Source organism: Litoreibacter meonggei, assembly GCF_003663885.1.
Classification (GTDB): Bacteria; Pseudomonadota; Alphaproteobacteria; order Rhodobacterales; family Rhodobacteraceae; genus Litoreibacter; species Litoreibacter meonggei.
The window spans coordinates 222,557-337,899 of record NZ_RCCE01000006.1; the positions used below are offsets into that span (position 1 = coordinate 222,557).

Genomic DNA, 115,343 nt, shown 5'->3' on the forward strand with positions numbered 1-115,343 from the left:
AAGGTTTTTTGCGTAGTCGATAGCGGACCAGTGCTTGATCCCACAAACTTTGAAGCACAGGTTTTCGGCGGCGTTATCTTCGGCCTCGGCCACGCTATGAATGCTGAGCTGACTTACGAGAACCACGCGCCACAGCAGGACAACTTTCACGCCTACGAGGGCATGCGCTTGTATCAAACACCAGTTATCGAAGTGAAAGCACTGTCCAACGCGTCTAAAATCAGGGGCATAGGCGAACCCGGCGTGCCACCTGCCGCCCCTGCCCTGGCCAATGCCATATTCGCTGCAACTGGCCAGCGTATCCGTGAGTTACCGCTGAACAAGCATATCAACTTCGTTTGAGGTTCAGACGGCCATTACTTTGGCTGCGGAGGCCACCAGGCATCTTAGGTTGGAAGCGTTAGGGACGTGGTGAGTACAGCTGTCGTGGCAAGGATCAGCAACACAATGATCCATTCGAATGTGATCGCCTTGGCAAGTTTGCGCGCCGCGCTTTCATCCCCAGCCTGCAAGCCCGGGACAAAGCGCAGTTTGTTCAAAGCAGCCAAAGCCAGAAGTATCCCCACAAGCGTCAGCTTGATTATTATCGCCTGACCGTAAGCCGCTCCAAATAATGCCGAGACGGAACCAACCAGAACATAGCCCATATACACGCCAGCGACGATCAGGATCGGAACCGCTACTGAGGCGATCTGCCCGAACCGATGCCCAACAGACGCTGCGACATCAGCCGTTTCACGGGACCTCGCCAGCCTTCTAAGCGGCATCAGGATACCTATCCAAAACGCAGCGACTAACAAGTGCAACATCAGCGCTAGGTCAAGCAGCAACGCGTTCTGGCCCGCGACGTGCCCAATGTGGTTGAACGACCATATTGCCAAAACACCACCATTAGCTGATCCCACCAGCCCGATCCGCCCAGCGAAAAGCCCCGCAATCAGTAGGCCCAGCCCCGCCATTCGATACATCAACGCCGTGCCGGATGGGGTTTGCCAAAGCAGACCCAGCATTTCTGGGTCACTCAAACCCGACGCATCCCCGGTCAACATTGCCCCTTGAAGAAAGAATGACATCAAGGCTGAGACCAGCCCGATACAAGCAAAACCGCACGCAACGCCGCGATACCTAACTAGCCGGAAGATCACGGCGGTGAAAACCGTTCCCGCCGCCGTGAATATCCCAAGATAGAGCCCGAACTTTGCAACGATTGCAGCGATCCCCCAAAGGTCGGGCATCCGCTATTTAACCGTAAAGACGAAGCTGCCGTTCAAGGCATGGCCATCCTCGCCAAGTCCCCGCCATTCAATAATGTAATCGCCACGCTCCACCCCATTAAACGGCAGCAGGAAATCGGTCGCAAATTTGGTTTGGGAGCTAATTTCCACTTTCATGGGATCCCCATTCTCATGCGCAGAAGTAACCCGCGTCAGCCGAATGTTATTTTTGAAGATCAGCGCGATCTCGGTAGGTATTTCCGCAAGGGTGGCTTCGTTGGCGGGCGTCGTTGCCATTAGCGGCGAATGTGCAGAGGCGACCACAGCCCAGATGCTTACAAGCCCGGCAAGTAGAATGGCTTTCATATGTCGTATCCTATTCTCGCTGCAAGTTGATACCATTGGCACGTTGAAACTCTTGGACATAGCCCATGATGATAACAGAATCCGCATGGTTATAAACATCCAAGTCGTGATCTTACTTGCTACACCTTCCACTTGGTGGAGGGTCAACGACGACATTCTCACAGCTGCGTGAATAACTGGGTAAGCATGCGCGTCGAGCGACCGAGTCAGGTTCCTCAATCCGTGCGACCGGTCGTGATCAGCATCGACAACGTCCGCGGTTCTGCAAGTCCAGCGCAGTTAAGAAATGCACTCACTTATTCTAACGGCGCCAACGGACGCGGCCGGGCTACGCTCTTAAACTCTCGGCCCAGAACTCTGATCAAAGTGATGAGCCGGTTCACTGTGGTGCCGGGTTGGCCTCTTCGAGCTTTAACGTCAGCGTTTGCATTTCGATCATGGGACCGTTGTTCACGGTTGCAATTGTCAATTCACCTGCCGTAACGGCAGAGCCACCTGCAACGCAAAGCGCCAAACATCGGCGCAATCGCTCGCGACCGGTTAACTTCCATTCCAACTCAGCGGTGCAGGTTCTGACATCATGCAACCGGTTGCAAAAATTCCCAACCACTCTAAAGTGATCCTCGAATCATGGAGGAATATCTCAAAGCAATGCCACCGATGTGTCTCAATCATATGACAATGCCCGCGTCATCCACCGTTGAGGTTTTGGACGCCGCTAAGTCGTTGGGATGCGTAGGCGTAGAGCTGCGCAACGACCTTGCATCCGAGATTTTTGATGGACGAAGCCCTGCAGAAATACGCGACGAAGCCTGCGTTCGGGGCCTCAGTATTTTTGTATTAGCCGAAGTTTACGCCTTTAATGATAACACCACTCAAACACGGAATGCGGCGCTAAGCCTTGCGCGCGCCGCCCAGGAATGTGGAGCAGAGGCGATTGCTTTGATCCCTCGCGTGGCAGAGATGCCAATTGATCGTGCAATGCAACGCGCCTTGCTCCGTGACGCTTTGAATGCGCTTAGGCCGATGTTGGAAGATAACGGTATCACCGCACTGATAGAGCCGCTGGGCTTTTCCAATAGCAGCCTGCGCCAAAAGGGTGATGCGATGGCCGTGCTGGAGGATATGGGGCGTCCAGATTGCTTTGCCCTGATCCACGATACATTTCATCACGCCCTGTCCGGAGAGGCTGCGTATTTCGCGGACGCGACCAGAATGGTTCATATTTCTGGCGTCGCTGATCCGACCGTCGCAACCCGCAACATGATCGATGCACATCGCGGGCTAATCGATAGCAATGATCGTCTGGGCAGCATTGATCAGATTTCACATTTGCGAAGACAGGGCTACTCGGGCCCGCTTTCGTTCGAGGCATTTGCACCAGATGTGCATGAATTGATCGATCCGACATCTGCATTGTCGGCATCAACAGCTTTCATAACTTCGAATGTGGCCGAACTGGCGGCGTAGAAGGATGAAGTAAACGCCCTTTCTTGGGGCCCCGGCATTAATGAACCGTGCGCCGGGCACGATTTTGGGAGGAAACCAATGAAAAAGTTCGTTTTGGCCGCTGGCCTGACAGCACTGATGAGCACAGGTGCGTTCGCACAGCAAATCGGTGTTTCGGTTGCTCGTTTCGACGACAACGGGTTGACCGTAATGCGCAACGGTATGGCAGCACACGAGGCCAAGCTTGACGGTGTGAGCCTGCAAGTTGAAGACGCGACAGACGACGTGGCGAAGCAACTTGACCAGATCAACAACTTCATCGCATCTGGCGTCGATGCGATCATCGTGAACGCCGTTGATACCAACGCGACCGAGGCCATGTCAGCCGCTGCCGCATCTGCTGGCGTTCCACTAGTTTACGTCAACCGTCAACCAATCAACATGGCCACGCTGCCCGATGGACAAGCGTTTGTAGCATCCAACGAGATTGAGTCTGGCACGTTGGCCGCATTCCGCATGTGCCAAGATCTGCGCGCACAAGGTAAGTCTGGTGGTGCAAGGGCGTACATGCTGATGGGACAGCTGTCCAACCAAGCTGCCGTTCAACGGTCGAAAGACTTCGAAGACGTTATCGGAATGGACATGTGTAACTTCATCACGTTGATCGACAAGCAAACCGCTGAATGGTCGCGCGATAAAGCCCAAGACCTCATGACCAACTGGATTTCATCGGGCGAGCCGTTTGACGCTGTTTTCGGCAACAACGATGAAATGGCGATTGGTGCAATCCAAGCGATGAAGGCCGCTGGCATCTCCATGGACGACGTGGTCGTCGGAGGGGTTGACGCAACATCCGATGCACTGGTGTCCATGCAGGCAGGCGAGATGGATGTAACCGTGTTCCAAGACCTCGCAGGTCAGGGTGCAGGTTCCATCGATACTGCTATCGCTCTGATCAATGGCGAAGACGTCGATAAGGCTGTCTTCATTCCGTTCAAGCTGGTCACACCAGAGAACATCGGTGAATTCCTACCGTAAGCCGGCAAATTTATACACGCCGGGGCGCGCGCATTTTGCTGCGCCCCGGTACATTACTTCTTAATTGACGCATCGGGGGAGCTGAAACGATGTCAGATACAAGTCAAGGCACAGGCGGCCTGACCTTCGACAAATCCAAGCGGCAATGGCCGAACGAGCTAAACGTTCTGGCAGCCCTCATTCTCATCGTCATAATCTTTGAAATTCTAGGCGCAGTCTTTGTCGGACAAAGCCTATTGTTCGACACCAACGATCGCTTCGACAGCATTTTCAACGAAGCACGTTTGCGCATCATCATTATTCAGGTGGCCATCGTTGGCATCATCGCTCTGGGTGTAACGCAGGTGATTATCACCGCGGGCATCGACCTGTCGTCCGGCTCCGTGCTTGGAGCCACGGCTATGATTGCCATGAGCTTCGCGCAGGTTGCTGAAGTGAACGGTGCCCCAAACCCAAAGGCGATCTTTGGTCCGGCATTCCTTGACCTACCCGTCATTGTTCCGGTGATGGTCGGCCTTGGTTGCGGGATTATCGCGGGCATAATTAACGGCATCCTAGTCGCCTATTCACGCATTCCGCCTTTCATTGCCACATTGGGCATGATGCTTTTCGCGCGTGGCGTGGCGCAGTGGTGGTCCTCGGGCAACCCAGTGTCGTTTCCAACAGAAGCATATGCCGTGATCGGCGCGGGTATGAATCCTGTGATTATCTTCCTTGCCCTTGCGCTGCTTTTTCACCTCGTGATGAATTACACCCTCTACGGCAAGCACACGTTTGCCATCGGCTCTAACGAGGCTGCAGCCCGTATGTCGGGCATAAACGTGCCGCGCCATCTGGTTTTGGTTTATGCGATTGCCGGTATGCTTGCGGGCCTCTCAGCCGTGATTTTAACGTCCAAGAACCTGACCGCGCAATCGGGCATGGGCCTGTCCTACGAGCTTGATGCAATCGCAATGGCGGTTATTGGCGGCGTATCGCTCTTTGGTGGGCGTGGCTCCATCGTCGGGACGGTGATCGGCGCGCTGATTATCGGCGTAATCACATCAGGCTTTACGTTCCTACGCCTTGGCGCATTCTATCAAGAAATGGTGCTTGGCTGTATCATCGTGGGCGCGGTTGCGCTTGATCAGTGGCAACAAAAACGCGCTGCGGCTCGGGCTTAGGGGAGATCAAGACATGTCAGACATCATTCTGGAAACCAAAGGCCTAACCAAGCACTATGGCGGCGTCCATGCGCTTGAGGACGCAGACTTTGTTCTCAAAAACGGCGAACACGTTGCCATCATGGGTGACAACGGCGCGGGGAAATCGACCTTCGTACGGCAAATCACCGGAGTTGAGCAACGCACACGCGGCACCGTGACCTTTGACGGAAACGATGTGAATTTTGCCGGGCCTTTGGATGCGCGTGAAGCCGGGATCGAAACCGTATTCCAAACTCTAGCTTTGGCTGATGACCTTAACGTGCCGGACAACCTGTTCCTCGGACGTGAGAAGACAAAGTTCAACTTCCTCGGCCCATTTCGGGTTTTGGACTATAAGGCGATGCGTGAGGATACAATGGCTGGCCTCGAGAAGACTGGCGTGAAAATCCCCAACATCCGCAACACCATCGCCAATATGTCCGGGGGCCAACGGCAATGTGTTGCGATTGCGCGCACGGCCACATTCGCGTCCAAGCTCACCATCATGGACGAGCCAACCGCTGCTTTGGGCGTTCAAGAAACTGAGCAGGTGGAAAACATCATCCGCACCCTGAAAAAACAAGGCGAGAGTCTTATTCTGGTATCTCACAACATGCGTCAGGTGTTTGATCTGGTTGACCGGATCATCGTCTTTCGCCGAGGTCGGATCGTTGCAAACCTGAACAAGGATGAAACAGACGGCCAAGATGTCGTAGCCTACATCACAGGGGCAAAAACAGGCGCAGAGTATGAAGGGGCAGCGTGAGAAAACTATTTGATCTGACAGACCCCTTTTTCGCACCACCTTGGATACGCGTCCTTGTCGTAGTGATAACCGCGGTTTGGGGACTGTTTGAGATGTCTGCGGGCGCACCCATGTGGGGCATCATCTTCTTGGGGATTAGCGTGGTTTGTGGATGGCGATTTGCCACCATAGATTATACTGCTGCTCCCAAAGACTAAGGGGAGCGCGGGCATGGCCGTTACATTGAAAGATGTCGCCGAACTGGCTGGTGTGTCGCGCTCCGCTGTGTCGCGGACCTATACCGAAGGGGCGTCGGTATCAGTTAAAACACGAAAAAAGGTTATGAGCGCGGCGACCGCTTTGGGCTACAGCCCCAACGCGCTTGCCTCTTCTCTCACGACCGGGCGCACCAAAATGATCGGGTTGGTGTCGAACAACTTTCACAATCCGGTTTTTCTAGAGGTGTTCGACCTATTTACGCGCGGACTGCAGCAGCGCGACCTGCGTCCGCTGTTGGTCAATTTGACGGATGAAACTGACCCGGACGCCTCAATCAGAATGTTACGCCAGTATTCGGTTGACGGGGTTATTGTGGCGTCGTCGACGCTACCACCGGCATTCGCCAAAGCGTTCCGCGATGCAGGCGTTCCAGCGGTCCATTCATTTGGCAGACATTCTGCCCTACCTGATGTTGATGTTCTTGGCATCGACAACATCGCCGCAGGCAGGCTAGCGGCCCGCACATTGATAGAACGCGGATATACTGAAGTCGGGTTCTTGGGTGGTCCCGCTGATGCGACTTCGACCCTTGATCGGGAAAAGGGGTTCTTATCAGAAGTAGCGTTGCATAAAGGCATGTCAGCAACGACAAGTTTCGCAAACGCTTACTCCTTTGAAGCGGGCCATAGCGAGATGACGCGGCTTTTGAAATCCGATCCTGCACAAGCCTATTTCTGCGCCGATGACGTGTTATCCATTGGCGCGCTGTCTGCGTTGCAATCGGCGAGATTGCGGGTGCCAGCGGATGTGGGACTGATCGGCCTCAATGACATGAAAATGGCCAGCTGGGCCAACATCAATTTGACGACAATTCACAATCCATTTCCGGAAATTATTGCTGCATCAATCGAACGCGTGGCGGCCTTGGTGCAAGATCAAGATATCCCGCCCCAAGCCCGTCTTTTTGATTGTTCGGTGGTTGAGCGTGGAACGCTCAGACCACGCCGAAATTAACCCAATTCACCCAAATTAGCGAAACATTGGCGGTCTGGCATCAAGCCATGCGCCGTTTTCCTTGCCGCTTTCGGCAACAGCCACAACGGCCGCCATCGAACGCAGACCGTCTTCAGCACGCGGATATAGGTTGGCAGCGGGGTCCATTTCACGGCCGTCCTTGCGCGCACCAATCGCCTCGGCCAAATCTTTGTAGATGTTGGCGAATGCCAGCGGCATCCCTTCGGCATGACCGATCGTGACGCGGGTTGTACGATCCGCTTCCGGAGAAAGATTGGCCTCCCCGCGCTCGATAATCTGTAGGCGTTCGCCCAGCGGCATATAATATAGCTGGTTGGGCTGTTCTTGGCTCCAGCGCAGCCCACCAGTTTCGCCAAAAACCTGAATTCCAAGCCCGTGCTGGCGCCCAATGGCAATGGAGGAGGTCCATAAACGCCCCACGGCCCCGCCATCCATACGGAAGTTGACCATTGCATCGTCTTCGAGAGTACGTACCTCAATGCAAGACACTGTATCAGCGGAAAGCTGTGTCACTTCTTGGCCGGTTACAAAACTGGCCATATGCATCGCATGGATGCCGCAGTCAGCGAACTGTGCTGAAACACCAGCCTGCGCGGGATCATACCGCCAGCGCACGCGCGGGTTGTCTGCATCGGCAGCATCCGCATGATGGCCATGCGCAAACTCAGCATTTACCAACCGCACTTTCCCGATATCGCCGCGCGCAATCATTGCCTTCATATGACGCACCAGAGAATAACCGGAATAGCCGTAATTCACCGCGCAGATATTGCCTGATTTCTGGGCAATTTTCACAATCTCTTGACCCTCTTCAACGGTCATGGTCATCGGCTTTTCACACAGAACATGAAAACCGGCTTCGAGGAATGCTCTGGTAATCTCAAAGTGGGTGGAATTAGGCGTCGCGACAGTGACCAAATCAACGCGGTCCTCACGGTTTTTTTCGCCTTCAAGCATATCTTGCCACGACCCGTAAGCACGATCACCGAGGCCAAGGCGTTGACCATAGTCGATACCTTGTTCAGCACGGTGGTCCAACGCACCTGCGCTGAATTCGAACAATCCATCGAGCCCTGAGCCCAAACGGTGAGCTGGCCCAATTTGGCTGCCTTCGCCGCCGCCGATCATACCCCATTTCAGTTTTGTCATGGCTTAGGCTCCTTTAAAGCCGATGGATTCTAGATAGCCCCGGTTCAATTTGGCATCATCAATCGGCGAGGTGTCGCCCTCCGGATCACAGTCTTGCTCAACTGTGCACCACCCATCAAAGCCGCTGTCGAGTAGCACTTGACGGACAGCAGGGAAATCGACGTCACCGTCGCCCAAATTGCAGAAGATTCCTTGACCGCACGCATCGTAAAAGTCGGCGCGTTTGGCAACAACGTCTGCCTTCACTTTGGGATCAATATCTTTGAAGTGCATATAGCTGATCCGGTCGATATGCCGCTTCATAAATGCGACAGGGTCAAATCCGGCGTAGGAGTGGTGGCCTGTGTCAAAGCAAATCTTGAGGATAGAGTCGTCCACTTCGTCAAGCAGGCGCTCCAGCTCCGGCTCAAAGTCGATGAAACCACCAGCATGTGCATGCATCCCGACGGTTAGCCCATATTCCTCAGATCCCATCTTTGCGATCGTCGCGATCCTATCGCGAAATGCGGACCACTCGGCTTTGTCCATCTGCTCGGCCTCATGGGCACGACCAGCAGTCGGTGCACGGCGAGGCGAAATACTGTCGATCAATACAAGATGCTCAGCGCCGTGCGCCTTGAGTGCTTTGCACGTGCGCACAGCCCCATCCATTACGTCATCCCATTGTTCAGGATCATGGAAGGGGCGGAATACGACACCACCCACCAGTTCTTGCCCGAATTCCTCCAACGCCTCGGACAGCAAGGAAGGGTTTTCGGGCATGAAGCCAACCGGCCCCAATTCAATCCCAGTGAACCCGGCGTCCGCATTTTCCTGAAGGACCTTACGCCACGCTGGGTTGCGCGGGTCATCCGCAAATTCCACGCCCCAAGAGCAGGGTGCATTCCCGATTTTGATCATGTTGTAACCCTCATATTAATAGTCCGCGATGTCGACCCAAGCTCTTTTCCGACTTGAAGACAGCGCTGCATCTACGACTCTATTGACCTCCATACCTTCGGCGAAGGTAGGCCAAATATTTCGTTTTTCATGTAAGGCACGTAGAAAGTCGTGCGCCTCTATTATGATTTGATCCTGATACCCTGTGCCATGCCCAGGCCCCTGGCAAAATGGCAGGTAGTCTGGGTGAGCGGGGCCGGTCAAGATTTTGCGGAACCCCCGCTCTGCCTCCGGCCCATCCATCGTGTAAAGATGCAGCGCGTTTTGATCTTCTTGGTCAAAGCGGATCGCGCCTTTGGTCCCGTGTATCTCATAGGCATAGCCCATTTTTCGCCCGGTCGCGACGCGGCTGAAGAACAGATGCCCCTGCGCCCCGTTTTCAAACCGGCACATCATTTGTGCCTGATCGTCATTGGTAACTGTCCCGCCGGGCCGCTTGCTATGGACCGTCTCAACACTGGCAATCAACGAGGTGATAGGGCCGATCAGTGCACGTGCGGCGTTGATCATATGAGGCGCGAGGTCGCCCATTGTTCCGTTTGCATCGCCGTCTGTGCGCCATGTTACGGGTAATTCAGCGTCGGCGAGAAAGTCTTCGGTATGTTCGCCGCGAAACCACGTGACCTCACCAATCCGACCACTGTCAATCAACTGGCGCGCATATTGGGACGCTGGGGTGCGGATATAGTTAAACCCGACCATGTTGACACAGCCTGACCGGTCCGCCGCGGCAAGCATTGCGCGACTATCCCCTAGAGATGCGCCAAGGGGCTTTTCACAAAAGACCGGTTTGCCAAGCGAAAAGGCCGCCTCCGCAATCGCGCGATGCGTACTTTGCGGAGATGCGATAACAATTGCGTCGACTAGTTCATCGTCGACCAGCGTTCGCCAATCTGCAGTGGCCCTTTTGAAACCAAAGGATTTGCGGTAGCGTTCAGCTGATTCCGGCGATGATGCGCAAACCATTTCTAGAATGGGGCGCAAAGGCGTATCGAAAATACCGCCAACAGCTGCATAGGCGACAGCATGGGCTTTTCCCATATAGCCACCGCCAACAATTCCGATCCTGATTTCATCCACTTTACTAGACTCCGCGAAGAATTACGTTGCAACCGGTTGCAAAACGGCTATCCTTGTTTTGGGGCGCAGGTCAATACACATTATTTGCGCGCATATACAAAACATAGACCATGATGTGGAGAAAGCGTTGTGACACAGGCAGGCGGCACAATCACTTTGACAGTAGCGCAAGCAATTTTGCGCTATTTGGCTGCTCAATATATTGAGATCGAAGGCAAGAAAACGCGACTCTGCGGCGGTGGATTTGGCATATTTGGCCACGGAAATGTAACCTGCCTTGGTGAAGCTCTTCACGATCATCAAGACAAGCTGCCACTCTATCGCGGTCAAAACGAACAGGGCATGGGGTTCGCCGCTGCCGCGTACGCCAAAGCACATTTGCGCCGTCGCTTCATGTTCTGTACGGCGTCCGCCGGTCCGGGTACGGCCAACCTCTTGACAAGCGCGGCTTTGGCCCACGCCAACCGTTTGCCTGTTTTGATGCTGTGCGGGGATACCTTTATCACACGTTTGCCCGATCCGGTGCTGCAACAACTTGAGCATTTCGGCGATCCGACGCTTGGCGTGAATGATGCGTTCAAGGCGGTAAGTCGCTTTTGGGATAGGATCACTCATCCGGCCCAAATTATGCAGTCCCTACCGGCTGCATTGAACACGATGCTTGATCCGGCAGATTGTGGCCCTGCATTTCTTGGCCTCCCCCAAGACGTGCAAGGCTGGACCTACGACTATCCATTGGCGTTTTTTGAAGATCATGTTCACCGAATCCGCAGGCAATCCCCTGATGCCGACGAAGTGACAGAGGCGGCCAGCTTATTGAAAAGCGCGAAGCGTCCGATGATTATCGCAGGCGGCGGTGTCCAGTATTCCGGCGCAGTAGCGGAGCTGACCCATTTTGCTGAAGTACATTCCATTCCAGTTGTCGAAACGATTGCGGGACGGGCCAATATGGTCGCGATCCATGATTTGAATATCGGTCCTCTTGGTGTCACCGGATCAGACTCCGCAAATGCGATTGCTCAGGAAGCCGATGTAATTCTCGCCGTTGGAACGCGGTTGCAAGATTTTACCACCGGCTCTTGGACGGCATTCGACAAACACGCGAAGATCATCGGCCTAAACGCAGCGCGCCATGATGCGGCGAAGCATATGTCTGCGACCGTCGTAGGGGATGCCAAGCTTGGTCTTCTTGCGCTAAGCACAGCGTTGGGTGACTACTCAACGCCCGAGGACTGGACGGCCAAAGCTCGGACGGAGCGAGGTAAATGGGACGACTACGTGTCCGAGAATACCCGCATTGGCAACGGCCCGGCGTCTTACGCACAAGCGATTGGGGCGATAAACGACGCATGTGACCCACGTGATCGTGTCGTCGCAGCGGCGGGCGGTTTACCAGCTGAGGTGACGGCGAATTGGCGTACCTTGGATATTGGCACCGTGGATGTTGAGTTCGGTTTTTCGTGCATGGGCTATGAGATCGCCGGGGGCTGGGGCGCACGAATCGCGCAATCTGAAACAGAGCCTGACAAAGACACCATCGTCTTTACCGGAGACGGATCATACTTACTGATGAACTCGGACATCTATTCGTCTGTTCTGACTCAAAAGAAGATGATTGTTCTGGTCTTGGACAACGGCGGATTTGCCGTCATCAATAAACTGCAGAACAACACCGGCAATGAGAGCTTTAATAACTTGATCGCCGACACTCCAACAGCGACCAACCAAATACGTGTCGATTTCGAGGCTCATGCTCAAGCTCTAGGTGCTGTAGCGGAGACGGTGGAAAGCCCCTCAGGATTGCCGGAAGCTTTCGCGCGCGCCAAGGCATCAGATCAGACCTATGTCATCGTCATGAAAGTCGACCCCTACGAGGGTTGGACCACCGGAGGGCACGCGTGGTGGGAAGTCGGCACGCCTCATATTTCTGACAGCGAAAAAGTGACACAATCCCACAAAGATTGGGAAGCAACACGTCCCCGTCAGCGAAAGGGGGTCTGAATGTCCGCGTTGATAGAAGGCATCAAGGCCAACAACTTTATCATCGTAGGTCGCGCAGGAATGGACTTCTTCGCTGATCCGCCAGGCACAGCGACAGAGGACGCCACCGTGTTTCATGCAGGCTTGGGTGGTTCGTCCGCGAATATTGCGGCAGGGATTTGCAAACTAGGCGGACAGGCCGCACTGGTCACGCGCGTCTCAGATGACAGTATTGGGCGGTATTGCACCAACCAACTTGCGCATTATGGCGTGGATGGAACCTACGTAAATCCTGTTGGTGGCGAATATCGCAATTCGCTCGCGGTCTATGAAAGTCGCATCGAAGGGCATCAATCTGTCATCTACCGCAACGGCGCTGCTGATTTTCAAATGGATTTAGCAGACGTCGAGGCTGTTGATTACTCCCGCTTTGGCGCGCTAATCACCGCCGGAACAGTCTTTGCAGCAGAGCCATCACGATCAGCAACCTTTCACGCATTTTCCTTGGCAAAAAAGGCAGGCCTGCCGATCATTTTCGATGTGGATTATCGGCCCTATTCGTGGCCGTCGGCCGAAGTTGCCTCAGACGTGTTGAGTAGAGCTGCGGCCCACTGCGACATGATCGTCGGCAACGATGAAGAGTTCGGGTTTATGGCAGGCGACATCGCGAAGGGCTTAGACAAAGCGCGCGATCTATCGAAGACTTCGGCAACGATGGTTGTCTACAAAATGGGCCCTGAGGGGGCAATCACCTTCGCTAACGGCGAAGAAATCCGCACTGGCATTTACCCGGTGGAAGCCCTTAAACCAACCGGCGCCGGAGACAGCTTTATGGCCGGACTCGTCACCTCTCTAGCGGGCGGGCACGACTTGAAAACAGCCATACTGCGCGGCTCTGCTTGCGCGTCGGTCACTGTATCACGCCCGGGTTGCGCACCAGCAATGCCAGATACACAAACACTTGAAACATTTTTGGCCGAGCATTCCGGCCCAACCGAAAGTTAGAGGCACGACCATGCATATCGCTCCATTTGATAACCAAAACAAACCCATCGTTGATGTGGAGGATGCAACCGTACCGCTCAATTATTTCAACATCGTCAAATTGAAGAAGGGCCAGGCGTTCGAATACGCAGTACCGGGCTACGAGACCTGCATTGTCCCTGCCACGGGTACGATTGACGTAAATGTCGAAGGGTTCAAAGCCGCAGATTTGGGTGGCCGCGTAGAAGACGTTTGGGGTGGCGAGCCAGAAGGCGTCTACGCTCCCACAGCGGCGAAGGTCGAAATGGTGTGCACATCTGATGAAGCTGAAATTTTCGTGGCAGGTGCGCGCTATGACAACGTCTTGGAGGCATTTGCTGTCCGCTCTGACGAATTGGATTTAGTTCAATATGGCTCGGATGACACCAAAACCCACCGCAAAATCAAGCATATCCTTGGTCAGAAGCAGCATGACAAAGTAGGCCGGTTGTTGGTGTCTGAACTCTATACAGTAGGCGAAGGTGGCTGGTCTGGGTTTCCATCACACAAGCACGATACTGATCGCCTGCCGATCGAGACCCGCCATGACGAAACCTACAATTTTCGCTTTAAACCAAAACATGGCTCCGGTGTGCAGATGTTGCAGCGCGAGGATGGCAAGCCAGGCGATGCTTACCATTTGGTAGACAGCTCAACAATTTGCCTTGATAGCGGCTATCATCCGTGCTGCGTATTGCCCGGCTATCAGATGTATTACTTCACGATCCTTGGCGGCCTATCGCAGCGGTCGTTGGTGCAGTTCTTCCAGCCGTCCCATGCCTATCAGATCGAAACGATCCCCGGCATCAAGGACATGATCGCGAAGTTCAAATAGAACACTCACAGCTAACCCTCTGCCCCGAAACGCAAATGCCAAAAGCCGATTTTGGCTCTCACTTGGAAGACCTGCCATGCCCTTGGTTACCCTTGCCGATGTCTTGCAACCTGCGTTGAAGAATGGCTACGCCGTTGGCGGGCTGGTGACCCTTGGTTGGGAGGATATGCGCGCATTTGTTGCCGCTGCCGAGGCCGAAAACTGCCCAGTTATCTTGCAAGCTGGCCCCGGGTGCCGCGAGCACACGCCATTGCCCATCTTGGGCAAAATGTTCCTGCACTTGGCAAAGGTATCAAGCGTGCCAGTGGTCGCCCATCTTGACCACGGCTATACCTATGACGAGTGCGCGGAGGCGCTTGACTCGGGCTTTACCTCGTTGATGTTTGACGGCTCACGCAAGCCATTGGCGCAGAACATCAAAGAAACTAAGCGTATCGCCGATATGGCCCACAACGCAGGCATTTCCTGCGAGGGGGAGATCGGTTTCGTGGGATATGCAAAGGGCGAAAGTTCGGCCGGCACTGACCCTGAGGAAGCCGCGATATTCGCTTCTGAAACGGGCGTTGATGCGCTGGCGATTTCGGTCGGGAACGTGCATTTGCAGGAAGACAAAGTAGGTGGCTTGGACGAAGCACGTATTGCAGCGATTCAGGCTGTGACAACCGTGCCTTTGGTTATTCATGGTGGGTCCGGCGTGCCAGTGGCGCAACGCACCCGCCTCGCAAAAACGACAAACATTTGTAAATTCAACATTGGAACCGAATTGCGTATGGCGTTTGGAGCAGCAATGCGGAACGCAGTGAACGCCGAACCTGAGCGTTTTGACCGGGTTTCCATCCTGAAAGACACCCATGACCCGACGGTCGCAGCAACGCGCCGTGTCCTAAAAGCACTGAAAGGATAATCCCATGCTGAACATTGGAATTCTTGGATGTGGCCGCATTGGCCAAGTTCACGGTGCATCACTGCAAAACATGGCTGCAGGACGTGCTGTAGCCGTGTCCGATTTCGTGCCAGAAGCGGCAGAAGCGTTGGGCCGCAAGCTTGGCGCAAAAGTTATGACCAGTGAGGAGATACTGCGTGATCCAGGCATCGACGCAGTGGTGATCTGCACACCAACGACCACGCACTACGACCTGATTCACCAAGCCGCTGCAAACGGCAAAGCAATCTTTTGCGAAAAGCCGGTGGATTTATCAGTGGACCGCATCCGCGACTGTCTTGCGGTAGTCAAGACGGCCGGTGTTCCATTCATGACCGCCTTTAATCGGCGTTTTGATCCCAGCTTTGCCCACCTTCAACAACAAATTGCAGACCAGGTGATTGGGAACGTAGAAATCGTAACGATCCTGTCGCGCGACCCGTCACCGCCACCAATTGGATATATCAAAACCTCTGGCGGTATTTTCCGCGACATGATGATCCACGATCTGGACATGGCCCGTTTTCTCTTGAACGAAGAACCCGTTGAGTTAACCGCCGCCGGCTCTTGCTTGGTAGACCCGGAAATCGGGGCTGAAGGCGATTTCGATACCGCTGTGGTCACATTGAAAACTGCCAGCGGAAAGCTGTGTCAGATCAGCAATTCGCGTCGCGCGACTTATGGATACGATCAACGAATTGAAGTCCATGGATCCGAAGGAATGCTCCGCGCCGAAAATATGTTGGAAAACTCGGTTGAATTGGCCACCGCCACAGGATTTCGAAGCGCCGCCACGCAGCCGTTTTTCTTGGAGCGCTATGCAGCTGCATATAAAGCAGAAATGGCACATTTCATCGATTGCGTCTCAAGTGATGCCGAGATGACACCTACCGGCGAAGACGGGCTAAAAGCGCAAATCTTGGCCGACGCCGCTGATGCCGCCGCCCGTGATGGTCAATCTCGCAAGCTAACTTAGAAACGGCACATACAAAGTAACGTGCTGACGGCCCTTATCCTGCAAAACCACTTAGCACTCCAAGTTTGTTGGTTCCATGTCTCTATGCAATCACTTGAAAGCCATCCCCCTAAGTTGCCCATATTAACCGCAAACGGGGCGCTACTCAGGATGAGCGAGGCGCAAGGCCGTAGAAGTTAGAAGCCGTACCATCGCCAGTTCAATTCTTGAGAGATGCCAAACCCGCTTGCGCAGAATTTGCGACCTGCATACGATCATCTTGATATCCTCACGGCAGAGGAGCCGGGTGCGATAGACATGATCCGTTTTGCGATGACCTCTTCGGACAAGATGCTTGATCGGCAGTACAAGCGGGGGAACGTCATGTCGAAGAAATTGGAGCCAAATAAGCCACTCGTCACAGAGTTGGCAGAGCTGGTGAATCCTTTTTACTAATGGCGATTTTCGAAACCAAATGTCGACTGCGTGACGAAGCCGGGACCTGGGGCGCAATCCTGGTGGCTGAGGCAACGTCGGCAGCGGCTGTTGATGACATCGCCCGCGTGGCCTTGGCAAATCATGCGCTTCACTATCTGGACTGCGAGCTACCCCAACCTTTAAACGAGGCCCTAGCGTCAGAATTGCTCCGTGGTCTGGCACAAGCTATCACCGTTGATGCACCAGTGCAGCTTTCACGCCCCTACGCGATCCAAGACACGGCATCACCTCTTGCGCTACATTCTGAATTGGTCGGACTGACGGCGCTCGACCCTGAAAACTCGGCGCCCTTTTGGGATCGCCCTTGGTGTCCGCCTGAACTCTTCGACCTTCTATTTAGCGGTTCGCGCAGAACCTATCTTATCTTGGATGCAAGCAAGTATGCTCGGATTGAAGGTGAGTTTGATTTCGACATGCTAGCGGACACGCACAAAATCGAAAGCCTCTACACCGGAGACGCCGCGCGTGATCTGCATGACGTTGCACCTTATTTGATCGACGTAACGCTCAGCACTTCCGACCCCAGCGCCCTTCATCGCGATTTTTTCAAAAAGCACTGGGGCAAAGGCTCGGGCCTGTTCGTACGCAGTGATCTTAGTTTTGAAGCCCTGCGCAAACATCTACGCGGATTTACCCGCATCCGGAGCAGCGGCACAGCCAAAGGGTGGACTACGTTCCGCTTTTGGGATCCTCTCGTCGCCCGCATCTACTTTCTCGGCCTAGACCACAACCCCGACCGGGTTGCGCGGTTCTTTCAGACTCCGTCCACGGCGCTGAACTTTGTTATCGAGCACGGCCCAGACGCGGCCTTGCACCTTTGGCCAACCGACCTGTCGCAAAATTTCCAAGCTGGAGGCCGTCCACCTCTGGTCTTTGATGCCACCGATTTCGCTCTAATGGATCAAGTCGTTCTGGCTGGTCTAGGGCAGGAGCTTGTCGATTGGCTAGCTGCCGAGCATCCAGACCGGTTCGCAGATTTCACGCCAAACCAATTCGGCCATCTGGCCCATCACATCCTGATCCAAGGCCAGCATTGCGGCTGCGAGACTAAAGACGACTTCGCTTTTCTCGCCCAAATGATGCTGACGCTTGGTGGCTGGTTCCACCGCTCGGCCACACCTGCCCCGTTGGTTCAAATCATCCGCGAAACTGGTGCGCACCAAACAGTCCTTAGCAAAAACTTTTTATCGGCCTTTGCGGATACCGCTCAATCAGAGCTCGTATCGCAATTCTCGGATGTCCACGCATATCTGACTGCGCTGCCGGAGCGTGAATCGGTCTCCCCATCACAGTTCCGAGCCTTCTGCGCGCGCTTTCTTGGTGATAGGCCCGTCGCGACCGAGGATGCTTTGAAGGCCACGAAATACCGGCTTGCCGACCTGAAGCTGAATGAAACGCAAACGGGCCGTCTTTTGGTACTGACGCTAATCCTAGGCCACCGCTTCTACGAAGACCCTTTCCGCCCTTGGGCGCACCCAGACAAACCCGATGCAGTCGGTGAAGCGTTAGCCGCAGCATGGAAGCATCTAGGGCTTCCATGAACTGACACAACCCGCTAATAAGTAGTCATTTAGATGAGTTGTAATTTCAATGACCGTGCCACCAATTCCCGTAGTTAAACCGGTGCCGCCACCCGCGCCCACTGCACCCGTTCCTATCACACCCGTCACCCCGGCGCCGGTCCCATCGCCGACGGTGAAGCCAGTAAGCCCAACGCCTATTGCACCCGTCGCGACGCCATCGCCCACCCTGTCTCCTGTCGCGCCAACGGGCACGTTGACTCCGGTGGCATCCTGTTGCCCGAAGGCGGCACACTTTACCGCCTCGTCGACTGTTTCAGATTATTTTGGTTTTGACGACAAAACCAATTTGGTTTCCACCGTCGGGGTCGACGAATACTGGCTGCCTCCTACCAAGGCGAAATCCCTACCGTCCAACCGCGAAACCCGCGATGGCGCTGCATGGATGTCTGTCGAGGAAGGTAAGACTGCCAAGGCGAAGATCAATTTTGCAGGTCATTCCGGCGTCGGCTGTATTTCGAACGTAACCTTTAAACCAGACACACCTGCCCATGTCAGTGTGGTGTCAAGCACCGTGGCCGGAGCCGTTGCAGTCTTCGAAATCAAAGGCGGAACCGAGGGCGAGTGCTCTGTTGAGGTGGTATGCAGCGGCAAAACCGTCGGTTACATCCACGTGGCCTGCTACAAGCCGCAAGCCTTTCGGGTGGCCATTTGCAACATCAATCAACCCGCACCGCCGCCACCGCCCCCTCCAACTCCGCCCGCTGGTGCCGCAGCCCCAACTACACCGGCAACCCCGCCCCCGCCGGCGCTTAATTTGCCAGTGCCAGCCATGTCACTGTCCGGCTATCAAAGCTTTTTCGACGAGGTTTATAAACAGGCCGTTGCCCCGATCACCCTTTCCTCGCTAGCCGGTTACAACCTACCAGCTACGCCCAGCGTTCTGGGCGGGAATTTTTTCGACGCCGGTAATTCGATGGGGTACAATCACTTTGTGGCCAACTATGGCTCCATTCGCGCTCAGACTGACGCTATCCATGCAGCTGTGTCCGCGCGTGATCCTGGATACGACTACTACCTGTACCTGATGCCGATGCCGAACCTGACACCGCCGCCACCCGAAACATCGCGGCTAAATGGATACGTGAATACAATCAGCGGGACATACGGTATCTTCTTCAACGCAGGCCCCGGCCTGACCAGCACCGCGGCGCATGAGTTTGGCCACCTGCTAGGCCTGAGGCATCCCAACGATACAGCCGGCGCCAGCCAATACCCGACGCATCTTCAGGCTACGACCGCTGCTGAGATACGCGCCAACACGTCGGTCAATGACACGCTAAACCTCATGGGCTATGGTCACCCTCGCCCCGCGCGCAAGGCCCTGCGATTGAAGCAGTGGAAATCCATCCCAAATAGGTGAAACATGGCTGACTATTTCGTAGAGACGCAAAACCAGTGCCCGATAGAGTTGGTGCAAGAAGTCCGGCAGGTACAGCGCGCGACCTCCGCGGACAAGCTTCAGACGCTTTTTGGGGAGCGCCAGGGTTTTCTGCCGTCACCGCTTTGCAGTCGTGCGATGGTTGCCACACTCGCGCAAAAGGTCTCACCCTCGGACCGGCAAGACTATTCCGCGGGACTTTTGATGCAGATGTTGGGCACCTATGGAGCCTTGTCGACCAACCCGGGCGGTGATGCTTACCTCGATGAAGACTTTATGGGCACTGTACGGTCCGCGATTGAACGGATGCGATACCATTCCGGAGACGGACGTTTCGCCCACCTCTACTTTCCTGCCGCGCGCAGCTATGGGGCCGACGTTGATCCTATGGTGGTTCGCGATTGGACCTTTCGGCCTGCCGATGCGCGGTTTTCCGAAACCTGGGCCCACGCAATCCACCACCTCTACAAGCAAGACGAGGATACACGCGATCAGGTCGCAGACAAACTTGCCACCGTCGCAGACCCCAACCATCTGCTGGTGATGCTGCAAAACGTCGCCGCTATCGGTCCGTTTGCCCGACCGCTTCTCGCAACCTTCCGCGACGACCCCCGCAGGCCTGACAACGGCATCGCGGGCTGGGAGTTGGACACGATTGGGCAGGAAGTAACGCGGATGCTTGCGCGCTGATCTTGACAGATCGCAGCTAGAGTTTCGTCGCCATCTTTGTGGACGCACACGTCGCATTCAGTTTCTGCGATTGCCGTCACGACTTTCAGCCACCCAGACACTCTCTAACGGCGTATCCAGAAAAGCACACGCCCCAACGCTTAAATTGCTGGCGTCGCGGGATTTAGGCGATACATCGCCTTTTCATCGACTAGAGCCAATTATTCCAATTCTGAACGCTCAGAAAACCTTTCGGATGAAGCTCGTCCAGGAAATAATCCACGCGACATCTATGCTCGTCCGCTTCCACTGACCTTATCTGAAGCTGCTCTGCATACTGCTGCCAGTCGTCGGGATTGTCCGCGAAGCGCAAATCCAGTAGGTCCCCCGCGCTGCCGGTTGCCGGGATAATCTTGGTCTCAACCGACAGGCTTCGCAAATCATCTTTGTCTATTGCATAGTCATCAATACATTCTTGCGAAAGAACGGAACGCCACCGCAACCCAGGGAAAAAAAGCTTCCCGTCTGCATAGCTTCTAACGATCCCTAACATTTGCTCATATTGCGCAAGGGTGCAGTCGCGCTTGTCTTTACTCAAGGCGGCAAGCGCACGAGCCTGCGACAGGGCCTGTTCTTCGGGATAGCTCGACGCATAAGCACAATAGGTATCCAGATGCCGCGCGAAGTGATCAAAGACGTCCATTGCCGGTCGGATGTCGACCGACTTTGACTTACCCTTACGCTTTGGCCTTACATAAAAAGAGAAGCTCACGGAATCCTGGTGGGGAAGTCCAGCATCGGGCAGAAAATAATCGGCACGGAGCGCGTAGTCTTTATGATCAAATGATCCAAATGTCCCAAACTCCAACGTCTCGGAGATCAATCGCTCACGGTCCTTGCTAAGGTAAAGTCTTTTGCTTTTTGGGTTCGGCTCAAGCTCATACCAAAACTCAGGTAATAATTCCTCGGGTAGTGAAAAAAGTGCATCCAGGAAGTCGCGTGCCCGCGGTTTTTTGCACAACACATAGGCAGTGACGGAAAGCTCAGAGTGAATCTTTTTCATGGGTTAATTCTCACAGGGTTTCCATTGAAGTCTTGGACCGAACCTCCAACGCCGCGTATCTCTGCTTTTAGGTTTGCACTCAAATGGGCGCCAGGTCTTACATGAAGAACAAACCGAGCCTGAAGGTTTCGTGACAATTGAAGCTCCGCTTGAATTTGTCTTGTCAGATACACTCGTGGCATGTCCTTGGCTTCATGGACCTCGGCTGCGCCAGTGGTACGGCCAAGTGCGCTTCTAACTGCTCATGTCAATCCGTCAGGGATTACCCTAACGGAGGAGCGGCCAATTCGGACATCAAAACCTTCACCATTAACTTCACCGCCCCGCCGGGTAATCGAGTCGCTTCCTTGTTGTAGAGATGCACGGCGTGATATCTGCGCCTCTGGACTTCGCATATAGGCGGAGCGTAGGACCGTGGTTGCCAAATTCCGCGCGGCTCTCGGATCCCGATGCGCAAGTGCACTAAAATCGCCAATGTTGTTCACACCGTTGGGCGGGCCATGTGTCCGCAATGCGCTATCAAGTTCCACCCTGGTAAAGCGCCCTGCCGCCATTTGAGTTTGTCCGCGCCGCAACGAACCAAAGACAACGCCGCGATGTATCCTGTTCGTGCCAACCGCACCGTTCTGGACGCGCCCGCTTAAAAGCTGCCTCACACCGTTCAGGCTGCTATCCGCGACCTGAAAGGGCTCAAAGAGTACGGCAGCGGGCGGGGAGCCATAAAATATGTCGATATTACGCACGGGTGACAGCGACGACTGATCGAACCAGTGCGACGGAACTGGCCCGAAATTGTTGATGTCGGCTCCGACTGAACCGAACATTTTCCAGAACAAGTCCCGTAGAGTCCCAGCGCCATAGTCGTCAAATGTTATTGAAGGAGCTGCGTATCCACCATTGGCCCAGCCTGCGACAACAGGGTCAATCGGTAGCATCTCGTTGCTCCACAAAGTGCGCCCATATGCCATTCGATAGTAAATTGTCCCGTCCGGCCCCGGAAAGCTCGCCGCAGCCCAAACATGAGCTTGCCCATCGGATATATTCGAGTTGATCCACTGAGACGGCTCGTCAGCAAACATCTGCTGAACGGAGTCCGACGCCTGAGGACACATAAGGTAATCGGTCGAGCCGACACCAAATGTCAGGCAAAAAGCTTCATACTCTTCTGGCGTACGAGACGGGATCGAAAAGCCGTCTTCAGGCACGCCAATGTCATGCAGGAGAGCATAATAGAGGGCGACCAGCTCTGCCGCGTAGGCCGGGTCAATGTCTTGCAGAAAGGAGCCATTTCGGAAGCCCGCCAGGGCGGTGACTTCGTCGAACCTTTGGTTCAGACGGAAACCGTATTCGATGTCGGTTTCGGACATGCGCCGCTCAAAGGGGTATTGAAAGACCTGAACTTCTACGCAGGCGGCCTCTGAGCAAGCTGCGTCCCCCCCCTGCCCTCCAACGTCCACGGGAATTGCGATATCCCCGCCTGTCGATAGAAAGTCTGGAATATCCCCTTCGATCGCCATGGCTATGCAACTCGAACTACTGAGTTCCAGAGGTAGAGGGCCTGCTCTGATTTACTCGTGAATGGGGCAAGCTGCAGCCGTGCCCGAATTGCAGACGCAGAAAACAACTGCTCTACCGCGAGGGCGGTACCCGCACGGGTCATATCATCCCAATATCGGTAGCCACATTCGTCACGAAGAATAAGAAGCACCCGAACACAATCACGCTCGCTGGGCACGGAGATATCTTGATCTTCGCACGCACGCATCATCTCGAGCGCTGCTTTCCGAAACCGCAAGTCTAAGGCGCGCTCCAGGATCGGCTCGACCTCGCTCTCGCTCAATCTAAGCCCGTTCGGCCCGCGGGCAATCGGGGTCCCCCCGGCAAATTCCAAAATTTGCAGGGCGTCGTTTTCTACGTCAGGAATGCTCATTCGACTAATGCGATCTGAAAAAAGTTTACAAAAATATGTGTTTAACGAGGATAATTCCTCTAACGACAGAGTACGATAGTTGTTGGCTTCATAAAACCGAAAATACTTACTAGATCCATTTTTAGCCCAAACACGCGTGAATTTTCGAAGATGGGACCAAAGGTCATCGAACGGAGCAGAAGCTTCGAAAGCAACCCAAGCCTCCGCCGACCAATATCCGAGTGGCACTCGCTCTGTGCTAAGAATGGACTTGGCCAAGCTAGACGTCTTGTCCAAGTCGACCAGCCAAGGGCTCACCGCGCCAATGTCTTCGGCTGTCTTCCCTGAGAAAAGGCATCGGCACTCACTCGACTGCGAGGCTAAGATCTCTTCTAAATTTGGTATTTTCGCTGCATCAAGGATGGCAAACCATCTGGTGCAGCGTTCAGCGGCATCTTTTTGCTTTGGAAACGGAGAGGTGAGCTCTTGTGCATCAGAGCGATCAAAATACGACAGGGACCAGTCAGCATGGTCCACGATAGGCGTTACGCTCATATTTGCCCTGTTGTATTCGCCAGATTGTAGCAATCGGCCTTAAACACGCCCGACAATTGTGAGTGTAACGAAGCGATAGGTTTGGTCAATGACCACGGCATTGCACGCTTGCACCGCCCATATCCTTTCCGCTGGCTCGACAAAACAACAAGCCGCCCGCGTCGAAGTCGTTGTCACCTGATCTACTTACTGCGCCTTTCTGGCGACCCTATATGCCACCTATCTATTGCGCCAAGCCTGAGTGCGGCTAAGGATTCCGCGCGAGGCAATTAGGTGAAATATCCGCGCGCCGGCATTCGTATAGAAGATCATCATCCCCATGGCAGCAGCCGGAGCAATATCACCGGCGTCGTCCATGTTCAGCACAGCAATTGATGCGAGAGACGTTGTCGGTGAGTAAAGAAACACGACAGCAGAAACCGTCGTCATCGCATTTACAAACAAGTAGATGGAAATATCAAGAATTGACGGCAGGCAGACAGGAACAGTTACCCGACCAAATAGCTTAAGCGTCGGCTGCTTGAGCGAAGCTGAAACCGATTCAAACTCCCGATCCATCTGCTGGAGCGCCGTCGTCGCCGTAAGATGCGACACAGTATAAAAGTGGGTCACCGTGCACACGACAAGGATCGCCATTGTCCCGTAGATCGCGTGCAGCGGATTGGCGGGGTTGTTGAAGAAGAAAATGTAGGCAAGCCCCAGAACCATCCCGGGAATGGCCATAGGCAGCATTGCAAACATCTGAAATATCGCGCGTCCAGTCTTAAACCCATTGGATTTCTCGACGAGGTACGCCCCGAAAAATATAATCGCTGTACCGACAATCGCGGTAAGTAGTCCCAGCTTGATCGAGTTGTAATATGCCCCCCAACCACCACCGTCCATGCGGTCGAATTGGTAGTTATTAAGGCTAAAGCTGAGGTCATACGGCCAGAACTTTACCAAGGCGGCGAACTGGCAAACTGCAAGCATCCCAATGATGAAAATGCCAATGAGGCTCGCATAGCTGAACAGAATCCAATCGGCCTTTTTGTTTGGTTTTGGCTGATAAGGAACCGACCGGGCCGAAAGCAGCGCGACCTGCTTGCTTTGGACAAAGCGGTCAATTGCAAAAGCAAGGATCGCGGGCAGAACTAGGACCACCGACACCACGGCGCCCATCTCAAAATTCTGCTGACCGATGACCTGTTTGTAGATATCCACCGCCAACACATTAAACTGTCCACCGATGACTTTGGGTAAGCCGAAGTCGGTAATGACAAGGTTGAAAACCACGAATGCCGCCGAGACCAAACCATACCGCGCGCCGGGAATGGTGACAGTCCAAAAGGTCCTCCACGGCGTCGCACGCAGCGAGGTCGCAGCTTCGTAAAGCCGTCCGTCCGAGATCGCCAAGGCTGTCGATATAATCAGAAACGCATGTGGGAAGGTGAAGAACACTGACCCGATGACGATGCCAATCGGGCCATAGATGCTAGCTCCGAACAGCAGCTCCTTCAGCATGCCTTGGTTGCCAAACAGATACACCAGCGCGATGCCCGGCAACAACGACGGCACCAGGATCGGGGCCATCGCTATCAGTCGAAATAACCCCTTGAAGCGCATGCAGGATCTGCTCAACGCGAATGCAAACCAGAAGGCCAGCGTCACCGTGACAATCGTGCTGATGGTGGCGATCAGAACCGAGTTCTTGATCGAATTTGAAAGCGCAGGTGTGGCGAAATAGGATCGAAAATTCCCGAACCCGGTCGATTTAACGGGCCGAAGCTGGACGCGTCGAAAGGTATTGCTGTCCAATTCGACCCACTCGGTACTGTCAGTCAGCGTGGATCCGACCAGAAACCGACCTTCGTCGGTGGTATTGCGGATGCGGTATTTGACGGGGCTTCGGAAGCTGAAGTCTGGAAAGAACTGGGTCACCCCAAGTCGACCGTCAGACCCTGCGATCATGTCGCTGTCTTCCAAAACCTTCAGTTGCTCATTGAGGTCGTTCAAGCGGATCGGGTTTGAAAACGTGGCCCCGGCTTCGTCACTGACCTGAACTTCGTAAGCAGACAGATCGAATTGAAACGTCGAAAAGGATTTCGACAACATTGCGTAAAGGGGGAACACCATCGTTATCAGCAGATATAATCCGATGACGACCATGCTGCCGCGCATGATGATGTCATCGCGCGAGAGTTTCCCCTTTATGGACGGACCAGCGGGAAGGGTGTGCTGGGTCGCGTCAGTCATTCCACCGCCTCCGGCCGCTCAAAAGCCATCAACCGGTTCTTTGGAAGCTCCACTGTCATCGTCCCGCCCTCGGCAAGGCTAAGCCTGCGCACGGCGTTGATCGAGAAATCCGCGATCAACTCACTCTCGCCGAAACGCTTGTGTTGTAACCGGCAGCGCCAGAACGATCCGAGGAATTCCATCTCGTCCACAACGACTTCAAGGGCGTTCTCCTCGGTTTCGACCACGTCGTCAGACCCGAGTACATGCGCCTCATCACCATGGGGGATAACGTCTTCAGGGCGAATAGCCGCGATAATCGGATGACCATCGGTGAAGTCATGTGGCAAGGACTTCATCGTGCCATTGCCAAAGCTTACGGCACCACTTGGACCCGCTGTCGCTGGGATTTGGTTCATTTCGCCGATGAAATCGGCCACGAACAGTGTTTTGGGGGTGCTATAGATTTCAGTCGGGGTCCCAACCTGTTCGATCACACCATCTTTCATGACCACGATACGGTCGGCCATCGCGAGGGCCTCTTCCTGATCATGCGTCACCATAACTGTCGTCACACCGAGTTTGCGTTGCAGTTCCTTGATCTCGTGGCGCAGATAGACGCGTACCTTTGCATCGAGCGCGGAAAGCGGTTCGTCAAGAAGCAGCAATCCGGGGTTGGTCGCGATTGCGCGCGCCAACGCGATCCGCTGTTGTTGCCCGCCGGACAATTGCGCCGGATATTTCTTGCTCTGATCGGCAAGCCCTACCATCGCGAGAAGCTCGGACACCCGATCAGTTATCTCGACCTTTGATCGCCCGGTATTCTCCAGTCCGAACGCCACATTCTTTTCAATCGTCAGGTTCGGGAACAACGCATAGGATTGAAAAACAATCCCGAAATCACGTTCAGAGGGCGGGAGGCTTGAGACATCCTTGCCGCCTTGATGCACACTGCCTTTGGTCTGCAGGTCCAGTCCCGCGATAGCGCGCAACAATGTTGTCTTGCCGCACCCCGATGGTCCCAAGAAGCAAATCAACTCACCTTCATGGATATCCAGCGAGACGTCCTTGAGTGCGAGGAATTTTCCGAAAGCTTTCCAGAGGTTTTCAATTTTGAGATAGGGTTCTGATCCGTCAAGAGGCACGGGCAAAGATCCTTTTTGCTGGGCTAAACAAATTCCGGGAAAGGAACCTGTCGTCTGGAAAGGGGGGAGGTGAGCCTATGGGTGCGAAGGGCGCCCGATCAGGCGCCCTTCGATAGTTAAGATCTCTTATTTAGGATCAGACTTGCCATCATAGCGGCCTGCCCATTCCTTCAAGATTGCAGCCCGATTGTTTGCTGCGAACTCAAAATCGTTGTCGATCATGGCGTCCAACAAGTTTGCTGGGAAATGCTCAACCGGTTTGGCGATGCCTGGATACGCCACAACCGCGTAGCCGACATTGTACATTTCGTTTGCTTCTTTCGTAATCGTGAAGTCGACCAGCTTCTGCGCGGCTTCCAAGTCGTCCGTACCCGCCACGATGGCAGTCGCTTCCATATCCCAGCCAACACCCTCAGATGGGACTATGATCTCCAGCGGTGCGCCAGCAGCTTTGGATTTTGCGCCGCGGAAAGCGAAGGAAACGCCGATGGGAATTTCACCCGAAGCGGCCAGTTTACACGGTGCGGAACCGGAATGCGTATACCGCGCAATGTTCTCGTGAAGTCCGTCCATGAAGGCCCAGCCATCATCTTCGCCGAAAATCTGCAACCAGCTGGACACATCCAAAAAGCCTGTGCCAGACGAGGCAGGGTTCGGCATGATCACGTGGCCCTTGTATTGGGCGTTCGTAAGATCTTTCCAAGACGTTGGCGGTGTCAGGCCAAGCTTCTCCGCTTCCACGGTGTTATAGCAGACAGATGCGACCCACGCATCCATGCCGACCCACGCAGGAGTTTCATCCTTGTCGACGAATTTCGGATCAAGCTTTTCGACGCCAGCAGGCGCATATGCCTCAAGCATCCCCTCGGATTTGAGCAGCAACAGCGATGTCGCGGCCAGTCCCCAGACAACATCGGCCTGTGGGTTATCCCGTTCCGCCAGCAGTTTTGCGGTGATAACGCCGGTTGAATCGCGGACCCAATTGATCTTGATGTCCGGGTGGCTGGCGTTGAAGGTCTCCGCGTAACGGGCCAGATCTTCGGCCTCAATCGCCGTGTAAACCGTCAATTCTGCCTCAGCGAAAGCGGCAGTGGCGCTGATCGCAAGAGCCGCGGCGCTTGTCATGGCCTTTTGGAATATAGTCATGTGTAGTGTCCTCCCATGGAATTTACCGAAACCATTCTTGTGTGGTTTCGGAGACATCACTTTACACTCGCAGAAATCATCAACAAGCCAAATTGATATTTCCTTTGAACATATAGGAAATGCCTATGAACTTCAGAGCCATAAACCACGCCCTTATTAACGAAGGATTTGCCTTCGCTCCGAGTGCTACAACCGTTTTGTTACAATGATGTGTCAGCCGGTGGCAGATAGCCACCGACCGGCAAAGCTTCTGCTAGTCCTCCGAACGGACCCGTTCTGACTTGGGATCGTAAGGCGTCCGAAGATGAGCGGTGGCCGCACAGCGTCTTCCAGCCACATCGACTTCAAACGAGTGACTCTTGATAAAATCAGCCTTGATCGGTTCTGCCGCATCGACCTCACACAGCGCGACAGCTGCCCCCAGTGTGTGCCCATATCCGGCAGAACGCACTTCACCTATTTCCACACCATCACACAGAACTGCCTCACCGCCCCAAAGCTGGACGGCTTCATCCTCAACCACCAACTGAATGATCCGCTTATTGAGGTGATTGGGATCAGCCTTCGCGGCAACCAGTGCCTCCTTTCCGATGAAACCACCGGGCTTTTCAAAATCGACAGCAAAGCTGAGTCCGGCCTGCAAAGGCGTTATGTCCGGCGTCAGCTCACGGCTCCAAGCGCGGAAGCCCTTCTCAAGGCGCAAGCCATCAAGCGCGTAATACCCTGCGTCGACAATGCCATGATCCTGCCCTGCCCGCTTCAAGTCTTCGTAGACCCCGACAGTGAACTCAACCGGAACAATCAACTCCCATCCAAGCTCGCCAACATACGTCATGCGGTTGGCCCAGACGGTGGCATAACCCAGATCAATTTTCTGAACAGTGCCAAAAGGGAAAGCAGCATTAGATAGGTTGGCCTTGGTCAGTTTTTGAAGGACCAGACGCGACTTTGGCCCCATGACGGCCAAGACGGACCAAGCGGCCGTCACGTCAGTCAGGAAAACATGGGCATCTGCCGAAAAGTTCTTTCCGATCCAGTCAGCGTCTCGGACAGCCTGCGCCGATCCGGTAATCAATAGGAACTCCTGCTCTTTTAGGCGCAAAACAGTCAGGTCGCTCTCATACCCGCCCCGTGCATTCAAAAGACCCGTGTAGACTGTGCCGCCGATTGCAACGTCAATATTGGCCGCGCAAATTCTGTTTAGTTCCGCGCAAGCATCCCGCCCCTGAACAAGCAGTTTTGCAAAAGAGCTTTGGTCAAACACGGCAACATCTTCGCGCGTCGCCTTGTGTTCCGCGGCCACTGCATCATGCCAATTTTGGCGACCAAAGCTGTAATTGGTTTCAGCCGCGGTGCCGTCCGGTGCGAACCAGTTCGCCCGCTCCCAACCCATCTTGGAGCCAAACACCGCATTCTTCGCCGCGAGCCGATCATATAGTGCAGAACGGCGGAAGGGGCGTGCGGTGTCCAACTCGCGATTGGGCCATGGCATCGCGTAGTGCAATCCCAGCGTTTCTTTGACGCGGTCATGAAGCCAGGTCGGGTTATTGTTGAAATCCGCAAAGCGGCGAATGTCGACGGCGAAGAGGTCTGATGTTGGCTCCCCTTGCACGATCCACTCGGCGAGGGCGCGGCCTGCCCCGCCAGCGCTCGCAATTCCCATCGAGTTGAAGCCAGCACCGACGAAGAAGTTCTTCAGTTCAGGCGCTTCACCGAGCAGATAGTTATTATCTGGGGTAAAGCTTTCAGGGCCGTTGTAGAATTTCCGCACGCCAGTGGTTTCCATTTCCGGAACACGGATCAGGGCATTTTCGAGCAGGATTTCGAATTGGTCCCAGTCATCTGGCAACAACGAGAATTCAAATTTGTCAGGAATACCATCCATGCCCCATGGCTTGGCCTCTGGCTCAAACCCGCCCATGACCAGCCCGCCGGTCTCTTCTTTGAAGTAAATAAAGCCATCGGGATCGCGCAAAACCGGAAGGTCCGGATTTACGCCTTTCATGGTTTCAGTCACGATATACATGTGTTCTGCCGAATGAAGCGGCACGTTTACAGCGCACATCAGGCCAAGGTTGCGCGCCCATTGTCCCGCACAATTCACCACGACCTCTGCTTCAATCCGACCCTGATCCGTCTCAACGCCAGTTACCCGGCCGTCCTTCGTCAGAACATCAGTGACCTTGATCCCCTCGATCACCTTTGCGCCGCGCATTCTGGCACCTTTGGCAAGGGATTGGGTCAAATCGGTAGGGTTGGCCTTGCCATCACCGGGCATCCATATGCCACCTTTTAGATCATCCACCTGCATGACCGGCCACTTTTCTTGCGCTTGCTGCGGGGTCAGAACGTCAACGTCGACACCCTGCGCGCGGGCCGCTGCAGCCGTGCGCATCAGCATCGTCATGCGATCTTCGGTACGAGCGACAGTGACTGACCCGCATTGCATCCAACCTGTTGCAAGCCCCGTCTCTGCCTCAAGGTCGGCGTAGAGTTGTGTCGAATAGCGGATCAGGTTCGTCATGGCGGGTTGGCTGCGCAATTGGCCGACCAATCCGGCGGCGTGCCATGTTGTTCCGCAACTCAACTGACCCTGTTCAAGCAACACCACGTCGCTGTGACCCATTTTGGCCAGATGATAAGCAACAGAGCACCCGACGATGCCGCCGCCCACGATTACATATTGCGCTCTTTCGGGAAGTTCCGTTTTGGCCATGCCAGCTCTCCAATGCAAATTCGCTTTGCATTAGATTGCGTTACTTTGCAAAAGTTGGCAAACAAAATCTACGCCTCGGAAGCGATATCAAGCCGATATCCTCGTTGCGATATCGCGCGCCGGATTTCATCGTCAGGTGCAATATCCGTCACGATACGCGTCGGTTTTGGGGGCGCTTTAAAAACCACATGCCCGACAACGCCAAACTTTTCGCTATCCGCCAACATGATCGGATGCTGTGCTTGGGACAGCATCAGATGGCGCATGCTGGACGCCTCCCGGCTGAAGTCTGTCAAAAACGCTGACGGGCTTAGGCCACCCGCACTCACGACGGCAAAATCCGCACGGTATCGCGCGACGCTTTCCAGCGCCTCAACACCCTGTACGGCCATTTCGGTCACATCAACTTTGCCACCAATGATCACCAACTCGACTGTCGCTTGGGCGATCACTTCTGCGACTTTCAGATCATTGGTATAGACGATTAGGCCGCTATGATGAGTCAGGGCTTTGGCCAAGGCGAGTACGGACGACCCGTTGTCCAAGAATAGCGAAGCACCGTTTGGTATTTGTGAAGCTAGATACTGGGCGATCAGGGACTTGCCCTGAATATTCAGTTTCGACCTGCTGGTTATTGGCAGTTCGCTTGTGCGGATCTTGGTCGCGCCGCCGCGGATCTTTTCAAGTTTGTTATGCTGGGCCAGCAACTCTATATCTTTGCGAACCGTTTCACGCGATACGCCAAGCTGTTCTGTCAGTGCGCGGATAGACACTGTCGGCTTTTGGTCAAGCCGCTCAAGAATTATCGCGTGTCTCTCTGCCGCCAACATCTGTGGCTTTCCCTATCTTTCCATCGATCAGGCGGAAGCCAACGGCCTAACGCTGACGCACGTCGAGGTCATCATAGTCCTGCTCAATCAGGCGTGTTTCAAGCAACTGGCCGCCCCTGTGAAGGATCGGGTAAGCCGCCGAAGCTATGTGGCTGTTAAAGTCACGCAACGCGCCGACGGTTTCAAGATGAATATCGCTGGAGTCGAAACTGATCTGAACCCCTTCGCTCAAGCGTTTCAGATGGCGTTTGCGACTTTTGCGCTCCAGTCGCGCCATCTCCTGTTTTTCCTCCAAGAGCAAACGCGCGCTTTCCAGATCATCAGACACCAACAAATTCGATGCCAGCAGCAGATTAGTTTTCGTATGTTCATGCATGTTGGTAATCTCCGCCATGCCATCCGCAGAAAATCTGATGCCTTTCTCAAACATTTCCTTGGCGAGGGGGACCATACGTTTGGCTACAATATCACCCGCCGTTTCGACTGCGATCGCATACTCGGTGATTTCGCGAACTCGTTTGGTATCTTGCTTTGAAAGAGCAGTATTTTGCAGCGCAGCGGCATAACGTCGAACATCATCCAACGCCGTGTTCACGAAACTGTCCTGAGACTGAACGGTGCGAGCACGTTCCGGAGTGTATTTAGTATAGATTTCCATGACCGGCGATATCATCGTCTCAACCAGCTGAACCATGCGCAACACTTCGCGCCTGAGATTTGCAATTGCAAGGTGTGGCTTGTCTAGAACGGACTCGTCCAGCGTCGTTCTGTACAGCGGGGACTGGTGCTCGACACTCGGAGGATCGTTGGGCAGCAGTTTTACAAACGGGGCTTCTAGCCTGTGCGCTAGGATCAAAGTCATCAACAGCAGGGCGTTAAATAAAATATGGACATTGATCAAGGTTTGCGCCGACGTCGCCGAACCGATGTACTGTAAGAGGCCAAACTTGCTGACCAAGAAAAGCGCAAGCAGGGCACCGCTTCCACGCACAGCCAAATTCGCTACCGGCACCCGCCGTGCCGTATTCTTCATCCCACGGCTTAACCAAACTGGAATGATAGCGCTGCCCAAATTGGCTCCGAGGACCAATGACACACCCGCCGCTACCGGGATTGCGCCGATCGAAACCAACGTCACACACATCAAGATGACTGCAACGCTCGAGTGCATCAAAAAAGCCAGCAAAGCGCCAACGACAAATGCAGTTAAAAAATCTGTAGCAAGATAGTCTGCAATCATCGGCAGAAAGGCACTATCTCGGATAGGATCCATCGTTTCACGTAGGAACCGAAGCGAAATCAGAATGAAGGCAATACCTAGGATGATCCGACCAGCTTGGCGAAGCTTGCGCTGCTCTGACTTGACAAAAAGGCCACCGCCCACCGCAAGCAGGACAGGAACGAGCCACGCCAGATCAAATGAAAACACCTGAATCAACAATGCTGACCCAAGGTCCGCTCCCAGAACGACTGAAAGGCCTACGCCAAAAGAAATCGCTCCCGTTGCGGAAAACCCAGCAACCAGCAACGCCACTGCAGCCGAACTTTGCAGGATTATTGCAAGTACAAGGCCCGTGGCACCAGCGCTGACCCGGTTGTGGCTTTCAGTCACGACACGTTTGAAAGACGACCCAAAGGCCCTTTCAATCCCGGTTCTCACCATGCGTACCGCGAACAACAACAGCATCGTTGCACCCATCAGCTCCACTATGAATGAAATGACAATCATTGTTAAATGTTCGTACCGGCAATTGTTGCGATACCTGCACCAACGATCAACGCAGCTAGCAAACGGTCGCGACGGGGACCCTCAGAAAACCAGAACACCCCCATCAGCGCAGCAAAAATCACAGACGTTTCACGCAGGGCTGAAACGACGCCCAACGGGGCTTGGGTTTTAGCGTATAGAACCAGCCCGTAAGCCAGCCCAGAAACGACCCCGCCAAAAAGGCCTATCGCAACAGCGCGGCCAGACATGTTCTGAAGCCTTTCCCAACGGCTTGTGAAAACAAAGGCCACGACGAACAGTTCACACACAAACAACCATCCAATGTAGCCCACCGGGCTACCCGAAACGCGGACACCGACGCCGTCCACAATTGAATAACTGGCAATTACGACGGCGACACCGACCGCGGCAACAAGTCCGCCGCGAGAAATACCAGAGGTGAAGACGCCCCGCGCCAGCAGCAGAATGCCCGCAGAGACCGCGAGAACACCCAGCCAAACAACCAAAGGCAGCTCTTCACCCACCCAAATCAATGCACCGACTGCGATCAATATTGGAGAAAGACCACGCGCAATTGGATAGACGATGCTCAAATCTCCGGTCCGGTACGCGATGCTTAGCAACGCGTAATATCCCCAGTGAATGACCGTTGAGGCAATAATATACGGGATTGCAGCCGAGGACGGGGAGGCACTAAACGCCACAAGCGCAATACCCGGGATAACATGCCCCGCAGCGACCAGACCCAATACGATTGTCCTGTCACCTGCGCCTTTTACGATTGCGTTCCATAGTGCGTGGAGAAATGCAGCGAAGAGGACAATGAGGAAGATGCTTAGGCTCAAGGTTTGCGATCCAGTACCGCATTTTCGACAATGCTAAGAGCTTCGTCCAATTCGTTGCGGGAAATTGTCAACGGCGGCGAAAGTGTCAGCACGTTTCCTGCGCTGATCTTGAAACTCAAACCTTTTGACAGACAGGAATAATAGATCTTCTCAGCCAGTTCAGGCGCAGGCGTGCGGGCGTCTTTGTCCGATACGATCTCTATACCAAACATCAAGCCCCGCCCCCTGATATCCCCAACGTTTGAATGGGTGCCCAGAGAGTCGCGCAGGCGATCTTGTGCGTGGGTACCGAGCGTGGCGGCACATTCGACGAGACCTTCATCCTCGATAATATCCAGCGTCGTTAAGGCCGCTCGCGCGGTCACCGGGTTTTTCTCGTGGGTGTAATGCCCGATCGCAAAGTCACCCGCCACATCCAGGTCACGTCGGGCAACAACTGCTGCAATCGGCAAAATGCCCCCGCCAAGCGCTTTTCCGAGCGTGACAATATCGGGGACAAAGTCGTCGTGCTGAAACGCAAACATCTCGCCTGTTTTACCAAGTCCTGTTGGGATTTCGTCCATGATCAGCAGTGTGCCGTGACGATGACAGGCTTCTTGTACTGCTTTCCAATATCCCGCCGGAGGCACAACGGGAACTGCGCGCATCGGCTCTGCGATGACAGCGGCGACATCCCCTTCGCGTTGTAGGACGTAGTCGACCATCTTGGCGCAAGCCAGCCCGCAGTTTTCCGGCCCCGAATGGCCGTAGGCGCAGTGATAGCAGTGGAATGGTGCGATGTGTTCTGCACCCGGAAGCAGTGGGCCGGCAATATGGCTGCGGAAAGTCGCCTCGCCACCAACGGACGCTGCGCCGAATCCCGCGCCATGAAAGGAATCCCAGAAACTCAGCGTTTTGAACCGGCCCGTTGCGGCCCGCGCCAAGCGCAATGCAACTTCATTCGCGTCAGATCCACCGGTCGTAAAAAGCGTCTTGCCCAAGTTTCCCGGTGTGATCTTCTCCAGCCGTTCGGCCAGCGCGACGGAGACGTCATTGGTAAAACGTCGTGGAGAGAAGGGAAGTTGGTCCAGCTGATCTTTGATCGCGGCAACCAAACGGGGGTGACCGTAGCCGATATGGTGAACGGAATTGCCATGGAAATCCATGAAGCGTCGCCCGGCCACATCTTCAATCCAGATTCCTTCCGCCTTGGCGATCGTGGAGACGCAAGGGCTGGATAAACTCTGGTGAAGAAACGCGTTGGCATCACGTTGCAGCAGGCCAATAGCCGCGGCATCGGTTTCTTTTGATGACCAATCCTTGCGGGCTGCTGATGTGTTCGGCTCACCTTCAGTGTGGATCGTCGCGGGCATTTGCAGTCCTAATAAAAAAGCAGGGCCAACGTGGCCCTGCAGTTAAGGGAGAAGAATTCCTTAGCCCGGCCAAGGCAGGGAATATGTCTTGACGTTCGTGAAGAATTTCATCGCTTCAATCACGCCCTCTTTCACGCCGTTGCCGCTGTCTTTGATGCCGCCAAACGGGGACATTTCGATGCGGTAGCCGGGTTGTTCCCAAATGTTGCAAGTCCCGACGTCCAGACCGTTGATGTAGGCGATAGCCCGGTTCAAGTCGTTCGTGCAAACCCCCGAGGAAAGCCCGAAATCGGTCGAGTTGGAGATCGCCATGACTTCTTCGTCATTGTCCGGCACCCGAACGATGGGGATGATCGGGCCGAAAGTCTCCTCCATGACCAACTCGCTGTCGTGGGGGACGTGGTCCACAACAATAGGAGGTAAGAGTGCACCTCGACGCTCGGGGTGGTACAGGATTTTGGCTCCCTGCTTTTCGGCCATATAGACACGGTTTTCAAAAAGCTCCGCGGCCTGCGAATGGATAACGCAGCCCAGCTCCGTTTCGGGATCCTGTGGGTCACCAAATTTGATTTTCTTGGCCTTTTCCAGCACCATTGGAACAAATTTGTCTGCTACAGATTCCTGCACGAGAATGCGTTTGATCGCGGTACAGCGCTGCCCGGAGTTTCCGGTTGCCCCCGCCACCGCGATTGTCGCGGCTTTTTCCAGATCGGCATCATTCAGATCATTGCAGATGATCAACGGATCATTGCCTCCTAGTTCCAAAGCTTGGCGCGTATATCCACCTTTAGCAGCGATGATTTTGCCGACTGGCACGCCACCTGTGAAGGTAATGATGTCGATGTTTTCATTGGTAATCATCTCGTCACCGATGTCCTGTGGCATCCCTGTGACGATCTGAAACATCTCTGGCGGCAAACCTGCCTCATAGAGAATATCCGCAAGCGCAATGGCAGTCAGCGGCGTCAGTTCGGTGGGTTTGCAGACCATGCAATTATTGGTCGCAATGGACGGCGCAATCTTATGGCTCACCATATTGAGCGGGTGGTTGAACGGGGTGATCGCGCTGATCGCCTTCACCGGCTCGCGGGTGGTGTAAATCTTGCGCTCTTTGCCGTTGTGGGTCAGGTCGCAGGAGAAAATCTCGCCGTCATCATTCATCGCTTGTTGGGCTGCGAACTGATAAACATCCTGAGCGCGCTTGGTCTCGTAAATTGCGTGTTGATGGCAGATGCCAAGCTCAAGCGTCAGCCACTTGGCCAGATATTCCCGCTTCTCACCAATCAGCTCACCCGCGCGTTGCAAGATTTGACTGCGCTCATATCGGCTGAGTTTTGGCTTGTAATTCGCCGCAATTTCAAACGCCTTGGCAGCATGTTCAGCTTTGCCAGCCGGAACCGTACCAATCACTTCGTCGGTGTAGGGGTACTTCACCTCCACCACATCATCGGTAAAGACGATCTCTCCGCCGATGCGCATGCCTTCATGGCGTATGTCGATTTTGTCCATAGTGGTCATGCTTCTACCTTTTCCATTGCGGCGGCTTGAGCAGCATAAAAGAACGCGTCGAAATTGCGCAACACAGGTGCCGACGGCAAGTCGAGCACGCGGTTGCAAATAAACGGCACCTCTTGCTCTGTCAGGCCACCATGGCTGCGCAGTGGCTCGTTCAGCGCCGCAAGATCATGGCGGTGGGCAGAAGTTCCGATTGTCATATTCTCGGTCGAGATCATCACGATGTCACCAATGCGGTCTCCGGGCAGTTCGAAACGGCGGACCGCTTCGGCTTTGTCCATCACTTCGAGAATTTCAGGGCGAGCAGCCAAACGGGCAATGATGTCGGCTTGGTCTGTACCTTCTGGCAAATAGGCTGTGCCAAAACCGCCAAGCGCACCATGGTGCACCACGTAAGGGTCGGTGATCGGCAGGATCACGCGGGCAGCGGCCTCTCCGAGCCATTCATCAAGCAAATCTTGCACGTAAATTACCTGTGGGTCACCGTTCGCGTCGTGCTTCGGCTTCATCCCATGGTCGGCAGTCACGACAATGGCCGCTCCGAGTGCGTCCAGCTCTGTCAGGTACTTGTCGAACATCTCGTAGAACGATTTTGCCTCGGCCTGATCGGGGGAGTATTTGTGCTGCACATAGTCGGTTGTGGTCAGATACATCACGTCCGGATTCCACTCCTTCAGCAATTTCACACCCGCAGCGAAGACAAATTCGGACAATTCAGCAGAATAAACCTCCGGTTGTGCCATACCCAACCATTTACTGGCGGCGTCTTGGCCGTGTTCAGCTTTGGTTGACGTGTCGGACCGCTCGGCAGAGAAACACTTTGCGCGGTCGTCATCGAACTTCAGGCCAGCCCCCAAAAGGGCGCGCAGCTTGTCTTTCGCGGTCACGACGGCAACCCGCGCACCAGCTTCGTAGAATTTGCTGAAAATCGTCGGTGCCCGCAGGAAGCGGACATCGTTCATCATTACTTCTTCGCCTGTCTCTGGCTCATAAAGATAGTTCCCGCAAATCCCGTGCACAGCCGGCGGACGGCCAGTCGCAATCGACAGGTTGTTGGGATTGGTGAAGGATGGAATGACAGAATGTGCAAGCCGATCTGTGCCGGTCTCGCGCATGCGCTTCAGCGTCGGCATCAGGCCATTCGCGATGGCTTTTTCCAGATATTCTGGCTCACAGCCGTCCAGACAGATAGCAATGGCGCAGGTGTTGGGCGTTGCGTAGGTGCGGTCGTTCGCGACGACAGTTTTGGTGATTGGCATCAATTTTTCCTTCTGCGCTATGCAGCTAGTTTTTTACGTTCGTCGAGAGCAGCCTGAGGGGGCGACGCGTCGTTAACACCCATTTCGGCAAGAGCCTCTGCAGCAGCTAAGACCACCTTGCGCATGACGTGTTCATCCATTTGGCCAATACAGCCGATGCGAAAGCTGTCAACAACCGTCAACTTTCCAGGGTAAATGATAAAACCACGATCCTTCATCAAGTCGTAAAACCTCTGGAATTCAAACGCTGGGCTGGCTGGGCAGAAAAATGTCACGATGATCGGGCTTAACCAACGGTCAGCAAGCAGGGTTTCGAACCCCAATTCGCGCATCCCCTCAACCATCACGTCACGGTTTCTAGTATAGCGTGCACCGCGTCCTTCAACGCTCCCTTCCTTCTCATGAGCGTCAAGCGCCGCGAGAAAGGCTGCAATCACATGGGTCGGTGGCGTAAATCGCCATTGGCCGGTTTTTTCCATCGCGGCCCATTGAGCGTGAACATCCAGTGACAAGGAGTGGCTGTTGCCCTTGGCCGCTTCCAGCTCGTCTGTTCGGGCGATTACGAAGCCGAAGCCCGGAACACCTTCGATGCATTTATTGGCCGAAGACACCATTGCCGCATACTTGGTTCGCTCTACATCCAATGAAACCGCCCCAAAAGCAGACATACTATCGATCAGAACTTTCCGTCCGGCGGCGTGGGCGACATCTGCAATTTCCTCGACAGGGTTCAGGATCCCAGAGCTGGTTTCACAGTGAATGATCAAAACATGGGTGATCGCTGTATCCTCAGCGAGGATGGCCGCAACTTCGTCACCACGTGGTGGGAGATAGTCCCCCTTGTCGAGTAGTTTGAATGCACGGCCGAGGCACTCCATCGTTTGTGCGGCACGTAACCCGTAGGCACCATTGGCCAAAACCAGCACTTTGCCGTCTTTTGGCACAAACGATCCAAGCATAGCCTCAACGCAATACGAACCAGAGCCTTGAATGGGGACACAATCGTATTCGGATTTTCCCGTTCCAAGCAGGGCTAGCAACTGCGTTCTCATTTTGCGGGTCATTGCACGGAATTCGTCATCCCAACTGCCCCAATCGCGCAGCATTGCCTCTTTTACGGCAAAGGATGTTGTCAGCGGCCCTGGAGTCAGAAGATAGGGTTCTCCCAATCTTGGCGGCTCAATACTACTATTAGCTTTGCTAACCATTCCAAGCTCCTTGGGTGTTTACGCCATACCCTTTTGTCTAGAGCTGACCACATCATATGGAAAATTGTAAATTGCGATGACATCAAAAGCTGTGCTTATAGGTGGAGCCGATTCATAATTCAGACCGTCAAGAGGCCATCAATGCGATACAGCCAAATAAGAGCGTTTCACTATGTTGCTATCAGCGGAGGGTTTTCTCGGGCCGCCGAAGCCTTGTCACTGACCCAACCCGCGGTATCCGAACAGGTCAGAAAACTGGAAGGCGATCATGACGTTTTACTGTTCAACAGAGATCGCAAGCAGGTCACCCTTACGGCTGCGGGCGAGCGGCTCTTGCTAGCGACCAAACAGTTTTTTGAAGTTGAGCAACAGATTTCAGATGTTCTGTCTGAAAATCGAGCGGCGTTGGAAGGGACTCTACGAATTATCGCAGATAGTGCTTTTCATCTTACCCACCGCCTCAGAATTTTTCGGTCCAAACACCCAAAGGTTCTTGTTTCTGTTCGAACGGGTAACACCGCGGACATATTGACCGCATTGCGCAACTATGACGCAGAGATTGGCTTAGTCGGTAGCTTAAATCCCGGACCAGACATGGAAATCATAAATTTGGGTACCTCCCCAATCGTCGCCTTCGCATCCAGGGAGTTCCTGAATAATCCAACAGAAAAAATTTCTATCAGGGAATTGTCACAGTACCCTTTGGTTTTTCGGGAGAAGGGATCAAAAACCCGACAGAAGCTGGAGGAGGAAGGTTTGCGTCAGGGTGTGGTGTTGCAACCTGCCTTTGAAGTTGAGGGCCGAGAAGCCGTACAGGAAATCGTCGCAGCAGGTGCAGGAATAGGGTTCGTCTCAGAAGCAGAGTTAGGACGCGACAAGCGTCTGATTAAGTTACAGTTGGATTGCCCGCAGTTGACGATGGCCGAGTCGCTAGTCCATCTAAAACAACGCAGCGATGTGAGGTTGATCAGGGCGTTTATGAGTTAAGTGCATTGCTGTCTAATAGCTGCACTGCATCAACCTCGGCTCTTCCATTGTAGGGGATTACCCCCGACTTGGCGGATATGCACCGCGGAACGGTACCATCATCCGTTCGGTCGATCTTGGAAGTACGGTTCTTCGCCCTCACCCATCAAATCGCCGGAGGCGATGCTCGAACTGACGCGGAGCGTCACGTCCTTCATTCCATCCCACTTCGTCGGAAACGCGCTTGATCTCAACTAATGCCGTTGGGCTCAGATGAGTTGAATTCCGAATTTGGAACGTAAGACTTGTGGGGAGCAACTGATCTCACGGTTCCATTTTTCGGTGTTAGGAAATCTTGAGGTCCGTGTGCAAATCACGCTCGTGCAATACGCCCCAGGGAGTCGCGAATCCGCAACGTGATTTGCAATTCAGTAGAGACGCCCGTGCTTTCATTCTCGACCATTTTCACGAGTTGAGTAGCAGCCTTCTGACCCATTTCGCGGTGCGGGACATGAACGGTTGTAACACTTGGCATAACGATGCGCGCCAACTCAATGTCGTCAAATCCGGTAATGGAGACATCACGCGGGACGTGCAGCCCCATCTGCTGAGCGCGTCGCAAAGCCCCAACCGCGAGGACATCATTGCCGCACATTACGACGCTGGGGCGATCTTCATTCTTCATAAGTTCCTCGAACGCATCACCTCCGTTATCTATCTCGTAGGGAGTTTCGATAATTCCCATGATCTTGGGATCTAGAAGGCTGTTGGCCACAGCATCCTCAATTCCTTTAAGGCGCTGCGAGGCGCGGTCGTTTCCCTGTGTAATGCCAGAGATGACTCCGATTTTCCGGTGTCCAAACTCTATGACCGTTTTGGCGAGTTCACGCATCGCCGCGCAATTATCGAAACCGATGGACGGTCTGTCATTTTCATCAGAGAAAGCCCAAGCGACGAGAACGGGGATGTTCTGGCGTTCAAGATACCGGTAAATCTCCGGGTTTCTTTCGTAGCCAATCAATAGCAGCCCGTCAGCACCACGCGAAACCAATGCACGTATCTGCTCCTCTTCAAGGTCGGGTTGGTACGCAGAACTTGAGATCAACAAGGTATATCCACGCCTATGAAGCTCTTCCTGAAACGCTTGAACGCCGCGCGCGAAGATTGCGTTTTCCATGGTTGGAATGATTGCGCCGATAGTGAATGTGCGTTTAGCCGCCATCACACGCGCGCCAAAGTTCGGTGTATAGCCTAGCTCATCTACGGCGCGCAAAACGCGCATACGCGTATTTTCAATAACTCGATCCGGGGAATTCAGGCACCGCGACACTGTGGCCGTCGAAACCCCCGCCGACTTGGCGACGTCTTCCAGCGTAGGGGTTGAGCGGGTCGCTTGCATGAAGTGCCTGAGGTGGTTTCTGGATTTCGGAACACCATAGTCAGGAAAGTGAAATATGACGAGCAATAAAATGTAAGGGCTTGCAAGAATCGGATGTAAGCGCTTACACACGGGGCGAGCCAACTTTTTTGGGAGTATTTTTCGTGTTTCTTTATGCCTCAATCATCGTCTTCGTTGCCTACTTCACAAATGTAGCGTTGGGCGCTTTCGCGGGAAAAGCCATCTTGGGCGATGTTGGAGAGATGTTGGTTCTTTTCGCGGCCGCGATCCTGTTCGTCGTCGCAATCTTACAAAAAGAAGCTGACCGAAAACGTGAAAACGGCAGCTGAATGTTCTTAAGGGAGGAAACCAAATGGACAAAGATCGCAAAGAGCTTGCGTCAGCGGAGCGTCGCAATTTTCTAAAGCTGGCGACAACTGGCGGCTTCACCGCAGCCATGGTTGTTGGTGCAGGCGGGATGCTATGGTCATCAGAGGCCGCCGCTCAAACAGCAAATGAAGAGCGTGACCGCGAGAAAGCCGCGGAGCACATAATGACTGTAGCCACAGCTTATGTTTTGGGCGCGTCGCGTAGCTATCCAATCATGCAGTTGGACCTTAAAGAGAACATCCAAAACGCAACCAACGGCAAGGTATATGTCAAGTTGGCCCCCGGTGGTCAGCTCGGTGCTGGCGGCGCTTTGGTGCAAAAAGTCCAAGGCGGCACTATTCAAGCGGCACAACATTCGCTGTCGAATTTCGCTCCCTTCGCATCAACCGTTGATCTGATCAACATGCCTTACCTGTGTGGCTCAAACCAACGCTTCACCAACCTCGTCACATCCGACTACTGGAATTCCGAAGTGCATCCGAAAGTCGAGGCTGCGGGCTTCAAGGCGCTGTTCTACGTCAACATTGACCCTCGTGTCGTTGCAGTTCGCAAAGGTGGCGCTGGCGCTGTCCTTAGCCCGTCCGATTTGTCCGGCGTCAAGTTCCGCGTACCTGGCTCTAAAATGCTACAACAGTACTACCGCATGGTTGGCGCGAACCCGACGCCCGTTGCATGGGGCGAAACCCCTTCTGCGATCAAGCAAGGCGTTGCTGATGCGCTCGACCCATCCGTTGGCGCCCTCTACGTCTTTGGCTTCAAAGACATCCTGAGCCACGTGACCTTCACGCAAGCGGTGCCTGACAGCCAAGTTTATTCGTGTAATCTTGAATGGTTCAACTCTATGCCTGCCGACGTGCAGGAAGGGATCATGTGGGGCGCGGAAATGACCGCCCACCAGAACCTGTCAAAAGTGCCCTCAGCACGCGCATTCGCGATGGCTGAATTGGCCAAAGCAGGTGTTGAATTCCACTCGCTCAACGGTGATCAGTTGGGTGAATGGAAAGAAGCTGGTGGATATCAGCGGTCTGAGTGGGACGAGTTCAAAATTGACCTCGCTGGTTCCATGGACGCGTTCAACAAGCTTGAAGAAGCCGCCAGCACGCAAGGCAAATACTACGTACACGACGCGTAAGCACGGTGCGGGCGCGCCAAGGCGCGTCCGCACCTTCTTCAAATTCACAGCATCGAATTTTCCGGGGCATCGCGCCGGTTGAGAGTCTGCTTTTGCCAATAGATTGGATGACAGATGGGTATTTTGCGACGAATTGACCGTGACGCCGAGCTTTGGCTTTTGCTGGTCTTCTACGTAATGTTGGTCGCGACCATGGCGGTCGAAGTGTTGCGCCGTGAAGTCTTTTCCTACTCCTCTATTTGGGGTGAGGAAATCGTGCGCTACTCGTTCATCTACCTCGCGTGGATCGGTGCTGCCGTTGCCGTAAAGGAGCGTGCCCACATCCGCATCGACGTCTTGATGCATTACGTCGGACCAAGACCAAAAGCGTTGCTCTACATTCTTGGTGATTTGGTGATGTTTCTCGTCGCACTAGTCGCATTGTACTGGTCATTTGAGACGGTTTTGGTCTCCGCCAAGTTTGGGTCGGTGTCACACGGGCTTCGGATTTCCATGGTCTGGTTCCTGATGGCAGTGCCTTTGGGCTTTACTTTGATCGTCTGGCGCCTTTTGCAATCGTTCGCTCGCGATTTCCGCTCCTTGAAAGACGGCACACCCGTATTTCAAGGAAACAAAATGTTTGATTAGGGAACCACGTCATGCTTTGGAATACACTTAATCAAACCGTTGAATTGGGATGGGATTTCTACCTCCCCGTCATCATCTTCGTTGTGCTGATCGCGCTGGCGGTTCCTGTCTGGTCTGCTATCGGAGCAGCGGCAATCACCATGCTGATAATGTCGGGTGACCTACCGCTAAGCCTTGTGGGTGAAAGCCTTTTCGCTGGCATCGATGCGTTTGCGCTCACTGCGGTTCCGCTTTTCATTCTCACAGGTGATGTGCTTGTTCGTACTGGCTTGTCTCGAAAGTTTCTTGATGTCGCCGAGGCGCTGACCAATTTCGCCAAAGGCGGATTCGGGTCGGCAACTGTGCTCGTCTGTGGCATGTTTGCGGCAATCTCAGGGTCCGACGCAGCGGGTGCAGCTGCGGTTGGTCGCATGACCATCGATCGGTTGGTAGAAAGCGGTTATCCACGCCCGTACGCTTGTGCGCTGGTCGCGGCGGGTGCCTGTACGGGCATCCTGATCCCTCCGTCCATTGCCTACATCATCATCGGCCTTGTGTTGGGCATATCGGCCTCAACCCTGTTTCTTGCGGCGCTTATTCCCGGTCTCGCAATCCTAGTGTCTATCCTGATCACCAACCTGATCGTAAATCGGATCCACGGCTACGAAGGTGGCGGCAACATGAGTTTCATGGAGTGGTTCGCCAACCTGCGCCGCTCGCTAGCTTCTGGTTGGTACGCCTTCATCGTACCGGGCATCATTTTTTACGGGATATTCTCAGGTCGCCTCACACCTACCGAAGCGGGTGCGACCGCAGTCGTTGTCACCATCATGATGGGTTTCTTTCTCAAAACCTTAAAGCTGGCGGACTTTCCAGCTATGCTGCTCAGCTCCGCAAAAGTGAATGGCGTCATCCTTCCGATCATCGCCTTTTCGGCCCCGCTGGCCGAAGCCTTGGCTATTATGGGTGTCCCGCAAGGCTTCGTGACGTCTGTCACGTCAATGACCGATGAGCCTTGGTTGCTGATCTTGCTGATGATTGGCATCTTGATTGCAGCGGGTTGCGTAATGGAGACGACACCAAACATCGTAATCCTCGCGCCAATTCTCAAACCACTCGCGGACAACATCGGAATGAACGAAATTCAGTTCTGCATCATGATGATCACGGCGCTTGGTGTTGGGTTTATCACCCCGCCGTTGGGGCTCAATTTGTTCGTTGTCTCGGGGATCACGGGAGAATCAATTCTCAAGATCGCGGCCCGTGCAGTTCCCTTCGTAATATGCATGTTTATAGTTGTTTTGCTGATTGCTTACATTCCCGGGATCTCGACAACTTTCCTGCCTGAAATCTACCAATAGGATCAACTAAATGACACGTGAGTATCTCAAGAAAGCCACTCTAACGGCCAAGTCGGACGCTTCGGAAGTGCATGAAACTGTGAAAACAATTCTTGCCGATATCGAGAATGGCGGCGACGCCAAGGCCCTCGAATACGCGAAGAAGTTCGATCGCTATGAGGGCAATGTCGTGCTGACGACGAAAGAGGTTGAGGCCGCTTGTGCTTTGGTCTCCGACAAGCTGAAAGCGGACATTCAATTTGCTCACGAAAACGTAAAACGTTTCGCCGAGGCTCAAAAAGCGACCGTCTCGGACGTTGAGGTTGAAATTGTTCCGGGTGTGATGGCGGGTCAAAAAGCGATCCCGGTCGACGCTGCGGGCTGCTATGTGCCCGGAGGGCGCTACAGCCACATCGCATCAGCGATTATGACAGTGACCACTGCGAAGGTCGCGGGGTGCCATCACATTACCGCATGCTCCCCACCGCGCCCAGACATCGGCGTGAACCCCGCGATTGTTTACGCCGCTCACATCAGTGGTGCAGATAAAATCTTGGCACTGGGCGGCGTTCAAGGCGTCGCTGCTATGACCTTCGGTCTGTTTGGCCTGCCCAAAGCCAACATTTTGGTCGGCCCTGGCAATCAATTCGTCGCTGAGGCCAAGCGCATCCTTTTCGGCCGTGTGGGCATCGACATGATCGCAGGCCCTACGGACAGCCTCATCCTCGCGGACAAGACCGCAGATGCACATATCGTTGCAACAGATTTGGTTTCGCAAGCCGAGCACGGCTACAACTCGCCCGTGTGGCTCATTACTGACAACAAAGCCTTAGCCGAAAAGGTCATGGAGCTTGTCCCGGAACTGATCAATGACCTGCCAGATGTAAACAGAGAAAACGCCTTTGCGGCGTGGCGCGACTATGCCGAAGTCATCGTTTGCAAAGACCGCGAAGACATGGCCGCGTGCTCTGATGAGTATGCACCCGAGCATTTGACCGTGCAGGCCGAGGACTTGGAATGGTGGTTAGAACGTCTGACTTGCTATGGCTCACTATTCTTGGGCGAAGAGACAACGGTATCGTATGGCGACAAGGCGACAGGCACCAACCACGTACTGCCGACCTCGGGGGCGGCAAGCTACACGGGCGGGCTGAGCGTGCATAAGTACATGAAGATTGTGACGTGGCAGCGTGCTACCCGCGACGGCTCTAAACCTGTCGCGTTGGCCACAGCACGGATCTCTCGCCTCGAAGGGATGGAGGGGCATGCACGTGCCGCCGACGTGCGGTTGGCCAAATATTTCCCGAACGAACAGTTTGACCTTACGTCGGATGACTGATCCCCAACATCTGTTTGATCTCACAGGCCGTGTGGCCTGTGTAACCGGTGCCAGTTCTGGGTTGGGTCGGCGCGCTGCTGTGGTTTTGGCCGCGGCTGGCGCGCGTGTCGTGGGCGTCGCGCGCCGACCGGAAGCTCTCCAATCGCTAAAGAATGAAATCGGACCTGCCGCAGATTTTGTGGCTGCAGATGTCGCGAACCGTGATGCCATGGCCCAGCTGTGCAAAAAAATCTCAACCCCCTTCGGCGCACCTGACATCGTTGTTCATGCCGCGGGCATCAACACCCGCGAAGTGGCAGACAACGTCACGGCGGACGGATGGGACAAAACTCTGGCTCTTAACCTATCGGCCCCCTTCTTTCTGAGCCAAGCCTTCGTTCCTGCGATGCGCGAAAAAGGATGGGGTCGCATCGTGAATTTCGCGTCGTTACAAACTACGCGTGCCTTTCCGGGCGGGATTGCCTACGGGGCCACCAAGGCTGGCATCGGGCAATTGACTCGCGCCATGGCAGAGGCTTGGTCAAAGGACGGGATTACTGCCAACGCGATTGGTCCGGGGTTCTTCCCCACCGAACTCACCGAAGCTGTCTTCGCCGATCCCGACCGCGCTGCAAGGAACGCCGCACAAACTTGCATAAACCGCAACGGGCGCATGGAAGATATAGACGGCCCGTTGCTATTCTTGTGCTCGGAGGCATCAAGCTATGTGACCGGCCAAACCCTAATGGTTGACGGAGGGTTTACCGCAAAATGAAAGCGCTCATCTACGACGGCGTCGAAACGCTCGGCTACCGCGATGCCCCAGATCCGATACCCAAAGAGGGCGAGTGTCTAATCCGTGTCGAAGCGGTGGGAGTTTGTGGCTCTGACATGCACGCCTACCTGGGCCATGACGCACGCCGCCCTGCGCCATTGATCCTTGGTCATGAAGCTGCAGGTAGCATCGTTGGAGGAACGCGTGACGGAACGCGGGTTACCGTTAATCCTCTGGTTACATGTGGCACCTGCCCCGCCTGCGAAAGCGGTCGCGAAAACCTATGTCCTTCGCGTCAGATCATTTCGATGCAGCCAAGGGAAGGTGCGTTTGCCCAGTTCATCTCTATGCCGCCATCAAACTTGGTCGAAGTGCCAACTAATGTGCCGTTGGCGAAAGCCGCTCTCGCCGAACCGCTGGCGGTGAGTTGGCATGCAGTGCGCTTGGCGTTGGAAGCGCTGCACCCCAGTGCGGATCGTCGTGCCTTGGTTATCGGTGGTGGCGCGATTGGGTTGTCAGCAGCGTTAGCACTGCGTGCCATGGGTGTTTTGGACGTGACTATTGTCGAGCCAAACGATGGACGTCGCGCATTTTTGAACGATACCTGCGGGGAACCCGCTGTCGCCAAGGGCGAAGGGCAATACCCCGTGGTAATTGACGCCGTAGGCTATGCCGCGACACGCGCCGCTGCCTCGGCTCTTGTGGAAGCCGGAGGCGTGATTGCCCATGTCGGCCTTGGCGAGGACCGGGACGGGCTCGATATACGGCGCATGACCCTCCAAGAGATCACGTTTATCGGCACCTATACCTACACGGCGCAGGACTTCCGAGATACCGCCAAGGCAATTTTCGACGGTCGGCTGGGGGCTTTGGATTGGTTTCAGGCGCGGCCATTGTCCGATGGTGCTCAAGTATTCGCCGATCTAAGGGCTGGCACGGTGGCGGCACCAAAGATCGTGCTGAACCCTTGGCCCTAAGTGACGAAACCCATGATGGAGAACAACATGTACACTAAAATCTTGGTGCCAATGGCACTTGATCACGGAATTTCGTCCGACACTCTCGCGATTGCCGAATTGCTTCGTGGTACAATAGGCGAAGTCGTGGCATTGCATGTCCATGAAGAACCCCAAGGCTCCGTGAGTTCCTATCTTGACGAAGACACTGTTCGCGCCGGATTTGAGCGTGTTAAAAATGAACTTGCTGAGAAAACTGCGCATTTACCGAACGTGACGCCCGTACTGATCTCGGGGCATTCCGCCCGGGCAATCATCGACTACGCCAATAGCAACGGCATTGATTGCATCGTGATTGGCTCTCACAAACCCGGGCTTCGCGACTACTTTCTCGGCTCGACAGCTGCACGTGTCGTGCGTCACGCGTCTTGCGCAGTTCACGTCCACCGCGATGCCACCTAATTCCAACTAATCACCCTATACTGAAAGGCACTCTAGAATGAACATCGACAAGAAGATCACGGATGATCTTGTCGCAAACAACGTCTCTTTCGTCACAACCGTCCCCTGCAAACAGCTGGCTGGTGTGATCGAGGAAATCGATGCGCGCGAAGAGATCTTCCACATTCCATCGAACAAGGAAGACGAAGGCATGGGCCTGTGTGCAGGTGCGTTCATGGGCGGCAAACGTCCGGCCATCATCATGCAGAACACAGCTATCGGTGTGACAATCAACACACTGGCGACGCTCATCCAATACTACAGGATGCCGCTGCCGATGCTGATCAGCTACCGTGGCGAGTTGCGCGAACCGGTGGCGTGTCAGGTCGAGATGGCCGTACATACCAAGGCGCTTTTGGCGCAAATGAACGTGCCCACATACCACTTTCACCACCAGTCCGATGTGGAAGAGTTAGACGCCATTCTGAAATACACATTCATGTGCAACAAGCCGGTCGCCATCCTGACCGACGCCAACTTCTGGGGAGGCTACGGGGACCAATGATACGCTCTGAAATCCTGAAAGAAATCGCGCCCATCCTTCGCGACCAGCTTGTGGTCTGCAACATCGGTCTGCCCAGCCAAGAACTGCATATGATCGACGATCAGCCCACCAACTTCTACATGCTGGGCACTATGGGCCTGTCTTCCTCCATCGGTCTTGGCCTCGCGTTGGCACAAGACAAAACCGTCATCTCAATCGACGGGGACGGTTCGGTTCTGACCAACCTTGGCACCTTGCCGACCATCGCCAACAACGTCGCCGACAACTATGTCCTGCTGATCATCGACAATGGCTCCTATGGCTCCACTGGCGACCAACCGACCTATGCCGGTAAGAAAACCAAACTTGAAAAAGTGGCGGAAGCCTGCGGCTGCGAAAATGTCGTCGTCTGCCAGGATGTTGATACGGGCAAAGTGCTGCAAGCAGCCATCGATAGCAAAAAAATGACCGTAATTGTCGTGAAATGCGACAGCGGCAACATCAAGCTGCCCGTCATCACCATGGACCCTGTCGTGATCCGCGATCGTTTCATGAAGTCGGTTCAGGCCTAAAAGATGCGGGCCGCCGCGCATATTCATTCTTCTGAGGATGCGCGGCGGCTCGCCCGTCGTTACCTGCCATGGATGGTGTTCGATTATATTGATGGCGCGGCCGGGGCAGAAAACGGTGCCGCTCGCAACCGCGCTGCTCTAGACGCCATGCCCCTGCGCCCGCGCATCTTGCGAGATGTCAGCGAACGCTCCCTCGCGACGACTATTTTTGGAGCCAGTGCCGAGCGTCCTTTCGGCATAGCCCCAATGGGCATGTGCAACCTTTCGGGTCCGGGTGCGGATCTCATGCTGGCGCGATTGGCAGTTCGATACAAAGTTCCTCACGGCGTCTCGACTGTGGCCTCAACGCCGTTGGAAAAAATAATTGAGGTGGCCGAGGGGAACGCGTGGTTCCAGATCTATTTCAGCGGTGACGGCACTGGCACGTTCAAGCTGGTCGACCGCGCGCGAGACGCGGGCTATAAGACGCTTGTATTGACCGCCGACGTGCCTGAAGTAGGCCGCCGCCCGCGCGAATTGCGCCATGGCTTCAAGATGCCCTTCAAAATCGGTCCAAAGCAATTCGTCGACTTCGCCCTGCATCCGCGTTGGTCCCTGACATCGCTGTTCAGTGGCAAACCGCAGATGGCCAATTTTGAAATGCCCGGTTATGCCTTCGATCGCACTGAAAGCCGTGCCCGCGCCGACTGGGACACGTTGTCCCGCATGCGCGATGCCTGGCCCGGCAAGCTGGTCGTCAAGGGGGTGCTTGATCCTGAAGATGCCGCAATGCTCAAAGCCAAAGGCGTGGATGCGATTCAAGTATCGAGCCACGGTGCAAGACAACTGGAAAGCGCGCCTTCTCCCTTTTTAATGCTCCCAAAAATTCGCGAGGAGGTAGGGCCGGACTATCCTGTGTTCTTCGACAGTGGTCTGCGGTCCGGCGAAGACGTCTTAAAAACCCTGCTCTCCGGCGCGGATTTCGTCTTCTTCGGGCGCCTGTTGCAATTTGCCATAGCTGCAGGTGGCGAAGCGGGGCTAAATCAGATGTGGGACGTTTTGACTGATGAGATGAGCATCGCCATGGCGCAAATCGGCATCTGCAAATTGGACCAGACCTCTCGCCAGTGACGCAGCATCGCTGTCGATAGCTTGGTCAGTCAAGACAGCATGTTCTCAGAAGACACGCATCTAGACCCAGTAGGCTGGACGGATTCAGTTGCGATATGCGCAGATTGATAGATCAACAGCTAACCTTATGCCCAGGATTACGTAGTTCATTAAAAGACTGGGTTAGAGCTTTCGCTCTACCTACTCGCCCGACATGTACTGTTTTTATGTTAGGCATAGAACCGTTAGAGAGGATGTTGGTCGCGAGTAAGGGGACGTCGTCTAGGCGGGTCGCGGTCGTTTGCTAATCTGTGCGCCGAGATATGCGATGAGGCACTAATCTGCCATTCGCCGCGAGCGCGCAAATGTCTAGTTTCGTTCAAACTACTATTCTAGGAACTCTGAAACAAAATCCATTAACGCGCGCACCCTGCGTGGCTGAACCGCGCCGGCAGGGTAAACCATTTGCAATGCGGTCGGCTCGGGCACAAACTCATCCAGCACCTCAACAAGATTGCCCGCGTTCAAATCCGTTCGGACATCCCATTCAGACTTCAGCGCCACTCCGTAGCCCTTAAGGCACCATTCGCGAATAAGACTACCGTCATTGGCGATACGATTGCCATATACCCGACGGGCGTGTTTTTGACCGTCTACTCTAAAAGTCCAGTCTTGGTCTGTGTGACTTCCGAAGCGCATGATCAGACAATTATGATGAGCCAGATCATCAGGATGCAGAGGCGTGCCATTGCGTTTGAGGTAGTCCGGCGATGCACAGACCAACCGACTATTGGAGCCCAGCCTTCGAGACTTCATGCTACTATCAGACAGGTCCCCAAATCGTAAGGCCAGGTCGATACCTTGCCCTACCATATCGACATAGCCATCAGTGAGCGTCAGATCGATAGTGATCTCGGGGTTCTTCTCTATAAACCGGTCAAGCAACGCCACGATCTGATTGCGCCCCAAATCGCTCGGGACGCTAATGTGGATCGTCCCTGATATCTTCTCAACACCCAACCTGATCCGGGCCTCGGTTTCTTCGGTTTCCGCCAGAATGCGCCGGGCACCAATTACAAGCTCACTGCCTTCATCCGTCAAATTGATCGCCCGCGTCGTTCGCGTGAGCAACCGCGCACCATAGTGCGTTTCGAGCGCCGCGAGCCGATCTGTGACCGACGCTGGGGATAGGCCAATCTCTCGTCCAGCAGCGGCAAGCCCACCTTTTTCAACGATCAGAAGGAAAAGCTTGAGATTTTCAATTAGCACGTAGCGCCCGCCATTATACGAAAATACCGAATTATCATTTAGGTATTTACTCAATTATTCAGCGCTTGGATAGGCTGTAGGTGATGCTCAACGAAAGGAGGTCATCATGCACCTTGATCACATCACTATCCGCACCCGCGATCTGCCCGGTACACGGGCGTTCTTTCTTAAGGTTTTTGACGAACTTGAAGAACGCGAACGTCCAAAGGCGATACGCCGCATTCCAGGACATTGGCTCTACGCGGACGACAAGCCCATCGTTCACCTGATTGGTACGCGCGGCTACGGCAGGGATAACCCCCCGGACGCCTACGACCACGTTGGTATCCACCTCAGCGGGTACAGCGTCTTCCGCGCAAAGCTGGAAACGCTGGAAATTCCATACTCAAGAATGGATCTCACCGAGCTGGACGAACGACGGCTGTTCTTTCGCACCCCTTCTGGCCCGCTGATCGAGGCCGTTTTCCACGAGAACTTGCCAAAGAGCTGACGCCCATCCGCGTAGGTCTGTTTGGCTCTGGCCTCGCAGATATCGAAGCCTATGCGTGCGCGTCTAAGCATCTCGCCCAAGGCAATCTCTTCGCAATCGCCCCCCTTTGTCAGCGATGCCTTTGCCAACTTAGACGGCGGCGCGTTGATCAACTGAACATCACGTCCGCGAAAGGACAAACCATGTCACTAAAATCAAAAATGCCGTTGCAGGTCTGGATATTGACCTTGGCAGCGTTCGCCATTGGCACAGCAGAGTTTGTGATCGCCGGAATACTTACCCAAGTCGCCGAAAGCCTAAACATATCGGAAGGGCAGGCAGGCCACCTGATTACCGCTTACGCATTAGCCATTGTGATCGGTGGCCCAATTCTAACCCTTTGGCTCGCGCGGTATCGCAAACGGGTCGTGCTGATCGGATTGATGGCGCTGTTTGTCGTCTCCAACCTGATCGCTGCACTTTCAACAGATTACACGACCTTGATGATCAGCCGCGTCATGGCAGGTCTGACCCAAGGACCATTCTACGGGATTGGAGCGGTGGTTGCGACACGACTGGTGTCCGAGAAAATGGCCGGACAGGCCGTTGGACAGATGTTTGCCGGTCTTACCCTAGCCAATGTACTGGGCGTCCCAGCTGGTGCTTGGATCGGCAATCTGTATGGCTGGAACATCACTTTTTTCGTGGTCGCCATGCTTGGCGCGCTGGCCGCTGCTGCCATAGCAATTGTGATCCCCGCCCAAGGGGCAGAGGAACCGAAATCCGTCCGGTCACAGATCGGCGCTTTCAAGAACCCACAACTGATTGCAAGCTTGCTGATTACAACGCTGGGCTGGGTCGGCTTCATGACCTTCTATGGCTATATCGCGCCAATTGCCGAGCAGGTCGCAGGCTTTGAACGATCGTCGTTGACATGGATCTTGGTGATCGTCGGCTTGGGCTTGGTTTTAGGCAACACTTTGGGCGGCAAAACTGCTGATAGAAATCTGAGTGCATCCCTGATCGGATGGCCTGCGGCGATGATCGCGTCATTGATATTGATCGGTCTTGTGGCTTCGAAATCTTACATCTTTGTCGCGGCCGCCTTTGTCTTCGGCGTCGTGTCATTCGCCAACGTCCCGCCCATGCAGATGCGCGTCATGAAACACGGCGGCGACGCGCCTGAACTCGCAGCGACGGCCAACATTTCTGCCTTCAATATCGCCAATGCCTTGGGCGGGATTATCGGTGGTGCAGTCGTCGATAGTGCGCTTGGCGCCGCCTACATCCCCTTTGCGGCGATTATTGTGCCCGCCATCGGCCTCGCCTTCATCATCTGGCAGGAAAGGAAGTTTCCTTCTGCCTCAGTCGCTACCTAACTTACTGTCAACTTAAAGGAACAACACAATGAAAGCCGTAGGATTTACACATTATCTGCCCGTAGAAGACGCCAACGCTTTTCTCGATCTGGAAATTGATACACCTAAGCCTGAAGGCCGTGACATCCTCGTGGCCGTCAAAGCGGTCGCGGTGAACCCGGTCGACACAAAGGTCCGCTCGCCCAAGGACAAAATCGAAAGCACGCCGCGGATCATCGGCTATGACGCCTCTGGTTTGGTAGAGGCGGTCGGCCCTGATGCCACGCTCTTCAAGCCAGGCGACGAGGTTTACTATGCTGGGGACATCACGCGCTCCGGCACCAACGCGGAGTTCCATCTGGTTGATGAACGCATTGCAGGCTACAAGCCGGCGTCACTCAGTCATGCAGAGGCCGCCGCATTGCCACTGACCACGATCACGGCCTACGAGGCATTCTTTGATCGCCTTGGCATCGACCGCGACGGGCCGGATGCGGGTCAGTCCATCTTGATTATCGGAGCAGGCGGTGGCGTCGGTTCTATCGGTATCCAGCTGGCAAAGCAGGCCGGGCTAACCGTGATCGCTACAGCCTCGCGTCCACAAACATCCAAATGGGTACGCGACCTTGGCGCGGATTACGTTGTCAATCACCGCAAAGATATTGTGGCGCAGGTCCGCGAGCTTGGCATCCAGCATGTCGATCACATCGCAATCTTCAACGATATGCGTCATTGGGACACCGCAGTCGAGTTGATCCGACCCCAAGGCGGCATCGTATCAATTGACGACACGGATCTCCCTATGTCGATGGGTGGTATGAAGATGAAAGCCGCGAGCCTCCATTGGGAATTCATGTTCGCCAGATCAATGCACCAGACCGCCGATATGATCGAACAACATAAGCTGCTGTCCTATGTAGCAGGCCGGATTGACGCTGGAGAAATCAGAACCACAATGTCCGAAGTGCTGTCGCCCATCAACGCCGCGAACATGCGCGAAGCGCACCGGTTGATCGAAACCGGACAAGCCAAGGGTAAGATCGTGATTGAGAGTTTTTGATCAAAGGTGCGGAGTGGTATTATCCGCTCCGCGCGACCACCGCTAGCATCAAGCCCGCCGCTCACACGCCCTGTTGCATTCGACACGGCGCGAGCATTCCGGACCTCGAATTCGGTGCAGTGGTAGTCAGCGACATAGTGATCTTTCAACGTCGGTTGTGAGCGGGAATATTGCAGATCGGAGGATCAGACGTGGAAACTCCAAATTAGCATGTCAGAAGCGGTCGCTGACCCCAAAAGATCTATGGGCGTATTCATCGGCTGAAGCTTGCGGAAAATCACCGCCATCTAAGTCTCTTCAACCTCTCAGCTGATCGCAATTTGCGGAGCTAAGATTTCGATAACAATTAATTAGATTGGGAGTTTTGATGAATGCCCCTAACTAGGCCTCCTTGGCTCCGAGCAGCGACTTGAGTTCGGAATTGATAGTTATCTCATGCCTCCAGTTCGAGATTTACTGCGGGAACGGGTTCAGCGTTGCGTTTTGACAGCACCCAGAACACGCAGACCAGCAGGACACCAATTATGGTTGCCGACCAGTAGGGGAACATCAGCAAGACGGCTGGCACTGCCCACAGCAGTGAGGTGAAGCGACCAAAGATCGGCTGCCCTGCAAAGAATGCAGCAACGCTGAGGGTAAAACCGACACCGGCCAACGCGGCCATTGCGATGGAAGCAGCACCTCCTTGCAACAACAGACCCGGATAGATCAGCATCAGCATCGGAATGGCATAGGCCGTAACGCCCAGACGCAAGGATTGACTGGCTACCCCTGTCCAGCTGGTCTTGGCCACGGTTGCCGCGACAAAGACGGCCACGCACACCGGAGGCGTAATTACGGACAAGACCGCGTAGTAGAGCACAAACAGGTGCACCGTAATTGGCTCAAGCCCCTGTTGGATTAGAACCGGTGCGAATACGGCGGCAACCAGCACATAGGCCGCAGATGTCGGCAGTCCCATGCCCGCAATCAGGCAGACAACTGCCATAATGATCGCGATCAGGATCAGGTTACCTTCCGCCAGAGCGAGGATCGACGACGTTACCGCGACACCGACACCCGTCAGGTTTACGATCGCCACAAAGACCTGTGCCGCAACCAGCAGGATACCCACGATGACTACACCTTTGCCGCCATCTTCAAGGGCGCGCAGCAAGGTCAGAATAACTTCGCGGATGGAGCCGCCAGCTGTCAGGGTCGAGACCACATAGGCAACGATGATGCCAATCATGCCATAGCAAGCAGTCAGCTGGATCGAGTTGCCGTTGAAAATGCCGAATGCCAGCCCCACAACGCCTGCGATAATCGGACTCATTCGGCGCCAGTTCAGCGCCTCGCGCCAGTCGGGCAGTTCGGATTGATCCACCGCCCCGAGGCCGGTGCGCTTGGCAATCAGATGCACAGTCGTGAAAACACCAAGATAGAACAAGAACGCAGGCAGGATCGCCACCGCGGCAATGGTCCAGTAGTTCACGCCCACCAGCTCGGCCATAACGAACGCGGCAGTCCCCATAATTGGCGGTGCCAGCTGCCCGCCCGTTGAGGCAACCGCTTCGACAGCACCCGCAAAGGGCGCGGGATAGCGCAGGCTTTTCATCAAGGGAATGGTAAAGTTCCCGGTCGTCGCGATGTTGGCAACCGACGAGCCTGAGATAGAGCCGAATAGACCAGATGCGATCGTCGCAATCTTGGCCGCACCGCCGGGACTTTTGCCCCCTGCGCGTGCGCTCAAGTCAAAAAAGGTCTGGCCCGCTCCCGTATGCAGCAGCAAAGCGCCAAACAGAATGAACGCGGCCAGCGTGGTGGACGCGATGGACACCAGCATTCCCCACAGGCCACGATCTGACAGAAAGATCACCTCAGTCAGATAGCCTGCATCAAATCCACGGTGCCCGAAAGCGCCCGGTATTTTGTCGCCAAAGAAGGCGTAGACAACCACACCACCGACAATCAACGGAAAGACAAAAGACGCACTGCGGCGTGCCATCTCAAGGATAATAAGCAGGGTGCCAAATCCAAGAATGATGTCGATCTGCTCGGCAAAGGGAAGGTCGTTCATGATGCGTTCGAAGTTCATCACGATGTAGCCGGCGGACACGATGACGAAGGCGGATATCGCTATGTCAACCACCGCACCGACCGTGCGCCATGCCGTCCCGCGCCCCAGTGGGAACAACAACACGCTAAGTGGAACGATCATTGCCACAAAGATCGCGCGTTGGATCAGGGTTTCAAAAGAGCCAAAAAAAGACGTGTAAAACACGAAGATGCCAATTCCGACTGCAAGTGCCGCAGCAACCCATTCCAGCCGTGATGCCGGTGCCGTTACTTCCTCTGTCATCTGTGACACGTGCCGTTCCTCCGCGAACTACGAAGCCCGACACCACCTTGATGGCGTCGGGCGATTGGATTATTTCAGAGTATCGGGCACGTCGAGGCCAATTTCCTCAAAATAGCGAACTGCCCCGGGATGCAGCTTGGACGTGGCGTATTGAAGCGTCAGCTCGGCCAGGTTCTGCCCTTTCACATTTGGAAACGCCGTTGCCTGCTCCACCGAGTCTTCCATCACCGCCTTAACGATGTCATAGGCCACCTCGTCGGATAAGTCGGGTCGTGCAGACACACCGATCATGAAGCCCCATGTGGTGTAGGGTCCGGAATTCTCCATCTCGCCGCCAGGCATCTGGACGATCGAAAGTTCGGGCAATTCCGCCTTGATCGTGCTCACCTGCTCTTCGGTCAGACCCAGCACCTGCACCGGTGTGAAGGTTGCGATATCAGTGGTCAGAGCGTCAAATTTGGTGCCAACCGCTGATTTGATAAAGCCCGTTGCGCGGTTGTCTTTAATCGCAGCAGCCAGCTCGCCGTTCGAGCCACGCACCCAGTCGGGTTCGAAACCGAGGGTTGACATGACGTCCTGAGATGTTGCTTCGGTCGAGCTACCGCGCTGACCGGGGCCAAACCGAGCGCCGTCCAGCTCTGCCAACGAGGTAATGCCTGAATCCTGGCGCACGACGACATTTTGCGGGGCAAGCGAATAGGCCCAAAGCAATCTGGACTCGATCGCATCGCCGTCAAATGTCTTGATGCCGTTGTTGGCGTGGTACAACGCGCTTGTTGTAATCAGGCCAATATCCAGCTGCCCACGCGCCATGCGTTTGAGGTTGTCAACGGTTGCGCCAGTCTCGACCACCGATGCCTGATATTTGTCGTTGGCTTGGTTTACCACTTTGGCGATAGCGGCGAAATAAGCGTAGTGGGCGCTTTGTGCGTTGGTCGACCCGAACGCTAGACGCTCTTGCGCTGATGCAGAAAACGGTATGATCGCAGACGCCATCATCAACGCAGCTGGTTTCAGTACATTCAGAAATTTCATGGTGCACTCCTCCTTGCAAATGAGTGGAAGAGCGAACGAGTTTCGCGATTCTTCCCACTAGCTCAGGGGAAGTGATACCGAAATAAACTGCAATATTTATTATCATTGAGTGAAATATTTCACCCGCTTTGCCTTTCGACCAAACCGCATCTGACCATCCGCAGAGACCCTTCTGTTTCAGGATCCCGCCAAACTTCGTCGATCAGGCTGAGGGTATTAGTTACCATCTGGCCGACGCGTTGGCGGAACGTGGTGAGTTGATACGATGTCCAGGCAGCCATCGGCACGTCGTCAAACCCAAGGATAGAGATGTCCTGCCCCACAACCATTCCGGCTTGTCTGGCAGCATCAATGGCTGCTATGGCCATGATGTCATTGCCACAAAACAATCCGTCTGGTTGCCGCTGACTGCTCAAAAGCTCGCTCACCACCGAAAATGCGACATCGTAGTTATACTGGCCTGAACCTTCAAAAATCAGCTCTGTTTGGCCACGTTCCAGCTCGTCCAGAAACCCACGTCTGCGCTCCAGATGGGTTGAGGTGTCGGGAATGCCACCAATAAATCCGATGCTTTTGCAGTTGCGGGACAGCAGCCTTTGGGCGGCCAGCATACCCCCGTTGTAATTATCCGTACAAACCGCGTTCGTATTCGGATCGGCCTGTACCCGATTGAACAGAACAACCGGAATTCCCCGGTGCTTGCATTGCCCCGCGAGTTCCGAGGACAAATTGGCAGACGCGATAATGGCGGCATCCGACCCGCTGCGTAGGACCTGCGAAATGGTGCTGTCCACGGTCTGCCCCTGCGGCACGACATGCACTAGCATGTCATGCTTCTGTGCATCAATCTCTTGGGCAAAACGTTCTAACGTGTTGGTGTAAAAGGGATTGGCGATATCGCCGACCACGATAGAAATTGTGCGTCGCCCTTCAGTTTGCAGGATCCGCTTTGCGGGCGGCGCATACCCTAAGTCACGCGCGGTAGAGAGAATTTTTGTTCGCAACTCTGGGTTGATGGTTGCCTGTGCCCGGAACGCCCGCGAGACTGCTGCGGTGGAGGTGTTGCATCGTGCAGCGACGTCCTTGGCTGTAACTTTCATTGAAGGCCCCGAAATATTCGTTCGCCATAGCCGTAGGCGAATGGGGGCAACATGGCAATAATGACGTTGAGCACCAATAATTGATCGCTGAAGACCCAAGTTTTGGGACTCACTGCCAAGCATCAGCATTGTGGCGACGGCGATGAGGATCGCCCTTGAGCCATCAGTCTAGTTGGTGGAGCATCGAAGGTCGGCTAATTTATTGGATTGATGGGTTGCGTCAGCTCGCACGCTACAATCCTCGTACCATTTGCTTTTCTAGTTTCACCGCACACGCAGCCCCGTTGAGCGATCAAAGAAATAGGCGTGCTGCATCTGGAGCGTGAAGGGAATGGATTGATTAGGAGCCAGTTGCGTACGCCCCCCTGTTTTCCCGATCATCTCGTCAGGGCCAAACCGGAAATGCACTAGGTTTTCAGTTCCCAACTGTTCGATCAAATCGACCTGCGCGAGTGTCGACACACCTTCGGCGCCTTCGGACGTCGGTGAACCTTGCAGCAAGATCTTTGGGACGATGGGTTGTCGAGCAGTTGTTCCATGGACCAAACAGCGGCAATGACCGTCACCCCCTGACCAAGCTGGAATGCGAGCTTGTTGAGCGGGATTCGATTGCCCTGCCGTCTCGGCGGACTCGTTAGATGTCCGAAACATTCGATCATATTGTAATTGGTGGTGGATCATCAGGCTGTGTCGCCGCCGCGCGGCTTGCCAGCGACGGCAACGCGCGGGTTTTGCTATTGGAAGCAGGGCATTCCCACCGCCATCCATTGCTCGATATGCCGCCGGGCATCTTCAAGATGATCAACGGCTCCAAGTTCATGAAATATCACAAGACGACGCCACAGGCACATTTGGATGGGCGCGTGCATGAGATTTCTCAGGGCAACGTTCTGGGCGGCGGTTCGTCGGTTAACGCGCAGGTTTATATGCGCGGGCGCCCGTCGGATTATGACGAATGGGACAGTATCCTGCGCGGCAATTACGACCGGATCGGATGGGGTTGGTCTGACGTATTGCCGCATTTCCGCGGCATGGAATCCAACAACCGTCTGAATAACGAATATCACGGCACTGATGGCAAAATGCTGGTCTCGGACCCCGGCCATATCAATGAAATGTCACGTTGGTTCGTACAATCAGTACAAGCCTTGGGCGAGCCGTTTAACCCCGACTTCAACGGCGCGGCTCAGCGTGGCGTTGGATTTTATCAGTTTATGAACCGGCACGGCAAACGCAGTTCGGCCGCCTATGCCTTCATCGCACCAGAACAGGAAAACCCCAACCTGACCGTGCGCCTGCACTGCGCGGTCCAACGCATCATTGTCGAAAACGGGCGCGCAGTTGGAGTGAGCTACAAAGACAAGTCTGGGCAACTGCTTGATGTTCGCGCCGATGGCGAGGTGATCCTGAGCGCAGGTGCGCTGGTCTCGCCTAAAGTGCTGATGTTGTCAGGCATTGGACCGGCAGATCACTTGAAAGACCATGGCATTGAGTGCCACCTAGACGTGCCGGGTGTTGGCCAAAATCTGGTCGACCACCCCGAAGTTCCAGTTACCGCTTTTGCCAATGGGCCATACGGTTACTTCAAACAAGGCGACGGGTGGCGGATGATCCGCAACGGTGTCCAACTGAAGCTGTTTGGTACTGGACCGGTGACCTCGGCGGGGGTTGAGGCCGGGGCCTTTGTGAACCCCAAAGATCCAACCGCAGACCCGACGATCCAAGCGTTCTGTGTCCCGATCGTCTATCTTGACCGTGATGTGTTGCAAGAGGTCGAAGACGATTACGGCGTCACAGTCACAACCGTCGTCGTCAAGCCCAAGTCGCGCGGCGAGGTCCGGCTGGCCTCGGCCAATCCCGACGACATGCCGCTCGTATCTCCAAACCTGCTGAAAGACCCCAGCGACATGCAAGAAATGATCGAAGGGCAGCGGTTCTTTGTTAAAGCGCTGCAGCAAAGTCCGATCTCAGCCAAGCTGCGCTCGATTGTTATCCCCTCGACGGATGATCTGTCTGATGAGGCCTTGCGCACCCACTGCAAGAAATTCGTCAAGACCAACTACCACCCGGCGGGTACGGCAAAAATGGGTGCCGATGGCGACAAGATGGCAGTGTTGGATGCGCGGATGCGTGTGCGGGGAATAGATGGTTTGCGGGTCTGCGATATGTCAGCTGTGCCGAATATCAATGCAGGAAACACCAATGCTCCAGCCATGATGTTGGGGGATCGCTGTGCCGATCTGGTGATGGGACGGCTCTAAGCCGCGGCCAACTAAAAAGGAATTTCCGAAATGACAGCCTACAAAACATTCATCAATGGCGCGTGGCATGAGATGAAGGAGCGGGAACGGATCGAAGTCACCAATCCAACCGATGAAACTGTGCTGGGAACGATCCCGGACTGCACGCGCGATGACGTAGATGTCGCCGTTGAGGCCGCAAAAGCCGCACAACCGGGCTGGGCCGCACTGCCACCAATTGAACGGGCCAAGGCGCTGCGCAAACTGGCAGGTCTGATCGAAGAAAACGCAGATCATCTGGCCCGAACGCTGGTTCTGGAACAGGGCAAGCCGCTTGATCAAGCACATGGCGAGGTTGGTGCGGCGGTCAATTTCCTGACCTACGCCGCGGAACATGCGCGCCGGATCACGGGCGACATCATGCCGTCTGACAATCCTGACGAAGAGATCCTGATCCGCCGCCTGCCTCGCGGCGTCGTGGTTGGCCTGACGGCTTGGAATTATCCGCTGGCACTCGCCGCGCGCAAACTTGGACCGGCTTTGATCGCTGGGAACACGTTCATCCTGCTTAGCCACGAGATTACACCAATCTCGGGCCTTGAGCTGGTGCGGTTGTCCGAGCAGGCAGGTTTTCCACCCGGCGTGTTCAACGTCCTGACTGGGCGCGGCCCGATTGTAGGCGACGCGCTTGTGGCCCATCCAGATACGGACATGATCACCATGACAGGCTCCAGCCGCGCCGGGGTCGAGATATACAGGAACGCAGCGAACCGGCTAAAATTCATCAGTCTTGAGTTGGGCGGAAAAGCGCCCTTTATCGTCATGGAAGACGCCGACGTCGAAAAAGCCGCACAAGCCGCAGTCATCGCGCGCTACACCAACTGCGGCCAAATCTGTACATGTGCCGAGCGCATTTATTTGCACCGCTCAATTGCAGATGCCTTTACTGATAGATTTGTGTCCCTGTCCAAAGCCATCACCATCGGCAACCCGATTGACAACCCTGACATGGGCCCCAAGGTCAGCGGGATCGAAGTCGAAAAGGTCGAGGCCATGATCGCCGCCGCGATCGACGCGGGCGCAGAGCCGCTGCTGCGCGGTGGACCTTTGACAGGTGGCGTTCACTCTAAAGGCCATTGGCTGGCCCCCACCGTCCTATCGGTCACCGACAACACATCGCCGATCATGCAAAACGAGGTCTTCGGCCCCGTCGCGCCCTTGATGCAGTTCGACGATTTCGACGAGGCTGTATCGCTCGCCAACGCCAGCGACTTCGGCCTGTCGGCTTATCTGTGGACAGCTGATACCAAGCGGATCTTGCGCGCCAGTCGTGAGCTGAAATTCGGCGAGGTTTACATAAACCGTGCTAACGGCGAACAGGTGCAGGGCTACCATACCGGATGGGGTCTGTCTGGTACCGGCGGCGAAGATGGTGCATATGGCTTTGATGCTTACTTCAAAAAACAAACCACCTACTTGAACTGGGCGACCTGATGACCGCGATTGCAGATGTTAAAATCAGGCACTTTACGGTGCCGCTGGACGAAGTGCTCGTCGATGCGAAGCACGGCGCGCATACGCATTTCGAACTGGTGACAGCGACCATCACTACCGCCGATGGCGCCTCGGGAACGGGTTACACCTACACAGGCGGAAAGGGCGGACGGGCGATTGAAGCAATGCTCGTCCACGATCTCGCCCCTTTCTTGATGGGTAAGGATAGCAAGGATGTCGAAGCCCTCCACGACGCAATGCAATGGCATGTGCACTATGTTGCGCGGGGCGGCATCGCTTCGTTTGCAATTTCTGCGATCGATATCGCGCTGTGGGATCTGCGCGGAAAACGCCTGAACCAACCACTTTGGCAGATGGCCGGCGGGACTGACGCAACCTGTCGGGCCTATCGCGGCGGGATTGATTTAAATTTTCCACTCCCGAAATTGCTCGAGTCTATCCAAGGCTATCTTGATGAAGGGTTTAACGGAGTCAAAATCAAGATCGGACAGCCTGATCTGGCGGATGACATCGAACGTATCGCCGCTGTTCGTGAGTTGATCGGTCCGGACGTCACCTTCATGGTCGATGCAAATTACGCCATGAGTGTGGACGAAGCCATCAACGCCGTTCACCTAATGAAACCCTACGACATTTACTGGTTCGAAGAGCCGACGATCCCCGATGACTACCTTGGATTTGCTAAAATTTCCGAAACCGGAATGCCCATCGCGATGGGCGAAAATCTGCATACCGAGCACGAATTTGGCTATGCATTCGCGCAATCCAACCTTAGCCATATTCAACCTGATGCGTCGAACTGCGGCGGCATCACTGGTTGGCTGCGGGTCGCCGAGATGGCGCGTGTGCACGGCTTGCCTGTCAGTTCGCACGGGATGCAGGAGCTACATGTTAGTCTGGTTTCCGGACAACCCAATCCCGGTTGGATCGAAGTGCATTCCTTCCCGATTGATCGCTACACAACCCGACCACTCGTGCTTGAAAATAGCCGCGCCGCCGCCCCGGACACGCCGGGAACCGGCGTGACTTTTGCACCAGAAAAGCTCTCCCCATTTGATACAACCCAAGGAACCCGAAAATGACCATTAATGCTGCCTATTACTGTGGCAACAAGACGTTTGCCGTAGAACAGATTGACGCCCCTGCGCCCGGACGCGGAGAGGTTCAAATCGACATCGCCTATTGTGGGATCTGTGGTACCGACCTGCACGTCTACCTTGGTCATATGGACGCGCGTATCGGCAACCACCGCGTGATAGGGCATGAAATGTCGGGGCGTGTCGCGGCCCTCGGCGACGGTGTCAGCGGGTTTGAAGTTGGCCAGAAGGTCGTCGTACGTCCGCTGGATCATTGCGGCGATTGTCCGGCGTGCAATGCGGGCCACCAGCATATCTGCCACAAGCTGAAATTCCTCGGCCTTGATACCGACGGCGCGTTTCAGCAAAAATGGTCAGTACCAGCGCATACACTGCACGCTCTACCCGATGATATGAGCCTTGACCACGCAGCCCTTGTTGAGCCGATGGCTGTTGCCACGCATGACGTGCGGCGCGCTCAAGTCCAACCGGGCGAAGACGTGTTGGTCATCGGGGGTGGCCCGATCGGCATGTTGGTGGCGGTTGCCGCCCGCCAGGCCGGGGCCAAGGTCATGATCTCGGAAGTGAACGAACATCGTCTGGCTCTGGCTACGGAAATGGGTTTCGACGTTGTTAATCCTAAAACAGTGGACGCGGCTGAGGCAGTGACTGCCGCGACAGATGGCAAAGGCGCAGATGTGGTCTTTGAGGTCTCGGGCACGCAGCCCGGCGTTGACCTTATGACCGCCGCCGCCGCCACGCGCGGGCGAATTTGCATGGTAGCAATCCACGCCTCCAAGCCACAAATCGATTTGTTCCAGTTCTTCTGGCGCGAGTTGGAGATGATTGGCGCTCGCGTCTATGAGCCCAGTGACTATGACCAAGCCATCGAGTGGCTGTCAGGTGGAATTGGCGCAGAACGTCTGATCACCAACGTGACCAGCCTCGGCGATATTCAGTCTGCGTTCGAGGATCTAACACAAGTGCCTACTTCGATGAAAACCCTAATCCGCGTAAATGAGGACGTCTGAAAAATGAGCACCCCTTCTTTTGACCTTTCAGGAAAAACCGCACTGGTCACCGGCGCGCGGCGCGGTATTGGCAAAGGCATGGCCGAGGCCTTGGCAGCTGCCGGGGCAGATATCATCGGCGTCTCCGCGTCGATGGAAAGCGACGGCGGCACATTGGGCGATAGCGTGCGAGCCGCCGGGCGCAGTTTCTCAGGCTACGCCTGCGATTTCTCTGACCGGGCAGCCGTCACAGCCTTTGCGGCACAGGTGCAGGCCGATCACCCGCAGATCGACATTCTGATCAACAACGCCGGCACGATCAAACGTAAACCCGCCGCCGAACATCCCGATGAGTGGTGGGACGAAGTGGTCGAGGTAAACCTGTCGGCCCAGTTCGTGCTGTCCCGCGAGATCGGCGCAAAAATGATCGAACGCGGCGCGGGCAAGATCATCTTTACCGCATCGCTGCTAACGTTTCAGGGCGGCATCACTGTGCCGGGGTACGCCGCCTCCAAGGGCGGCATTGGTCAGCTTACGAAAGCCTTGGCTAACGAATGGGCCGGCAAAGGCGTTAACGTTAACGCGCTTGCTCCGGGCTATATCGCAACGGACAACACACAGGCGCTGCAAGATGACCCTGACCGCTCAAAGTCAATTCTAGAACGGATCCCTGCTGGTCGCTGGGGCACCCCAGCGGACTTCGGTGGCCCAGCCGTGTTTCTCGCGTCCGCCGCCTCCGACTATGTGCACGGTACCATCCTGACCGTCGACGGAGGATGGATGGGCCGGTGAGGGAACCCCCAGTCAAGAAGAAGACTGATGTGCCGCTTCGAGTTTATCCCAATCAAAGGTCACGCCAGTTCCAGGAGAACTTGGCGCGACCGCCATATGATCTTCGACACGTAAAGGTTGCAGCGTGTATTGATCAATCGGGAAGGAATGCACCTCCAGCCACCCAGAATTGGGCCGCGCGGCAAGTAGGCTGACATGCAATTCCTGCATCCCGTGGCTACAGACGGATAGGCCGTGGCGTTCAGCGACGTCCGCTGCCCGAAGCCATGTGGTGATCCCACCACATGTGCCGACATCAGGCTGCATGAAAGCCAGCGCGCCGGTTTGGCTAAGCAATTCGAAATCATGCACGGAATGACAATTCTCGCCTGCGGCAAGCGGAATGTCGGAGTTTGCGGCGATCTTCTCGTAGCCCTCGAAATCATCCGGATCTATTGGCTCTTCGAACCAAGTCAGGTTCGCAGGTTCAAACCCGCGTGCCCCGCGGATCGCTGTGTCGACATCTAGCCCGTAGTTTGCATCAACCATGAACGCGTTGTCCGGACCGATGTGATTGCGAACCTCCTGAACGCGCTCGATGTCTTCGCCAAGATCCTCGCGCCCGACCTTGATCTTGATCCCGTTATGGCCCCGCGCCAGATAGCCGTCGATATTCGATAGCAACTTGGGCAGCGGGAAATTCAGGTCGATCCCGCCGCAATAGGCTTTGCACCGATCCGAGGCTCCACCCGCCATGTCGACCAGCGACTGGCCCAGAGCCTTCCCGCGAATATCCCACAGAGCGACATCGACGGCCGCGATGGCAAATGCAGACAACCCGCCGCGCCCGACATAGTGGATATGCCAGCGCATTTCGTCGTGCAGATATTCGACATTCGTCGCGTCTTTGCCCAGCAAATACGGAGACAGATCGTGCTGGATCATAGCCACAATCGCATGACCGCCCCAACCGCCGGTATAGGTGTAGCCCGTCCCCGTCGATCCGTCGTCAAGGGTTATGGTGGCCGTGATCAACTCGAAATGGGTGTGATCGCCATGCTTTGCGTCTGACAAAACCTCCGATAGGGGAATGCGAAAAAGGCGTGCGTCTACGCGTGTGATCTTGGGCATTTGTGTCTCGCGGATTGGGGGCATTGGAACGCAAAACCCCCAGCGGATGCGTATCCGCTGAGGGTCATTCGTTAAATCTTGACTTAGTCTGTCAGGCCAATTCGCTTAAGAAAGGCCTTGTGGCTGTGCACAATCTTTGCGGTTTCAGGCGTGCGTGTTGCCCATTCCGTCCAGGCACCTTGAGCAGCCGCGCGGAATGTTGCCCGATCCTCTGCCGACCAATCGTAAACCGTGACGCCTTCGGCCGGTAGCTCTGCCAAGGCTTCTCCGTTTTGCACGATAACGCTCATCATCAGGTCCATCGCCAAGGCTTTCTCGGCGGTTTCAATGATGGTTTGTTGCGCTGGCGTCAGGCTTTCCCAAACGTCCGTGCGACAAGCCAAATGGTCCGACGACATCGAGTGGAAACCCGGATAGGTCGTGTGCTTGGCGATGTCGTAAATGCCAAGACTACGGTTCACGGCCAAAGTAGCCGCATCAGCACCGTCGATGATTTTGGTTTCCAGCGCAGTAAAGATTTCGGTGAAATCCATGACGATAGGCTTGGCACCGAGCGATGCAAAAATCTCGGACTCCATGCCGGGAGGCGAGCGGAATTTGAAGTCCTTCAAATCAGCTACGCCGTTCAAAGGCCGTGTCGAATTCAAAGATTCCTGACCGCCAACATGCGCGCCAATGAACGTCATGCCGTAGGCAGAGTAGAGCTCGTTGATGACTTCCTTGCCACCACCGTAATTCACCCATGTTTGATATTGCAACGGCGTGTCATAGCCGCCCATCGTGTCGGCCACAAACTGAAAGGCCGGGTTTTTGCCGGTTTGGTAGCTGCCATTGGTCATGTCACAATCGAGAATTCCCGATGTCGCAGCGTCAAATGTCTCGACTGACTTGACCACAGATGACGAGTAGAACATTTCAATTTCGATCGAGCCGTCAGACATTGCATGTACGCGATCAACGAAATCCGCGATCAGGATGCCGACCGTGGATTCAGGTCCCTGATGGTTTTGAATGCGCAGTTTTACGGCGTGGCCATCCGCAAGTGCGGCGGTAGCGCAAAAGCCGAGTGCTGTCGCCGCCGCCATTACGGTTCTTATCGAATTATTCATTATCTTCTCCCGAAAATCGTTATGTGAAGGATCTGAGTTTACGTCATCCTCAGATGTGGACCTGTGGCGGAAAAAAATACCGAAAAATTTGCTCTCGACATCCGGCCCCCTGCCCTAGGGTAAGCCTAGAATGTTCACGTGAACACATCAAGAGAAATACTATCACGCCTATCCATGCTCAGATTGCTCCGAATTTTGCGGATTCAGCGGTTTGCACTTCCTCATGAGAGATCAAGCACCCTCCCGAGGAATAAAATCTAGCGGGATAAGTCCTGCCACCCACACCGCCGCAATACTGGCCACCACAGTTTGTTGCGCAGCAGACCGCTCCCGCTTGGGGAGTTGCGGCTAGGACGCCCAGCCCGCGTCGACGATCAGTGTTTGATTGGTGACGGCCCGCGCCGCGTTTGAGCAAAGAAAAACGGCGGCGTCCGCAACATCCGAGGCTTCGGTAAACCGCTTCAGACACTGCCGCTCCATCACCGTTTTATGCAACTCGGGCGTGAGCCATTTTTCGACCTGCCGTTCGGTTTTAACAAATCCTGGAAGCAGACAGTTCACGCGAATACCGTCCGGCCCCAGTTCCCGCGCCAGTGCACGGGTCAATCCTTCAATCCCCGCCTTTGCGGTGACATAGCCCATCGCGTCTTCCAGCCCCTCGCGCCACGCGATGGACCCGAAATTCAAAATGACGCCGTGTTTCTGAGCACGCATTGCCGGCAACACAGCTTGCGTGCAGAAAAACTGATGATCCAAGTTAACGGCAAGCGTTTTTCGCCACATCTCGGGCGTGATTTCGGCGGTCTGGTGGCGGGTGTCATTCGCGGCCCCATTCACCAGCACGTCAACGCAGCCCTGTTGATCCACGATCGAGGTCAACAGCGTTTGAACCGCGTCAACCTCCGTGAGGTCCGCTTCATGAAACGTCACTGATCCCTCAAGCGCCTCTGCCAGCGCTTCGCCAGCGTCGCGATTGATATCGAGGAAGGAGACACGCGCGCCTTGATCTGCAAACGCAGCAACCACCGCGGCTCCGATCCCCGTCGCGCCGCCGGTGACGATAACGTGCTTCCCCGCCAGATCTGTCGCTAATCCGGAGGCAGTCATCACAGACGCTTTTCCGACACAGGATCAAACAGGCTGACCTTGCTCATATCGACTTCGAAATCCATCGTGACGCCCGGGGCTGGCGCTTCATCCGGTTCGCACACGATGATCGCGGATTGACCTGCAATTTCCCCCATCAAAATGGTCTCGGAGCCGGTCGGCTCATCCATTTCAACCGTGACCGGAACAATCACCGACGCGCGCCCTTTGCGGTCTGCGCGCCCTTCCGAGGCGGGGCTGAAATGCTCAGGACGCGCACCGAACGTCACTGCCTGCCCGTCCGACAATGCCCCGTGGGCGCCATTGATCAACGGCAGAACGGTTCCGTCGCCACCATCCAGCACAAGCCCGAAACCGCCATCCGTTGACACGACTTTCGCGGCGAAGAAATTCATGTTAGGCGAGCCCATGAACCCCGCGACAAAGACATTCGCAGGTGTCTCGTAAATAGCTTTGGGGGTATCATATTGCTGCAACACGCCTTGGTGCATGACCGCAATACGGGTGGCGAGCGTCATGGCCTCGATCTGGTCATGGGTCACGTAAACCGTTGTCCGCCCGACCCTCTGGTGCAGCTTCTTGATCTCGCTGCGCATCTCGACGCGTAGCTTGGCATCCAGATTGGACAGCGGTTCATCAAACAAGAACAGCTTGGGATCCCGCACCAGCGCGCGGCCCATCGCAACCCGCTGACGCTGTCCGCCCGACAGCTGGCCGGGTTTGCGCTGCAACAGCGGCTCTATCTGCAACAGGTTGGCGACACGCTCGACCGTCTTGTCCTGTGTCGCCTTGTCGATGTTGCGACACTCCATCCCGAAGGTCATGTTCTGGCGCACGGTCATGGTCGGGTACAGCGCGTAGGACTGGAACACCATCGCGATGTCGCGGTCTTTGGGCGCTTCGTTGTTCACCACCTTGTCTTCGATAATCACTTCGCCAGAGCTCACGCTCTCTAGCCCCGCAATGATCGACAGCAAGGTGGACTTGCCGCAGCCCGAAGGCCCGACAAGGGCCACGAACTCGCCCGAGTCCGCCTCCAGATTGATGTCTTTCAGGACCTCCACCGAGCCGAAACTCTTGCGCAAATTCTTGATCTGTAAAGATGACATTACGCGATCTCCTTATTTCACAGCGCCAGAGGTCAAACCCCGGACAAAATATTTCCCACCGAAGACGTAGACCAGCAAAGGAGGCAGCGCCGCGAAGATGACCGAGGCCGCCTCGACATTGTAATGCCGCTCTCCGGTGCCAGAGCCAGAGAAGGCCACGATGGCCGAGGTGATGGGTTGATTGGACCCTGACGTGAAGACAGTGCCATAGAGGAATTCGTTCCAGATGCCGGTGAATTGCCAGATCACGCAGACGATCAGGATCGGCGGCGACAAGGGCAGCATGATCCGCCAGAAGATGCGCCAGAACCCTGCCCCGTCGATACGCGCAGCTTTGATCAGATCGTCCGGCACCGCCACGAAGTAGTTGCGGCAGAATAGAGTGGTGAAGCTGATCCCTTGGATCGTGTGGACCAAGACCAAGCCACCGATCGTGTTAGACACGCCCAGTTTGCCAAGCACGAAGGCCCAAGGCAGCAAGGTCATTTGCGCAGGCAGAAAGACGCCCAGCGTGATCAGGCCAAACACCCATGCGTCATACTTGAACCGCCACTTGGACAACGCATAGCCGTTCACCAAACCAAAGGCGGTGGACAGGACGGTGGCGGGCACGGTCATTAACAGCGTGTTGACGAAGTACCGAGACACTCCTTCGCAATTGCCGCCTATGCAGAACGTGCTCCATGCCTCGCCCCAATAGGACCAGCTCATGGTGTTCGGGGCCGAGATAAAGCCCTCGCGCACGATCTCTTCCAACGGGCGGTAGGCGTTTATGAAGATGATGAACAGCGGCGACATATAGAGCAGCGCGAAGAACGTGAGAAGCCCGTAGACAATCGTCTTGGAGCGGATTTGCTTTGCGCGGCTGCCCGTTGACAGCGGATCAAACGCTTGATGGACTGCTTCAGCCATGACGCTGGCCCTCCTTCTTGGCTTGCCAGTTGGTCCACAACACGTAAGGCACGATGACCATGGCCAGCGCGACAAGGATCATCACCGCCGCCGCCGCCCCTTGGGCGATCTGCCCGCGTTGGAACATCAGATCGTAAACCACGATGGCAGGCACAGTTGTGGCGACGCCCGGCCCGCCTTGGGTCAGGGCGACCACAAGGTCATAGGTCTTGATCGCGAATTGCAGCAGCACCACCGTCACGGCGATAAAGATCGGCCAGATCGTCGGCAAAATAACTTTGCGATAAATCCGCGGCATGGACGCCCCGTCGATCTGCGCCGCTTTTACCAGATCACCATCGACCGACCGCAGCCCGGCCAAGATCAACGCCATGGCAAAGCCGGACGCGTGCCAGATACCGGTGAAGATGACGACGTAAAGCGCCATATCGCGGTCCGTGATCCAGTCGAAATTCGCACTGATCCAGCCCAGGTCGTTCAACGCGCGCTCGACGCCGGTTTGCGGGTGAAAAATCCAACGCCAGACGGTTCCGGTCACAATGAACGAGATCGCGAGCGGGTAGAGAAAGATGGTGCGCCACACGGATTCGAACCGGACGCGCTGGTCGATAAGGATCGCCAGAAGCGAGCCGATGAACAGCGATCCGACGACATAAAGCGCGCCGAACACGAACAGGTTTTGGTAGGACACGACCCATCGCTTGCTTTGCCACAACGCCGCGTATTCTCCGAAGCCGCCATAGGCCATGTTGGGCAACAGGGTCGACTGCGACACGGAAATCCAAAGCGTCCAGAGCGAGAAAACCACGACATACATAAAGGCCGCAACGAGTGTTGGGATCAGGACAAGCTGCGGCGTCTTTTCCGCCAACCGGCTCCCGAGTGATCGTTTGGTCATGGTGTGTCCTCCAGCAAAAGCATGGGCTAGGTCCGCGCCAGCAAGGGAGATTACTGGCGCGGGTCTTTACAGGCGGGGCTTAGCTTTGCAGCTCGACCGCATCTGCAAGCTGGTTCGCAGCTTCTTCAGGGGTGATCGAGTCGTCGGCGACGAACTCGGTGATCACTTCCATCATCGCGCCACGGAACTTCTGCAAAACGGTCATGTTATGCGCCATGGAGCGGACCAATGTGCCCTCAGACACCGATGCCTTGAGGTCGGCCAAGCCCTGTTGCTGGCATTGGGTGAAACCACCCTTGGACAAGTCCACATCCGTGCGGGACGGAATGGACCCCTTGGCCACATTGAACGTCACCTGAAATTCCGGTGACATGATCGTGCTGGCCAGCAGTTTTTGACCTTCGATGTAGTCGGGGTCGGATTGCTGGAAAAACACCACAGAGTCAGCGTTCAGGATGAAGCCGTTACCACCCCAGTTCACGGGCGTCTGGTTGCACAGGTAGTCCTCGCCCTCTTTGAAGCCAGCCAGATTGGCCGAGGCGACGGTCCAGTCGCCCATCAGGAAGAACGCCGCTTCTCCCGTCATGGTCATCGTCATCGACTGCTCCCACGAGCGACCATTGATGCCGTCATCCATGTAGCCAACCATTTTGCGCAGCTGCGCAAACGCGTCGATCATGCCTTGGCTGCGCATCGCGTCGACATCGGCTTCCTGAAACGCTTTGCGGTACAGGTCGATATCCATGCCATAGACAACACTGTCGAAGGTCGTGGCATCGGACCAGTCGGCGGCACCGTGCGCGATACAGGTGTGGCCTGCGGCAACGATCTTGTCGCATGCGGCATTGAAATCATCCCATGTTTTCGGAACGTCTAGCCCCAGCTCGTTCAGGATCTTGGTGGAGCTGTACAGCCAGTTGACACGGTGGATGTTCATCGGCGCCGCGACCCAGCTTCCGGTCGGCTTCATCACCGACGTCAGCTCGGGTGCTACGACATCATCCCAGCCTTCCGCCGCTGCAACCTCGTCTAGATTGGCAGTTGTGCCTGTCGAGTTCCATTCCGCAATTTCAGGGCCTTTCAACTGCACCGCAGCCGGTGCGTTGCCGGCAACAATATCAGAGCGCAGCTTGGCCAGCGTGTTGGACGTGTGGCCGGAAATCGCGGTTTGCTCCCATGTGCCGCCAGCGGCTTCGAACATCTCGCCCAGCTTGGCAATCGCCGCCGCCTCCGAGCCTTGCGCCCATTGGTGCATCATGTTGGTTTTCGGCTCCGCCTGTGCGGCTGTCGCCAAAGCGGCGATCGCGAGCACTGAAGCCGTCGTCAGCGTATATGCTTTATTCAGTTTCATTTGGTTCTCCTTCTTTGAACCGGTTGGAATTGGTCAACGCAGATTCTGCGCTGGTCTAGATAGAAATGCCCCCGTCAACATTGACGGTCTGGCCGATGACAAATGCGCCGCCATCCGAGCACAGCCATGCGCAAGCGCTGGCGATCTCGTCGGGTGAGGCAAACCGCCCGCCGGGTTGCCGGTCGAGAAACATCTTTTCCGCCGCCTCTAAGCTGCCCATGCTTTCGGCCAAATCGGCGATCCGCTGGCGCAGCGACGGCGTGTCTACAACGCCGGGACAGATCGCATTGAAGCGAATACCGTTTGGCAGGTAATCTGCGGCACAGGCCTTCATCAGTCCGATCACCCCGCCTTTGGCGGCGCCGTAAGCGGCACGGTTCGGATAGCCCTTCAGCGATGACGCAAGCGACGCGATCAAGATAACCGACCCACCGGCATCCAGCATGTGCGGCACGGCGGCCCTGACCACATGAAAGGCACTGTCGAGGCAAATGGATTGCGACTTGCGCCAGTCGGCATCTGTCGTCTCCAGCACGCTGCCATGATGCACAAAACCTACCGCGTGCGCGACGACATCAATCTGGCCAAGTGGCGACAGCCACGCCTCAACAGCCTTCGCGTTCGTCGCATCCACGCCCGTCGCGGATACGGCGTCCAAACCGTCCAGCAAGCTGGCGTCAATGTCCGACACGTGGACCGTAGCACCCTCGGCAATCAACTTTTCAGCAATCGCCCGCCCGATCCCCTGCCCCGCTGCGGTGACGCAAGCGACACGGCCTGATATGGAAGCCGCGGCGCTCAATACGTGGCCCGCCCGCCAGAGACATCAAACACAGCCCCCGTCGTGAACGAGTTCTCCGCAGACGCGACCCACAACACCATGTTGGCGATTTCCTCCACGGTGACAAACCGGCCCCGCGGGATTTTCGACAACATGAACTGCACGAAATCCTCGGACACCTGATCGAAGATGCGCGTTTTCGCCGCCGCCGGAGTGATGCAGTTCACCGCGATGTTCTGGCCTGCCAACTCCTTGCCCAGCGACTTGGTCATGGCGATCACCGCCGCCTTGGACGTGGAATAGGCCGAGGCGTTCGGGTTGCCCTCTTTGCCCGCGATGGAGGCCACGTTCACGATGCGCCCATAGTCGCGCTCCATCATGCCCGGCACGACCGTGCGGCAGGTGTGGAACGTCCCGTCGACATTGACCGCCTGAACCTTCCGCCACGCATCTGCCGGATATTCTGCCAGCGGACCCGTCGGCCCCGCGACGCCAGCGCTGTTTATCAGCACATCGACCTTGCCAAACTTCGCCTCGGTCGCGGCTTGCGCGGCCTCGACGCTGGACAGATCACTGACATCGGTTTGCACCAATAGGCGATCACCTTCCGCAATCTCCATGACGCGCTCTTCAGGAGCACTGATATCCATATCCCAGATCGCAACTTGCGCGCCCGAGACCGCCATGCGGTCCGCAATCGCGGCACCGATCCCGTTGCAGCCGCCCGTTATGGCCACAACCTGACCGGAGAAATCATAGCTGTTCATTTGGTGCCTCCCAATGCGACAACGGTCTGTTTTTGCTCACCCAATCCGTCGATCCCAAGGCGCACTTCGTCGCCTTCGTTCAACCAAACAGGCGGCTTCATGCCCGCCCCGACACCCGGAGGCGTACCGGTGCAAATCAGATCGCCCGGCTCCAATCTGGTAAATTCGGACATGTAGCTGACGATGGTTTTCACATCGAAAATCATCGTGTCCGTGTTGCCCGTCTGCATACGCTTGCCGTTCACATCCAGCCACATGCCAAGGCTTTGCACATCGGCAACCTCGTCCTTGGTCGCCATGAACGGGCCGGTCGGGCAGAAATTGGGGAAGCTCTTGCCTTTGACCCACTGACCGGACCGCTCCATCTGCCATGCGCGCTCCGACACGTCATTGACCAGAACAAATCCGGCAACATGATCCATCGCCTCGTCCTTCGAGATATTCAGCGCGGGCTTGCCGATGATGATACCCAGCTCGACCTCCCAGTCGAGTTTGGTCATCTGCGGCGATTTCAGCAGGTCGTCATTCGGCCCGCAATAGGTCACGGTCGACTTGTTAAACAGGATCGGCTCTTCCGGAACAGGCAGCCCCGCTTCGGCGGCGTGGTCGGAATAGTTCAGCCCGACGCACCAGATGTTGAACGGTTGCGCCACCGGTGGGGCCAGCCGTTTGCCCTCGATATCCGCGACAGGCAGGCTTTTGGGATCAACCGCGGCCAAACGGTCCAGCAGCTCGGGCGAAAGCGTGCGTGGGCCGAAGTCCTCCACGATGGACGACGCATCGCGCGCCACCCCATCGGCATCAATGATACAAGGAATTTTCGAGCTGGTGCGGTCACCATAACGGGAAAGTTTCATGCTGCTGTGTCCTTTTGATTTTTCTTGCCCCACCACGTGGCGGCCAGCGGTGCGCCGCCGACAAAGCTACGGACGCCAAGCGTGTCCTGAATGCGCAGGCACTCGTTCCATTTGACCATGCGTTCGGAGCGGGTGAAGGAGCCGACTTTCAGCTGCCCGCCGCCAAGCCCCGTCGCCAGATGGCTGATGGAGACATCTTCTGTCTCGCCCGATCTGGCCGAGACAATCGCGCCCCAGCCCTTCGCGCGGGCGGCGCGGAAAGTCTCGAGACTTTCCGACACGGTGCCGGCCTGATTGACCTTGATCAGCACCGCATTGCACGCCCCTTGGGCTTGCGCGTCGCGGACCAGATCCGCGTTGGTCACAAGATAGTCGTCCCCGATGATCTGTACCCGATCGCCAAAGCGGCGGGTAAATTCCACGGTTCCCGCAACATCATCTTCCGACAGCGGGTCCTCGATAGAGGCAATCGGATAGCTGTCCAGCCAACCGCCCAGCATGTCGATCATCTCGCCGCTGTCCATGTCGCGATCTTCCAGCGCCAACCGGTAGCGCCCGTCCTTGCCGAACTCCGAGGCGGCAATATCCAGCGAGATCACAACACGGTCGCCCGGCGTCTCCCCTGCCTTCTCGATGGCTTGCACCAGTGTTTCCAGCGCCTCTTCGTTGCTGTCGAACATCGGCCACCAGCCGCCCTCGTCCGCCACACCGGCCAGCTTGCCTTTGGCTTTCATGATGTCACCGGCGGCGAAATAGACTTCGTTGGTGATCTCCATCACTTCATCAAAACTGGACGCCCCCGGCACCATGATCATGAAGTCCTGAATATCAACGCGCTGCCCCGCATGGGCCCCGCCACCGAATATCTGGATCTCAGGCAGTGGCAGCGACGGCGCATAACCCGTCATATCCGAGATGTGCCGCCAAAGCGGCTTGCCTGCATCCGCCGCAGCCGCGTGCATAATCGCCAGTGAGGTCGCCACCGTCGCGTTGCCGCCCAGCTTGTCCTTCAAGGGCGAGCCGTCCAAAGCCAGAATAGCAGCATCCGCGCCGCCTTGGTCCTGAACATCCAAGCCCTTTAAAGCCGCAGCAATCGGGCCATTCACGCTTTCCAGCGCGCGACGCACATTCTTGCCTTGCACGGACGGCCCACCGTCGCGCAAATCAATCGCCTCGCGCGTGCCCCGTGACGCGCCCGCAGGTGCAATCGCACGCCCCATCACGCCGTTTTCAAGCGTCACATCGACTTCCACCGTCGGATGGCCGCGAGAATCCCAGACACGCCGCCCGCTCACATTCTTGATGACACTCACGTTTCCAATTCCTCCAAGCCAGACTTCAGTTCATTCGCAAATCCGGCAAGCGTCGGGACGGGCGACGCGATCAAGGGCAGCGCCAGTTGGCGCACCTGCTCACGTCGCGTCTCAACAAGATACTCAACCGGCGATTTTCCGTCGATCCGGGCCAACATCAGTGCGGGCAACAACCGGCAGACCCGCGCCTCAAGCTCTGCCGCATCTTCCCACGTGATATGCGCCGCATAGGCGCCCCAGAACTGCCCGATGGCGTCAAGCAATTCCGCACGTTGAGGCGGCAGATGCACGGCCTTCAGCACCAGATGGTTCAGGCAGAACGCCGGATCAAACGACGCATCGCCCATCGTTGCGCATTCCGCATCCAGGATCACCGGCGCACCGTCGCGGATCAGAATATTCTTGGGGCTCACATCGCCATGCACCAGCACGGCGTCGCTTTGATACAGCATATCCGCCAGCGCCGTCAGTTCAGCCGCCACGTCAGGATGCGCTCCTGCCGTGAACGTCAGATAGGGCTCAATCCGCAGCGCCCGAAAATCGTCGCGGTTCCGGAAGGTCGAGGTATCAAACCCCGCCTTGGCCGAGGCCGCGTGGATGCGCCCGATAATCTCGCCAACAGCCGCCGCCTCGCCGCGCAGGGGCGCGCCGTCCAGCATGGCCGTTTTCCAAAGATACACGTCATCGCCCGCGATCAGTTCCATCGCGAAGCCGTGCTGCTCCTCAGAGCGGCCAAACAGGCGGATCGCCCCTTGCGGCACCACGTCAGCCGCGACTTGCAGCCACGCATATTCAGCCGCGTTGCGATGCACTGGCGCAAACCAATCGGCCGCGACCTTCAACTTCGGCAGGGCAAACTTGACGCAATAGGCATCACCGCCCACGCGCACCGCCGCAATATCGGAGGCCACCCCCCCGGTGAGCGGCTTGACCTCGCCCAAATCGCTGGCCCGCCCGAGGTCTAAAGCCTCGATCAAGTCACGGCATCTGGCTTCGAGCGGTTGCGTCATGGGTGCAGAATCCATAGTCTGGGATAGTAGATGTTCACGTGAACAATTTGACGGTAAGATCGCATTGCTGTCAAGACGCTTTTGATTTTTCATGCTAAGAGTATGAAACCACATGGAGTTCCGCTTTGAGTCGCGTCACGATCAAAACCATCGCCAATGATCTTGGGATTTCGCACATGACGGTGTCACGCGCGCTGTCCGACCACCCCAATGTGCAAAAAGAGACGCGGGATAAAATCGTAAAGCGCGCGGATGAGCTGGGCTACGTCAAGAACGCCGCCGCCATGGTGATGAGGGGCGATGCCCCGAAAATCGTGGGGCTATTGCTGCCCAATATCGTCAACGAATTCTACGCACGCTTCGCCAATGATCTGGCCGTGGAATGCGATGCGCAGTCTTTGCAATTGATCATTCACCTGACCAATGACGACACAACGGTCGAGCAGAAGGCGCTGGAGCAATTGCGGCAGGTACAAGCCAGCTCGGTTGTCTTGGTGCCTGCCCCGCGTCGCTCGACCGGGGACCGCACGCCATACGGAAGGATGCGGGTGATCGAGTTGATCCGGCAAAGCGGAACGCCCGATCAGCACCCCACAATTCTTGTCGATGACGGGCCCGCCATTCGCGCCGCCGTGAAGCATTTAGTTGATAAAGGTCACGACAAGATCGCCTATATCGGCGCAAATCGTGACATGTCCAGCGGTCGCGCGCGCCTTGATGCCTTTCGCTTGGGCGCGAAACAGGCTGGCGTCGAGATTCTGCCAGACTTGATTTCCACCGGTGTCCCCTCGTTCAGCATGGGGCGCAGCCATGGCCATGCAATCCTGGCTGGAGGCACGGCTACGGCGCTTTTGTGCGGCGGGGTCGAGATTTCAAACGGGGCACTCAGCGCTCTTATGGACTCTAAAACCAAACTGGACGAAGGGTTTGAATTCATCGGCTATGGCGATCCGTCATTCTATTCGTGGGTCAACAATGGCGTGTCTACAATACGCGTTCCGATAACTGAACTCGCGACACGGGCAGCGGAAATGTTCCTTGCTGCCGACTTGTCAGGCCCAGCACCCAAAGACACGTTTTTAGCGGAGCTGATAATCCGCTGAAACTACACCCCGGAAACTTGCCGGGACACAATGGCGTAGGGAACCCATTAGATGGGCGTTCAGTCTGCAATTTGGTGTAGTCCCAGACAGCGTGCCAACAAGGTTTTGACTGCAACGACAAATCTGGTCTCGTCCCAACCTACTGCTCCAGCATCGACATCCAATCGAAGAGAGCTTCCAAAAGCAGTTCCGTTCAACCTTAGTCTAAGGGACAATACCCATTCGTTGGCCGCCTGAATGCCTGCCAAAATTAGGAGAGAGCGGCGCGAGCGATGATATAGCCTGTGCGGTTGAGGCCACGTTAACGCGCATGGCATCTTCTCGTGGGGTGGACGGATCATGCGAGTGCCTCGTCCTGGAGCCGTATGAACTCCAAACTTCGCCGACGTTCATCTGAAGGCGCTACTATAGATCACGACGAGTAGACCGAGATCACAGTTTCCGCAAAATTGCAGCGGGAAACCATCTGGCACCCCGCTGCATTCATCCATCGCCCTAGAACGGGCTGTCTGGGTAGTAGAACTCGGCGGCGTTGTCTTGTGTGATCAAAACAGAACCGATGACGAAAGTACCGGACACCGGCGCCGTCGACGTCAGACCAACCGCGGTCATTTCAATCGCTGTTGCGATCATCGCTGGCGGATAGGTGACGTTTGCAGGGATCATCGCGTCGCCGTCGCGTGTGCGTGCAATCATCTCTTTCATGCCAGCGCCACCCAGAACGAATTTTATATCGTCGCGGCCCGCAGCTTCGATTGCGGCAAGAACACCGATGGCCATGTCGTCATCAGATGCCCAAACAGCGTCGATCTGCCCATGCTTGGACAAAAAGTCCTCCATGACCACAAAGCTGTCGTCGCGGTTCCAGTTGCCGTGCTCCATGCCGATGATCTCGATGCCGGAGCCTTCGATGGCAGCTTCAAATCCGGCGACGCGCTCATTGTCGATGCTGGTCGGGATGCCACGGAACGCAACGATCTTGCCGCCATCAGGCATGGCCGAAACCATGTATTCGCCCGACACTTTACCAAAGCCCGAGTTGTCACCCGCCACATACAGGTCCTCGATGCCTTCAATGGCCAAACCACGGTCGACAACCGTGACCCAAGCGCCGCTGTCAGCGACGGCTTTGACCGGGCTTGTCAGTGGCTCGGATTCAAAGGGCAGTACGACCAAGGCGTCGATATTGCGGGTCGCCATCATGTCTTCGATGTCGTTGACCTGTTTCGCCGGGTCAGATGCGGTTGCCAGAACGAAATCCAGTCCGGGATAGACGGCCTCAAGCCGGTCGACGGCCTGTTGCGCATGGAAGTTCATGCCGCCAGCCCAGCCGTGGGTCGCTGCCGGAATGGACACGCCGATAACCTTTGTGTCCTGCGCAAATGCTGGCAGCGCAAGTGTTGCAGCCAGTGCGAACGCACCAAATGAGTGAGTGAGTTTCATGGTTTTTTCCTCCTATTAACCATTCGTTTTATGCGTCGGGTCTTACCCCTCCGCCTTCTTGTCGCGCTGTAAGATCACAGCAAGAATGATGATGACGCCTTGCACCGCACCGTTCAGGTAGGGTGAAACCCCGTCGGTCAGGTTCAATATGTTCCCGATCAGGGACAGGATCAGTACGCCGATCACGGTGCCCCAAACGCGGCCAAATCCGCCTTTCAGCATGGTACCGCCGATGATCACAGCGGCGATGGCCTCCAGCTCCCAAAGTACGCCAGTGCTGGACGACGCAGAGCCCAGTCGCGGGACATACATGATCGTGGCTACCCCGACCAAAACGCCCAAGCCCACATAGGTCATCATGCGTACGCGGTTCACGTTCACGGATGAATAGCGCGCCACCTGATCGTTCGACCCGACGGCGGCGGCGTGACGTCCGAACGCACCGCGACGCATGACGACCTCGCCAAGGATCGCAACCAAGGCAAACACGATGATCGGCCAGCTGATGCCAAGGATACCGTCAAAATAAATCGGCCGGATGATCGCACGCATCCCGAAATCAAGCGACAGGGTGCCGCCATCCGCCAGCCAAGTCACAAGGCTGCGATAAATACCCATGGTGCCAAGGGTGACGATAAACGCCTCGATCCGCATGTTCGTGATAAGGAAGCCGTTTATGAATCCGGCGGCAGTCCCCGCAACGATAGCCGTCAGCATTCCGACGAAAACAAGCGGCCACCCGACGCCCATAACGGGCAGTAACCCGTTCATGACAAGGATCATAAGACCCGCGATAAAGGCCGCCATCGACCCCACTGACAGATCCAGCCCGCCCGCCGTTATGACAAATGTCATGCCAACAGCAATGATCCCGATAAAGGCCGAGCGTGACAGAACATTGGTGATGTTCCCCGCGCTCAGGAAATTACCATTCATCAACGCGCCGATGACCACCAGCACGACCAAGGCCAAAATCGGCCCCATGACTTTCAGGTCCAGTCGCATGGCGGGTTTTGGGTTTGTGTCTGCCGTGGCCATCACGCTGCCTCTTCTTTGTGTGCGTCAAGGCCCATAGCCAACCGCACGATTTTGTCTTCAGTCAAATCATCGCCCGAAACCTCGCCCGCAATGCGACCCATGCGCATGACCAGAACGCGGTCCGCGAGGCCAATGACCTCCTGCATCTCGGAGCTGATAACGATGATGGACTTGCCCTGCCCCGAGAGCGCGTGAATGAACTCGTATATCTGCTGCTTGGTACCAATATCGATGCCGCGCGTCGGCTCGTCGATGATGACGATATCCGGATCGGCCAGCATGACCTTGGCGATCAACAGCTTTTGTTGATTGCCGCCGGACAGGTTGCCGACCGCCACGTCACGGGACGGGGCGCGAATGTCGAAATCCTCAATGGCCTTGGTCAAAGCCGCATCTTCGGATTTTTGATCAATCAAGACATTGGTGAAATCAGGCAAACATTGCAGCGTCAGGTTTTCCCGCATGCCCTTGGTCAGCAGCAAGCCACGGCTTTTGCGATCTTCGGTCAGATAGCACACACCCGCTGCCTGCGCCTGTTGCGGCGACTTAAGATGAACAACTTTCCCGTTCAACCGCACCTCGCCCGTCGTCGAGCGCAGGCCAACCAGCCCTTCCATCGTCTCCGTTCGGCCCGATCCAATCAGGCCGGAGATCCCCAGAATTTCGCCTTTCTTCAAGGTGAACGAAATATCATGGGCAAACCCCGCGACCGACAGCCCCTTGACCTCTAGCGCGGCCTCAGACCCAACGGGCACAGTGCGTTCAGGGTACAGGGAGGACACATCACGTCCGACCATCGCCTCGGCCATCTGGTCTTCGTTATAGTCGCTCGTCGGGCCTTGGGACACGACATGGCCGTCGCGCAAAATGGTGATCTGGTCGGAAATTCGCTTCACTTCGTCGAGCTTGTGCGAGGTGAACAGGATCGCAACGCCTTCCGCCTTCAACCGGTCAACCTGATCGAACAGCACCTCAGCCTCCCGCTCCGTCAGCACAGCGGTGGGTTCGTCCATGATCAGCACGCGGGCGTTGCGCGACAGGGCTTTGGCGATCTCGACCATTTGCTTGTCGGCGTTGGCGATGTCGCTGACACGCGCTGATGGATCAACCTGACAGTTCAGACGCGCCAGCAACGCGCGGGCCTCGGCCTGCATCGCCGCCTTGTCCAGAAGGAAGCCGCGTTTCTTTTCATGCCCAAGGAAAATGTTCTGTTCAACGCTCAGCTGCTCCGCAAGGTTGAATTCCTGATGGATCAGAACCACGCCCTGCGCCTCCGCGTCTTGCGAATTGACAAAGGACACCGGCGCGTCGTTCAGGGCAACAACCCCGCTCGTCGGGGCCAGATAGCCCGACATGATTTTCATCGTGGTGGATTTGCCCGCCCCGTTCTCGCCAATCAGCGCGTGGACCTCGCCCGCTGCCAGCGTGATATCCACGTCGTGCAGAACTTGGACGGGTCCAAAGCTGCGACAGATTTTGGTCAGGGACAGGGCGAGCGGTTCGGTCATATCTTAACCCACGCCGCATTGCGCGCAGAGGACCGCACGCAGGCGTCGATGAACACAACGCCGTCGAGGCCGTCATGAACCGTCGGCAACAGATGATCCGGCGCGGCACCGTCGCGGGCGGCGACGATCACGTCAGCCGCTTCGTTGTAGATGTTCGCAAACCCCTCAAGGTACCCCTCTGGATGGCCCGGCGGAACGCGCGAAGTGCTTTGATTGGCCTCGTGAGCGCCCGCCCCGTTGCGGGTCAGCAAACGCTTCGGCTCGCCATGGGGGGTGAACCACAGGTAATTGGGATCTTCTTGCGACCATTCCAAACCGCCCTTTTCGCCATAAACACGTAGCTTCAGCGCATTTTCATTGCCGGGAGCCACTTGGCTTGACCACAACATGCCCTTCGCCCCGCCTTGATAGCGCAGCATCACATGCACGTTGTCGTCCAGCCTGCGACCTTCCACAAAGCTGGTCAGGTCGGCGGCAAGGCTCTCCAGTTTCAAACCCGTCACGAAGCCTGCCAAATTGTAGGCATGCGTTCCGATATCACCGACACACCCGCCAGCGCCGGACCGCGCGGGGTCGGTGCGCCACTCGGCCTGCTTCAGGCCTTCGCCTTCCATAGGGTCGGTCAGCCAGTCTTGCGGGTATTCCACCTGCACAACACGCATTTTTCCGATCAGGCCCTCCGCAACCATTGCACGGGCTTGGCGCACCATCGGGTAGCCGGTGTAATTATGCGTCAGGATGAACTGCGCGTCCGACTTTTCCGCCGCCGCGACCAGCTTCTTCGCGTCTGCCAAAGTCGAAGTGAGCGGCTTGTCGCAAATCACATGAATACCGCGCTTCAGAAACTCACGGGCAGCGGGGTAATGCACGTGATTGGGCGTCACGATCGCCACTGCCTCGACGCCGTTTTTCAACCGCGCCTCGCGCTTGGCCATCTCAGTAAAATCGCCATAGCACCGGTCTTCGTCCAGACCCAAAGCCGCGCCCGACGCCTTGGACTTCTCGGCCGTCGAGGACAGCGCCCCCGCGACCAGCTCAAACCGCCCGTCGATGCGTGACGCTATACGGTGCACCCCACCGATAAAGGCGTCATTCCCGCCGCCTACCATGCCTAATCGAATAGGTTTCATGACGTGATCCCCATCATCTTGGCATTCAGCGCCGTATCCGCGCCGCCATCTGCAAAGTCGTCAAACGCGCGCTCCGTCACGCGGATGATGTGGTCCTTGACGAACTGCGCGCCCTCGCGCGCGCCATCTTCGGGGTGCTTGATCGCGCATTCCCATTCGACCACGGCCCAGCCATCGAAGTCATTCGCGGCCATCTTGGAAAACACCGCCCCGAAATCGACCTGCCCGTCGCCAAGCGACCGGAACCGCCCCGCGCGGTTGACCCATGACTGGTAGCCGCCATAAACACCCTGCCGCCCCGTCGGATTGAATTCCGCATCCTTGACGTGGAACATGCGGATGCGGTCTTTGTAGATGTCGATATTGTCGATGTAATCCATGCACTGAAGCACATAGTGCGACGGATCATACAGCATGTTGGCGCGGGCGTGGTTACCTGTGCGTTCCAGAAACATCTCGTAGGTGATCCCGTCGTGCAGGTCTTCGCCGGGGTGGATTTCGTAGCAGACATCGACGCCGCAATCCTCGGCATGGTCCAAGATCGGCAACCACCGTTTTGCCAGCTCGTCAAAGGCTTGTTCCACCAGACCCGCAGGCCGCTGCGGCCAAGGGTAGACATAAGGCCACGCCAGCGCGCCCGAGAATGTCGCATGGGCGCCGATCCTAAGGTTTTTCGACGCGGACAGCGCCTTCTTAACCTGATCCACAGCCCATTCCTGACGTGCCTTAGGGTTGCCGCGTACTTCGGGGGCCGCAAAGCCGTCGAAAGCGTCGTCATAGGCAGGATGCACGGCCACAAGTTGGCCTTGCAGGTGGGTGGACAATTCGGTCACTTCGACGCCGTTGGCGCGGGCCTGTTCGGCCCAATCCTCGCAATAGCCTTTCGACGAAGCGGCCTTGTCGAGGTCAATCATCCGCGCGTCCCAGCTGGGAACCTGCACGCCTTTGTAGCCGCAATCTGCCGCCCATTTCGTGATGGAATCCCACGAGTTGAACGGCGCATCGTCGCCTGCGAACTGCGCTAGGAACAGCGCTGGACCTTTGATCGTTTTCATAGCTTCCTCCTTGCCGTCACACGTAACGGTTGACGATATTTTCAAGTTTTTCCTGTTGCCCCGATGCGGGTTGCGGGTTCAGGCCCGCGGCCTCGGCCTTTGCGGCAATCCCGTCCAGTGTCGCCCCTTCGGCCAACATCGCTTGCGCCGCATCGGCCTCCCAACCCGCATAGCGCGCGCGGCGCGGGGCCTCCAACGCGTCGTCGGCCAGCATAGTGTGCGCCGATTTCAGGCCACGGGCGCAGACGTCCATCCCGCCCACATGCGCCGCGATCAGATCGCTGGCATCCAAAGACTGACGGCGCAGTTTGGCGTCGAAATTCGTGCCGCCGGTGGTAAATCCACCAGCCTTCAACACCTCGTAATAGGCCAGAGCCGCCTCTGACGGCGAGTTCGGGAACTGGTCCGTATCCCACCCCGATTGGTAGTCATTGCGGTTCATGTCGATGGAGCCGAAAATCCCTAAAGTCCGCGCCATCGCCAACTCATGCTCGAACGAGTGGCCGGCAAGGATCGCGTGGCCTTGCTCCACATTCACTTGAACCTCATCTTCCAGCCCAAATCGTCTGAGGAACCCGTACACCGTCGCCACGTCGTAGTCGTATTGGTGCTTGGTCGGCTCCTGCGGTTTCGGCTCGATCAGGATCGCGCCTTTGAAGCCGATCTTGTGTTTGTACTCGACCACCATGCTTAGAAACCGGCCCATCTGCTCCAACTCGCGGTCCAGATCGGTGTTCAGCAGGGTCTCGTAGCCTTCGCGACCGCCCCACAGCACGTAGTTTTCGCCGTCCAAGCGGTGGGTGACGTCCATGCAGCTCTTTACGGTCGAGGCGCAATAGGCGAACACATCTGGGTCGGGATTGGTGGATGCCCCCGACATATACCGCCGGTTCGAGAACATGTTGGCGGTGCCCCAGAGCAGTTTCGGCCCGCCATTCGCCATCTTCTCCGCGAAGTAATCCGCCATCTCGTTCAGGCGGTCGTGGCTTTCCTTCAGGCTATCCCCTTCGGGCCGCACGTCATGGTCGTGAAAGCAAAAATACGGCACGCCAAGGATGCGGAACATATCGAACGCATCATCTGCCTTTTGCTTGGCCAGAGCCATCGTATCCGCCGGAAACCAAGGGCGCTCGAATGTCTGCCCGCCGAACGGGTCATTCCCTTCCCAAACGAAGTTGTGCCAGTAGCAGACCGCAAAGCGCAGATGCTCGGCCATCGTTTTGTCGCCCAACATCTCGGTCGGGTTATAGTGGCGAAACGCCATGGGGTCGGCGCTGTCAGCCCCCCCAAAGGTAACGGGTTCGATGTCGGCGAAGTATCTGCTCATTGGATGTTCTCTCGGCTGAATATGTTTAATCGGATTTTTCCGGTTTCTGCTGACACCTCGCGCCCTTCGGTCAGGTCGCGCATGATGCGAACAGCGGCCACAACGGCGGCGGAGGTGTCTTGGTCCAGCACCAGATCAATGGTCCCATCACGCAAACCCTGGCGCGATGTCGGGGTCAGTTCATGAACGATGGTGACGGGTTTGGCATCGGCCTTTTGGACGGCGCGCACCAACCCCTTGTTGCCTGCACCTATGGCGTAAATTCCAACCAAAGGCCGCGCAGCGGATGCCTCGGCCACCAGCCTTTCAACACTTTGTGCGTCGTCATTTCCCTCAACCGCTGGCAACAGCGTCAGGTGCTGGAAACGCTCCTGCATGACCCGCCGAAACCCCATAAGGCGCTCATTGTGGTCGCGGGACGATAGCGAACCCGCAATCATCAGAACCTCACCTGACGCCCCTAGGAAACGCCCCATGAATTCCGCAGCTGTGCGGCCGGCTGCGACGTTATCAAGCCCCACATAGGCTTCGCGATCAGACTGGGGAAGATCCGCGACAAGGGTGACAACCCGCACGCCCGACGCGCGTAGGCGGCTCACTTCTTCCTGAATTTCTGGCGCTTCACTTGCCATGATCGCAACAGCGTCACAGTCTAGATCGCGCAGTGCCGCAACCTGTCCGGCCACGTCGAACGCGTGGGTCGGAATGATCTGGATCAGGATTTGCTCCTCAACCAGTCTGCTGCGCTCACGCTCCAGCGCGGCCTGCAGCAATGCAACGAAACCCGTGTCACCTGACGGGACAACGAAACAGAACCGATAGACACGACGACGCGACAGATTTGCAGCGGCCATGTTGCGCACGTAGCCTGTCTGGGCAACGGCAGCTTTGACCTTCGCTTCGGCTTTGGACGACACGCCGCCGCGATTGTTCAGGACACGATCCACCGTGGCGAGACTCACCTGAGCTGTCCTCGCAACGTCATGAACTGTCGGTCCACTCATCTTCGACTCCCCCTGTTCATCACGGTAAAATGCAATTTGAGGTACGTCAATCAATTTGTTGATGACAACCGCTCAATCCCTCATGCTGCAGGAGTCGGATTGTAGATATAGGGACTCTCTGGACACCTCCTGTGAATTCGCGCATTTGGAATGCGGGACGCATCCTGATGAACGAAGAACGCGACACTCTTCGTAAACTCAGAATTCTCCAGAAACACAGCTTCGAACCCATCCATGACCGTTTGCAGCCTACAGCTCGAACCAACCTCGGCGACCTTCACACGGGCGCCAGCACCATGCGGGGCCGCGGCACCGCATTGAACCTGCTGAGATAAATTTCTGATGCGAGTATTTATACTGCACGATCTCAACTGAAGAGAGCGGTGCAGCTGACAATAGCGTCTGTGAGATTGAAGTCATCTCCATGAGCAGGACATCCCTTCGCGGGCGGATAGGGCAAGCAAATGCAGGGAATTATTCGATCCCGGCATTTAGTTTTGGAAGATGTAGAATCTTTGCGTTTGGAATGACGGCGCTGCGCGCCAAAGTCGCCGATCGGAGCGGCTGAAAGGAATTCTGAACCGTCGTAAAGAGGTCCGTAAAATGGACCCAAAGCAGAGTTGCACTAATCGCTCGAGCCGCGTTCTTTGACCGAAAAACCTCGCCATGTAATATCTAACTGATCTGACAAGGAATGAACGATGAGCCCGGACACGGATAGCAAGCAACGAAAAGATCTTAGTGCCGCCGAAATTGGAGCGTTAGCGCATCTTTACCGGGCGGAGGTCTACCGCTCGACAATCTGGCGGACGCGATTGGATACCACAACAAATTGGGCCGTGGTGACATTGGGGATCGCCTTGTCGATCACCTTTGCCGCGCCCTCAGCATCTGCACTGCCACTTGTTCTCGTCGGCGTGTTACTTTTGTTCTTTCTGATGGTCGAAGCACGTAGGTATCGCTTTTTCAATGTCTGGCGCGCCCGCTGCCGCTGGATGGAAACACATTTTTACGCCCCGATGCTGGACGACGGCGATTTGCACCTAGAAGAAAACTGGCAAAAAACGCTGGCAGAGGATTACTGGAGGCCGAAATACCACGTCAGCCTGATGGTCTCAGTTGGCCGGAGAGTTCGAAGCACGTATCTCTGGATTTTGTTGATTCAAGCGCTTGCCTACATGGGCAAGCTTATTGTGCACCCTGAACCTGCACTTTCTGTTGCGGAAGTCTTCGAAAGGGCCGCTGTTGGCCCTGTCTCCGGCTCCGTAGTGGTCGCTTTGGGAACTCTTTACATTTTCTTATCAGTCGCCATTGCATTGTGGAGCTATGTTCATGACCGCGGGCGGGCATTGCGCGGTGAGCGAAGCCGCGGCAGTAGCATGGGCTAAACAGTGTTTTCCAAGGCTCGGAACGATCCGTCCCTGCGCGACGCGACGATGATCGAAATGCAGACCTCTGCAGGTGTCGCTATTACTTGCGCCGCATCTCATCGCAGTTGCAGCGACGACCATTTGGGTGCGTTGCAAACTTGACCAAAGCGGCCGCTCATACAGGCTGATTTGAGTGAGCCTCGGTGCACGGGCGAATGGAACCGTCGCAATACACAGATTTATTTACTTCGCTTCGTTGTGGAGAGCAGCCAGCATGCCTTTGTCGAGCATCAGTGCTAATTTAGATGACACCGCTGAATTCCAGCTCTGGTCCAAAATAAGCTCCTTTGGCATGAAACCATCAAGGCCAGATAAACGCGTAGCTATTTCATCTGGAGATTTGATTGTCCCCACACTTTTTTCTATCTGGTCTTGCCTGGGATCACGAAGCTCAAAAGTAGCATTGTTATCCGTTCTACCTAAACAATAGCGCATCCATACCGCAGTTGCGAAAGCAAATGGCGCTATCGATTGGCCTCTTTCCATTGCTGTAATCGCTGGTTCGAAGATCCGTTGGGGAAGCTTTTCCGTTCCATCCATTGCAATTTGATAGGTCTCGTGGCGGATATTTGGGTTGGAAAATCTTTGGAGCAAGGACTCAGCGTAGGTGTTCAAATCCACACCCGGGACTGGATCAAGCGTATGAGAGGCCGCAATGATATGGCGTTTGACAAGTTTTGCCAGATCGGGATCGGCCATGACGTCGCAGACGTAGTCTCGACCTGAGAGAAAGCCGGCATATGCCAACATAGAATGGGTGCCGTTCAACATGCGGAGCTTCATATTCTCGTATTGAGCCACATTCTTTACAAACAATGCCCCCCCGGCATCCCAAGCGGGTCTCCCGGTTGGGAAGTCATCTTCGATGACCCATTGGCTGAAAGGCTCCGTTTCAACAGCGGCTAAGTCTGAGCAGCCTGTTAGATCGCGGGCCTCGGACAGCGTGGCTTGCGTCGCAGCTGGTGTAATGCGGTCCACCATAGTCGAAGGAAACGAAACCTGTGCCTCGATCCAGTCAGCAAGTGCGGGATCAATTCGGCGGGCAAATTCAAGAACACCCGCGCGCACGAACGCGCCGTTGTTTGGAAGGTTATCACAACACAGTACAGTGAATGGCTTTGTCTCGGCGTCGCATCGCCGCTTCAAGGCCGCAACCAATATTCCCAATACACCGACCGGACTGTCTGGGCTTAAGATGTCTGCCGCCACAGCGGGGTGACTTGTGTCAATGCCACCCGACATACGTTCGATGCCATAAGCCTTTTCTGTCACTGTCAGAGAGGCAATGCGAATGCGCGGATCACTGAGAGTTTCCAAGAGCTGTTCAGAGTTTCCCTTGGCGGCTATGACTTTTGCGATGCTACCAATGACACGCGCAGAGGTATTGTCGACACCGCGCTCAATCAACGTGAACAGTCCATTTTGCGGGTTAAGTTCTTCGGCCGCTTTGGGGCTTCGCAGGCTTGCGCCGATTGTACGCCAATCACCGCCCGCTGCTGCCAATGCATCATCTGTGTAAACTGCCTGATGTGCCTTATGGAACGCGCCGAGCCCCAAATGAACGATCCCGCATCCGTGCTCACTGGGGACATAGGCGGGCTGGCGCACGTCAGCAGGTAGCGTTGATGACGCAGTCAGTCTTTCCATTGTCATGTCGGGGCCCTGTCAACATAAGTTAGGGCAGCTATGACACCGCGCAGTTCAGCAAGCCCCTTTAAACGACCGATCGCAGGATAGCCTGGCTGCGCTTTGCGGTGCAGGTCATCAAGAATGTCCTGACCATGGTCGGGCCGGAACGGAATGGACCAATCTGTACGCCCATCCGTGCGCCGCTGCTTTTCCTCATTCAAAACGGCATGAACGAGGGCAACCATATTTGTTCCACCATCAAGGTGTTCCGCTTCGTAAAACGAACCGCGAATGTCGTCGCTCTCACGTGCAACGTTGCGCAGATGAAGAAAATGCACACGATCCCCTAGTCGCTGCATCATCCCCGGCAAATCATTGTCGGGTCTGGCGCCCAATGAGCCAGAGCACAATGTGATACCGTTTGCCGGAAGATCCACGGCATCCACCACCTTACGATATTGCGCCTCGGTAGACATGATCCGAGGTAAGCCAAGCAATGGGAAGGGGGGGTCATCGGGGTGGCAGCAAAGCCTAATTCCAAGTTCCTGCGCTAACGGAGTGATCTGCTCAAGAAAGGCAATCAAATTGTTGCGAAGCCCGTCTTCGGACAGGATCGCGTATTCGGAAATGTGTTGCCGCACGTCGTCCAGTGAGAATGTTTCTGCAGCGCCGGGCAAACCGTAAACAACGTTGCGAGCAATATTATCTTGTGTGGCGTCATCCATAGCCGCGTAGCGTGTTTTCGCGATATCGAGCAGTGTTTCTGAGTATTCGTCGATAGCACCTGGCCGTTTCAAAATATGCACATCGAAGGCGACAAAATCATGCCAGTCAAACCGCATACAAGTTCCACCATTGGGTAGGCGGTGTTCGATATCTGTGCGCGTCCAGTCGAGGACCGGCATGAAATTGTAACAAACAACCCCGATCCCGGCGTCGGAAAGGTTGCGAAGACTTACTTTGTAATTGGCTACATGTTCGCGCCAGTCACCTTGTTGCTTCTTAATGTCTTCAGAGACGGGCAGGCTTTCAACGACATCCCATTGCAACCCCGAAGGTGTTCCGTCGCGATGCAATGATATCTCTTTCTGCCGCTGAGCAATTTCTGCGAGTGTCCAGATGTCTCCGGTGGGGATGTGATGCAGTGCCGAAACAACGCCCTCAACGCCGGCCTGTCTCATATCGTGCAGTGTGACTTGATCGTTCGGCCCGAACCACCTCCAGGTTTGTCTCATTTTCACTCTCCATTATCCCGCGGATGGCTTGCGTGCTGTTCCAACTGTGCCATGCTCCATACTTCCATACAAGAAGATTGACTTGTATGGAAGTATGGAGCATAGGTGTTGTGGGAGGATGATCGATGCAATTACGACGCGATAGAGCTTGGGACCTTGATCCAGAGTCTCCAATCGGGCCACAGCTTCACCGGATTTTGCGTGAACGGATCGTCCGAAATGATCTAATTTCCGGAAGTAAGATTTCTGAACCAGAAGTCGCTAAATACTATTCGATCAGCCGTCAGCCCGTTCGTGAAGCATTCATAAAGCTGTCAGAGGAAGGGTTGATCTCGATACGACCCCAACGCAGCACCGTTATCAAGAAGATCGACTCTGAAGCCGTTCTGCAGGCTCGTTTTGTTCGTGAAGCTATTGAAGCTGACATTGTGAAATTGCTGGCCACACGTTCTGACCCCGTGCTTGTGCGCGAACTACGTGCGCAACTTGCCGAGCAAGAACGTGTGGCAGCGGGGAACCCCGCACAGTTTATCCGGCTGGATGAGCGCTTTCATAGAACACTGGCAGAGGCATCAGACAATGCCGGCGCGTGGAAGTTCGTCGAGGGGCTGAAGTCACAGATGGATCGTGTGCGTTTCCTAAGCCTCAGCTTTTTTCCCATGCCCAAGCTGATCGCACAGCACAAGGCAGTTGTAGATTGCATTGAAACCGGAGATCTCGCGCAGGCTGAAAGCGCGATCCGACTTCATCTCAAAGAAATCTTGACCGATTTGCCGGAAATTCAGGCCGTAAATCCTGAATTCTTTAGTCAAGTGTCGGAGTGACGACAACACAGGCAAACACTTATACAATCTTGGAGGAAGAATATGACGTTAACGAAAACAATCATGACGACACTGGCTGCGGGTGTCGCAGCTCAGATTATTGGCGGCGCGGCCATCGCGCAAGATATGACATTGAAGCTTGGTCATCTCGCAAACGAGTCAAACCCATGGCACAAAGCTTCTGTTAAGTTTGGCACTGAGTTGTCCCGCCTGACAGATGGACGCATTGCGGTAGAGGTATTCCCTAACGAATCCCTCGGCAAAGAGGTGGATCTGATCAACGGTATGCAACTGGGAACCGTGGATATGACAATCACCGGCGAAAGCCTGCAGAACTGGGCTCCCATGGCGGCGCTGCTGGCCGTTCCATATGCCTATAAATCCATTGAACACATGGACGAAGTTGCGGGCGGTGACATCGGCGATCAGATCAAAGCGCAGATTGTCGAGAAAGCACAAATTCGCCCCATCGCGCACTTTGCTCGCGGGCCACGCAACCTGACATCCAACCGGGCAATTCCATCACCTGATGACTTGAACGGTCTGAAAATGCGTGTGCCAAACGTGCCGCTGTTTGTTGACGTTTGGAAAGCACTGGGTGCAAATCCGGGGCCGATGGCTTTCTCCGAGGTGTTTACATCACTTCAGAACGGCACAATTGACAGCCAAGAAAACCCACTCGCGTTGATCCGCTCTGCGAACTTCAACGAGGTTCAAAGCCACGTAAACATGACAGAGCATGTGCGCTCCTGGATCTATCTGACAATTGCAGAGTCCACTTGGCAGAAGCTGTCTGCCGAAGATCAAAACGCAGTTTCGCAAGCCGCAGCCCTTGCGCAGGCCTATGAGCGGGGCCTCTTTGAAGCGTCCATCGCAGCAGATCGGGCCTACCTTGAAGGCAAAGGCATGACCTTTGTTGACGTCGATGGTGCTGCCTATGCCGCGAAGGCCAAAGACGCCGTGCTGGCAAATGTTAACGATGAAATCAAACCAATCGTCGAAGGCCTTTTCGCTCAGTAAGCTTCACTGAAATGTCATGAGCGGGGCCGGTGTCGATCGGCCTCGCTCCTACTTTCCAAGAGGTGATCATGTCGATCCAGCACATTCAATCAATACTCGTAAAAATCTGCCGAGCCGGAATCGGGATCGCATTCTGCGTGCTGCTTGGAACAGTTCTGTATCAGGTCATCGGTCGCACATTCGCAATATCATCTGTTTGGACTGAAGAGTTAACCCGCTACGCCTTGCTCTATGTCGCGGCATTTGGCGTTGGGTTGTCCTTGCTTAGCGGGGACTTGGTGAATGTTGATGTGATCTGCGAATTCCTTCCCGGAGAATGGCCAAGACGGCTTCGGCTGATTTCAGCATCCATTACCGTTGTCTTGTGCCTCGCTCTGATCGGTCCCGCGTGGAAATACACTGCGATTGGCGCGCGCCAAACGTCACCTGCAATGGGACTGCGGATGGATTTCGTCCACGCGAGCGTTCTCTTGCTTCTCTTGCTTTTACTCGCGTTTGCAGCCCTGCGCGTCGTTTCGATGATTTGGGACGGAGCCTCAGGCCTTCCTGATGAAAAAGAGGATTATTCCTGATGGAAGTTGCAGTTCTTGTTTGCGTATTTCTCATGGGCCTCATCATCGGCCTTCCCGTCGCGATCACACTTGGTGTCGCTTCCTTTGCCTATTTGCTCGTCGCCGATATTCCGTTCGTGGTCATGCCACAGAAGATGTATGCGGGTATGGACGTGTTCGTTTTGCTCAGTATTCCGGGCTTCATTCTAGCCGGTAACCTGATGAACAGCGGCGGAATTACAGAACGAATTATCCGGTTTGCAAGCGCGTTGGTCGGCTGGATACGTGGCGGTCTTGGATTGACAAACATCGCAGCGTCAATGCTGTTTGGCGGCATCACCGGCACAGCTGTAGCTGACGCGGCGTCCATTGGCGGCGTCATGATCCCCGGAATGAAAAAGGCCGGATATCCGGCGGATTTCTCAGCGGCCGTTACCGCAGCCTCCTCGACCGTAGGGCCGATCATTCCGCCAAGCGTTCCAATGATTATCGTCGGCGCACTCTCTGGTATCTCTGTGGGCAAGATGTTTCTTGCCGGTGCCATCCCCGGCATTCTGATGGGTGTCGCGATGATGATCACCTGTTACATTATCTCTGTTAAAAAGAACTTCCCTCGACAGGAATGGCGCGGAGCTTCAGAGCTAGGGCGATCTTTCCTATCTGCCTTTTGGGCGCTGGCGATGACTGGATTGATCATCTACGGGCTTTTAAGTGGGCTGGCGACACCAACTGAAACCGCGGTGATCGCGAGCCTCTATGCGCTGATCGTAGGAGCGTTCGTCTATCGAGACCTAAATCTGGTTCAGGTTCCTAAAATCCTGATCGACAGCGCGGTGTCTTCCGCTGCTATTCTGGTACTGGTCGGTTTCGCCAATGTGTTCGGGTGGATCTTGGTATCTGAACGAATCCCGCAGGCAATCGCTGCCGGAGTTCTGTCCGTCACTGACAACAAGTTCCTGGTGATCTTAATCATTAACATTCTGTTGTTGTTTGTCGGCATGTTCATGGAAACGATTGCCGCCCTCATCATTCTTTTCGTCCCACTATTGGCCTTGGCCCAGGCGGTCGGCATCGAGCCACTCCACTTCGCTACCTTTGCAGTGCTGAACCTGATGATCGGGCTGACAACACCACCCGTCGGTGTCTGTCTGTTTGTCTGTGCGAACATTGCACGGCTCCCACTCACCCCCGTTGTTTGGGCCATTCTTCCCTTTCTGGCGACCAACATCATCGTTTTGTTGTTGGTCTCTTACATCCCGGCATTGGCAACGTGGTTGCCTTCCGTTCTGATCCCATAGGTATTCCCATGCAAACACGTGTCTGCCGCCTGCACGGCAAAGAAGATATTCGAATTGAGAGCTTGGATGTCAGCCCGCCGAAAGCTGGAGAAGTGCGCGTTCAAGTAGGCGCTGGCGGGATTTGCGGATCGGATCTGCATTACTATCAAGATGGCGGCTTCGGAGCAATTCGGGTAAGAGAGCCAATTATTTTGGGACATGAGGTCGCTGGAACCGTTCGGGAGATCGGCACGGGCGTTGACGGGCTAAGGCCCGGTGACCGTGTAGCACTGAACCCCAGTCACCCGTGTGGTTCGTGCAAGTTTTGTGCTTCAGGCCTGTTCCAGCACTGCACAACCATGCGCTTTTTTGGTTCAGCTTTAAGATTTCCACACGAACAAGGCGCATTTCGGGATCAGATCGTTTTGGGTGCAGATCAATGTGTTCCAGTCAAAGACGGCGTGACGCTGGCAGAAGCCGCATGTGCGGAACCACTCGCCGTTTGTTTGCACGCTAGAAACCGCGCGCCGGATCTAAAAAACCGACGCGTCCTGATCACTGGGGCCGGACCAATTGGTGTTTTGTGTGCCGCCTTGGCTGCCGAAGCAGAGGCGAGTGAAATCGTTGTCACAGATTTGAAAGATCTGCCTCTGACGGTTGCAGCGCAAATGGGCGCAACACGAACGATCAACCTCACCACCAATTCAGCGGATTTTGAGACCTACACATCAGACAAAGGATACTTTGATGTCACCTTTGAATGTTCTGCTGCGGCTCCAGCCATTCAGAGTGCAATCAATGCAACGCTTCCATTAGGAACAATCATTCAGGTCGGTGTAGCCGGTGACGTTCCCGTTCCTCTGAATGTCATTGTTGGCAAAGAGATAAACTTTTTGGGCTCTCACCGTTTTCATGAAGAGTTCAATACGGCTGTCGCTTTACTTGGAAATGGCAGCATTGATGTCAAGCCGATGATCACCGGTACTTTCCCACTGGAAAATGCTGCAGAGGCGATAAAGATCGCAGGAGATCGAGGCCAAACGGTCAAAACCCAGCTTTCCTTCGCGGTAGAATAAAGGCACGTTGTGCGCTTCAAAATCCGTAGATCGATAGCGTAAGCAGAACGTTTGACGCGTTCACCAAGGTCGACACGCGCGCTAGAGGTACGAAACAACAACTTTGACAAAACAAAACATGAACAAGACGAGGAAGATATCTGATCACCAACCCAGCCTTCATCGTGATCAAAGCCGCCGGTGAGTTCAAAGACAAGACCACCGCCATCAACCAGCGGTCGCAGACGGACTTCGCTTACCTCAAGGTTTTGGGCTGGGGCTGGCTTTATCTCAGTACGACCCTGGGCGATTACAGCCGCTATATCACTTCGTGGAAACTCTGTACGAACATGAGGGCAGAGGATGCGGTGGGCACACTGTATCTGGCTTTGCACGCACCAGGCTGCGATCAGATCCACGTCGTTCGCAAGCCGCGCCTGCTCACATGCGCTTCCCGAGCAGCTCTTACACAGGCGTCGGTCAAAGCACTGAGACAGCACGCCGCGCAGTGTTGCGCCGAGCGATTGGGGTGGCACACTAAAATCAATCAGTCGCTCTATTGCGCAGAGCGCGTCATCCGTGTGAACTGTAGACAAAACCAATCGACCGAGAAGAGCCGCAGGCACAGCGATCTCTGGGTTTCTTCATCCCTGATCTCACCAATCAAGTCGACGTTTGGATCTTGGCGTAAGATCGCCTTCAACGCTCGTGCGAATGTCATTTCAATATCTGGCTGCATCGGAGGAACGTCAATGGATGGCTGGAAAGTTCCTGCTTCATGCGATTGATTGCGCAGAATTGGTGGATTGGATTGGCCTAATTTTTCATGTCCAATGGGCGTAAGAAGTGGCGATCGTAGCGCCGGATACACTCCTTATCCTCAGCATATTGGTAGGCAGTCTGACATTCGCTGTCTGTAAGGCTCTTTATGCGATAGGCCTCATAGTCAGCTAACGATGCGAACGAAAACAGGCAGACGGCCATATCGTTTGGGCTTTCATGGGGCAGATAATACCCATGATGCGTGCCGCCAAACTTCTCGACCAAGGGGATCCATGCGCGCGCGTATTCTTCGAACTCAGGAATTTTAGACGGGTTCAGTTCGTATTGGACATAGCAGGTTATCAACGGTTTTTCCTCTAAAGGAGTTTATCTAAGGGACTGTATTCATTGGTTATTGAGGGCTGTTCCTGTGGGCAGCTACTCGGGAAAACCCTATGGCGGAAGCAAATTGCCCTACGGTGGAAACCCCCGATGTGCAGCGACCTGGTCAAGGTTTGATGACCACGACGGTTGTTCAGCGACGAACATCCTGAACTTGTCAGCTACTTCTGGCTCTCCTTGCAGGCCTCCCGCAGGAACGATCATTTTTGTTCCGTCACCGTTGGACCATGGAACGCCGGAACCGCACACCCGGCAGAACGATTTGGAGATGTCCCGCCCTGGCATTTGGTATGTGACAACGTCGTCGCTGCCGGCCAGCCAGTTGAACGCCTCGGCCGCTATAAACAGATTTGATGCAAAGGCTGACCCTGTGATCTGTCGGCACTGATCGCAGCTACATAAGAACATCTTGTCGAACGCGTTGACGACCTCGAATGTTACCTTGCCGCACAGACAGCTTCCTTTGAGTTTTGGCATTCCTTCAATCCTCTTTGTCGGGTTCAACGAGTTGGCCGAGGCGCTGTAGAACTTCCTCGGCTTGCGAAATCATCTGATGAAGTGTGGCTTGCGCGGGTCCACGGTTCCCAATGAGATCCGCGGCTTCGCCAACGATCACGGCGGCAATGTCTGTATCACCCGCAGTCGTGGCGACGTTGAAGCGAGCCTGCTCTGCCGTAAGGTTTTGCTTTAGGCCAATCATGTCCCCACTCCAGCGCCGCGTGAAGGCATTTCGCATGGTGCGTATGTTCCAACCCGCTGGCCAATCGAGCCCACGAGCCAAGTCGAACACTGAACTGCGCTCGGTATCGTCACCTGTAGCTCGAACAGCGGCTTGTTTGGCATTTTCACTAGCTAGTGATTCATCGCTGGCAAAGAAGGTGGTTCCACACAATGCGCCCGAAGCGCCGAGCGCTAGGCCTGCTGCCAACCCACGTCCATCAGCAATGCCGCCGGCGGCGATGACAGGTATCCCTTGCGCTATATCGACAACTGCCGGGACAAAGGGCAGCGTTGCTCTGGCGCCGCCGTGTCCGCCTGCTTCAGTACCCTGCGCCACAATGGCATCCACGCCAGCCTCCACAGCTTCGCGGGCTTGGTCCAGTGTTTGCACCTGAACAATTAGCTTCGTGTTTCCGTGCCGAATTCGATGAAGAAACGGTTTGAAGTCTCCAAACGAGAGCATCAGCGCGGCAGGGTTTCGGGAGAGGGCAAGATCGAGTAAACTGGGCTCGCGCGCGAGCGACCAAGTGATAAAGCCGACCCCGATCCGTGCATCACCCGCGGCGTCTAATTCGCGCTTGAGCCAACCAGCGTCGCCATAGCCGCCGCCAATCAGGCCCAAACCGCCGCCCCTGCTTACTGCCGCAGCAAGCGCGCCGCCGCTGACACCTGCCATTGGTGCCAATAAAACGGGATGTTCAATGTTGAACAGATCACAAAGAGATGTGCGTATTGGCATTCAGCTCAACCCGCCGCTTCGCGTCTGTACTGTTCGACCGGCAGGCCACCGATGCCCCAATCCTCAAGCGCAACTTCGTCGATGACAACAAAAGTTGTTGCAGGGTTCTTGCCGAGTACGCGCACCAGCAAGTCGGTAACGCCGCTAATCAGCTCGCTTTTCTGATTGGGGGTGACGCCTTCTTGCGTCACCTTGATGTTTACATACGGCATATCGGTTCCTTTCAGACTTCGCGTTCTGTGATGTGGAAAATCTTGGCCATGATCCGCCATGCGTTATCAGTGCGCACAAGGGTCAGAAAGTCGACAAAATCCTTCTGGCCGATGGAGCACCGCACGCGCGCAAAGGCAGTGTTTTCACCCGCAAATTCAATCGACTCGATCACATCTCGCCGGGGCTCATTGCGCGACTCCGGAGACACGCGCTTGACCACCACAGGAAAGTATTCATCCATTGTGCGATAAAGCAGTGGCACCTCATCTGCCGTTGCATAGATCGCTTTTGGATGAAAGACGGTGGCCAGCCTGTCGGCGTCTGCGTGATAGAGACCATCGAAATAGGTCCCTAACACGCCGGATACTGCGGCGAACTCGGTCATGCCGCCTGCTCCATCAGACCCTCCGAAACCATCGCTTTGATCGAGGAAGGACGCGCCGCAATACGTGCCACGTAAGCTTGGGTTTTCGGATGTGCGTCAAGGCTAACCCCGACAAATCCAGCCCAATTGAGCACCACGAATGCGTAGGCATCTGCGACAGTGAACGTGTCGCCGAGCAGAAAGGCACGACCGTCTGCGAGACATTGCTCAACATGCGTGGCGCGGCGGTGGACACCAGCCTCGACTCTCTGCCTTTGTTCGTCATTCAGCTCCTTTCCCGAAAAGAACGGACTGAAAGATTTGTGTAGCTCAGACGAGACGAAATTGAGGGCTTCCTGAAGCCGGACGCGCGCCAACGTGCCGTTCGGCGGTGCAAGGCCCGCATCAGGGGATTGATCGGCCAGATATTGCAGCACGGCTGGGTTTTCAGTGATGATCTCACCTTCGTCGGTGATCAGAGCGGGAACATAGCCGTTCGGGCTGATTTCAAGGAAATTATCGCCAGCCTCGGTTTTGTTTGCTCCGGTGTCTGTCTTGTCGAGGTCAAACGAGACGCCAAGTTCGTTCAGGATGATGTGCGATGCCAGTGAGCACGCACCCGGTTTGTAATGAAGTTTCATCTGTATTTGCTCCGGTTGGTTGGGTTGATGGATAAGAGATGACGTACAGACTTACCGTTGACAACTAGGTTTCCACTAGTTACCAAATTATCCAGTTACCCTCTGGAAACCTGGTTACCCGTAAATGCCGCTTAAAGTCCGTAAAAACAAAAGCCCCAGCCCGCCGCCGCCCTGCATGTTGAGCCATTGCATGGCTGTGATCTCGGGCGCATGGGCAGCAAATGTGATTTGGTCGCTACGTGCGGGGCCTCGCCGCTTCAACGAATTACGAACTGACATCCCTCCAATTTCGGCCAAGGTGCTGTCTGCACGGTTGAGTGAATTGGAGCAGCGCGGTGTGCTATCGCGAAACGTTCAACCCACCTCGCCACCCTCTGTTGAATATGCCCTGACGGATCTGGGCGGCGAACTTGTGCCAGCACTCGAGGCAATCGTAGAAGTTGGCCACCGATTAAAGATGCGCGACGACGGATGAAGCCTTCCCTCGCGACGTAACATCTACGACGCTTGGATCAGTTCAATCCGGTAGCCGTCCGGATCCTTGACAAACGCGATGATCTCACGCTCACCGGTTTCATCTGACGCCATCTTCATTGGACCGGGTGCCCTGACAATTTCGACGCCCTGTTTGGACAGGTCAGTGCACACTTGGTGGATGTCATGCACCTCCAGCGCAATATGTCCGTACCCGGTCCCGTGGAAGTAGCTGTTGTCGCCCCAATTATTGGTCAGCTCAATCAGCGCGTCACTGTCGGGATAGCCGACAAAAACCAGCGTAAATTCCGCGTCTGTGAACGTCTCGCGACGCACTTCCCGCATGCCCAAAGCATCACAATAGAAGCGCAGCGACCGGTCAAGGTCTTGGACACGGATCATGGTATATAGAATAGCGTGTGGGGTCTTAGTGGCGTTTAGGTTGGTATTCATGTTTGCGCACCTGAAGAAATCATGGACTGGGGGCAGACCGTATCCGCCCCCAGATGGAAACTTTAACGGCAGATTTCGCCTTGGTAGCGGACCAGCCCGACAAGGTTGTCGTTGTCACGCAAATCGACAAGACCATAGCTGTTGAACTGCCCAGAGTAGCCTTTCATCGTGCCGCGTGTGACGTCGGGTTGAATGTCGTAGGTGATCTCGATCATAAAGCGACCCGGCTTGCCTGGCACCGCAGTCAAAACTCCCAAGTCCTTGGTTTGGAAGGCGCCCCCGTCGTCGCGACCAAAATAATGCTCCATGTCCATTTCAAGGCCCGTTTCGGTCTCGCGGGTGGCGGTGATCTTTCCGGCGGCATTCTGAACGGCACCTGTCAAAGCGGCCGAGATGATCGTCGGCTGGCCGTCGCCTTCGCCAAAGAAGTTGGGGATCGCCACGCCGCCCATTTCAAAGCAATCAGCCGCCATCGCTGCTGTTGATGACATCGCAAGGGCCATAATGGCACCAGAGAGAGAATTCAGTTTCATAGTATTTCCGTTCATTTTTGGGGAGTTACAGATAGTAGGGAGAATTGAGGTCGCGGCTCGCGTCCTCGGTGACACGCGCATCAAACACCCGCGTATAGAAGGCAGCGTTCATCGCTGCTGTGGTTTTCGGGAAGGCATTGATGGCAAAGTCCAATGCGTTTTCGACTGTGTCGAATGCGTCTAGCCCGCCTAGCGTGTGGGTGTTGTGCCCGCTAAGCCAGACTTTGGATAGCAGCCCCTTTTGCGTGCGCAAAACCGGATTGCGGTCGCGCCAAGGTGCCTTTTCAAACGGCACTGAAACCTGCACTTCGGTGTAGACAAATGCGCCCGGCTCGGACGTGACGTGCCCGCCGAAATGGGGGGCATCCATGGCTGCACTGGCCTCTGCGGTTGCCTGATTGTCAAAGACGCGGGTGGTTTGGGCCACGCCAAAATCACGGGCCAGTGCCGGGAAGAAATCGGTGCAATACAGCAAGGAATCTTCGACGCTGGCAAAACCATAAAGCCCGCCAACCGAGTTGTTGCCCAGCCCCGACAACCACGTTTTGTCGATAAACCCCGGTTGGGCGGCGATGGCAGCATTTAGCTTTTGCCAAGGGACGTTGTTGAACGGTAGGGAGGCTTGCAATTCGGTGTAAACAAAGGCGTTGGCACGCATGGTTTGATGTTCCTTTTGGTTGGTCTGTGCAGTTGAGCGAGCGGCGAGGGCCGAAAACCCCAGTGCCGCAACGGGAATTGCGGCCATCCCTGTGGCAACTTTGCGCCGTGAAAGCGGTACAGCATTCCCGGGCGCGTGCCGGGGCACACGTGAGGCCATGTCGTCATCTCCTTAAGATTTGCACCACCTACCTTGGTGGTTGTCTTGGGGTGGAAGTCGAAATATAACGACCTCTATATATTGCTAACTCGACTGGCATTTTGCGTCAATCGAAAAATATAACGATCGATATATTTAGTTACAGAGGCTTGAATTGATTATGAAAAAATCCGAAGCGACCAAAGCCAAACTGCTTGAATCATCGGGGCGAGCGTTCCGAAGGGAGGGCTATGCCGGGATCGGGGTCGACTCCATTGCGAAAGACGCCGGGGTTACATCGGGTGCCTTCTATTCTCATCTAAAGTCCAAGAACGAAGCATTTTGCGCGGCTCTCGTCGCGGGTCTGGAAGAGGTCCTTGCCGCATTGCCTGCCTACCGCGAAGCCCACGGCGACCAATGGCCCGCAGCTTTTGCGGATTACTATCTTGGCCAAGATCATCGGCTTGATCTTGAAGGCGGTTGTGCAATGACCAGCCTGACGCCCGAAGTCGTCAGGGCAGAGGCCGAAGTGCAAACCGAATATGCTGCAATGATGGGCCGTATCGTCAAAGAGATCGCAATACATTTACCGCAAACCGCCGCGGCAGATCAACAAGAAGGCCGAGCATGGGCCTTTCTTTCAACGCTCATTGGCGGACTGACACTGGCCCGAGCCGTGGGAGCGGGCTCTGCAGCCAGCGAGATCGAACGCGCAAGCAAAGCAGCGGCACTTGAGATAATCGGCTTTTCTGCGGCATAGCTTCAACCAATTGCATCGTTTTGGTTTGGAAAAGTGAGCGTGTGAACATCAACATGTAATTTATGCAATTGCTTTTCGCCATGAACAAGTCGAGGTCCAACTTTGCCTTTGTACCGGCAACAAGACAGATCGCTCCTTGGGGGGCGATAATCCGGCACATCAATTCCCAATATGGAATGTTGTCGTTGCAGTTGAGGATATCGGGAATGTCAGCTTAGCCAAGTTCCTTTAACTGCGCTTTGATGACCCAGTTCAGATCCTCTTCGGAAACCTTGACGATGTCGGCAGCAGTGATCTTCCTGCCAGCAGCAACCAATAGCGATCTGCGTCTTGAATAAAGCGGGGGCGGTTTTGGGATCGAGCATCACCGCGCAGGTGCGACCCTGACTTTCCTGCAGCCACGCATACGCATCAGCACCCGGCCCACAGGCGAGACTAATACCTCCGAAGGACAACACCGTTACGTTGCTCTACAAGGAGGGCATGTCTGCAGGCGTCCCAGTGCTATCACGGTGTTAAAACGGCTCCGCCCGCATGCGCTACGCCCCCCCTCGCCCGGAAACGGTAGGCTCTGGGATCATGTCTACTAAGGCTGCTCCACAACATAGGATCATCTCTTTTTGCCTTTCGATGGCACGGCAGTTCCGTGGCTTTTATCGACGTGCTACGCCGCAATCTTTGAGAAAAGCGCAGTTTCATTCCGCCAGATAGGCGTCGATGGTCACTTCCGTTCCCTCCGCCCAGATCATCTGTAGCCACTTGCAAAAGGCGTTGGCAAAGCGGGGTTCCTTGGCCAGATCGCCGTAATACTGGCTTTGTAGGAGCCAGACCACGGGATTGGTCTGCGCTAATTTGGCGGTCCTTTGCAGATCATCCCAGAAAGGGTCATTGGGTTCAATCTGTGTCCCATCTTCGCGCGTGCCTTCACACATGCGGGCCCATGCAGCCGAGACCAGCGCAAGGCCGTCGATCGGCGTACCAGCGGATATTCCATCGCGAATGGAGGGGATCACAAAGCCAGGATGGCGCGAAGACCCATCGAAGGCCACCCGACGTGTCGTGTCAACGATATGCGGGTTTGAGAACCGCTGCGCAATCAAATCTACATATGCGTTTGGGGTCATGCCGGGGACAGCTTTTACAAACGGTGCAATCTCTTCGCGCGCAAGCTTGGTAAACAGTGTCGCAACGCTTTCATTGGCCATACAGTCGGCGATTGTTGCCATCGACTGCAGCTCCCCGATGCCAGAGATAACCTGATGCCCGCCATTAAGAATGCGAATTTTCATGGCCTCAAAGTCGTGCACCTTGTCGGTCAGGGTCGCGCCGACCAGATCCCACGCGGGCCTGCCTGCGCAGAAATCATCCTCGATCACCCATTGGCGAAATTTCTCATGCGTCACGGGAACAGCGTCATCTATGCCAATGGCGCGTACGAGTTCGCGTTCTTTCGGTCCTGTCGCTGGCACGATGCAATCGACCATCGAATTGGGGAAGGTGCAGTTTGTATCAATCCATTCGGCCAGGTCCGGGTCGGACATCCGCGCCAATGAAACCACGGTTTGCCGCAGCATATTGCCGTTCCCTTGCAGATTGTCGCAACTCAGGCCGGTAAAAGGCCCGGTCCCGCTGTCGCGTCTGAGACGCAATGCTGCGACCATCGCGCCGAACGCTGTTTTCGGGCTTGTGGGATGCGCAGCATCAAAGGCCATATCGGGGTGTGTTCTGTCAAATTCTTTGGTGACAGGTGCGATGTAATAGCCACCTTCCGTCACAGTCAGCGCCACGATCCTGACCTCGGCCAGCGCCATCTGCGCGATAAGCGGCGCGTTGTCCTGCTGGACCGGGATATAGTCAGTCATTGCGCCGACAACTTCGGCATTGAATCCCTCTGGCGACAATTCGATCAGCGTGGTCATGTAGTCTTGGGCCATCAGTTTCAGGCGCTGTTCTTCATCATTCGGTCTGACGCCCGCACCCATAATGGCCCAATCCTGTGCCAGCCCCTGCTGCATCAGCCGGTGGAGATACCATGCCTGATGTGCACGGTGAAAGTTGCCCAGACCAATGTGAACGATGCCAGGGGTCAGTGCTGACCGATCATATGACGGGATCGAAACCCCAGCGGGCAAATTACCCAACGATGTATTGCACAGCTTGATCGTTGGCGGGATATGATTTGGCACTTTCATCAATTCATCCAGTTCCCACCATCAACATTGTAGGTCTGGGCCACAATGTAGGAGGCATCATCGCTGGCCAGAAAAATCGCCATTCCAGTCAAGTCTTCCGCAGTGCCCATCCGTCCAAATGGCACGGCCTCACCAACTTCTTGCTTTTTCTGGCCGGGAGCCTTGCCCTCGTATTCGGCAAAAAGAGCATCGACACCATCCCAATGCTTGCCATTCACCACACCAGGGGAAATGGCGTTCACATTAATTCCGTGTTGGATCAGGTTCAATCCCGCCGATTGGGTCAGGCTGATCACCGCAGCCTTGCTTGCGCAGTACACCGCCACAAGGGGTTCACCACGCCGCCCCGCCTGAGAGGCCATGTTGATAATGCGGCCTTTGATACCGCGATCAATCATATGGCGTGCAACGGCTTGCAGTGTAAACAGTGTACCGGAGACATTGATGTCAAAAACGCGTGCGTATTGTTGTCGGGTGATCTGTTCTATCGGTGCGGCTGTGAAAATCGCGGCGTTGTTGATCAGAATATCAATCTGTCCGAAGGCATCCACAGTGGTTGCAACGCCTGCGTCAATGCTGGACTGATCCGTCACATCCATATGCACGGCTATGGCGGCATCACCGGTCTCGGCTGCCGCAGCCAAAACGCGGCCCTCATCTATATCCGCCAACGCGACACGCGCGCCCTCAGCCATGTAAGCCTTGGCAAAGGCCAGCCCGATGCCTTGGGCTGCACCTGTGATCAAAGCGGTTTTACCAGCAAGCCGGTTCATACGATCCGCAATCCTTCCGCGTCGAAACGATGCATTTCGCTGGCGCGTGGCGTCAGATGGATCGTGTCGCCGTGTTTCAGGCTGACGTCGCCAATCGCGCGTACAGTCAAGATTTTCGCCACACCCGTGTTGTGGATGTGAAAGAATGTATCTGATCCAAGATGCTCTGCCACGCCGACAGTGCCCTGCCATTGCCCACCGCTTTCAACGACATCGATGTGTTCCGGGCGAAAACCAATCGTGTGGGCATCGTGTTTGGCGGCTTCATCCCCAGTGAGCAGGTTCATTTTCGGAGATCCGATAAAGCCCGCCACAAAGGTGTTTCGCGGCGCGCGGTATAATTCCAAAGGAGAGCCCACCTGTTCGATCACACCGGCCTGAAGCACAACGATCTTGTCAGCCATAGTCATCGCCTCGACCTGATCATGGGTCACATAGACCATGGTCGTGCCAAGCTTTGCATGAAGCTCGGAGATTTCCATCCGCATGCCAACACGCAACGCTGCATCTAGGTTTGAGAGCGGCTCGTCAAACAAAAACGCCGACGGCTCGCGGACAATCGCACGGCCTATGGCGACGCGTTGACGCTGACCGCCCGACAACTGGCCGGGGCGGCGGTCAATGTAATCCGCGAGATTCAAAACGTCTGCGGCGGCGTTCACCCGTTTGTCGATTTCGGCGTTGTCCATCTTTGCCATTTTCAACGGAAAGGCGATGTTATTGCGCACCGACATATGTGGGTAAAGTGCGTAGGATTGAAACACCATGGCCAGACCGCGCTTCGCGGGCACCAGATCTGTGGCGTCGATTCCATCGATCTCGATATGGCCCGACGTGATGTCCTCAAGCCCTGCGATCAAACGCAGGAGCGTTGATTTACCGCAACCGGAGGGGCCGACGAAGACGGTGAATTCGCCGTCGTGGATGGTCAAATCAAGAGGCGGAATGACTTGTACGTCGCCAAAGCTTTTGGTGACCTGTTTGAGTTCGATTTGTCCCATAAGTCAGGTTCCTTATTTCACCGCGCCAAACGTCAGGCCACGGACAAGTTGTTTCTGGCTAAACCAGCCAAGGATGAGGATTGGTGCGATTGCCATGGTTGAAGCTGCGCTCAGTTTGGCAAAAAACAGACCTTCAGGGCTGGAATAGCTGGCAATAAAGGCTGTCAGGGGCGCTGCATTTACGGCTGTCAAATTCAGCGTCCAGAAGGCTTCGTTCCAAGCCAGAATGAAATTCAGCAGGAGCGTTGATGCGATCCCGGGGATAGCCATCGGGGTGAGGATGTAGAGCAGTTCTTCCTTTAAAGTCGCACCGTCCATGCGCGCGGCTTCTAGGATTTCAACCGGAATTTCGCGAAAGTAGGTATAAAGCATCCAAACAATGATCGGCAGGTTGATCAGCATCAGGATTACAACCAAAGCGACGCGATTGTCCAAAATTCCCAGCTGAATACACAGAAGATAGATCGGGTAGAGCACACCGACCGCAGGCAACATCTTGGTGGACAACATCCAAAGCAGAACGTCCTTGGTCCGCTTGGAGGGCACAAAAGCCATCGACCACGCTGCAGGAATGGCGATGATCAGACCGAGGATGGTCGAGCCGCCCGCGATAATGATCGAGTTCCACAAAAACCGCCCATAGTTTGACCGCTCCATCACGGTCCTGTAGTTTTCCAGCGTCCAATCGAAGCCTAGAAAAATAGGTGGGCTGGCAATTGCTTGCCCCTCTGTCTTGAACGACGTCAGTATGGTCCACAAGATCGGGAAGAAGATCAGCAATCCAATGGCCCAAGCGGCGGTGGTGTTGATCAGTTTGCGACGGGGGGAAACAGAACGTGCCATGATCAATGATCCAAATTCTTGCCGACGATCCGCATGAGGAAGATCGCGACGATGTTTGCGAGGATGATGGCGTAGACGCCACCGGCGGACCCGAGGCCGATATTCTGGCTTTCCAATACGCGCTGGAAGATCAGGTAGGACAACGTCCGTGTGCCGAATGCACCGCCTGTGGTCACAAAAATCTCTGCAAAGATTGCGAGCAGGAAGATCGTTTGGATTAGGATCACGATGGTAATGGCGCGACTGAGATGCGGCAGGACGATGTAGAAAAAGCGTTTGGCAAAAGGTGCGCCATCCATTTCAGCGGCTTCAAGCTGCTCACTGTCAAGCGATTGGAACGCGGTCAAAAGGATCAGCGTTGCAAATGGCAACCACTGCCAGCTGACAATCATGATCAAGGATGGCATCGCTGCGTCAGACAGCCAACTGACAGGTTCGGCTCCAAAGAGCCGCCACAAATGAGCAAAAAGGCCGTTCACAGGGTCCATGAACATGTTTTTCCAAACCAGCGCGGATACGGTCGGCATGACAAAGAACGGGGCGATCACAAGGATACGCACGATGCCTTGTCCCCACATCGGCTGATCCAGCAACATCGCAAGGAGGATGCCCAGAACCACAGTGATAATCAATACACCGACAACAATGATCAAGGTGGTCTGCACCGCTGGCCAAAAAGAACTTGAGGTCACAAACCGCACATAGTTGTCAAAACCGGTCCAACCTTTATCGCCACCACGCAGGGGCAAATACGTTCTGAACGAGAACCATAGTGTCATGATCAGTGGGACCAGCATCCAGCCCAAGAGCAGGATCACAGCCGGGGCCATCATTAGTCGAGCTGCGGATCGGGAAGCCTTGGTCGCCATGGAAGACATCTCCTTCGTGGACAGTTTGCTGAAACTCAGCCTGTCAGTAGATGACAAAGTGCAAAAGGGGGCCAATTGGAGCCCAAGGGGCGGACAGGCCGCCCCTTGGGATCACAAAGTAGCGGCTTATTGGTAACCAGCCGCTTCCATTGCTTCGTTGGTGATTGCCTGAGCTTTCTCAAGCGCCTCTTCGATGGTCTGCTGACCTGCATAAGCGGCTGAGAACTCTTGGCTCACTTCGGTTGCGATGCCCGCAAACTCTGGAATTGCCGCAAACTGAATGCCGACGTATGGGCTTGGCTCCACGGTGGAATTGTTCGGATCAGCCGACAAGATCGAGTCCAGCGTCATTTTTGCAAATGGAACCGCTTGATACTTTGGGTTCTCATACAAAGATGTCCGCGCACCCGGAGGAACGTTTGCCCAACCTTCGTTGGCCGCAACCATTTCGATGTAGCCGGTACCGGTTGCCCACTCGATGAATTGCTTGGCTTCCGCTTCCTTTTGAGTGCCGGCAGGGATCGCAAGCGCCCATGCCCAAAGCCAGTTTGAGCGCTTGCCCAGACCAGTGTCGGGTGCCAGCGCGAACGCAACAGAGTCCGCAACTGTAGAATCGTCACCAGTGACGAAGGATGCGGCAACAGTCGCGTCGATCCACATGCCGCACTTGCCTTGGTTGAACAGCGATAGGTTTTCGTTGAACCCGTTTGTTGCGTAGCCGGCAGGACCGGACGCATCCATCATGCCCTTGTAGAAGTTCAGCGTATTTGCCCACTGCTCGGTATCAAACTGCGCCTGCCAGTTTTCGTCAAACCAACGCGCGCCGAAAGAGTTGGACATGGCTGTGATAAATGCACCTCCTTCGCCCCACCCAGCCTTGCCGCGCAGGCATATGCCGTTGATCTCGTTATCACGGTCTGTCATTGCAGCCGCCGCTTGGGCGATGAAGTCCCATGTTGGCGCGTCTGGCATCTCGAGGCCGGCAGCTTCCATCAAGTCAGTGCGATACATGACCATCGAAGACTCGCCATAGAATGGAGCCGCATAAAGTGTGCCGTCGTGGGACAGGCCACCCGCCATGGCAGGCAGGATGTCACCTACATTATATTCTTCGGACAGATCGTCCAGTGGGACCAGCCAACCGTTTGCGCCCCAGATCGGGGTTTCGTACATGCCGATTGTCATGATGTCGAACTGACCACCTTTTGTGGTGATGTCCGTCGTAACGCGGCTACGCAGTGTGTTCTCTTCGAGCGTCACCCACTCAACGGCGATGCCGGTTTCTTTGGTGAATTGATCGGTGTAGCCCTGCATACGAACCATGTCACCGTTGTTCACGGTTGCGATGGTGATCGTGGCAGAATGACTGTCTGCAAACGCGCCGCTGGCTGTAATCAGCGAAAGCGCAGTCGCAGCACAAAGTGTCCTCTTAAAAGACATCCTGAATCCTCCCTGGTTGGATGTGATGTTCCAACGCTAGTCGGAATTGCAACACGGCGTCAACAAGTATTTTACGCGCGTAAAGTTTAGCCAGTTATGCGGAGTCGCGTAAGATTAGCTTTCCTTCCAATCGCGTGCTTTTCCAAGGCGATACCTGCCCACCAATGGCCGCAAACAGGGCCTCAGCGGCGGTCTGCGATACCGCATTATAGGCGTGTGAAATTGTCGTGAGCGGCGGGCAGGTGTAGCGTGAATGCGGGTGTCCGTCCTGCCCGGCAACTCGAATCGCACAATCCTCGCACCGTCCAACGCGAATGTTTTTTTCAAAACAGGCAGTTAGTAAGCCAATGGCTAATCGATCATTGCTACACAGGATCGTATTGGTCGAAAACCGACCCTGTTCCAGCGCCTCGTGGCCGCCCAAGCGCCCGATCTCCTCAAAGCCCCAACCTTCTCCATCAACTGAAATGACGTGCGGTGTATAACCGAATGTTTCCATCGCATTGAGATAACTCTGGCGTCGGCGATGCGCGTTTGGGTTTGCAGGCGTTTTCATCTCAAAAAAACAGGGGGGTTCACCGGTGCGGCACAGATAATCGGTGATATGAGCGGTGAATTGGAAGTTGTCCGACCCTACAAAGGCCAACCCGATCTCGTCCACGCTGCTGTCAAAAATGATCGTTGGCACGTCGTCGCAGAACTTCTTCAATGCGGCGCGATCCGATGCCCGACCTAAAGGGGCCAGCAATACGCCCGCGGGCTTAAGGGACCGCAAGGTGTCCATCACCTCGACCTCCAACGCCGGGTCTCCGTGAGAACTGAACAGAGTCGGGCGATACCCGGCGGCCAAGCAGTGTTGTTCAAGGTTTCGTGCGATCTCGGCAAAATAGGGATCTGACAGCAGCGGCACAACGACGCCTACGTTCTTGGTCAACTTCCGGTTCTGGTTCATTGCGTAGATGTTAGGGCGGTATTCGAGTCGCTCCAAAGCGGCCTCAATCTTGTTGCGGGTGCTGGACCTGACACTGTTGGGATTGTTAAAGTACTTGGATATCGTCGGGCGAGAGATGCCGCTAAGGCTGGCAAATTCTTCCATGTTTCTGATCTTGCTGCCGGTCATGGCCGTTCACTCCACCGCATATTTGCGTCAATTTTATTTTACTTTTTGCGTACCATTTCTTGGCGCGCGCAAAAAATCAACATTACATTGTAAGTTTGGCACTTCTTTGGGCTAAGAGCCAATTTCATGTATCAACGTCAGCGGTCCGCAAAACGTCTTCAAAGGCATTTCGACCAGCGGCCGGATCGAGCGGACTGGTCTCAGCAGTATGGTCGCTTCTGTTCGATAGCGCGTCCCGTTTACAATGCTTTGTGTTTTGGGCTGGTGGCGGAAAGTCAGGCGCGAGGCATGATTTGCGCTCCAAACAGCTTTCAAAAACCATGCATCAGCTACCCCCAAAAATAACAGAACGGCAGGCTGACGAATGGTAGCCTCGCCAATTCAGCACATCAACGGTCTGATGTAGATGCGTTGGGCTGGCTTGAACCCAAATTGCTCCAGCACGTTGCTAGTCGCTTCGATCAATCTGACTGCTAGCTATTCGATAGTGTCACGTCTAAATACCCACATTATACAACGGGCTGCAGTGTAGTTCTGGGTCTAGAGGTCGCGAAAGGTTCTTGTGTCAGCAAAACTGTAATCGTGAACGATCGATGCACCTAGCGCCGAGAAGCGACCATTTCAGCGGCTGCCGTACCGCGACCAGTCACAGCCGATACAATGCCTCGAGGTACTAATCCGCCAAAGGGACAGTTGCACTATTCTGATCGTCGCGAAGGTTTGATCGACACCAGCCACCGGATGTGGCGCCATTGGTCATCGACGGCACAGAGCTTGCCAACGGCGCAGACTTGCGCCTCCTAAACGACAGCGCGGCCGGAAACCTGTTACTTCGGCATCAATGGAAATCATGCAGCCGAGGGATAGCTGTTCACCACCTTTACAACGGGTTTGTTGATTGACGAGACCAATTTCTTGGCCATCTAACAAAATCGGCGTGGGGCTTACGGCCTCCCATGTCGGCCGTCAGTTGAATCGCAAAGCTTCTGCGGCTTTACTGTTTTGTACATACGGGCCTATTACCGCTGACCTATAATTTCTCAACGGCCCATAGGATTATTAACGATGATCGCTCACTTTGTGCTCGCGGGCCAATCTAACATTGACCAGTGGTTTCATGTAGATGACGGATCTGCACTCGAATCGTTTAAAGAAACCTTCCTCGCTCTCAATCCTCAATACACCGATGTTCAGTTTTTTGACGCCGCCCGTGGCGGGTCGGCCCTCTTAAGCGGATCGGCATTGCAATATGCGGGTGTCAGAGCTCCTGACGATGCCGACCTGTTTGAGCGTATCAGTCAGAACTATTGGTACGACGAGACCACAGGCGTGGCGGGTCCAAATTTATCGCTCTTTCTGGGCAGAATTGAAACCGCTGTCGCGACGGGTATTGAGTTTCTGGGTATTATTTGGGCTCAAGGCGAAGCGGACACAACTTACGTGGGTGAACATGGGGGCGGCAAATACACTGAAGCACTTGGTTTTGTTCTCGGTCAACTTGCCGATGCGAGCAATACGCCTGACGTCTACATTCAGGCACTAGGGGACCGGGCGTTTTATTCAGAAAGGTTGCATGGAGGCGCTGAGGCAATACGGGACGCTCAGCAACTCGTAGCGGACTCGTCTGACGCAATAGCGCTGGCCACAACAATTTTCGATTTGGAGTTACGAGACAGCGTCCATTTAACAGTCGCTGCTTACGAGGCTGCAGCAGTTAGAATGGCCATCGCCATTTCTACGGGAGAGACATCGCCCGCAGTCGGTGAAGCCATCCTTGTCGACCACAACACCATTCTGGTTCAGCTGCAATTGGCCCCAGATCAACGGTGTTCAGGGGATTTTGATCTTGGCGGTTTCTCAATCGTCGAGAATGGCGTGGAAATCGAGATCACCTTGGCCACTATGACCTCTTCAGGATTGCTCAGGGTCCAGACGCTAACCGAGCTTTCCAGCCCGAACATTTCGTATGGGGCGGTGGAGAACAGCGTCAATATGCAGATTGATGATTTCATCTACGTTACCGGCCCGAATGGCTCCGTCCCGATCTTTCCATTTAACCTGACAGTCGCCCAACCAAGCCTTGAAACAACAGAAATAGGCGGTCGCCTTCATATCGAGGGTGATGATTTGAATAATCAGGTCATTGGTTTGTCTGGCGACGACTACCTCTATGGCAATGATGGGGACGACGTTTTGATCGGAGGCTGGGGCCGAGACCGGCTCTATGGTGGCTCGGGGGCGGACACGTTTGTACTCAGCACTGATACCAGCACCGACATCGTATATGACTTCGACATCGCAGAGGATGCAATTGGGCTGCTAGGTTACTCGCAGGCCAACGTCACGTTTCGCCCTTATGGCGACAATGACTTGGATATCAGAACGCCAGACGGGCAACGTATCGTCCTCAGAAATGTCAGCTACGAGTCCGCCGACGATATACAAATCCATATGCTGGGCAATGAAGGCTCGAATGACTTGATCGGCTCTGCAGGAGAAGACCAAATATTCGCCTTCGGCGGAGATGATTGGATCGATAGCGGTGCTGGCGATGACCTGATAACTGTCGGGGTTGGCGCTGATACGATATCATTTGGCACAGGCTCCAACACGAACACAGTTTATGATTTCAACGTTGAAGAAGACACCATATTGTTGGTCGATCTGTTTGTGACGTCTCTGACCGTGGAGCAGTCCCAAGCTGGTGATCTGGAGTTGCGATCGCCCGACGGTGATCTTCTGGTGCTAAACGGCGTTTCGCTGACAGATTTCGCCT

Annotated in this window: 107 protein-coding genes and 2 pseudogenes (2 of these 109 running past the window's edge); 46 read left to right on the top strand and 63 right to left on the bottom strand. The window is 55.3% G+C overall.

The window, feature by feature from the left end:
- Window positions 1–342: the 3' end of a xanthine dehydrogenase family protein molybdopterin-binding subunit gene (locus BCF46_RS17220; protein WP_121027292.1), read on the top strand. Its footprint begins 1,911 nt before the window's first position; the window shows 342 of its 2,253 coding nt (coding positions 1,912–2,253); the start codon falls outside the window, past its left edge; it ends in the stop codon at window positions 340–342.
- Between the two features lie 44 nt (window positions 343–386).
- Here the strand turns inward: BCF46_RS17220 and BCF46_RS17225 are convergent, their stop codons facing one another.
- Together BCF46_RS17225 and BCF46_RS17230 are read right to left on the bottom strand one after the other, a co-directional pair.
- Entirely contained in the window at window positions 387–1,235 is an 849-nt protein-coding gene (locus tag BCF46_RS17225) for a copper resistance D family protein (RefSeq protein ID WP_121027295.1), read from the bottom strand.
- 3 nt (window positions 1,236–1,238) lie between these two features.
- Entirely contained in the window at window positions 1,239–1,580 is a 342-nt protein-coding gene (locus tag BCF46_RS17230) for a copper resistance CopC family protein (RefSeq protein ID WP_121027298.1), read from the bottom strand.
- A 681-nt stretch (window positions 1,581–2,261) separates the two neighbouring features.
- Between BCF46_RS17230 and BCF46_RS17240 the strand changes: the two genes are divergently transcribed.
- The 5 genes from BCF46_RS17240 (at window position 2,262) to BCF46_RS17265 (ending at window position 7,229) form a co-directional block, all read left to right on the top strand.
- Window positions 2,262–3,050, top strand: coding sequence for a TIM barrel protein (locus tag BCF46_RS17240; protein ID WP_170157967.1), 789 nt, complete (start codon window positions 2,262–2,264; stop codon window positions 3,048–3,050).
- A gap of 78 nt (window positions 3,051–3,128) precedes the next feature.
- The gene (locus BCF46_RS17245) at window positions 3,129–4,067 is read left to right on the top strand and encodes a substrate-binding domain-containing protein (RefSeq protein WP_121027305.1); all 939 of its coding nucleotides are present in this window, start codon (window positions 3,129–3,131) and stop codon (window positions 4,065–4,067) included.
- A gap of 89 nt (window positions 4,068–4,156) precedes the next feature.
- Entirely contained in the window at window positions 4,157–5,230 is a 1,074-nt protein-coding gene (locus BCF46_RS17250; protein WP_121027308.1) for an ABC transporter permease, read from the top strand.
- 13 nt (window positions 5,231–5,243) lie between these two features.
- A complete protein-coding gene (locus BCF46_RS17255) occupies window positions 5,244–6,017 on the top strand; it encodes an ATP-binding cassette domain-containing protein (RefSeq protein ID WP_121027311.1) in 774 nt (257 codons plus the stop codon).
- Between the two features lie 210 nt (window positions 6,018–6,227).
- Entirely contained in the window at window positions 6,228–7,229 is a 1,002-nt protein-coding gene (locus tag BCF46_RS17265; RefSeq protein WP_121027317.1) for a LacI family DNA-binding transcriptional regulator, read from the top strand.
- A gap of 15 nt (window positions 7,230–7,244) precedes the next feature.
- Here the strand turns inward: BCF46_RS17265 and BCF46_RS17270 are convergent, their stop codons facing one another.
- The 3 genes from BCF46_RS17270 to BCF46_RS17280 are packed head-to-tail and all read right to left on the bottom strand — an operon-like array spanning window position 7,245 to window position 10,418.
- Complete coding sequence (locus BCF46_RS17270; RefSeq protein ID WP_121027320.1) at window positions 7,245–8,399, bottom strand: Gfo/Idh/MocA family protein; 1,155 nt, start codon at window positions 8,397–8,399, stop codon at window positions 7,245–7,247.
- 3 nt (window positions 8,400–8,402) lie between these two features.
- Complete coding sequence (locus tag BCF46_RS17275) at window positions 8,403–9,299, bottom strand: TIM barrel protein (protein ID WP_121027323.1); 897 nt, start codon at window positions 9,297–9,299, stop codon at window positions 8,403–8,405.
- Window positions 9,300–9,314: 15 nt separating this feature from the next.
- Window positions 9,315–10,418, bottom strand: a complete 1,104-nt coding sequence (locus tag BCF46_RS17280) for a Gfo/Idh/MocA family protein (RefSeq protein WP_121027326.1) — start codon at window positions 10,416–10,418, stop codon at window positions 9,315–9,317.
- A gap of 129 nt (window positions 10,419–10,547) precedes the next feature.
- On the opposite strand from BCF46_RS17280, the gene iolD reads away from it, so the two are divergent.
- From iolD to BCF46_RS17325, 9 genes are all read left to right on the top strand, one after another.
- Window positions 10,548–12,419: a 3D-(3,5/4)-trihydroxycyclohexane-1,2-dione acylhydrolase (decyclizing) gene (gene iolD / locus BCF46_RS17285; protein WP_121027330.1), complete on the top strand. Its 1,872-nt coding sequence runs from the start codon at window positions 10,548–10,550 to the stop codon at window positions 12,417–12,419.
- On the top strand, window positions 12,420–13,403 hold the full coding sequence (gene iolC / locus BCF46_RS17290) for a 5-dehydro-2-deoxygluconokinase (RefSeq protein WP_121027333.1): 984 nt from the start codon (window positions 12,420–12,422) through the stop codon (window positions 13,401–13,403). It abuts the gene before it with no gap.
- 10 nt (window positions 13,404–13,413) lie between these two features.
- A complete protein-coding gene (locus BCF46_RS17295) occupies window positions 13,414–14,256 on the top strand; it encodes a 5-deoxy-glucuronate isomerase (protein WP_121027336.1) in 843 nt (280 codons plus the stop codon).
- 76 nt (window positions 14,257–14,332) lie between these two features.
- Window positions 14,333–15,160, top strand: coding sequence for a class II fructose-bisphosphate aldolase (locus tag BCF46_RS17300; RefSeq protein ID WP_121027339.1), 828 nt, complete (start codon window positions 14,333–14,335; stop codon window positions 15,158–15,160).
- A 4-nt stretch (window positions 15,161–15,164) separates the two neighbouring features.
- Window positions 15,165–16,154 carry an inositol 2-dehydrogenase gene (gene iolG / locus BCF46_RS17305; protein WP_121027342.1) on the top strand — a complete coding sequence of 330 codons (990 nt, stop codon included), beginning with the start codon at window positions 15,165–15,167 and terminating at the stop codon, window positions 16,152–16,154.
- 213 nt (window positions 16,155–16,367) lie between these two features.
- The gene (locus BCF46_RS19820) at window positions 16,368–16,589 is read left to right on the top strand and encodes a hypothetical protein (protein WP_121027345.1); all 222 of its coding nucleotides are present in this window, start codon (window positions 16,368–16,370) and stop codon (window positions 16,587–16,589) included.
- 62 nt (window positions 16,590–16,651) lie between these two features.
- Window positions 16,652–18,172 (top strand): DUF4123 domain-containing protein, encoded by a 1,521-nt coding sequence (locus BCF46_RS17315; protein WP_170157968.1) that lies wholly within the window; start codon window positions 16,652–16,654, stop codon window positions 18,170–18,172.
- A gap of 49 nt (window positions 18,173–18,221) precedes the next feature.
- Complete coding sequence (locus BCF46_RS17320) at window positions 18,222–19,574, top strand: hypothetical protein (RefSeq protein ID WP_121027351.1); 1,353 nt, start codon at window positions 18,222–18,224, stop codon at window positions 19,572–19,574.
- Between the two features lie 3 nt (window positions 19,575–19,577).
- Window positions 19,578–20,282 (top strand): hypothetical protein, encoded by a 705-nt coding sequence (locus BCF46_RS17325; RefSeq protein WP_121027354.1) that lies wholly within the window; start codon window positions 19,578–19,580, stop codon window positions 20,280–20,282.
- 190 nt (window positions 20,283–20,472) lie between these two features.
- On the opposite strand, the gene BCF46_RS17330 is transcribed toward BCF46_RS17325, so the two are convergent.
- The 14 genes from BCF46_RS17330 to BCF46_RS17395 all read right to left on the bottom strand — a co-directional run bounded on the left by BCF46_RS17330 (window position 20,473) and on the right by BCF46_RS17395 (window position 39,747).
- Entirely contained in the window at window positions 20,473–21,324 is an 852-nt protein-coding gene (locus BCF46_RS17330) for a hypothetical protein (RefSeq protein ID WP_121027357.1), read from the bottom strand.
- Between the two features lie 242 nt (window positions 21,325–21,566).
- Complete coding sequence (locus tag BCF46_RS17335) at window positions 21,567–22,841, bottom strand: hypothetical protein (RefSeq protein ID WP_121027360.1); 1,275 nt, start codon at window positions 22,839–22,841, stop codon at window positions 21,567–21,569.
- 2 nt (window positions 22,842–22,843) lie between these two features.
- Window positions 22,844–23,770 carry a DUF4123 domain-containing protein gene (locus tag BCF46_RS17340; RefSeq protein ID WP_170157969.1) on the bottom strand — a complete coding sequence of 309 codons (927 nt, stop codon included), beginning with the start codon at window positions 23,768–23,770 and terminating at the stop codon, window positions 22,844–22,846.
- A 237-nt stretch (window positions 23,771–24,007) separates the two neighbouring features.
- Complete coding sequence (locus tag BCF46_RS17345; RefSeq protein ID WP_121027365.1) at window positions 24,008–26,023, bottom strand: putative 2-aminoethylphosphonate ABC transporter permease subunit; 2,016 nt, start codon at window positions 26,021–26,023, stop codon at window positions 24,008–24,010.
- Window positions 26,020–27,147: a putative 2-aminoethylphosphonate ABC transporter ATP-binding protein gene (locus BCF46_RS17350; RefSeq protein WP_211332835.1), complete on the bottom strand. Its 1,128-nt coding sequence runs from the start codon at window positions 27,145–27,147 to the stop codon at window positions 26,020–26,022. The genes BCF46_RS17345 and BCF46_RS17350 overlap by 4 nt, the downstream gene beginning before the upstream one ends.
- A 126-nt stretch (window positions 27,148–27,273) precedes the next feature.
- Complete coding sequence (locus tag BCF46_RS17355; protein ID WP_121027371.1) at window positions 27,274–28,293, bottom strand: putative 2-aminoethylphosphonate ABC transporter substrate-binding protein; 1,020 nt, start codon at window positions 28,291–28,293, stop codon at window positions 27,274–27,276.
- A 253-nt stretch (window positions 28,294–28,546) separates the two neighbouring features.
- Window positions 28,547–31,009, bottom strand: a complete 2,463-nt coding sequence (locus BCF46_RS17360) for a GcvT family protein (RefSeq protein ID WP_121027374.1) — start codon at window positions 31,007–31,009, stop codon at window positions 28,547–28,549.
- A 68-nt stretch (window positions 31,010–31,077) separates the two neighbouring features.
- A complete protein-coding gene (locus BCF46_RS17365) occupies window positions 31,078–31,839 on the bottom strand; it encodes a DeoR/GlpR family DNA-binding transcription regulator (RefSeq protein ID WP_121027377.1) in 762 nt (253 codons plus the stop codon).
- Window positions 31,840–31,885: 46 nt separating this feature from the next.
- Window positions 31,886–33,568 carry a Na/Pi cotransporter family protein gene (locus BCF46_RS17370; protein WP_121027380.1) on the bottom strand — a complete coding sequence of 561 codons (1,683 nt, stop codon included), beginning with the start codon at window positions 33,566–33,568 and terminating at the stop codon, window positions 31,886–31,888.
- Window positions 33,569–33,570: 2 nt separating this feature from the next.
- Entirely contained in the window at window positions 33,571–34,413 is an 843-nt protein-coding gene (locus BCF46_RS17375; protein ID WP_121027383.1) for a DMT family transporter, read from the bottom strand.
- Window positions 34,410–35,765 (bottom strand): (R)-1-hydroxy-2-aminoethylphosphonate ammonia-lyase, encoded by a 1,356-nt coding sequence (gene pbfA, locus BCF46_RS17380; RefSeq protein ID WP_121027386.1) that lies wholly within the window; start codon window positions 35,763–35,765, stop codon window positions 34,410–34,412. The genes BCF46_RS17375 and pbfA overlap by 4 nt, the downstream gene beginning before the upstream one ends.
- Window positions 35,766–35,825: 60 nt before the next feature.
- Window positions 35,826–37,283 carry a phosphonoacetaldehyde dehydrogenase gene (gene phnY, locus BCF46_RS17385; protein ID WP_170157970.1) on the bottom strand — a complete coding sequence of 486 codons (1,458 nt, stop codon included), beginning with the start codon at window positions 37,281–37,283 and terminating at the stop codon, window positions 35,826–35,828.
- A complete protein-coding gene (gene phnA / locus BCF46_RS17390; RefSeq protein WP_121027389.1) occupies window positions 37,280–38,539 on the bottom strand; it encodes a phosphonoacetate hydrolase in 1,260 nt (419 codons plus the stop codon). The genes phnY and phnA overlap by 4 nt, the downstream gene beginning before the upstream one ends.
- Before the next feature lie 17 nt (window positions 38,540–38,556).
- Entirely contained in the window at window positions 38,557–39,747 is a 1,191-nt protein-coding gene (locus BCF46_RS17395) for a 2-aminoethylphosphonate--pyruvate transaminase (RefSeq protein WP_121027392.1), read from the bottom strand.
- Between the two features lie 141 nt (window positions 39,748–39,888).
- On the opposite strand from BCF46_RS17395, the gene BCF46_RS17400 reads away from it, so the two are divergent.
- The gene (locus tag BCF46_RS17400) at window positions 39,889–40,734 is read left to right on the top strand and encodes a LysR substrate-binding domain-containing protein (protein ID WP_121027395.1); all 846 of its coding nucleotides are present in this window, start codon (window positions 39,889–39,891) and stop codon (window positions 40,732–40,734) included.
- 352 nt (window positions 40,735–41,086) lie between these two features.
- Here BCF46_RS17400 and BCF46_RS17405 read toward each other — a convergent pair whose 3' ends face one another.
- Window positions 41,087–42,112 (bottom strand): LacI family DNA-binding transcriptional regulator, encoded by a 1,026-nt coding sequence (locus BCF46_RS17405; protein WP_121027398.1) that lies wholly within the window; start codon window positions 42,110–42,112, stop codon window positions 41,087–41,089.
- 143 nt (window positions 42,113–42,255) lie between these two features.
- Between BCF46_RS17405 and BCF46_RS17410 the strand changes: the two genes are divergently transcribed.
- The 11 genes from BCF46_RS17410 to BCF46_RS17460 all read left to right on the top strand — a co-directional run bounded on the left by BCF46_RS17410 (window position 42,256) and on the right by BCF46_RS17460 (window position 51,275).
- Entirely contained in the window at window positions 42,256–42,441 is a 186-nt protein-coding gene (locus tag BCF46_RS17410; RefSeq protein WP_121027667.1) for a hypothetical protein, read from the top strand.
- A 23-nt stretch (window positions 42,442–42,464) separates the two neighbouring features.
- The gene (locus BCF46_RS17415) at window positions 42,465–43,613 is read left to right on the top strand and encodes a TRAP transporter substrate-binding protein (RefSeq protein ID WP_121027401.1); all 1,149 of its coding nucleotides are present in this window, start codon (window positions 42,465–42,467) and stop codon (window positions 43,611–43,613) included.
- A gap of 114 nt (window positions 43,614–43,727) precedes the next feature.
- A complete protein-coding gene (locus tag BCF46_RS17420) occupies window positions 43,728–44,240 on the top strand; it encodes a TRAP transporter small permease (protein WP_121027404.1) in 513 nt (170 codons plus the stop codon).
- Window positions 44,241–44,251: 11 nt separating this feature from the next.
- Window positions 44,252–45,580 (top strand): TRAP transporter large permease, encoded by a 1,329-nt coding sequence (locus tag BCF46_RS17425; RefSeq protein WP_121027407.1) that lies wholly within the window; start codon window positions 44,252–44,254, stop codon window positions 45,578–45,580.
- Window positions 45,581–45,590: 10 nt separating this feature from the next.
- Complete coding sequence (gene hisD / locus BCF46_RS17430; protein ID WP_121027412.1) at window positions 45,591–46,898, top strand: histidinol dehydrogenase; 1,308 nt, start codon at window positions 45,591–45,593, stop codon at window positions 46,896–46,898.
- Window positions 46,891–47,652 carry an SDR family NAD(P)-dependent oxidoreductase gene (locus BCF46_RS17435; protein ID WP_121027414.1) on the top strand — a complete coding sequence of 254 codons (762 nt, stop codon included), beginning with the start codon at window positions 46,891–46,893 and terminating at the stop codon, window positions 47,650–47,652. Before hisD ends, BCF46_RS17435 begins: the two co-directional genes overlap by 8 nt.
- Window positions 47,649–48,629 carry a zinc-dependent alcohol dehydrogenase gene (locus BCF46_RS17440; protein ID WP_121027417.1) on the top strand — a complete coding sequence of 327 codons (981 nt, stop codon included), beginning with the start codon at window positions 47,649–47,651 and terminating at the stop codon, window positions 48,627–48,629. The genes BCF46_RS17435 and BCF46_RS17440 overlap by 4 nt, the downstream gene beginning before the upstream one ends.
- Window positions 48,630–48,656: 27 nt before the next feature.
- Window positions 48,657–49,070 (top strand): universal stress protein, encoded by a 414-nt coding sequence (locus BCF46_RS17445; RefSeq protein WP_121027420.1) that lies wholly within the window; start codon window positions 48,657–48,659, stop codon window positions 49,068–49,070.
- A gap of 37 nt (window positions 49,071–49,107) precedes the next feature.
- Window positions 49,108–49,614: a sulfopyruvate decarboxylase subunit alpha gene (gene comD / locus BCF46_RS17450; RefSeq protein WP_121027423.1), complete on the top strand. Its 507-nt coding sequence runs from the start codon at window positions 49,108–49,110 to the stop codon at window positions 49,612–49,614.
- Window positions 49,611–50,165: a sulfopyruvate decarboxylase subunit beta gene (comE, locus tag BCF46_RS17455; protein ID WP_121027426.1), complete on the top strand. Its 555-nt coding sequence runs from the start codon at window positions 49,611–49,613 to the stop codon at window positions 50,163–50,165. The genes comD and comE overlap by 4 nt, the downstream gene beginning before the upstream one ends.
- A gap of 3 nt (window positions 50,166–50,168) precedes the next feature.
- Complete coding sequence (locus tag BCF46_RS17460; protein WP_121027429.1) at window positions 50,169–51,275, top strand: alpha-hydroxy acid oxidase; 1,107 nt, start codon at window positions 50,169–50,171, stop codon at window positions 51,273–51,275.
- A 366-nt stretch (window positions 51,276–51,641) separates the two neighbouring features.
- On the opposite strand, the gene BCF46_RS17465 is transcribed toward BCF46_RS17460, so the two are convergent.
- Window positions 51,642–52,577 carry a LysR family transcriptional regulator gene (locus BCF46_RS17465; RefSeq protein ID WP_245990222.1) on the bottom strand — a complete coding sequence of 312 codons (936 nt, stop codon included), beginning with the start codon at window positions 52,575–52,577 and terminating at the stop codon, window positions 51,642–51,644.
- A gap of 52 nt (window positions 52,578–52,629) precedes the next feature.
- Here BCF46_RS17465 and BCF46_RS17470 point away from each other — a divergent pair, with 52 nt between their 5' ends.
- From BCF46_RS17470 to BCF46_RS17480, 3 genes are all read left to right on the top strand, one after another.
- Entirely contained in the window at window positions 52,630–53,013 is a 384-nt protein-coding gene (locus BCF46_RS17470; protein ID WP_121027435.1) for a VOC family protein, read from the top strand.
- Window positions 53,014–53,195: 182 nt separating this feature from the next.
- Window positions 53,196–54,371 carry an MFS transporter gene (locus BCF46_RS17475; RefSeq protein ID WP_121027438.1) on the top strand — a complete coding sequence of 392 codons (1,176 nt, stop codon included), beginning with the start codon at window positions 53,196–53,198 and terminating at the stop codon, window positions 54,369–54,371.
- Between the two features lie 28 nt (window positions 54,372–54,399).
- Window positions 54,400–55,410 carry a zinc-binding alcohol dehydrogenase family protein gene (locus BCF46_RS17480; RefSeq protein ID WP_121027441.1) on the top strand — a complete coding sequence of 337 codons (1,011 nt, stop codon included), beginning with the start codon at window positions 54,400–54,402 and terminating at the stop codon, window positions 55,408–55,410.
- Between the two features lie 433 nt (window positions 55,411–55,843).
- On the opposite strand, the gene BCF46_RS17485 is transcribed toward BCF46_RS17480, so the two are convergent.
- The 4 genes from BCF46_RS17485 to BCF46_RS17500 form a co-directional block, all read right to left on the bottom strand.
- Window positions 55,844–57,751, bottom strand: coding sequence for a TRAP transporter permease (locus BCF46_RS17485; protein ID WP_121027444.1), 1,908 nt, complete (start codon window positions 57,749–57,751; stop codon window positions 55,844–55,846).
- Between the two features lie 69 nt (window positions 57,752–57,820).
- Window positions 57,821–58,786, bottom strand: a complete 966-nt coding sequence (locus BCF46_RS17490; RefSeq protein ID WP_121027447.1) for a TAXI family TRAP transporter solute-binding subunit — start codon at window positions 58,784–58,786, stop codon at window positions 57,821–57,823.
- Window positions 58,787–58,905: 119 nt separating this feature from the next.
- On the bottom strand, window positions 58,906–59,886 hold the full coding sequence (locus BCF46_RS17495; protein ID WP_170157971.1) for a LacI family DNA-binding transcriptional regulator: 981 nt from the start codon (window positions 59,884–59,886) through the stop codon (window positions 58,906–58,908).
- 264 nt (window positions 59,887–60,150) lie between these two features.
- Window positions 60,151–60,348: a hypothetical protein gene (locus tag BCF46_RS17500; RefSeq protein WP_147436014.1), complete on the bottom strand. Its 198-nt coding sequence runs from the start codon at window positions 60,346–60,348 to the stop codon at window positions 60,151–60,153.
- A gap of 176 nt (window positions 60,349–60,524) precedes the next feature.
- On the opposite strand from BCF46_RS17500, the gene BCF46_RS17505 reads away from it, so the two are divergent.
- The 5 genes from BCF46_RS17505 to BCF46_RS17525 are packed head-to-tail and all read left to right on the top strand — an operon-like array spanning window position 60,525 to window position 66,519.
- The gene (locus tag BCF46_RS17505; RefSeq protein WP_121027456.1) at window positions 60,525–62,147 is read left to right on the top strand and encodes a GMC family oxidoreductase; all 1,623 of its coding nucleotides are present in this window, start codon (window positions 60,525–60,527) and stop codon (window positions 62,145–62,147) included.
- 30 nt (window positions 62,148–62,177) lie between these two features.
- Window positions 62,178–63,620 (top strand): aldehyde dehydrogenase family protein, encoded by a 1,443-nt coding sequence (locus tag BCF46_RS17510; RefSeq protein ID WP_121027459.1) that lies wholly within the window; start codon window positions 62,178–62,180, stop codon window positions 63,618–63,620.
- Window positions 63,620–64,723, top strand: a complete 1,104-nt coding sequence (locus tag BCF46_RS17515; protein ID WP_121027461.1) for a mandelate racemase/muconate lactonizing enzyme family protein — start codon at window positions 63,620–63,622, stop codon at window positions 64,721–64,723. Before BCF46_RS17510 ends, BCF46_RS17515 begins: the two co-directional genes overlap by 1 nt.
- A complete protein-coding gene (locus tag BCF46_RS17520; RefSeq protein ID WP_121027464.1) occupies window positions 64,720–65,748 on the top strand; it encodes a zinc-dependent alcohol dehydrogenase in 1,029 nt (342 codons plus the stop codon). Before BCF46_RS17515 ends, BCF46_RS17520 begins: the two co-directional genes overlap by 4 nt.
- Window positions 65,749–65,751: 3 nt before the next feature.
- Window positions 65,752–66,519 (top strand): SDR family oxidoreductase, encoded by a 768-nt coding sequence (locus tag BCF46_RS17525; RefSeq protein ID WP_121027467.1) that lies wholly within the window; start codon window positions 65,752–65,754, stop codon window positions 66,517–66,519.
- Window positions 66,520–66,531: 12 nt separating this feature from the next.
- Here BCF46_RS17525 and BCF46_RS17530 read toward each other — a convergent pair whose 3' ends face one another.
- The 12 genes from BCF46_RS17530 to BCF46_RS17585 form a co-directional block, all read right to left on the bottom strand.
- Window positions 66,532–67,629, bottom strand: coding sequence for a mandelate racemase/muconate lactonizing enzyme family protein (locus tag BCF46_RS17530; protein ID WP_121027670.1), 1,098 nt, complete (start codon window positions 67,627–67,629; stop codon window positions 66,532–66,534).
- An 83-nt stretch (window positions 67,630–67,712) separates the two neighbouring features.
- The gene (locus BCF46_RS17535) at window positions 67,713–68,738 is read right to left on the bottom strand and encodes a TRAP transporter substrate-binding protein (protein WP_211332836.1); all 1,026 of its coding nucleotides are present in this window, start codon (window positions 68,736–68,738) and stop codon (window positions 67,713–67,715) included.
- A gap of 348 nt (window positions 68,739–69,086) precedes the next feature.
- Window positions 69,087–69,845, bottom strand: a complete 759-nt coding sequence (locus BCF46_RS17540) for an SDR family NAD(P)-dependent oxidoreductase (RefSeq protein WP_121027473.1) — start codon at window positions 69,843–69,845, stop codon at window positions 69,087–69,089.
- Window positions 69,845–70,954 carry an ABC transporter ATP-binding protein gene (locus BCF46_RS17545; RefSeq protein WP_121027476.1) on the bottom strand — a complete coding sequence of 370 codons (1,110 nt, stop codon included), beginning with the start codon at window positions 70,952–70,954 and terminating at the stop codon, window positions 69,845–69,847. The genes BCF46_RS17540 and BCF46_RS17545 overlap by 1 nt, the downstream gene beginning before the upstream one ends.
- Window positions 70,955–70,966: 12 nt before the next feature.
- Complete coding sequence (locus BCF46_RS17550; RefSeq protein ID WP_121027479.1) at window positions 70,967–71,866, bottom strand: carbohydrate ABC transporter permease; 900 nt, start codon at window positions 71,864–71,866, stop codon at window positions 70,967–70,969.
- Complete coding sequence (locus BCF46_RS17555) at window positions 71,859–72,764, bottom strand: carbohydrate ABC transporter permease (protein ID WP_121027482.1); 906 nt, start codon at window positions 72,762–72,764, stop codon at window positions 71,859–71,861. The genes BCF46_RS17550 and BCF46_RS17555 overlap by 8 nt, the downstream gene beginning before the upstream one ends.
- Before the next feature lie 79 nt (window positions 72,765–72,843).
- Window positions 72,844–74,115, bottom strand: a complete 1,272-nt coding sequence (locus tag BCF46_RS17560) for an ABC transporter substrate-binding protein (protein ID WP_121027485.1) — start codon at window positions 74,113–74,115, stop codon at window positions 72,844–72,846.
- Window positions 74,116–74,170: 55 nt separating this feature from the next.
- Entirely contained in the window at window positions 74,171–74,917 is a 747-nt protein-coding gene (locus BCF46_RS17565; protein WP_121027488.1) for an SDR family oxidoreductase, read from the bottom strand.
- Complete coding sequence (locus tag BCF46_RS17570) at window positions 74,914–75,663, bottom strand: SDR family NAD(P)-dependent oxidoreductase (protein WP_121027491.1); 750 nt, start codon at window positions 75,661–75,663, stop codon at window positions 74,914–74,916. Before BCF46_RS17570 ends, BCF46_RS17565 begins: the two co-directional genes overlap by 4 nt.
- Complete coding sequence (locus tag BCF46_RS17575) at window positions 75,660–76,520, bottom strand: fumarylacetoacetate hydrolase family protein (protein ID WP_121027494.1); 861 nt, start codon at window positions 76,518–76,520, stop codon at window positions 75,660–75,662. Before BCF46_RS17575 ends, BCF46_RS17570 begins: the two co-directional genes overlap by 4 nt.
- A complete protein-coding gene (eno, locus tag BCF46_RS17580) occupies window positions 76,517–77,833 on the bottom strand; it encodes a phosphopyruvate hydratase (RefSeq protein ID WP_121027497.1) in 1,317 nt (438 codons plus the stop codon). The genes BCF46_RS17575 and eno overlap by 4 nt, the downstream gene beginning before the upstream one ends.
- Window positions 77,830–78,843, bottom strand: a complete 1,014-nt coding sequence (locus BCF46_RS17585; RefSeq protein ID WP_170157972.1) for a phosphotransferase family protein — start codon at window positions 78,841–78,843, stop codon at window positions 77,830–77,832. The genes eno and BCF46_RS17585 overlap by 4 nt, the downstream gene beginning before the upstream one ends.
- 125 nt (window positions 78,844–78,968) lie before the next feature.
- On the opposite strand from BCF46_RS17585, the gene BCF46_RS17590 reads away from it, so the two are divergent.
- Window positions 78,969–79,946: a LacI family DNA-binding transcriptional regulator gene (locus BCF46_RS17590; RefSeq protein WP_121027503.1), complete on the top strand. Its 978-nt coding sequence runs from the start codon at window positions 78,969–78,971 to the stop codon at window positions 79,944–79,946.
- A 495-nt stretch (window positions 79,947–80,441) separates the two neighbouring features.
- Here the strand turns inward: BCF46_RS17590 and BCF46_RS17595 are convergent, their stop codons facing one another.
- From BCF46_RS17595 to BCF46_RS17625, 7 genes are read right to left on the bottom strand one after another with little or no spacing between them, the layout of a single operon-like run.
- Window positions 80,442–81,389: an ABC transporter substrate-binding protein gene (locus BCF46_RS17595; protein ID WP_121027506.1), complete on the bottom strand. Its 948-nt coding sequence runs from the start codon at window positions 81,387–81,389 to the stop codon at window positions 80,442–80,444.
- 42 nt (window positions 81,390–81,431) lie between these two features.
- On the bottom strand, window positions 81,432–82,427 hold the full coding sequence (locus BCF46_RS17600; protein WP_121027510.1) for an ABC transporter permease: 996 nt from the start codon (window positions 82,425–82,427) through the stop codon (window positions 81,432–81,434).
- Window positions 82,427–83,935: a sugar ABC transporter ATP-binding protein gene (locus BCF46_RS17605; protein ID WP_121027513.1), complete on the bottom strand. Its 1,509-nt coding sequence runs from the start codon at window positions 83,933–83,935 to the stop codon at window positions 82,427–82,429. Before BCF46_RS17605 ends, BCF46_RS17600 begins: the two co-directional genes overlap by 1 nt.
- Entirely contained in the window at window positions 83,932–85,065 is a 1,134-nt protein-coding gene (locus tag BCF46_RS17610; protein ID WP_121027516.1) for a Gfo/Idh/MocA family protein, read from the bottom strand. The genes BCF46_RS17605 and BCF46_RS17610 overlap by 4 nt, the downstream gene beginning before the upstream one ends.
- Window positions 85,062–86,120 (bottom strand): sugar phosphate isomerase/epimerase family protein, encoded by a 1,059-nt coding sequence (locus BCF46_RS17615; protein WP_121027519.1) that lies wholly within the window; start codon window positions 86,118–86,120, stop codon window positions 85,062–85,064. Before BCF46_RS17615 ends, BCF46_RS17610 begins: the two co-directional genes overlap by 4 nt.
- A gap of 16 nt (window positions 86,121–86,136) precedes the next feature.
- Window positions 86,137–87,447 carry a xylose isomerase gene (xylA, locus tag BCF46_RS17620; RefSeq protein ID WP_121027522.1) on the bottom strand — a complete coding sequence of 437 codons (1,311 nt, stop codon included), beginning with the start codon at window positions 87,445–87,447 and terminating at the stop codon, window positions 86,137–86,139.
- Window positions 87,444–88,451 (bottom strand): LacI family DNA-binding transcriptional regulator, encoded by a 1,008-nt coding sequence (locus BCF46_RS17625; protein WP_121027525.1) that lies wholly within the window; start codon window positions 88,449–88,451, stop codon window positions 87,444–87,446. The genes xylA and BCF46_RS17625 overlap by 4 nt, the downstream gene beginning before the upstream one ends.
- 701 nt (window positions 88,452–89,152) lie before the next feature.
- On the opposite strand from BCF46_RS17625, the gene BCF46_RS17635 reads away from it, so the two are divergent.
- A complete protein-coding gene (locus BCF46_RS17635) occupies window positions 89,153–89,839 on the top strand; it encodes a DUF2270 domain-containing protein (protein ID WP_121027530.1) in 687 nt (228 codons plus the stop codon).
- Between the two features lie 225 nt (window positions 89,840–90,064).
- Here the strand turns inward: BCF46_RS17635 and BCF46_RS17640 are convergent, their stop codons facing one another.
- Window positions 90,065–91,534 (bottom strand): mannitol dehydrogenase family protein, encoded by a 1,470-nt coding sequence (locus BCF46_RS17640; protein ID WP_121027533.1) that lies wholly within the window; start codon window positions 91,532–91,534, stop codon window positions 90,065–90,067.
- Window positions 91,531–92,745 (bottom strand): mannonate dehydratase, encoded by a 1,215-nt coding sequence (gene uxuA, locus BCF46_RS17645; RefSeq protein ID WP_121027536.1) that lies wholly within the window; start codon window positions 92,743–92,745, stop codon window positions 91,531–91,533. Before uxuA ends, BCF46_RS17640 begins: the two co-directional genes overlap by 4 nt.
- A gap of 125 nt (window positions 92,746–92,870) precedes the next feature.
- Between uxuA and BCF46_RS17650 the strand changes: the two genes are divergently transcribed.
- The 6 genes and pseudogenes from BCF46_RS17650 to BCF46_RS20005 form a co-directional block, all read left to right on the top strand.
- The gene (locus BCF46_RS17650; protein ID WP_121027539.1) at window positions 92,871–93,569 is read left to right on the top strand and encodes a GntR family transcriptional regulator; all 699 of its coding nucleotides are present in this window, start codon (window positions 92,871–92,873) and stop codon (window positions 93,567–93,569) included.
- 42 nt (window positions 93,570–93,611) lie between these two features.
- A complete protein-coding gene (locus BCF46_RS17655) occupies window positions 93,612–94,589 on the top strand; it encodes a TRAP transporter substrate-binding protein (RefSeq protein ID WP_121027542.1) in 978 nt (325 codons plus the stop codon).
- Window positions 94,590–94,618: 29 nt separating this feature from the next.
- Window positions 94,619–95,161, top strand: coding sequence for a TRAP transporter small permease (locus tag BCF46_RS17660; RefSeq protein ID WP_342768445.1), 543 nt, complete (start codon window positions 94,619–94,621; stop codon window positions 95,159–95,161).
- Entirely contained in the window at window positions 95,161–96,438 is a 1,278-nt protein-coding gene (locus tag BCF46_RS17665) for a TRAP transporter large permease (protein WP_121027545.1), read from the top strand. The genes BCF46_RS17660 and BCF46_RS17665 overlap by 1 nt, the downstream gene beginning before the upstream one ends.
- An 8-nt stretch (window positions 96,439–96,446) precedes the next feature.
- Window positions 96,447–97,493: an L-idonate 5-dehydrogenase gene (locus BCF46_RS17670; RefSeq protein WP_121027548.1), complete on the top strand. Its 1,047-nt coding sequence runs from the start codon at window positions 96,447–96,449 to the stop codon at window positions 97,491–97,493.
- 140 nt (window positions 97,494–97,633) lie between these two features.
- Window positions 97,634–97,918, top strand: a pseudogene (locus BCF46_RS20005) (DDE-type integrase/transposase/recombinase); the annotation flags it as partial.
- Here BCF46_RS20005 and BCF46_RS20240 read toward each other — a convergent pair.
- From BCF46_RS20240 to gstA, 7 genes and pseudogenes are all read right to left on the bottom strand, one after another.
- Window positions 97,898–98,211 (bottom strand): annotated as a pseudogene (locus BCF46_RS20240) (ATPase, T2SS/T4P/T4SS family); the annotation flags it as partial. The pseudogenes BCF46_RS20005 and BCF46_RS20240 sit on opposite strands and share 21 nt — an antisense overlap.
- Window positions 98,212–98,288: 77 nt before the next feature.
- On the bottom strand, window positions 98,289–98,600 hold the full coding sequence (locus BCF46_RS17685) for an NIPSNAP family protein (RefSeq protein WP_121027551.1): 312 nt from the start codon (window positions 98,598–98,600) through the stop codon (window positions 98,289–98,291).
- Between the two features lie 108 nt (window positions 98,601–98,708).
- Entirely contained in the window at window positions 98,709–99,113 is a 405-nt protein-coding gene (locus BCF46_RS17690) for a GFA family protein (RefSeq protein WP_121027554.1), read from the bottom strand.
- A 4-nt stretch (window positions 99,114–99,117) separates the two neighbouring features.
- On the bottom strand, window positions 99,118–100,095 hold the full coding sequence (locus BCF46_RS17695) for an NAD(P)H-dependent flavin oxidoreductase (RefSeq protein WP_121027557.1): 978 nt from the start codon (window positions 100,093–100,095) through the stop codon (window positions 99,118–99,120).
- Between the two features lie 5 nt (window positions 100,096–100,100).
- Window positions 100,101–100,307 carry a tautomerase family protein gene (locus BCF46_RS17700; RefSeq protein ID WP_121027560.1) on the bottom strand — a complete coding sequence of 69 codons (207 nt, stop codon included), beginning with the start codon at window positions 100,305–100,307 and terminating at the stop codon, window positions 100,101–100,103.
- A gap of 11 nt (window positions 100,308–100,318) precedes the next feature.
- Window positions 100,319–100,693, bottom strand: a complete 375-nt coding sequence (locus BCF46_RS17705; RefSeq protein ID WP_121027563.1) for a nuclear transport factor 2 family protein — start codon at window positions 100,691–100,693, stop codon at window positions 100,319–100,321.
- Window positions 100,690–101,313, bottom strand: coding sequence for a glutathione transferase GstA (gene gstA / locus BCF46_RS17710; RefSeq protein ID WP_121027565.1), 624 nt, complete (start codon window positions 101,311–101,313; stop codon window positions 100,690–100,692). Before gstA ends, BCF46_RS17705 begins: the two co-directional genes overlap by 4 nt.
- 190 nt (window positions 101,314–101,503) lie before the next feature.
- Between gstA and BCF46_RS17715 the strand changes: the two genes are divergently transcribed.
- A complete protein-coding gene (locus BCF46_RS17715) occupies window positions 101,504–101,788 on the top strand; it encodes a winged helix-turn-helix transcriptional regulator (protein WP_245990224.1) in 285 nt (94 codons plus the stop codon).
- 23 nt (window positions 101,789–101,811) lie between these two features.
- Here BCF46_RS17715 and gloA read toward each other — a convergent pair whose 3' ends face one another.
- The 3 genes from gloA to BCF46_RS17730 form a co-directional block, all read right to left on the bottom strand.
- Entirely contained in the window at window positions 101,812–102,240 is a 429-nt protein-coding gene (gene gloA, locus BCF46_RS17720; RefSeq protein WP_121027571.1) for a lactoylglutathione lyase, read from the bottom strand.
- Between the two features lie 62 nt (window positions 102,241–102,302).
- Complete coding sequence (locus tag BCF46_RS17725; RefSeq protein ID WP_121027574.1) at window positions 102,303–102,773, bottom strand: hypothetical protein; 471 nt, start codon at window positions 102,771–102,773, stop codon at window positions 102,303–102,305.
- 25 nt (window positions 102,774–102,798) lie between these two features.
- Entirely contained in the window at window positions 102,799–103,590 is a 792-nt protein-coding gene (locus tag BCF46_RS17730) for a YdhR family protein (protein WP_211332838.1), read from the bottom strand.
- 160 nt (window positions 103,591–103,750) lie between these two features.
- On the opposite strand from BCF46_RS17730, the gene BCF46_RS17735 reads away from it, so the two are divergent.
- Window positions 103,751–104,329 carry a TetR/AcrR family transcriptional regulator gene (locus BCF46_RS17735; RefSeq protein WP_121027577.1) on the top strand — a complete coding sequence of 193 codons (579 nt, stop codon included), beginning with the start codon at window positions 103,751–103,753 and terminating at the stop codon, window positions 104,327–104,329.
- 695 nt (window positions 104,330–105,024) lie between these two features.
- Here the strand turns inward: BCF46_RS17735 and BCF46_RS17740 are convergent.
- The 7 genes from BCF46_RS17740 to BCF46_RS17770 all read right to left on the bottom strand — a co-directional run bounded on the left by BCF46_RS17740 (window position 105,025) and on the right by BCF46_RS17770 (window position 112,567).
- Window positions 105,025–106,521 carry a mannitol dehydrogenase family protein gene (locus tag BCF46_RS17740; protein WP_121027580.1) on the bottom strand — a complete coding sequence of 499 codons (1,497 nt, stop codon included), beginning with the start codon at window positions 106,519–106,521 and terminating at the stop codon, window positions 105,025–105,027.
- On the bottom strand, window positions 106,521–107,294 hold the full coding sequence (locus tag BCF46_RS17745) for an L-iditol 2-dehydrogenase (RefSeq protein ID WP_121027583.1): 774 nt from the start codon (window positions 107,292–107,294) through the stop codon (window positions 106,521–106,523). Before BCF46_RS17745 ends, BCF46_RS17740 begins: the two co-directional genes overlap by 1 nt.
- Window positions 107,291–108,295, bottom strand: coding sequence for an ABC transporter ATP-binding protein (locus BCF46_RS17750; protein WP_121027586.1), 1,005 nt, complete (start codon window positions 108,293–108,295; stop codon window positions 107,291–107,293). Before BCF46_RS17750 ends, BCF46_RS17745 begins: the two co-directional genes overlap by 4 nt.
- Window positions 108,296–108,307: 12 nt before the next feature.
- Window positions 108,308–109,138 (bottom strand): carbohydrate ABC transporter permease, encoded by an 831-nt coding sequence (locus BCF46_RS17755; protein ID WP_121027589.1) that lies wholly within the window; start codon window positions 109,136–109,138, stop codon window positions 108,308–108,310.
- A gap of 2 nt (window positions 109,139–109,140) precedes the next feature.
- A complete protein-coding gene (locus BCF46_RS17760; protein ID WP_121027592.1) occupies window positions 109,141–110,007 on the bottom strand; it encodes a carbohydrate ABC transporter permease in 867 nt (288 codons plus the stop codon).
- Between the two features lie 126 nt (window positions 110,008–110,133).
- On the bottom strand, window positions 110,134–111,447 hold the full coding sequence (locus BCF46_RS17765; protein ID WP_121027595.1) for an ABC transporter substrate-binding protein: 1,314 nt from the start codon (window positions 111,445–111,447) through the stop codon (window positions 110,134–110,136).
- 94 nt (window positions 111,448–111,541) lie between these two features.
- Complete coding sequence (locus BCF46_RS17770) at window positions 111,542–112,567, bottom strand: LacI family DNA-binding transcriptional regulator (RefSeq protein ID WP_121027598.1); 1,026 nt, start codon at window positions 112,565–112,567, stop codon at window positions 111,542–111,544.
- Window positions 112,568–113,632: 1,065 nt separating this feature from the next.
- Here BCF46_RS17770 and BCF46_RS20135 point away from each other — a divergent pair.
- Window positions 113,633–115,343, top strand: partial view of a calcium-binding protein gene (locus tag BCF46_RS20135; RefSeq protein WP_121027601.1) — the 5' portion only. It continues 377 nt past the right edge of the window; only the first 1,711 of its 2,088 coding nucleotides appear in the window; it begins with the start codon at window positions 113,633–113,635; its stop codon lies off the right edge, out of view.

What these genes read in the sequence shown, in the direction of transcription:
- BCF46_RS17705 (WP_121027563.1), bottom strand. Translation starts at nt 100,693, where the DNA reads ATGACCGAGTTCGCCGCAGTATCCGGCGTGTTAGGGACCTATTTCGAT.
- BCF46_RS17690 (WP_121027554.1), bottom strand. Translation starts at nt 99,113, where the DNA reads ATGCCAAAACTCAAAGGAAGCTGTCTGTGCGGCAAGGTAACATTCGAG.
- BCF46_RS17535 (WP_211332836.1), bottom strand. Translation starts at nt 68,738, where the DNA reads ATGAATAATTCGATAAGAACCGTAATGGCGGCGGCGACAGCACTCGGC.
- BCF46_RS17625 (WP_121027525.1), bottom strand. Translation starts at nt 88,451, where the DNA reads ATGAGTGGACCGACAGTTCATGACGTTGCGAGGACAGCTCAGGTGAGT.
- BCF46_RS17370 (WP_121027380.1), bottom strand. Translation starts at nt 33,568, where the DNA reads ATGATTGTCATTTCATTCATAGTGGAGCTGATGGGTGCAACGATGCTG.
- BCF46_RS17770 (WP_121027598.1), bottom strand. Translation starts at nt 112,567, where the DNA reads ATGACCGGCAGCAAGATCAGAAACATGGAAGAATTTGCCAGCCTTAGC.
- BCF46_RS17490 (WP_121027447.1), bottom strand. Translation starts at nt 58,786, where the DNA reads ATGAAATTTCTGAATGTACTGAAACCAGCTGCGTTGATGATGGCGTCT.
- BCF46_RS17575 (WP_121027494.1), bottom strand. Translation starts at nt 76,520, where the DNA reads ATGAAACTTTCCCGTTATGGTGACCGCACCAGCTCGAAAATTCCTTGT.
- BCF46_RS17655 (WP_121027542.1), top strand. Translation starts at nt 93,612, where the DNA reads ATGACGTTAACGAAAACAATCATGACGACACTGGCTGCGGGTGTCGCA.
- BCF46_RS17640 (WP_121027533.1), bottom strand. Translation starts at nt 91,534, where the DNA reads ATGACAATGGAAAGACTGACTGCGTCATCAACGCTACCTGCTGACGTG.
- BCF46_RS17610 (WP_121027516.1), bottom strand. Translation starts at nt 85,065, where the DNA reads ATGAAACCTATTCGATTAGGCATGGTAGGCGGCGGGAATGACGCCTTT.
- BCF46_RS17725 (WP_121027574.1), bottom strand. Translation starts at nt 102,773, where the DNA reads ATGAAACTGAATTCTCTCTCTGGTGCCATTATGGCCCTTGCGATGTCA.
- comD (WP_121027423.1), top strand. Translation starts at nt 49,108, where the DNA reads ATGAACATCGACAAGAAGATCACGGATGATCTTGTCGCAAACAACGTC.
- comE (WP_121027426.1), top strand. Translation starts at nt 49,611, where the DNA reads ATGATACGCTCTGAAATCCTGAAAGAAATCGCGCCCATCCTTCGCGAC.
- BCF46_RS17615 (WP_121027519.1), bottom strand. Translation starts at nt 86,120, where the DNA reads ATGAAAACGATCAAAGGTCCAGCGCTGTTCCTAGCGCAGTTCGCAGGC.
- BCF46_RS17475 (WP_121027438.1), top strand. Translation starts at nt 53,196, where the DNA reads ATGTCACTAAAATCAAAAATGCCGTTGCAGGTCTGGATATTGACCTTG.
- pbfA (WP_121027386.1), bottom strand. Translation starts at nt 35,765, where the DNA reads ATGCCCGCGACGATCCACACTGAAGGTGAGCCGAACACATCAGCAGCC.
- BCF46_RS17240 (WP_170157967.1), top strand. Translation starts at nt 2,262, where the DNA reads ATGCCCGCGTCATCCACCGTTGAGGTTTTGGACGCCGCTAAGTCGTTG.
- hisD (WP_121027412.1), top strand. Translation starts at nt 45,591, where the DNA reads ATGACACGTGAGTATCTCAAGAAAGCCACTCTAACGGCCAAGTCGGAC.
- BCF46_RS17445 (WP_121027420.1), top strand. Translation starts at nt 48,657, where the DNA reads ATGTACACTAAAATCTTGGTGCCAATGGCACTTGATCACGGAATTTCG.
- BCF46_RS17510 (WP_121027459.1), top strand. Translation starts at nt 62,178, where the DNA reads ATGACAGCCTACAAAACATTCATCAATGGCGCGTGGCATGAGATGAAG.
- BCF46_RS17520 (WP_121027464.1), top strand. Translation starts at nt 64,720, where the DNA reads ATGACCATTAATGCTGCCTATTACTGTGGCAACAAGACGTTTGCCGTA.
- xylA (WP_121027522.1), bottom strand. Translation starts at nt 87,447, where the DNA reads ATGAGCAGATACTTCGCCGACATCGAACCCGTTACCTTTGGGGGGGCT.
- BCF46_RS17735 (WP_121027577.1), top strand. Translation starts at nt 103,751, where the DNA reads ATGAAAAAATCCGAAGCGACCAAAGCCAAACTGCTTGAATCATCGGGG.
- BCF46_RS17700 (WP_121027560.1), bottom strand. Translation starts at nt 100,307, where the DNA reads ATGCCGTATGTAAACATCAAGGTGACGCAAGAAGGCGTCACCCCCAAT.
- uxuA (WP_121027536.1), bottom strand. Translation starts at nt 92,745, where the DNA reads ATGAGACAAACCTGGAGGTGGTTCGGGCCGAACGATCAAGTCACACTG.
- BCF46_RS17255 (WP_121027311.1), top strand. Translation starts at nt 5,244, where the DNA reads ATGTCAGACATCATTCTGGAAACCAAAGGCCTAACCAAGCACTATGGC.
- phnA (WP_121027389.1), bottom strand. Translation starts at nt 38,539, where the DNA reads ATGCCAATCACCAAAACTGTCGTCGCGAACGACCGCACCTACGCAACG.
- BCF46_RS17320 (WP_121027351.1), top strand. Translation starts at nt 18,222, where the DNA reads ATGACCGTGCCACCAATTCCCGTAGTTAAACCGGTGCCGCCACCCGCG.
- BCF46_RS17405 (WP_121027398.1), bottom strand. Translation starts at nt 42,112, where the DNA reads ATGCAAGCGACCCGCTCAACCCCTACGCTGGAAGACGTCGCCAAGTCG.
- BCF46_RS17300 (WP_121027339.1), top strand. Translation starts at nt 14,333, where the DNA reads ATGCCCTTGGTTACCCTTGCCGATGTCTTGCAACCTGCGTTGAAGAAT.
- BCF46_RS17650 (WP_121027539.1), top strand. Translation starts at nt 92,871, where the DNA reads ATGCAATTACGACGCGATAGAGCTTGGGACCTTGATCCAGAGTCTCCA.
- BCF46_RS17435 (WP_121027414.1), top strand. Translation starts at nt 46,891, where the DNA reads ATGACTGATCCCCAACATCTGTTTGATCTCACAGGCCGTGTGGCCTGT.
- BCF46_RS17740 (WP_121027580.1), bottom strand. Translation starts at nt 106,521, where the DNA reads ATGAAAGTGCCAAATCATATCCCGCCAACGATCAAGCTGTGCAATACA.
- BCF46_RS17530 (WP_121027670.1), bottom strand. Translation starts at nt 67,629, where the DNA reads ATGCCCAAGATCACACGCGTAGACGCACGCCTTTTTCGCATTCCCCTA.
- BCF46_RS17555 (WP_121027482.1), bottom strand. Translation starts at nt 72,764, where the DNA reads ATGACCAAACGATCACTCGGGAGCCGGTTGGCGGAAAAGACGCCGCAG.
- BCF46_RS17550 (WP_121027479.1), bottom strand. Translation starts at nt 71,866, where the DNA reads ATGGCTGAAGCAGTCCATCAAGCGTTTGATCCGCTGTCAACGGGCAGC.
- BCF46_RS17635 (WP_121027530.1), top strand. Translation starts at nt 89,153, where the DNA reads ATGAGCCCGGACACGGATAGCAAGCAACGAAAAGATCTTAGTGCCGCC.
- BCF46_RS17270 (WP_121027320.1), bottom strand. Translation starts at nt 8,399, where the DNA reads ATGACAAAACTGAAATGGGGTATGATCGGCGGCGGCGAAGGCAGCCAA.
- BCF46_RS17570 (WP_121027491.1), bottom strand. Translation starts at nt 75,663, where the DNA reads ATGAACAGCTATGATTTCTCCGGTCAGGTTGTGGCCATAACGGGCGGC.
- BCF46_RS17750 (WP_121027586.1), bottom strand. Translation starts at nt 108,295, where the DNA reads ATGGGACAAATCGAACTCAAACAGGTCACCAAAAGCTTTGGCGACGTA.
- BCF46_RS17525 (WP_121027467.1), top strand. Translation starts at nt 65,752, where the DNA reads ATGAGCACCCCTTCTTTTGACCTTTCAGGAAAAACCGCACTGGTCACC.
- BCF46_RS17730 (WP_211332838.1), bottom strand. Translation starts at nt 103,590, where the DNA reads ATGGCCTCACGTGTGCCCCGGCACGCGCCCGGGAATGCTGTACCGCTT.
- gstA (WP_121027565.1), bottom strand. Translation starts at nt 101,313, where the DNA reads ATGAAACTTCATTACAAACCGGGTGCGTGCTCACTGGCATCGCACATC.
- BCF46_RS17295 (WP_121027336.1), top strand. Translation starts at nt 13,414, where the DNA reads ATGCATATCGCTCCATTTGATAACCAAAACAAACCCATCGTTGATGTG.
- BCF46_RS17605 (WP_121027513.1), bottom strand. Translation starts at nt 83,935, where the DNA reads ATGACCGAACCGCTCGCCCTGTCCCTGACCAAAATCTGTCGCAGCTTT.
- BCF46_RS17560 (WP_121027485.1), bottom strand. Translation starts at nt 74,115, where the DNA reads ATGAAACTGAATAAAGCATATACGCTGACGACGGCTTCAGTGCTCGCG.
- BCF46_RS17480 (WP_121027441.1), top strand. Translation starts at nt 54,400, where the DNA reads ATGAAAGCCGTAGGATTTACACATTATCTGCCCGTAGAAGACGCCAAC.
- BCF46_RS17755 (WP_121027589.1), bottom strand. Translation starts at nt 109,138, where the DNA reads ATGGCACGTTCTGTTTCCCCCCGTCGCAAACTGATCAACACCACCGCC.
- BCF46_RS17265 (WP_121027317.1), top strand. Translation starts at nt 6,228, where the DNA reads ATGGCCGTTACATTGAAAGATGTCGCCGAACTGGCTGGTGTGTCGCGC.
- BCF46_RS17365 (WP_121027377.1), bottom strand. Translation starts at nt 31,839, where the DNA reads ATGTTGGCGGCAGAGAGACACGCGATAATTCTTGAGCGGCTTGACCAA.
- BCF46_RS17745 (WP_121027583.1), bottom strand. Translation starts at nt 107,294, where the DNA reads ATGAACCGGCTTGCTGGTAAAACCGCTTTGATCACAGGTGCAGCCCAA.
- BCF46_RS17400 (WP_121027395.1), top strand. Translation starts at nt 39,889, where the DNA reads ATGCGATACAGCCAAATAAGAGCGTTTCACTATGTTGCTATCAGCGGA.
- BCF46_RS17695 (WP_121027557.1), bottom strand. Translation starts at nt 100,095, where the DNA reads ATGCCAATACGCACATCTCTTTGTGATCTGTTCAACATTGAACATCCC.
- iolC (WP_121027333.1), top strand. Translation starts at nt 12,420, where the DNA reads ATGTCCGCGTTGATAGAAGGCATCAAGGCCAACAACTTTATCATCGTA.
- BCF46_RS17595 (WP_121027506.1), bottom strand. Translation starts at nt 81,389, where the DNA reads ATGAAACTCACTCACTCATTTGGTGCGTTCGCACTGGCTGCAACACTT.
- BCF46_RS17760 (WP_121027592.1), bottom strand. Translation starts at nt 110,007, where the DNA reads ATGGCGACCAAGGCTTCCCGATCCGCAGCTCGACTAATGATGGCCCCG.
- BCF46_RS17715 (WP_245990224.1), top strand. Translation starts at nt 101,504, where the DNA reads ATGGCTGTGATCTCGGGCGCATGGGCAGCAAATGTGATTTGGTCGCTA.
- BCF46_RS17330 (WP_121027357.1), bottom strand. Translation starts at nt 21,324, where the DNA reads ATGAAAAAGATTCACTCTGAGCTTTCCGTCACTGCCTATGTGTTGTGC.
- phnY (WP_170157970.1), bottom strand. Translation starts at nt 37,283, where the DNA reads ATGACCACTATGGACAAAATCGACATACGCCATGAAGGCATGCGCATC.
- BCF46_RS17515 (WP_121027461.1), top strand. Translation starts at nt 63,620, where the DNA reads ATGACCGCGATTGCAGATGTTAAAATCAGGCACTTTACGGTGCCGCTG.
- BCF46_RS17540 (WP_121027473.1), bottom strand. Translation starts at nt 69,845, where the DNA reads ATGACTGCCTCCGGATTAGCGACAGATCTGGCGGGGAAGCACGTTATC.
- BCF46_RS17670 (WP_121027548.1), top strand. Translation starts at nt 96,447, where the DNA reads ATGCAAACACGTGTCTGCCGCCTGCACGGCAAAGAAGATATTCGAATT.
- BCF46_RS17600 (WP_121027510.1), bottom strand. Translation starts at nt 82,427, where the DNA reads ATGGCCACGGCAGACACAAACCCAAAACCCGCCATGCGACTGGACCTG.
- BCF46_RS17335 (WP_121027360.1), bottom strand. Translation starts at nt 22,841, where the DNA reads ATGGCGATCGAAGGGGATATTCCAGACTTTCTATCGACAGGCGGGGAT.
- BCF46_RS17420 (WP_121027404.1), top strand. Translation starts at nt 43,728, where the DNA reads ATGGGTATTTTGCGACGAATTGACCGTGACGCCGAGCTTTGGCTTTTG.
- BCF46_RS17225 (WP_121027295.1), bottom strand. Translation starts at nt 1,235, where the DNA reads ATGCCCGACCTTTGGGGGATCGCTGCAATCGTTGCAAAGTTCGGGCTC.
- BCF46_RS17360 (WP_121027374.1), bottom strand. Translation starts at nt 31,009, where the DNA reads ATGGCCAAAACGGAACTTCCCGAAAGAGCGCAATATGTAATCGTGGGC.
- BCF46_RS17765 (WP_121027595.1), bottom strand. Translation starts at nt 111,447, where the DNA reads ATGTCTTTTAAGAGGACACTTTGTGCTGCGACTGCGCTTTCGCTGATT.
- BCF46_RS17325 (WP_121027354.1), top strand. Translation starts at nt 19,578, where the DNA reads ATGGCTGACTATTTCGTAGAGACGCAAAACCAGTGCCCGATAGAGTTG.
- BCF46_RS19820 (WP_121027345.1), top strand. Translation starts at nt 16,368, where the DNA reads ATGCCAAACCCGCTTGCGCAGAATTTGCGACCTGCATACGATCATCTT.
- BCF46_RS17665 (WP_121027545.1), top strand. Translation starts at nt 95,161, where the DNA reads ATGGAAGTTGCAGTTCTTGTTTGCGTATTTCTCATGGGCCTCATCATC.
- iolG (WP_121027342.1), top strand. Translation starts at nt 15,165, where the DNA reads ATGCTGAACATTGGAATTCTTGGATGTGGCCGCATTGGCCAAGTTCAC.
- BCF46_RS17415 (WP_121027401.1), top strand. Translation starts at nt 42,465, where the DNA reads ATGGACAAAGATCGCAAAGAGCTTGCGTCAGCGGAGCGTCGCAATTTT.
- BCF46_RS17250 (WP_121027308.1), top strand. Translation starts at nt 4,157, where the DNA reads ATGTCAGATACAAGTCAAGGCACAGGCGGCCTGACCTTCGACAAATCC.
- BCF46_RS17275 (WP_121027323.1), bottom strand. Translation starts at nt 9,299, where the DNA reads ATGATCAAAATCGGGAATGCACCCTGCTCTTGGGGCGTGGAATTTGCG.
- BCF46_RS17345 (WP_121027365.1), bottom strand. Translation starts at nt 26,023, where the DNA reads ATGACTGACGCGACCCAGCACACCCTTCCCGCTGGTCCGTCCATAAAG.
- BCF46_RS17440 (WP_121027417.1), top strand. Translation starts at nt 47,649, where the DNA reads ATGAAAGCGCTCATCTACGACGGCGTCGAAACGCTCGGCTACCGCGAT.
- BCF46_RS17460 (WP_121027429.1), top strand. Translation starts at nt 50,169, where the DNA reads ATGCGGGCCGCCGCGCATATTCATTCTTCTGAGGATGCGCGGCGGCTC.
- gloA (WP_121027571.1), bottom strand. Translation starts at nt 102,240, where the DNA reads ATGAATACCAACCTAAACGCCACTAAGACCCCACACGCTATTCTATAT.
- BCF46_RS17470 (WP_121027435.1), top strand. Translation starts at nt 52,630, where the DNA reads ATGCACCTTGATCACATCACTATCCGCACCCGCGATCTGCCCGGTACA.
- BCF46_RS17425 (WP_121027407.1), top strand. Translation starts at nt 44,252, where the DNA reads ATGCTTTGGAATACACTTAATCAAACCGTTGAATTGGGATGGGATTTC.
- BCF46_RS17395 (WP_121027392.1), bottom strand. Translation starts at nt 39,747, where the DNA reads ATGGTTAGCAAAGCTAATAGTAGTATTGAGCCGCCAAGATTGGGAGAA.
- BCF46_RS17495 (WP_170157971.1), bottom strand. Translation starts at nt 59,886, where the DNA reads ATGAAAGTTACAGCCAAGGACGTCGCTGCACGATGCAACACCTCCACC.
- BCF46_RS17230 (WP_121027298.1), bottom strand. Translation starts at nt 1,580, where the DNA reads ATGAAAGCCATTCTACTTGCCGGGCTTGTAAGCATCTGGGCTGTGGTC.
- BCF46_RS17245 (WP_121027305.1), top strand. Translation starts at nt 3,129, where the DNA reads ATGAAAAAGTTCGTTTTGGCCGCTGGCCTGACAGCACTGATGAGCACA.
- BCF46_RS17545 (WP_121027476.1), bottom strand. Translation starts at nt 70,954, where the DNA reads ATGTCATCTTTACAGATCAAGAATTTGCGCAAGAGTTTCGGCTCGGTG.
- BCF46_RS17585 (WP_170157972.1), bottom strand. Translation starts at nt 78,843, where the DNA reads ATGACGCAACCGCTCGAAGCCAGATGCCGTGACTTGATCGAGGCTTTA.
- BCF46_RS17485 (WP_121027444.1), bottom strand. Translation starts at nt 57,751, where the DNA reads ATGACAGAGGAAGTAACGGCACCGGCATCACGGCTGGAATGGGTTGCT.
- BCF46_RS17505 (WP_121027456.1), top strand. Translation starts at nt 60,525, where the DNA reads ATGTCCGAAACATTCGATCATATTGTAATTGGTGGTGGATCATCAGGC.
- BCF46_RS17355 (WP_121027371.1), bottom strand. Translation starts at nt 28,293, where the DNA reads ATGACTATATTCCAAAAGGCCATGACAAGCGCCGCGGCTCTTGCGATC.